At 69.3% G+C, this 114,503-nt stretch carries 96 protein-coding genes and 8 pseudogenes (1 of these 104 running past the window's edge); 56 read left to right on the top strand and 48 right to left on the bottom strand.

Features of this window, described 5'->3' with window-relative positions; translation table 11 throughout:
- Positions 1-18: 18 nt before the first annotated feature.
- The 3 genes from ABTX18_RS24130 to ABTX18_RS24120 form a co-directional block, all read right to left on the bottom strand.
- A complete protein-coding gene (locus ABTX18_RS24130; RefSeq protein WP_352124809.1) occupies positions 19-624 on the bottom strand; it encodes an Rv1733c family protein in 606 nt (201 codons plus the stop codon).
- A gap of 133 nt (positions 625-757) precedes the next feature.
- The gene (locus ABTX18_RS24125; protein WP_352124808.1) at positions 758-1,582 is read right to left on the bottom strand and encodes an MOSC domain-containing protein; all 825 of its coding nucleotides are present in this window, start codon (positions 1,580-1,582) and stop codon (positions 758-760) included.
- Positions 1,583-1,668: 86 nt separating this feature from the next.
- The gene (locus ABTX18_RS24120) at positions 1,669-2,187 is read right to left on the bottom strand and encodes a DUF6643 family protein (RefSeq protein ID WP_352124807.1); all 519 of its coding nucleotides are present in this window, start codon (positions 2,185-2,187) and stop codon (positions 1,669-1,671) included.
- Positions 2,188-3,363: 1,176 nt separating this feature from the next.
- Here ABTX18_RS24120 and ABTX18_RS24115 point away from each other — a divergent pair.
- The 3 genes from ABTX18_RS24115 to ABTX18_RS24105 all read left to right on the top strand — a co-directional run bounded on the left by ABTX18_RS24115 (position 3,364) and on the right by ABTX18_RS24105 (position 6,594).
- Positions 3,364-4,659 (top strand): ABC transporter substrate-binding protein, encoded by a 1,296-nt coding sequence (locus ABTX18_RS24115; RefSeq protein WP_352124806.1) that lies wholly within the window; start codon positions 3,364-3,366, stop codon positions 4,657-4,659.
- 142 nt (positions 4,660-4,801) lie between these two features.
- On the top strand, positions 4,802-5,695 hold the full coding sequence (locus ABTX18_RS24110; protein ID WP_352124805.1) for a carbohydrate ABC transporter permease: 894 nt from the start codon (positions 4,802-4,804) through the stop codon (positions 5,693-5,695).
- Positions 5,692-6,594 carry a carbohydrate ABC transporter permease gene (locus ABTX18_RS24105; protein ID WP_352124804.1) on the top strand — a complete coding sequence of 301 codons (903 nt, stop codon included), beginning with the start codon at positions 5,692-5,694 and terminating at the stop codon, positions 6,592-6,594. The genes ABTX18_RS24110 and ABTX18_RS24105 overlap by 4 nt, the downstream gene beginning before the upstream one ends.
- 106 nt (positions 6,595-6,700) lie before the next feature.
- Here the strand turns inward: ABTX18_RS24105 and ABTX18_RS24100 are convergent, their stop codons facing one another.
- The 4 genes from ABTX18_RS24100 to ABTX18_RS24085 all read right to left on the bottom strand — a co-directional run bounded on the left by ABTX18_RS24100 (position 6,701) and on the right by ABTX18_RS24085 (position 11,187).
- Positions 6,701-7,939, bottom strand: coding sequence for an ROK family protein (locus ABTX18_RS24100; RefSeq protein ID WP_352124803.1), 1,239 nt, complete (start codon positions 7,937-7,939; stop codon positions 6,701-6,703).
- A gap of 9 nt (positions 7,940-7,948) precedes the next feature.
- Positions 7,949-9,229, bottom strand: coding sequence for a sugar ABC transporter permease (locus ABTX18_RS24095; protein WP_352124802.1), 1,281 nt, complete (start codon positions 9,227-9,229; stop codon positions 7,949-7,951).
- Positions 9,226-10,002 (bottom strand): ATP-binding cassette domain-containing protein, encoded by a 777-nt coding sequence (locus tag ABTX18_RS24090; RefSeq protein ID WP_352124801.1) that lies wholly within the window; start codon positions 10,000-10,002, stop codon positions 9,226-9,228. The genes ABTX18_RS24095 and ABTX18_RS24090 overlap by 4 nt, the downstream gene beginning before the upstream one ends.
- Positions 10,003-10,092: 90 nt before the next feature.
- Positions 10,093-11,187, bottom strand: a complete 1,095-nt coding sequence (locus ABTX18_RS24085) for a sugar ABC transporter substrate-binding protein (protein WP_352124800.1) — start codon at positions 11,185-11,187, stop codon at positions 10,093-10,095.
- 485 nt (positions 11,188-11,672) lie between these two features.
- Between ABTX18_RS24085 and ABTX18_RS24080 the strand changes: the two genes are divergently transcribed.
- The gene (locus ABTX18_RS24080) at positions 11,673-12,986 is read left to right on the top strand and encodes an MFS transporter (RefSeq protein WP_352124799.1); all 1,314 of its coding nucleotides are present in this window, start codon (positions 11,673-11,675) and stop codon (positions 12,984-12,986) included.
- Between the two features lie 352 nt (positions 12,987-13,338).
- A complete protein-coding gene (locus ABTX18_RS24075; RefSeq protein WP_503061201.1) occupies positions 13,339-14,664 on the top strand; it encodes a TerD family protein in 1,326 nt (441 codons plus the stop codon).
- 16 nt (positions 14,665-14,680) lie between these two features.
- Here the strand turns inward: ABTX18_RS24075 and ABTX18_RS24070 are convergent, their stop codons facing one another.
- Positions 14,681-15,853, bottom strand: a complete 1,173-nt coding sequence (locus ABTX18_RS24070) for a glycosyltransferase (protein WP_352124797.1) — start codon at positions 15,851-15,853, stop codon at positions 14,681-14,683.
- 58 nt (positions 15,854-15,911) lie between these two features.
- Here ABTX18_RS24070 and ABTX18_RS24065 point away from each other — a divergent pair, with 58 nt between their 5' ends.
- Positions 15,912-16,697 carry a glutamate racemase gene (locus ABTX18_RS24065; protein ID WP_352124796.1) on the top strand — a complete coding sequence of 262 codons (786 nt, stop codon included), beginning with the start codon at positions 15,912-15,914 and terminating at the stop codon, positions 16,695-16,697.
- Positions 16,698-16,766: 69 nt separating this feature from the next.
- Positions 16,767-17,330 (top strand): hypothetical protein, encoded by a 564-nt coding sequence (locus ABTX18_RS24060; protein WP_352124795.1) that lies wholly within the window; start codon positions 16,767-16,769, stop codon positions 17,328-17,330.
- Between the two features lie 24 nt (positions 17,331-17,354).
- On the opposite strand, the gene ABTX18_RS24055 is transcribed toward ABTX18_RS24060, so the two are convergent.
- The gene (locus ABTX18_RS24055; protein WP_352124794.1) at positions 17,355-18,464 is read right to left on the bottom strand and encodes an O-antigen ligase family protein; all 1,110 of its coding nucleotides are present in this window, start codon (positions 18,462-18,464) and stop codon (positions 17,355-17,357) included.
- A gap of 194 nt (positions 18,465-18,658) precedes the next feature.
- Between ABTX18_RS24055 and lnt the strand changes: the two genes are divergently transcribed.
- Both lnt and ABTX18_RS24045 read left to right on the top strand, forming a co-directional pair.
- Complete coding sequence (gene lnt, locus ABTX18_RS24050; protein WP_352124793.1) at positions 18,659-20,254, top strand: apolipoprotein N-acyltransferase; 1,596 nt, start codon at positions 18,659-18,661, stop codon at positions 20,252-20,254.
- A 30-nt stretch (positions 20,255-20,284) separates the two neighbouring features.
- Positions 20,285-20,767, top strand: a complete 483-nt coding sequence (locus tag ABTX18_RS24045) for an NUDIX hydrolase (RefSeq protein ID WP_352124792.1) — start codon at positions 20,285-20,287, stop codon at positions 20,765-20,767.
- Between the two features lie 66 nt (positions 20,768-20,833).
- On the opposite strand, the gene ABTX18_RS24040 is transcribed toward ABTX18_RS24045, so the two are convergent.
- Together ABTX18_RS24040 and ABTX18_RS24035 are read right to left on the bottom strand one after the other, a co-directional pair.
- Entirely contained in the window at positions 20,834-21,748 is a 915-nt protein-coding gene (locus ABTX18_RS24040) for a serine hydrolase (protein WP_352124791.1), read from the bottom strand.
- Entirely contained in the window at positions 21,745-22,617 is an 873-nt protein-coding gene (locus ABTX18_RS24035) for a LysR family transcriptional regulator (protein WP_352124790.1), read from the bottom strand. Before ABTX18_RS24035 ends, ABTX18_RS24040 begins: the two co-directional genes overlap by 4 nt.
- Before the next feature lie 274 nt (positions 22,618-22,891).
- On the opposite strand from ABTX18_RS24035, the gene ABTX18_RS24030 reads away from it, so the two are divergent.
- Positions 22,892-24,490: a penicillin-binding transpeptidase domain-containing protein gene (locus ABTX18_RS24030; protein ID WP_503061200.1), complete on the top strand. Its 1,599-nt coding sequence runs from the start codon at positions 22,892-22,894 to the stop codon at positions 24,488-24,490.
- Between the two features lie 53 nt (positions 24,491-24,543).
- Positions 24,544-25,494, top strand: a complete 951-nt coding sequence (gene bla, locus ABTX18_RS24025) for a class A beta-lactamase (RefSeq protein WP_352124788.1) — start codon at positions 24,544-24,546, stop codon at positions 25,492-25,494.
- A gap of 32 nt (positions 25,495-25,526) precedes the next feature.
- On the opposite strand, the gene ABTX18_RS24020 is transcribed toward bla, so the two are convergent.
- A complete protein-coding gene (locus ABTX18_RS24020; RefSeq protein WP_352124787.1) occupies positions 25,527-26,915 on the bottom strand; it encodes an MFS transporter in 1,389 nt (462 codons plus the stop codon).
- Between the two features lie 356 nt (positions 26,916-27,271).
- On the opposite strand from ABTX18_RS24020, the gene ABTX18_RS24015 reads away from it, so the two are divergent.
- The 8 genes and pseudogenes from ABTX18_RS24015 (at position 27,272) to ABTX18_RS23985 (ending at position 38,072) form a co-directional block, all read left to right on the top strand.
- On the top strand, positions 27,272-27,442 hold the full coding sequence (locus ABTX18_RS24015) for a hypothetical protein (RefSeq protein WP_352124786.1): 171 nt from the start codon (positions 27,272-27,274) through the stop codon (positions 27,440-27,442).
- Positions 27,443-27,485: 43 nt separating this feature from the next.
- Positions 27,486-27,578: pseudogene (locus tag ABTX18_RS35875) on the top strand (IS982 family transposase); the annotation flags it as partial.
- Between the two features lie 867 nt (positions 27,579-28,445).
- Entirely contained in the window at positions 28,446-29,786 is a 1,341-nt protein-coding gene (locus ABTX18_RS24010) for a hypothetical protein (protein ID WP_352124785.1), read from the top strand.
- A 1,289-nt stretch (positions 29,787-31,075) separates the two neighbouring features.
- The gene (locus tag ABTX18_RS24005; RefSeq protein WP_352124784.1) at positions 31,076-32,299 is read left to right on the top strand and encodes a glycosyltransferase family 4 protein; all 1,224 of its coding nucleotides are present in this window, start codon (positions 31,076-31,078) and stop codon (positions 32,297-32,299) included.
- Positions 32,296-34,614 (top strand): Ig-like domain-containing protein, encoded by a 2,319-nt coding sequence (locus tag ABTX18_RS24000; protein WP_352124783.1) that lies wholly within the window; start codon positions 32,296-32,298, stop codon positions 34,612-34,614. Before ABTX18_RS24005 ends, ABTX18_RS24000 begins: the two co-directional genes overlap by 4 nt.
- Positions 34,615-34,954: 340 nt before the next feature.
- A complete protein-coding gene (locus ABTX18_RS23995; RefSeq protein WP_352124782.1) occupies positions 34,955-35,326 on the top strand; it encodes a helicase associated domain-containing protein in 372 nt (123 codons plus the stop codon).
- A 73-nt stretch (positions 35,327-35,399) separates the two neighbouring features.
- Complete coding sequence (locus ABTX18_RS23990; protein ID WP_352124781.1) at positions 35,400-35,531, top strand: helicase; 132 nt, start codon at positions 35,400-35,402, stop codon at positions 35,529-35,531.
- 663 nt (positions 35,532-36,194) lie between these two features.
- Positions 36,195-38,072 (top strand): NHL domain-containing protein, encoded by a 1,878-nt coding sequence (locus ABTX18_RS23985; RefSeq protein ID WP_352124780.1) that lies wholly within the window; start codon positions 36,195-36,197, stop codon positions 38,070-38,072.
- Positions 38,073-40,254: 2,182 nt separating this feature from the next.
- On the opposite strand, the gene ABTX18_RS23980 is transcribed toward ABTX18_RS23985, so the two are convergent.
- The 5 genes from ABTX18_RS23980 to ABTX18_RS23960 form a co-directional block, all read right to left on the bottom strand.
- Positions 40,255-41,175: a carbohydrate ABC transporter permease gene (locus tag ABTX18_RS23980; protein WP_352124857.1), complete on the bottom strand. Its 921-nt coding sequence runs from the start codon at positions 41,173-41,175 to the stop codon at positions 40,255-40,257.
- A gap of 8 nt (positions 41,176-41,183) precedes the next feature.
- Positions 41,184-42,077 (bottom strand): carbohydrate ABC transporter permease, encoded by an 894-nt coding sequence (locus ABTX18_RS23975; protein ID WP_352124779.1) that lies wholly within the window; start codon positions 42,075-42,077, stop codon positions 41,184-41,186.
- A gap of 96 nt (positions 42,078-42,173) precedes the next feature.
- Positions 42,174-43,496 (bottom strand): ABC transporter substrate-binding protein, encoded by a 1,323-nt coding sequence (locus tag ABTX18_RS23970; RefSeq protein WP_352124778.1) that lies wholly within the window; start codon positions 43,494-43,496, stop codon positions 42,174-42,176.
- Positions 43,497-43,565: 69 nt separating this feature from the next.
- Entirely contained in the window at positions 43,566-45,299 is a 1,734-nt protein-coding gene (locus ABTX18_RS23965; protein ID WP_352124777.1) for an alpha-glucosidase, read from the bottom strand.
- Between the two features lie 88 nt (positions 45,300-45,387).
- Complete coding sequence (locus tag ABTX18_RS23960) at positions 45,388-46,569, bottom strand: ROK family transcriptional regulator (protein WP_352124776.1); 1,182 nt, start codon at positions 46,567-46,569, stop codon at positions 45,388-45,390.
- Positions 46,570-47,318: 749 nt separating this feature from the next.
- Here ABTX18_RS23960 and ABTX18_RS23955 point away from each other — a divergent pair.
- From ABTX18_RS23955 to ABTX18_RS23940, 4 genes are all read left to right on the top strand, one after another.
- Positions 47,319-49,691: a family 49 glycosyl hydrolase gene (locus tag ABTX18_RS23955; protein ID WP_352124775.1), complete on the top strand. Its 2,373-nt coding sequence runs from the start codon at positions 47,319-47,321 to the stop codon at positions 49,689-49,691.
- Positions 49,692-49,786: 95 nt separating this feature from the next.
- Entirely contained in the window at positions 49,787-50,233 is a 447-nt protein-coding gene (locus ABTX18_RS23950; RefSeq protein ID WP_352124774.1) for a DoxX family protein, read from the top strand.
- An 87-nt stretch (positions 50,234-50,320) separates the two neighbouring features.
- Entirely contained in the window at positions 50,321-50,977 is a 657-nt protein-coding gene (locus tag ABTX18_RS23945; RefSeq protein WP_352124773.1) for a lytic polysaccharide monooxygenase, read from the top strand.
- A 170-nt stretch (positions 50,978-51,147) separates the two neighbouring features.
- Positions 51,148-51,636, top strand: coding sequence for a DoxX family protein (locus ABTX18_RS23940; protein WP_352124772.1), 489 nt, complete (start codon positions 51,148-51,150; stop codon positions 51,634-51,636).
- An 18-nt stretch (positions 51,637-51,654) separates the two neighbouring features.
- Here ABTX18_RS23940 and ABTX18_RS23935 read toward each other — a convergent pair whose 3' ends face one another.
- The 3 genes from ABTX18_RS23935 to ABTX18_RS23925 form a co-directional block, all read right to left on the bottom strand.
- Positions 51,655-51,888, bottom strand: coding sequence for a hypothetical protein (locus tag ABTX18_RS23935; protein ID WP_352124771.1), 234 nt, complete (start codon positions 51,886-51,888; stop codon positions 51,655-51,657).
- Positions 51,889-51,973: 85 nt separating this feature from the next.
- A complete protein-coding gene (locus ABTX18_RS23930; protein ID WP_352124770.1) occupies positions 51,974-52,333 on the bottom strand; it encodes a hypothetical protein in 360 nt (119 codons plus the stop codon).
- A gap of 112 nt (positions 52,334-52,445) precedes the next feature.
- Positions 52,446-53,561: an AI-2E family transporter gene (locus tag ABTX18_RS23925; RefSeq protein ID WP_352124769.1), complete on the bottom strand. Its 1,116-nt coding sequence runs from the start codon at positions 53,559-53,561 to the stop codon at positions 52,446-52,448.
- A 367-nt stretch (positions 53,562-53,928) separates the two neighbouring features.
- Here ABTX18_RS23925 and ABTX18_RS23920 point away from each other — a divergent pair, with 367 nt between their 5' ends.
- From ABTX18_RS23920 to ABTX18_RS23910, 4 genes are all read left to right on the top strand, one after another.
- The gene (locus ABTX18_RS23920; protein ID WP_352124768.1) at positions 53,929-54,384 is read left to right on the top strand and encodes a hypothetical protein; all 456 of its coding nucleotides are present in this window, start codon (positions 53,929-53,931) and stop codon (positions 54,382-54,384) included.
- Between the two features lie 237 nt (positions 54,385-54,621).
- On the top strand, positions 54,622-54,819 hold the full coding sequence (locus ABTX18_RS35870; protein ID WP_503061195.1) for a hypothetical protein: 198 nt from the start codon (positions 54,622-54,624) through the stop codon (positions 54,817-54,819).
- Positions 54,816-55,028 (top strand): CocE/NonD family hydrolase C-terminal non-catalytic domain-containing protein, encoded by a 213-nt coding sequence (locus ABTX18_RS35865; RefSeq protein WP_503061194.1) that lies wholly within the window; start codon positions 54,816-54,818, stop codon positions 55,026-55,028. Before ABTX18_RS35870 ends, ABTX18_RS35865 begins: the two co-directional genes overlap by 4 nt.
- 112 nt (positions 55,029-55,140) lie before the next feature.
- Positions 55,141-56,124, top strand: coding sequence for a helix-turn-helix domain-containing protein (locus ABTX18_RS23910; protein WP_352124767.1), 984 nt, complete (start codon positions 55,141-55,143; stop codon positions 56,122-56,124).
- 38 nt (positions 56,125-56,162) lie between these two features.
- On the opposite strand, the gene ABTX18_RS23905 is transcribed toward ABTX18_RS23910, so the two are convergent.
- Complete coding sequence (locus tag ABTX18_RS23905; RefSeq protein WP_352124766.1) at positions 56,163-59,855, bottom strand: S8 family serine peptidase; 3,693 nt, start codon at positions 59,853-59,855, stop codon at positions 56,163-56,165.
- Positions 59,856-60,250: 395 nt separating this feature from the next.
- Between ABTX18_RS23905 and ABTX18_RS23900 the strand changes: the two genes are divergently transcribed.
- Positions 60,251-60,772, top strand: coding sequence for a hypothetical protein (locus ABTX18_RS23900; RefSeq protein WP_352124765.1), 522 nt, complete (start codon positions 60,251-60,253; stop codon positions 60,770-60,772).
- Positions 60,773-61,116: 344 nt separating this feature from the next.
- Here ABTX18_RS23900 and ABTX18_RS23895 read toward each other — a convergent pair whose 3' ends face one another.
- The 3 genes from ABTX18_RS23895 to ABTX18_RS23885 all read right to left on the bottom strand — a co-directional run bounded on the left by ABTX18_RS23895 (position 61,117) and on the right by ABTX18_RS23885 (position 65,451).
- Positions 61,117-63,144 carry a CocE/NonD family hydrolase gene (locus ABTX18_RS23895; RefSeq protein WP_352124764.1) on the bottom strand — a complete coding sequence of 676 codons (2,028 nt, stop codon included), beginning with the start codon at positions 63,142-63,144 and terminating at the stop codon, positions 61,117-61,119.
- Between the two features lie 32 nt (positions 63,145-63,176).
- Positions 63,177-64,496, bottom strand: coding sequence for an ATP-grasp domain-containing protein (locus tag ABTX18_RS23890; RefSeq protein WP_352124763.1), 1,320 nt, complete (start codon positions 64,494-64,496; stop codon positions 63,177-63,179).
- A gap of 112 nt (positions 64,497-64,608) precedes the next feature.
- Positions 64,609-65,451, bottom strand: a complete 843-nt coding sequence (locus ABTX18_RS23885) for an EamA family transporter (protein ID WP_352124762.1) — start codon at positions 65,449-65,451, stop codon at positions 64,609-64,611.
- Positions 65,452-65,840: 389 nt separating this feature from the next.
- On the opposite strand from ABTX18_RS23885, the gene ABTX18_RS23880 reads away from it, so the two are divergent.
- On the top strand, positions 65,841-66,614 hold the full coding sequence (locus ABTX18_RS23880) for a DUF4097 family beta strand repeat-containing protein (RefSeq protein ID WP_352124761.1): 774 nt from the start codon (positions 65,841-65,843) through the stop codon (positions 66,612-66,614).
- Positions 66,615-66,620: 6 nt separating this feature from the next.
- Here ABTX18_RS23880 and ppk2 read toward each other — a convergent pair whose 3' ends face one another.
- Positions 66,621-67,571: a polyphosphate kinase 2 gene (ppk2, locus tag ABTX18_RS23875; RefSeq protein ID WP_352124760.1), complete on the bottom strand. Its 951-nt coding sequence runs from the start codon at positions 67,569-67,571 to the stop codon at positions 66,621-66,623.
- Between the two features lie 424 nt (positions 67,572-67,995).
- The gene (locus ABTX18_RS23870) at positions 67,996-68,169 is read right to left on the bottom strand and encodes a CsbD family protein (RefSeq protein WP_352124759.1); all 174 of its coding nucleotides are present in this window, start codon (positions 68,167-68,169) and stop codon (positions 67,996-67,998) included.
- A 329-nt stretch (positions 68,170-68,498) separates the two neighbouring features.
- On the opposite strand from ABTX18_RS23870, the pseudogene ABTX18_RS23865 reads away from it, so the two are divergent.
- Positions 68,499-68,943, top strand: a pseudogene (locus ABTX18_RS23865) (SDR family oxidoreductase); the annotation flags it as partial.
- Positions 68,944-69,069: 126 nt separating this feature from the next.
- On the opposite strand, the gene ABTX18_RS35860 reads toward ABTX18_RS23865, so the two are convergent.
- Both ABTX18_RS35860 and ABTX18_RS23860 read right to left on the bottom strand, forming a co-directional pair.
- Entirely contained in the window at positions 69,070-69,147 is a 78-nt protein-coding gene (locus tag ABTX18_RS35860) for a 50S ribosomal protein bL37 (RefSeq protein WP_371604899.1), read from the bottom strand.
- A 385-nt stretch (positions 69,148-69,532) separates the two neighbouring features.
- A complete protein-coding gene (locus tag ABTX18_RS23860; RefSeq protein ID WP_352124758.1) occupies positions 69,533-69,715 on the bottom strand; it encodes a DUF6480 family protein in 183 nt (60 codons plus the stop codon).
- 282 nt (positions 69,716-69,997) lie between these two features.
- On the opposite strand from ABTX18_RS23860, the gene ABTX18_RS23855 reads away from it, so the two are divergent.
- Positions 69,998-70,306 (top strand): hypothetical protein, encoded by a 309-nt coding sequence (locus tag ABTX18_RS23855; RefSeq protein ID WP_352124757.1) that lies wholly within the window; start codon positions 69,998-70,000, stop codon positions 70,304-70,306.
- Positions 70,307-70,870: 564 nt separating this feature from the next.
- Here the strand turns inward: ABTX18_RS23855 and ABTX18_RS23850 are convergent.
- The 3 genes from ABTX18_RS23850 to ABTX18_RS23840 all read right to left on the bottom strand — a co-directional run bounded on the left by ABTX18_RS23850 (position 70,871) and on the right by ABTX18_RS23840 (position 73,076).
- Complete coding sequence (locus ABTX18_RS23850; RefSeq protein WP_352124756.1) at positions 70,871-71,533, bottom strand: DUF4230 domain-containing protein; 663 nt, start codon at positions 71,531-71,533, stop codon at positions 70,871-70,873.
- Positions 71,534-71,776: 243 nt separating this feature from the next.
- Positions 71,777-72,343, bottom strand: a complete 567-nt coding sequence (locus ABTX18_RS23845) for a DoxX family membrane protein (protein WP_352124755.1) — start codon at positions 72,341-72,343, stop codon at positions 71,777-71,779.
- Between the two features lie 475 nt (positions 72,344-72,818).
- On the bottom strand, positions 72,819-73,076 hold the full coding sequence (locus ABTX18_RS23840; protein ID WP_352124754.1) for a hypothetical protein: 258 nt from the start codon (positions 73,074-73,076) through the stop codon (positions 72,819-72,821).
- Between the two features lie 214 nt (positions 73,077-73,290).
- On the opposite strand from ABTX18_RS23840, the gene ABTX18_RS23835 reads away from it, so the two are divergent.
- The 4 genes and pseudogenes from ABTX18_RS23835 to ABTX18_RS23820 all read left to right on the top strand — a co-directional run.
- The gene (locus tag ABTX18_RS23835) at positions 73,291-73,719 is read left to right on the top strand and encodes a GvpU-like protein (protein WP_352124753.1); all 429 of its coding nucleotides are present in this window, start codon (positions 73,291-73,293) and stop codon (positions 73,717-73,719) included.
- A gap of 93 nt (positions 73,720-73,812) precedes the next feature.
- A pseudogene (locus tag ABTX18_RS23830) lies at positions 73,813-74,677 on the top strand (alpha/beta hydrolase); the annotation flags it as partial.
- A gap of 146 nt (positions 74,678-74,823) precedes the next feature.
- Positions 74,824-75,009, top strand: coding sequence for a hypothetical protein (locus ABTX18_RS23825; protein WP_352124752.1), 186 nt, complete (start codon positions 74,824-74,826; stop codon positions 75,007-75,009).
- 39 nt (positions 75,010-75,048) lie between these two features.
- Positions 75,049-75,289 (top strand): annotated as a pseudogene (locus ABTX18_RS23820) (hypothetical protein); the annotation flags it as partial.
- A 49-nt stretch (positions 75,290-75,338) separates the two neighbouring features.
- On the opposite strand, the gene ABTX18_RS23815 reads toward ABTX18_RS23820, so the two are convergent.
- Positions 75,339-75,608 (bottom strand): hypothetical protein, encoded by a 270-nt coding sequence (locus tag ABTX18_RS23815; RefSeq protein ID WP_352124751.1) that lies wholly within the window; start codon positions 75,606-75,608, stop codon positions 75,339-75,341.
- A 318-nt stretch (positions 75,609-75,926) separates the two neighbouring features.
- On the opposite strand from ABTX18_RS23815, the gene ABTX18_RS23810 reads away from it, so the two are divergent.
- Positions 75,927-76,058 (top strand): hypothetical protein, encoded by a 132-nt coding sequence (locus ABTX18_RS23810; protein ID WP_352124750.1) that lies wholly within the window; start codon positions 75,927-75,929, stop codon positions 76,056-76,058.
- Positions 76,059-77,033: 975 nt separating this feature from the next.
- Here the strand turns inward: ABTX18_RS23810 and ABTX18_RS23805 are convergent.
- Complete coding sequence (locus tag ABTX18_RS23805) at positions 77,034-79,049, bottom strand: hypothetical protein (protein WP_352124749.1); 2,016 nt, start codon at positions 79,047-79,049, stop codon at positions 77,034-77,036.
- 215 nt (positions 79,050-79,264) lie between these two features.
- Between ABTX18_RS23805 and ABTX18_RS23800 the strand changes: the two are divergent.
- Positions 79,265-79,426: pseudogene (locus tag ABTX18_RS23800) on the top strand (DNA-binding response regulator); the annotation flags it as partial.
- A gap of 424 nt (positions 79,427-79,850) precedes the next feature.
- Here the strand turns inward: ABTX18_RS23800 and ABTX18_RS23795 are convergent.
- Together ABTX18_RS23795 and ABTX18_RS23790 are read right to left on the bottom strand one after the other, a co-directional pair.
- A complete protein-coding gene (locus ABTX18_RS23795; protein WP_352124748.1) occupies positions 79,851-80,213 on the bottom strand; it encodes a DNA/RNA helicase domain-containing protein in 363 nt (120 codons plus the stop codon).
- 391 nt (positions 80,214-80,604) lie between these two features.
- Positions 80,605-81,648: a GlxA family transcriptional regulator gene (locus tag ABTX18_RS23790; RefSeq protein ID WP_503061193.1), complete on the bottom strand. Its 1,044-nt coding sequence runs from the start codon at positions 81,646-81,648 to the stop codon at positions 80,605-80,607.
- Positions 81,649-81,784: 136 nt separating this feature from the next.
- On the opposite strand from ABTX18_RS23790, the gene ABTX18_RS23785 reads away from it, so the two are divergent.
- Positions 81,785-82,711, top strand: coding sequence for an NADP-dependent oxidoreductase (locus ABTX18_RS23785; RefSeq protein ID WP_352124747.1), 927 nt, complete (start codon positions 81,785-81,787; stop codon positions 82,709-82,711).
- A 432-nt stretch (positions 82,712-83,143) separates the two neighbouring features.
- Positions 83,144-83,587 carry a hypothetical protein gene (locus ABTX18_RS23780; RefSeq protein ID WP_352124859.1) on the top strand — a complete coding sequence of 148 codons (444 nt, stop codon included), beginning with the start codon at positions 83,144-83,146 and terminating at the stop codon, positions 83,585-83,587.
- 15 nt (positions 83,588-83,602) lie between these two features.
- Here ABTX18_RS23780 and ABTX18_RS23775 read toward each other — a convergent pair.
- The 3 genes and pseudogenes from ABTX18_RS23775 to ABTX18_RS23765 form a co-directional block, all read right to left on the bottom strand.
- Positions 83,603-83,710, bottom strand: a pseudogene (locus ABTX18_RS23775) (IS481 family transposase); the annotation flags it as partial.
- Between the two features lie 8 nt (positions 83,711-83,718).
- A complete protein-coding gene (locus ABTX18_RS23770; protein ID WP_352124746.1) occupies positions 83,719-84,735 on the bottom strand; it encodes an NADPH:quinone oxidoreductase family protein in 1,017 nt (338 codons plus the stop codon).
- A gap of 46 nt (positions 84,736-84,781) precedes the next feature.
- On the bottom strand, positions 84,782-85,147 hold the full coding sequence (locus ABTX18_RS23765; protein WP_352124745.1) for a MerR family transcriptional regulator: 366 nt from the start codon (positions 85,145-85,147) through the stop codon (positions 84,782-84,784).
- Between the two features lie 78 nt (positions 85,148-85,225).
- Between ABTX18_RS23765 and ABTX18_RS23760 the strand changes: the two are divergent.
- Positions 85,226-86,019: pseudogene (locus tag ABTX18_RS23760) on the top strand (transposase).
- Between the two features lie 63 nt (positions 86,020-86,082).
- Here ABTX18_RS23760 and ABTX18_RS23755 read toward each other — a convergent pair.
- Positions 86,083-88,437 (bottom strand): pectate lyase-like domain-containing protein, encoded by a 2,355-nt coding sequence (locus tag ABTX18_RS23755; RefSeq protein WP_503061192.1) that lies wholly within the window; start codon positions 88,435-88,437, stop codon positions 86,083-86,085.
- 723 nt (positions 88,438-89,160) lie between these two features.
- On the opposite strand from ABTX18_RS23755, the gene ABTX18_RS23750 reads away from it, so the two are divergent.
- The 3 genes and pseudogenes from ABTX18_RS23750 (at position 89,161) to ABTX18_RS23740 (ending at position 92,260) form a co-directional block, all read left to right on the top strand.
- Positions 89,161-90,486, top strand: a complete 1,326-nt coding sequence (locus ABTX18_RS23750) for a beta-1,3-glucanase family protein (RefSeq protein WP_352124854.1) — start codon at positions 89,161-89,163, stop codon at positions 90,484-90,486.
- A gap of 77 nt (positions 90,487-90,563) precedes the next feature.
- Positions 90,564-90,885: pseudogene (locus ABTX18_RS23745) on the top strand (phosphatase PAP2 family protein); the annotation flags it as partial.
- Between the two features lie 262 nt (positions 90,886-91,147).
- The gene (locus ABTX18_RS23740; protein WP_352124744.1) at positions 91,148-92,260 is read left to right on the top strand and encodes a tellurite resistance/C4-dicarboxylate transporter family protein; all 1,113 of its coding nucleotides are present in this window, start codon (positions 91,148-91,150) and stop codon (positions 92,258-92,260) included.
- Between the two features lie 202 nt (positions 92,261-92,462).
- On the opposite strand, the gene ABTX18_RS23735 is transcribed toward ABTX18_RS23740, so the two are convergent.
- The gene (locus ABTX18_RS23735) at positions 92,463-93,098 is read right to left on the bottom strand and encodes a DUF1345 domain-containing protein (protein WP_352124743.1); all 636 of its coding nucleotides are present in this window, start codon (positions 93,096-93,098) and stop codon (positions 92,463-92,465) included.
- A gap of 245 nt (positions 93,099-93,343) precedes the next feature.
- Between ABTX18_RS23735 and ABTX18_RS23730 the strand changes: the two genes are divergently transcribed.
- Positions 93,344-94,177, top strand: a complete 834-nt coding sequence (locus ABTX18_RS23730; protein WP_352124742.1) for a class II glutamine amidotransferase — start codon at positions 93,344-93,346, stop codon at positions 94,175-94,177.
- Between the two features lie 97 nt (positions 94,178-94,274).
- Here ABTX18_RS23730 and ABTX18_RS23725 read toward each other — a convergent pair whose 3' ends face one another.
- The 3 genes from ABTX18_RS23725 to ABTX18_RS23715 form a co-directional block, all read right to left on the bottom strand.
- Entirely contained in the window at positions 94,275-94,835 is a 561-nt protein-coding gene (locus tag ABTX18_RS23725) for a type 1 glutamine amidotransferase domain-containing protein (protein WP_352124741.1), read from the bottom strand.
- A gap of 35 nt (positions 94,836-94,870) precedes the next feature.
- Complete coding sequence (locus tag ABTX18_RS23720) at positions 94,871-95,242, bottom strand: VOC family protein (protein WP_352124740.1); 372 nt, start codon at positions 95,240-95,242, stop codon at positions 94,871-94,873.
- 96 nt (positions 95,243-95,338) lie between these two features.
- Positions 95,339-95,665, bottom strand: a complete 327-nt coding sequence (locus ABTX18_RS23715; RefSeq protein ID WP_352124739.1) for a plasmid stabilization protein — start codon at positions 95,663-95,665, stop codon at positions 95,339-95,341.
- A gap of 320 nt (positions 95,666-95,985) precedes the next feature.
- Here ABTX18_RS23715 and ABTX18_RS23710 point away from each other — a divergent pair, with 320 nt between their 5' ends.
- From ABTX18_RS23710 to ABTX18_RS23690, 5 genes are all read left to right on the top strand, one after another.
- Positions 95,986-99,093, top strand: coding sequence for an FAD-binding and (Fe-S)-binding domain-containing protein (locus ABTX18_RS23710; RefSeq protein WP_352124738.1), 3,108 nt, complete (start codon positions 95,986-95,988; stop codon positions 99,091-99,093).
- Positions 99,094-99,099: 6 nt separating this feature from the next.
- Entirely contained in the window at positions 99,100-100,929 is a 1,830-nt protein-coding gene (locus tag ABTX18_RS23705) for a thiamine pyrophosphate-requiring protein (RefSeq protein WP_352124737.1), read from the top strand.
- Positions 100,926-102,053: an enolase C-terminal domain-like protein gene (locus ABTX18_RS23700; protein ID WP_352124736.1), complete on the top strand. Its 1,128-nt coding sequence runs from the start codon at positions 100,926-100,928 to the stop codon at positions 102,051-102,053. Before ABTX18_RS23705 ends, ABTX18_RS23700 begins: the two co-directional genes overlap by 4 nt.
- A 130-nt stretch (positions 102,054-102,183) precedes the next feature.
- Positions 102,184-103,188, top strand: coding sequence for an SDR family oxidoreductase (locus ABTX18_RS23695; RefSeq protein ID WP_352124735.1), 1,005 nt, complete (start codon positions 102,184-102,186; stop codon positions 103,186-103,188).
- A 110-nt stretch (positions 103,189-103,298) separates the two neighbouring features.
- Positions 103,299-103,454 (top strand): DUF6131 family protein, encoded by a 156-nt coding sequence (locus ABTX18_RS23690; protein WP_352124853.1) that lies wholly within the window; start codon positions 103,299-103,301, stop codon positions 103,452-103,454.
- 43 nt (positions 103,455-103,497) lie between these two features.
- Here ABTX18_RS23690 and ABTX18_RS23685 read toward each other — a convergent pair whose 3' ends face one another.
- Positions 103,498-104,676 carry a PP2C family protein-serine/threonine phosphatase gene (locus ABTX18_RS23685; protein WP_352124734.1) on the bottom strand — a complete coding sequence of 393 codons (1,179 nt, stop codon included), beginning with the start codon at positions 104,674-104,676 and terminating at the stop codon, positions 103,498-103,500.
- A gap of 289 nt (positions 104,677-104,965) precedes the next feature.
- On the opposite strand from ABTX18_RS23685, the gene ABTX18_RS23680 reads away from it, so the two are divergent.
- A complete protein-coding gene (locus tag ABTX18_RS23680; protein ID WP_352124733.1) occupies positions 104,966-105,928 on the top strand; it encodes an iron-containing redox enzyme family protein in 963 nt (320 codons plus the stop codon).
- Positions 105,929-105,983: 55 nt separating this feature from the next.
- Here the strand turns inward: ABTX18_RS23680 and ABTX18_RS23675 are convergent, their stop codons facing one another.
- The 3 genes from ABTX18_RS23675 to ABTX18_RS23665 form a co-directional block, all read right to left on the bottom strand.
- A complete protein-coding gene (locus ABTX18_RS23675; protein WP_352124732.1) occupies positions 105,984-107,459 on the bottom strand; it encodes an aminotransferase class I/II-fold pyridoxal phosphate-dependent enzyme in 1,476 nt (491 codons plus the stop codon).
- Between the two features lie 77 nt (positions 107,460-107,536).
- Positions 107,537-108,424: a glucose 1-dehydrogenase gene (locus ABTX18_RS23670; RefSeq protein ID WP_352124731.1), complete on the bottom strand. Its 888-nt coding sequence runs from the start codon at positions 108,422-108,424 to the stop codon at positions 107,537-107,539.
- 139 nt (positions 108,425-108,563) lie between these two features.
- Positions 108,564-109,304, bottom strand: a complete 741-nt coding sequence (locus ABTX18_RS23665) for an ANTAR domain-containing protein (protein WP_352124730.1) — start codon at positions 109,302-109,304, stop codon at positions 108,564-108,566.
- 67 nt (positions 109,305-109,371) lie between these two features.
- Here ABTX18_RS23665 and ABTX18_RS23660 point away from each other — a divergent pair, with 67 nt between their 5' ends.
- The 4 genes from ABTX18_RS23660 (at position 109,372) to ABTX18_RS23645 (ending at position 112,696) form a co-directional block, all read left to right on the top strand.
- Entirely contained in the window at positions 109,372-110,520 is a 1,149-nt protein-coding gene (locus tag ABTX18_RS23660; RefSeq protein WP_352124729.1) for a PAS domain-containing protein, read from the top strand.
- A gap of 154 nt (positions 110,521-110,674) precedes the next feature.
- Positions 110,675-111,355 (top strand): HemK2/MTQ2 family protein methyltransferase, encoded by a 681-nt coding sequence (locus tag ABTX18_RS23655; protein WP_352124728.1) that lies wholly within the window; start codon positions 110,675-110,677, stop codon positions 111,353-111,355.
- A complete protein-coding gene (locus ABTX18_RS23650; protein WP_352124727.1) occupies positions 111,339-111,569 on the top strand; it encodes a CDGSH iron-sulfur domain-containing protein in 231 nt (76 codons plus the stop codon). The genes ABTX18_RS23655 and ABTX18_RS23650 overlap by 17 nt, the downstream gene beginning before the upstream one ends.
- Before the next feature lie 35 nt (positions 111,570-111,604).
- Entirely contained in the window at positions 111,605-112,696 is a 1,092-nt protein-coding gene (locus ABTX18_RS23645; RefSeq protein WP_352124726.1) for a glutamate--cysteine ligase 2, read from the top strand.
- Positions 112,697-112,739: 43 nt separating this feature from the next.
- Here ABTX18_RS23645 and ABTX18_RS23640 read toward each other — a convergent pair whose 3' ends face one another.
- Positions 112,740-113,528: a SigB/SigF/SigG family RNA polymerase sigma factor gene (locus tag ABTX18_RS23640; protein WP_352124725.1), complete on the bottom strand. Its 789-nt coding sequence runs from the start codon at positions 113,526-113,528 to the stop codon at positions 112,740-112,742.
- A 395-nt stretch (positions 113,529-113,923) separates the two neighbouring features.
- Between ABTX18_RS23640 and ABTX18_RS23635 the strand changes: the two genes are divergently transcribed.
- Positions 113,924-114,103: a hypothetical protein gene (locus ABTX18_RS23635; RefSeq protein ID WP_352124724.1), complete on the top strand. Its 180-nt coding sequence runs from the start codon at positions 113,924-113,926 to the stop codon at positions 114,101-114,103.
- A gap of 52 nt (positions 114,104-114,155) precedes the next feature.
- Positions 114,156-114,503 carry the start of a zinc-dependent alcohol dehydrogenase gene (locus ABTX18_RS23630; protein WP_352124723.1) on the top strand. 837 nt of this gene lie beyond the right edge of the window, so the window shows 348 of its 1,185 coding nt (coding positions 1-348); the start codon lies at positions 114,156-114,158; its stop codon lies beyond the right edge, outside the window.

Here is a 114,503-nt window from a genome sequence, read left to right as displayed (position 1 = left end):
GGCCGGGAGTTGACCGGATCAGCTGCCGGTGCCCGTCCTGCCCCAGTCCGGACCGGTCCTGGCCCATGCCCGGTCGAGCCGCTCGTACCGCCGTTGCACCATGCGCCATACGATCAGGCGCCGCCCGCCCTCGATCACCACGACGGACAGCATCGCCGCGCCGCCTCCCGCCAGGGCGGCATGGGTGTGCGCCGTCGGCGCGTCCAGGGGCCGCAGGGCGGGGTTGCCTGCCAGGTCCGTCCAGATCCGCACGTGCGCCCCGACCGCGGTGTCGCGCGAGGCGGTGGCCACCGTGGCGCTGTGCGCCGTACCGTCCGGGCCGTGCCAGCGGGCCACCACGGGGGTCTGCCCCGTGCGCCCGGTGGAGACCTCGGGGTCGGTCGCGACCTGTCGGGCGGGGATCTGGCGCACCACGACGCCGGTGGTCAGCTGCCGGCCCGCGTGCTGGGCCCGCACCGACTCCTGCAACGCGGCGTCGACGCGCGATCCGCACAGCCAGCCGAGCACCGGCGCCGCCAGGACGAGCAGAAGCAGCGCGATGAGCGCCACCCACGCCTCGCGCCTGTCCGTGGCACGGCACAGGGGATTGTGCCGCCAACGCCGGAGTCCCGTGAGCGCTCGCACCTTCCCGCACCCCCTTCCGTATCCGTCATAACCCGATACGGCGTGGCCCGCGCGCCGGAGAGGCGAGGAGAGAGCCGCCTCACCTCTCCAACGCACCGCCCGCTCCCGGGAGTTCCGCTCCCCAAGACCGATTTCAGCCCAGGATGCGCACCGGGTCCCCGACCCGGATGACGCCCGCCGTGTCCGGGATCAGATTCTGGCCGAAGAGCAGGTCCTTGCCGGACCGGCGGTGCCGGGCGAGCGTGCGCAGGGGCTCGGAGCCGCGGCGGGCGGTGTGCTGATCGGTCGTCGTGATGACACAGCGGCCACTGGGCTTGACCACGCGGAACGTCACCTCGCCGATCGCGATCCGGCTCCAGTCGTCCTCCGCCCACGCAGCCGTGCCGGCCACCACGGCATTGGGCCGGAAGCGGTTCATCGGCAGCGGCCCCTCGCCGGGGTGGTCGCCGGCCGCGACGAGCGAGTTCAGCGCGTCGAGCGAGGCGAGGGTGGTCAGCAGCAGGGGGAAGCCGTCGGCCAGGCTCACGGTCTCACCCGGCCGTGCGTACGCGGGGTCGATGAGCCTGCGCCGCTCCGGCGCGTCGAGGTGGACCAGCCGGACCTCCGCCCCGAGGAAGTCGCCCAGCCAGGCGTGGGCGCTCCGCGCCGCCTCGACCACGTCGAGCCGGCTGCGGTGCAGCACCACGCCGGTCGTCTCCCGCGGCTCGGGAACCTCCACGGTCAGCGCCGCGCCCCCCGGCGCGGCCAGCACGATTCCACCACCCGGCGCGGGGGTGGCGGAGATCAGTGCCATGCGGGGCTGCTGACGTTGTGTGACCACCTTGCCGGTGTGGTCGACCAGCATCCAGCGGCGGTCGCCGTCGAGTCCCCATGGCTCGACGGCGGCCTCGCCGACCGTGCACGCGGCCAGCGACTTGACCGGGTGGATGTGGACGGCACTCAGTTCGGGAGAGGACATGCCTCCATCCTGCCAGCCACTCCCTGGCGTCCCGCCGCTGCGTGCGGGCAGTGCTCTCCCGGTGCCGTGACCGGCGAAGCCTGCCCTTAGTAGCCCCGGCCCTGGTACGGGCGGTTGTACGGGTCCTCGTACGGCGACTGCGCCGGCGCGGGCCGCGGCGCCGCCGGGCGCATCGACTCGTAACCGGTGCTGGGCGCCGGCCGCTGCGGCTGCTGGTACTGCGGAGGCGACTGCTGCTGGTAGCCGCCGCGGCCCGCAGCGGGCTGCTGCTGATAACCGCCGCGGCCGGCGCTCGGCTGCTGCGGGATGTACGGCGCCGGGGCGTGCTGCAACTGCGCGGGCTGCATCGGCGCGTAGCCCTGCTGCGCCATCGGCTGCTGGTAGCCGTACGACGGATGGGGCTGGGAAGGCGCCGCGGGAAGAGCCGGCAGGGCCGACGGGAGCGCCGGCAGATAGCTGTTGCCGGTGTCATAGGCGGCAGGCACTCGGATCGGTGCGATCTGAGGCGTGCCCCGCTCCGCGACCAGGGAGTCGTAGATCGGGGTGTCGGGGAACGACGGCGCGGCGTAGTAGCCGCCGCCGTAGGTGGAGCGGGGGGAGGTCATGGCACCTAAGTTAAGCCCACGATGTGCTGATTGGGGAGCCCCAATCTTGGGGTCATCCTTTTTACGCCGATTCTGACCGCCTGACCTGCTCAAACGCTGATAAAGCCGCCGCTGACAGCGCTGTCTTCCGCCGGTGTGGTGCGTGGCCCGGGCGAAGTGGGGACGAGCCGCGGCAGGCGGGCCCGCGCCCGGCGGTCTGCCGGCGACGGAGGGCTTCGAACCGAACCCCCGGAACCGGTCGGTCAGGAGGCCGGCGGGCATGGCGGCCCGTGCGGTGCGCCACCGTCACAAGTGTGCGCGGTGGACGTCCGGCCTGCGCGTTCGGTGCGCGCCGCCCATGTGGGCTTTCGGGCCGGTGGGGAAACCGGCGGGCTGTCTCGTTGCACGCTCGGGCAGGCCGGCCGCCGTCGGCCGCGCGGGGGACGGCATGACGACCCCTTTCCGCCGTCCGAGAGCAGGAACGCCAGGAGCCGTGGGAGCGCAGTTACGTACGGAGGGTTGCGAGGCGGAACGACTCGGACGCGGTGACACCATTAAGGAGCTTCGCCCCAGTGCGCCGCGGGCCCGGGGAACGCCGTCCGGCGCACCCGGGCCATGGGTTCGGCCTTCTTGCCGGAGACACGGATGCCCTTTCCCTGTTCGCGCGGGCGTCCGGTCAGCGGTGCTGCCCGCTGCGGTACTCATGGAACAGCGTTGGAGACGTCCGTAGTTGCGACATGTCGGGGAAGCATTTCGCGCGGGTTCGCGACCGTAGGTTCTGGCTGACGTGACGTCAAGGGGTTGCGCGGCGCTGCAAGAGGAACCCGTGGATCCACTCATGCACGTGACGAAATGTTTCGACAACCACTCAGGCAGTCCTGAATAAGTTTCGAAGAACTTTCGGAAATGATTCATTGACTGCCGCTCCGCCCCAAGCGCATACTCCCAGCCATCGGCAACTCCCCGTAACGGAAACGACTCCTTGCGGACATGCCCGTCCACCTGGCACATCCACACGAGCATGCCCGGAGCGGAAAGCAGGGCCGCGGTGATCGCCACTCCCACATACGTGTCCGGCCTTCACCGAGCCCATGGCCGACCTGCCGCCTGAACGCCCGGATCAACGCCGACAGGCCGCTGCATCACTCAACCATGCGCACCCGCTGTAGTAATGACGACAGATCAGGGATTTCCACAATGACGAGGAAGATACGCGGCGCGACAGCTCTGGCGATCGGCTTGGGCATCGCGCTCGCTGGCACCGGCTGTGCCGGTGGCAGCGACGACGACAGCAGTGGTGCGTCCAACGGCAAGGTCACGTTGACCCTCTGGGAGAACGCGACGCCCGGGCCCGGCGCGGAGTACTGGAAAACCGCCGTGAAGGCGTACCACTCGCAGCACCCGAACGTCACCATCAAGCTCCAGACGGTGCAGAACGAGGACTTCGACGGCAAACTGCAGACCGCGCTCAACTCGAACTCCGCGCCGGACATCTTCCTGCAGCGCGGCGGTGGCAAGATGCAGGCCATGGTCGACGCCGGCCAGGTCCAGGAGCTGAGTCTCAGCGCTGCCGGCAAGGCGAACGCGGGCGCGGCAGGTCTGGCAGGCTATTCGATCGACGGCAAGGTCTACGGGGTGCCGGTCGACACGCAGCCCGAGGGCATCTACTACAGCAAGGACCTGTTCAAGCAGGCCGGCATCACCGCGACGCCGACGACGATGGACGAACTCGAGGCCGCTGTAGCGAAGTTGAAGGCGATCAAGGTCGCCCCGATCGCGGTCGGCGCCAAGGACGCATGGCCGGCCGCGCACTGGTACTACAACTTCGCCCTGAGGGCGTGCAGTCAAGACACCATGAAGAAGACCGCCAAGTCGCTCGACTTCACCGACGCGTGCTGGACGAAGGCCGGCGACGACCTGGCGTCGTTCCTGAAGGTCGACCCCTTCCAGAAGGGGTTCCTGACGAACTCCTCGCAGCAGGGTGCCGGGTCGTCCGCGGGCATGCTCGCGAACCACAAGGCGGGCATGGAGCTCATGGGCAACTGGGACCCCGGTGTGATCGCCAACCTGACCCCGGACAAGAAGCCGCTCCCGGACCTGGGCTGGTTCCCCTTCCCCACCGTGGCCGGTGGCCAGGGCGATCCGACCGCCATCATGGGCGGCCTCGACGGATTCTCGCTGTCCAAGAACGCACCGAAGGAGGCCGTTGGCTTCCTCGAGTTCCTTGTGACCAAGGAGCAGCAGGAGCTGTATGCCAAGGCGTTCTACGTGATCCCGGTGAACAAGAAGGCTCAAGGGGTCGTCACCGACTCCTACAACATCTCCGCCCTCGGGGCCTTCAACAAGGCTGCCTACTCCATGATGTTCCTCGACACCGAGTACGGCCAGAACGTCGGCAATGCCATGAACACCGCCGTCGTCAAACTGATGGCCGGCCAGGGCTCCGCCGCCGACATCGCCAAGAGCAGCAATGCTGCTGCCTCGAGGGGCTGAGCGGCAGACGATGAGTGACACCCTGGGTACTGACACGGCCCCCGGCCGCCAGTCGCAGGGCACGCCGGGAGTCGGGGGTGCGGCGAAGGCCGCGCCGCCGGCTCCGCCGCGAGCGGCTGGGCGCCGCCGCGGCCGTGCCAGGATGCGACTCGAAATCGTGGTCCTGTCCGGACCCGCGATCATTATGTTCCTCGCGTTCGTGATCTTCCCGGTCGCGCTCGCAGCGTTCTACGGCTTCTACCGGTGGCATGGCTACGGGGCGCCCACCGACTGGGTCGGCCTCAACAACTACAAGCTGATCCTCACCGACCCCGCGTTCCAGCAGGTCCTGTGGCACAGCGGCCTGATCATGGTGCTCTCCCTGGTCATCCAGGGCCCGATCGCGATCGCCCTCGCGCTCCTGCTCAACCAGAAGGTCCGCGGCCGCTCGGCCATCCGCGTCCTGATCTTCGTGCCGTACGTCGTCTCCGAGGTCATCGTCGGCACCGGCTGGAGCCTGATGCTCCAGAGCAACGGAGCCGTCAACGACCTGTTGCACCACATCGGCCTGGGCTTCCTGCAGGCCGAGTGGCTCTCCGACCCGGAGCTGGCCATCTGGACGCTGATGGGCATCATCTCGTGGAAGTACATCGGGTTCGCGGTGATTCTGATGCTCGCCGGACTGCAGTCGATCCCGGAGGAGCTGTTCGAGGCCGCACAGATCGACGGCGCGTCCTACTGGCAGGTCCAGCGCCGCATCACGCTGCCACTGCTGGGACCGACGATCCGCATCTGGGCCTTTCTGTCGATCATCGGCTCGCTGCAACTGTTCGATCTCGTCTACATCATCTGGGGCCAGTACGTGTCGGGCACCGCAGGCACCTCGACCATGGCGATCTACATGGTCGCGCAGGGCCGAAGCGCCGGAAACTACGGCTACGGCAGCGCCGTCGCGGTTGTGATGTTCCTGATCTCGCTCATCGTCGCGCTGGTCTACCAGCGCTTCGTCCTGCGCCGTGACCTCCGGGGCGCCGTCACCGAAGGAGCCAACCGATGAGCGTGACGTCCGTCGGCTCCCGGCCTTCATCCGCCGCGGCACCGGATACCCCCACCGATCCCCGCGACCGTCGTGACCGACCGCAGCGGTGGGGGCATCCCTTCACCTACTTCGTCGCGCTGCTTTTCATCGGGGCCTGCATCGCACCGGTGCTCTACATCGTGCTCGGCGGATTCCGTACCAACTCGCAGATCACCGCGAGTCCGGCCGCTCTTCCGCACCCCTGGGTCGTCGGCAATTACGTCAGCGTCCTGAAGTCGACGACGTTCTGGGGCGAATTCGCCAACTCCATCATCGTCGGGCTCGTGAGTACCGTCGGCATCGTCGTCCTCGGCCTGATGGTGAGCTTCGTGCTCGCGCGCTATGACTTCAAGCTCAAGGGTGCGATGTATTCCATGTTCGCCGCGGGTCTGATGTTCCCGATGGTGATCGCGATCACCCCGCTGTACATCGTCATCAAGAAGCTCGGACTCGTCGACAATCTGCTGGGCGTCATCGTTCCGCAGATCGCGTTCGGCCTGCCGACGACCGTGATCATTCTGGTGCCGTTCCTCAGGGCGATTCCTACCGAGATCGAGGAGGCCGCCGCGATCGACGGTGCAAGCCGGCTCGGATTCTTCTTCCGCATGGTGATCCCGCTGTCCTTGCCCGGCGTCGTGACCGTAGGCATTCTCGCGTTCATCGGCAGCTGGAACAACTACGTCCTGCCCCTCTACATCCTCAACTCGCAAGCCAACTTCACCCTGCCGCTCGGCGTCCAGGCGTTCTCCTCGCAATACTCCCTGGATACCGCCAAGGTCCTGGCGTTCACCTCACTTTCCATGCTGCCCGCACTGATCTTCTTCTCGGTCTTCGAGAAACGGATCGTCGGCGGGCTCACCGGAGCCGTGAAGGGCTGACCCCAGCACCGGTTTCTCCCCGTGACCGACAAGCGGCCTGCCCCTGCCGTGCCTCCGGCAGGGGCAGGCCGCTGTCGGGGGAGGCCTCACCCGGACCGGCCGGGGCTCATGACCCGGTACGTGCCCCGGGCCCCTGCTGCCCGTCGAGCCGAGCCAAAACTTCCAGCGGGTTGTCCAGGCTCTCCGAGAAGGCGAGTTCCGCGGCGCCGATCAGCACGGCGCTGTCGCCGAGTTCGCAGACCCGCAGCCGGAGGTTCTCGCGGGAGGCCCCGAGGGCGGTGGTGTTGATGCGGCTGCGCACCTGCGCGGCCGCCCCGAGGAAGACGTTCCGGAGCACCCCGCCGAAGATCACCGTTCCCGGGTTGAAGAGGTTGACCAGATTGGCGACCCCGATGCCGAGCCAGTCGCCGACGCGGCGCAGGGCGGCGGCGGCGACGACGTCCCCGCGGTCGGCGGCGGCGACTACGGCGCGTACCGTGTCGTGGCCCGGGGTGCGGCCGTCACGCCGGGCAGCCTCGAGCAGAGCCCGGGCACCGGCTTCGGCTTCGAGGCAGCCGGTCGCGCCGCAACCGCAGCGCCTGCCGCCGTGCGGGTTCACGATCATGTGGCCGACTTCGCCGCCGTACCCGTCCTCGCCGCGCAGGAGCCGTCCGTCGACGATGACGCCGGCCCCGATACCGATGTCGCCGTGCAGGTAGACGAGGTTGCGGCAGCCGGCTCCGGCGCCGCGCAGATGCTCGGCCAGCGCTGCGACGTTGGCCTCGTTGCCGATGGCGATCGGAACGGCGAGGCCGAGGCGGTCGGCGAGCTGGGCGCCGAAGTCCTCCTCCGACCAGCCGAGGTTGGGAGCGAACCGGACCAGACCGTCAGGGTGGCGGACGATGCCTCGCACCGCCACTCCGACGCCGACACAGTGACTGCCCGCCGCGGTGGCGGTCAGCATGTGCCGGGCTGCTTCCGTGAGTGCCTTCGCGACCTGGCCGGGGGGCTGGGGGCCCGCCACCGGCCAGGGGACCTCGCACCTGTCGAGGAAGAGGCCGCCGAGGCCGATGCGGGCGGCGCTCAGACGGTCGACACCGATGTCGAAGGCCAGGACGTAGGCGCGTGCGGACTCGGGTCGTACCACCAGCGAAGGACGTCCCGCCCGGCCGGTGTCCCGGGGGAGCTCTTCGCGTACGAGGCCCGCGCCGGTGAGTTCACTGACCAGGCCCAGTACGGTGCTGCGATTGACTCCCATGCGCTCGGCGAGAACGGTACGGGAAGCGGGTCCGCCGATGTGGACGTGGCGCAGTAGCGTACTGAGGTTGTGCCGGCGGATCTCCTCCTGGGAAGGACCGGCTTTCATAAGGGAACCTCATCGTTGCGCGGCGCGACGGCGGGACAGAGCGTCCACCCCTGCGGCCACCAGCAGTACCGAACCGGTGACAGCGTACTTGACGCCTGAGCTGTACCCCATGAGGCCCATCCCGTTCTGGATCACTGCGACCACCATGCCGCCCAGGACGGCGTCGATGACGCGTCCGCGGCCGCCGAACAGACTGGTGCCGCCGATGACCGCGCCGCCCACGGCTAGCAGCAGAACGTTGCTGCCCCCGGTGTTCGGGTCCACGGAGTTGCCGCGCGAGGCGGCGATGATCCCGCCGACAGCCGCCATGGCCGAGCAGATGACGAATGCGGCGACGCGGATGAAGGCCACGTTGATGCCGGCCCTGCGGGCGGCCTCGGCACTGCCGCCCACCGCGTAGATGTGCAGGCCGAAGGAAGTGCGCTGGAGGACGAAGGTGCCGATGACCAGCAGGGCTCCGATGACCGGCACGACGATGGGCACGCCCTTGAGCGAGTCGACGATGACGTTGCGGCTGCGTTCCTGGTTGAGCAGGTACACCGCCAGGCCTCCGAGCGCGACGGCCGTTCCGAGGCGCAGGGCGATGAGGGCGGGGGGTGAGGTGGGCAGTCCCCGGGACCTGCGGTTGCCGTTGGCACGGAACTGGACGGCTGCGTAAGCGGCGACGCAGACGGCGAGCAGCCCCCAGCCGAGCGCGGGGCTGAGGTTGTTGTTGGCGATGGCGAGGACGGTCCTGTCCTCGATCGAGATGTTGGTGCCCTCCTTCAGGAGGATCAGCACGATGCCCTGGAAACCCAGGAAAGCGGCCAGGGTGACGACGAACGACGGAATCCCGATCTTGGCCACCAGAATGCCCAGGAGCAGCCCGATGGCCACTCCGGTCAGCATCGCGGCGGCCACCGCTCCGTACCAGGGCCATCCGTGGTCGGTGAGGAGGATGGCCAGTACGGCGGCACAGACGCCGCTGGCATAGCCGGCCGACAGGTCGATCTCGCCCAGAAGCAGGAGAAAGACCAGGCCCATGGCGATGGCGATGCTGCCCGCGCCCTGGGTCAGCAGGTTGGCGAAGTTGAGTTCGGTCAGAAAGACCGGGCGAAGGACCGCGAAGAACGCGCAGAGGACGACCAGGCCGAGGACGGCGGGGAGCACGCCCAGTTCGCCACCGCGCACCCGCTCGACGTAGGCGCGGGCGAGAGCGCGGATACCGGGCGCCTCGATGCGGTCGTCCGCACCGTTTCCTCCGGCTCCGCCCCGTCCTTCCGGCTTCTCGGGCGCGAGGGCGGCGGTCATGTGGTGGCTCCGTTGGTGTCGGCGAGGCCCAGGTCCCCGCTGCGGCCTGCGGTGATCAGTTCCACGACCTGGGCGTGAGTGAGGTCCGAGGTCTTGACCTGGGCGGCCATCCGGCCCAGGTGGAGAGCGGCGATCCGGTCGGACACCGCGAAGACGTCGTTCATGTTGTGCGAGATCAACACGACGCTGAGACCGTTGTCGGCGAGCCTCCGGACAAGCTCGAGGACCTGAGCGGTCTGTGCGACGCCGAGCGCCGCGGTCGGCTCGTCGAGGACCACGACCCTGCTGTTCCACAGCACGGCCTTGGCGATGGCCACGGTCTGCCGTTGGCCGCCGGAAAGACTGGAGACTTTCTGCCGGACCGACTTCACGGTGCGCACGGAAAGACTCTTCAGCGTGCTGGCGGCCATCTCCTCCATCGTCCAGCCGTCGAGCACGATGCCACGGCGCTTCTCACGGCCGAGGAACATGTTCTGAACGATGTCGAGGTTGTCGCAGAGCGCGAGGTCCTGGTACACGATCTCGACGCCCAGGGCGGCGGCGTCGCGCGGACTGTGCACATGTACGCGCTCGGCGTCGAAAAGGTACTCGCCCGAGTCGATCGGATGGATCCCGCCGATGCACTTCACCAGCGTGGACTTGCCGGCGCCGTTGTCGCCGACGAGTGCGGTCACCTCCCCCGGATAGGCGGCGAAGTCAACCTCGTGCAGCACCTGCACCGCGCCGAAGCTCTTGTCGATCCCCCGCAGTTCGAGGATCGGGGTGGCTGTCATGGGTGGACGGCTCCTTAAGTTCGTTGCGCCGTGGGCCCCGGCTCCCGTCCGGCTCCGCGCGGGCCGCCGGGACGCCCTGCCCGGCATGGCCTACTTGACGCCGTACTTGGTGCACAGAGCGGCGTACTTGCCGGTGCACAGGTCGGCCGTGGTCACGTATCCGTCGGCCACGACGTCCTTGACGTTGTCCCGGTAGATGGCCACCGGGGTCTCGAGGACCGCGGGAACGTCGCGCTTGCCCTCCGGGTCGTGGACGGTGGCGTTGGTCGTCCCCTTCCGGCCCTTGGCAAGGCTCGCCGCGAGCGCCGCGGTGGCGTCCGCCTCCTTCTTCACCGCCTTGTAGACCGTCATGCACTGGTCTCCGGCCAGGATGTTCTGCAGGCCCTGGACGGTGGCGTCCTGGCCGGTGACGGGCACCTGACCGTTGCGGTGGTTCTTGCGCAGCACGGCGATGGCGGCGTTGCCGAGGCCGTCGTTGGCCGCCAGCACTCCGCCGATTCTGGGCTCGCTCGTCAGCATCTGCTCGAAGATGGTGCCGGCCTGCGCGTTGTCCCAGTCCGGAACCGACTGGTTGGGGCCCTTGGCGTACTCGCCCGAGGCGTACTTCGGACCGAGGACACCGTCATAGCCCTGGGCGAACAGCGTGGCGTTGTTGTCGGTCGGGGATCCGTTCAGCTCGGCGACGACGGGCTTCTTGGCCTTCATGTCGGCCAGACACTTGCCCAGGCCTTCGCCCTGGAGCTTGCCGACGGCCGTGTTGTCGAAACTCACGTAGTACTGGGCGGAGCCGCCGAGGGTCAGCCGGTCGTAGTCGATCGTGGCCACGCCCTGCGACTTGGCCTTGCGGAGGACCGCCTTGCCGGTGCCGCTGTCCAGATTCACGATCACCAGGACGTTGACGCCCTTGGTGATCATCTGGTCGGCGATGGTCTGGAACGCCTGCTTGTCGCCCTCCGCGTTCTGGATGTCGTAGTCCACGCCCGCCGCTTCGAAGGCCGCGGTCAGCAGCGGCCGGTCCGCGTCCTCCCAGCGGGCCGATGACTTGCTGTCCGGGAGGATCACGCCGATCTTCGGCTTCTTCGCGCCCCCGTCGGCGTCGTCGCCACTCGAGGAGGTACTGCCGCAGGCGGCGAGCGAGGTCATGAGCACCACGGAGGTGCAGGCGATGAGGATTCCCTTGCGCATCGGAAGGGCCCCCTTTCTGAGGTAACGGCCGTCCGGCACGGGGCGCACGGGTCGGCGGTGATGGATGACTCCGGCAACGCGGTGAACAGGCGGTGCGTCCTCACGCGTTGAATGTTGTGGGCGGCAACATACGCGCCTCGGTCGACTCGCCACCAGTCCCTCACATGTGTGACCCGGTTACGATCGGGTCACGTCGCGACAATCGGCCGGCAAGGGCTGATCGCCCGTCAATTCCCGTACCGGGCCGCCGTGATGCCCTCGTGCCGCGGATCTGTGCCCGGAAGGCCGGCCTCACGGGGCGGGCGTGCGGCACGCCCTGCGAGACCCGGCACGCAACCGCAGCCACGATGCCGAGTTCGAAAAGTTTCGAGCTTGACACAGCAAATTTCGCGTGGTCTTCTGCTGCGCGCTTGGTCCGTTCGAGTAGGCGCTCACCTCCGGTACCGCGGTGTCTCTCGGGGGCGCAGACCGTGAGGAGGCTGGGTGTGACCGCGAACGGGGGTCCGCCGGACGCACAGATGAAGGTGCCCGCCCAGGTGCCACGGGGACGGGCGCTCGTCGCCGTGGCCGGGCTGTCGCTCGCCCTGTTCGCGTTCGCCACGGTCGAGGCACTGCCGGTGGGTCTGTTGCCGCAGATCGCGCAGGGCCTCGGGGTGTCGCTGTCATCGGTGGGCCTTCTGGTGACCGGATACGGCCTCGTGGTGATGGCGACTGCCGTCCCGCTGACCGCTGTGACCCGGCGGGTTCCGCGCCGACGCCTGCTGGCCGTGGTGCTGGCGCTCTTCACCGGCGCCACGCTGCTGTGCGGCATGGCGCCCGGTTATGGCGTTCTGCTGGGGGCGCGCGTTCTGATCGCGCTCACCCACGCGGTGATGTGGTCGGTGGTCGCCTCGGCCGCCGCGGGCATGTTTCCCGAGCGGGTGCGGGCGAAGGTGGTGGCCACGCTGTTCGGAGGGTCGTCGCTGGCACAGGTTCTGGGTGTGCCCTCCGGAACGTGGCTCGGGCAACAGACCGACTGGCGGGTGCCGTTCGTGGTGATGAGCTGCCTGGGACTGCTCTCCGGGATCGCCGTGGTGGGCATGCTGCCCTCGTCGCCGGTGGAGGCGAACCCGGCTGCCACCGCCCCGCGGCCCGACCGCTTCCGGTTCCTGCTGATCGTGACGGTGACCGCCGTCGTCATCGGCGGGTTCTTCACCTTCTACACGTACGTCACGCTCTTCCTCGCCGACGTCGCCGGGATCTCCTCGCGTTCCATCGGGGCGGTGTTCGCGGTGGGCGGAGTGGGCGGGCTGATAGGCACCAGCCTGTCCGGGATGCTGTCCGCCCGCAGTACCCGCGGAACCATGACCGGATCGGTGGCCCTGGTGACTGCGGCTCTGGCGCTCCTGGTGGCAGCCGGAGAGCACCCCGTCGTCTCGGTCGTGGCGATCACGCTGCTTCTGCTGTCCCTGTCCGGCATGCTCACCGCTCTCACCAGCCGGATCCTGCACATCGCGCCGGGCAACGTGGACGTGGCCTCCGCCGCCTGCTCCGCGGCCTTCCAGGCGGGCATCGCCGCCGGCTCCTTCTTCGGCGGAACCGTTCTGGACGCCCACGGCCCGCACGGTGTAGCGGTCCTCGGCATGCTCGGCGCCGCCGCCGGGCTGGCGCTGCTTCTCGCCGAGGAACCGCTCAGCCGTCGTGTCCGCAGGCTCGGTGGTGCCGGGGAAGTGAGGCTCGGTCTCTCCTCGCTCAGCTCCTCATCGGCCCAGGAGGAGCGCTCGTCCTGCACGGAGAGACATGGCGAGGAGCGCGCATAACGAACCGGGCCACACAGCGGCACAACAAGACGGTCCGCGAACCGTGCCGCATCACGGCCGAACGAGAGGCGGGTCGGCGACCTTCCTTCGCGGCATGGTCCGGCGCTGAGCCTTCTTCCAACTCGGCGGCGGCGTCCGCGAGTCGGACGCTCGCGCCCCACGCCATCATCGACGTGCTCGCGGAGGCCGGCCCCGGGTGCCGGCCCGACAAGGCGTGCGAAGGCTGTCTTTGCCCTTCGCCACGCACCGACGTGATGCTGGAAAGGGGTCACTGTGAGCCGCCTGCTGCGACGGGCATTAGGTTGACGGGAAACTCTCGGCAGCCGTACTCGCGATGGGGGCGAGCATGACCATGCTAAAAGGAACCAACGTTCCGGTGGCCGCTCAGGCCGTGCGCGTCGAACTGGGGTGGCGCACCGCGCCCGGGACCCCGGACGTGGACGCCTCGGCGCTCCTTCTCCTGGGGACCGGAAAGGTGCGCGGCGACGCGGACTTCGTCTTTTACAACCAGCCGGTCCACGCGTCCGGAGCGGTGCGCCACGAGGGCAAGCGGACCGATGCGGGCCAGACGACCGACACCCTCGCCGTCGACCTGGCACGGGTGGAGCCCGCCGTCGACCGCGTGGTGCTTGCCGCCTCCGTGGACAGCGGTTCCTTCGGCCGGGTGACCGGCCTCTACGTACGCGTCACGGACGCGGCGAACGGCTCGGAACTGGCACGCTTCGACAGCGCCGACGCCACGGTCGAGACCGCCTTCATCCTCGGCGAGCTCTACCGGCGCCAGGGCGCCTGGAAGTTCCGGGCGGTCGGCCAGGGCTACGGGACCGGACTCGAAGGGCTCGCCACGGACTTCGGGATCTCCGTCGACGAACCCCAGCAGCCCGCCCGGGCGCCGCAGCCCGCCACACCCCTGTCACCCCCGCCGCCCCGGCCGGCGACGCGGGTCGCGGCCACGCCCCCTGCGCCCCAGTACCCCCAGCCGACGCTCGCCGCCCCGATGGCCCCGCCGGTTCCCCCGGCGCCGCCCGTCACCCAGCCCGTCCGTCTCACCAAGGTGACGCTCACGAAGGAGGCGCCGTCCGTCTCCCTCGCCAAACAGGGCGGCACTTCGGGAGCCATGCGCGTCAATCTCAACTGGGAAGTGCGCAAGCAGTTCAAGGGATGGGGCAGCAAACTCGGCAGGGCCGTCGCCCACCACGCGGATCTCGATCTTGATCTCTGTGCACTCTATGAACTGACCGACGGCCGCAAGGGAGTCGTGCAGGCGCTCGGAAACGCCTTCGGCGCTCTCCACCAGCCGCCCTATATCCTGCTCGACGGTGACGACCGGACGGGCGCCAACGCCTCCGGGGAGAACCTGACGGTCAACCTCGACCAGCAGGCGAGGATCCGCCGTCTCCTGATCTTCGTCACCATCTATGAAGGCGCCCGGAGTTTCGCGGATCTGCACGCGACCGTGACCCTCCAGCCGCAGCACGGCGCACCGATCGACTTCTCGCTCGACGAATGCACCGTCCCCTCGACGGTCTGCGCCCTCGCGCTGATCACCAACACCGGAAGCGACCTCACCGTGCAGCGCGAGGCCCGCTATCTCGTACCTCAGCGCGGAGTGAGCCCCCAGCGCACCATCGACCAGGCGTACGGCTGGGGCATGAACTGGACTCCCGGCCGCAAGTGAGGCCGAAGGGCGCCGGTCACTGATCCGGTGCGGCCTCGGGACGGGTGTACGTACGCCCCTTCCAGGCCGCACCGCGGCCGCGGTAGTGCTGCACCGCGGAATCGACCGTCATGAGCAGATACAGCAGCGCGGTGAACGGCAGCAGCGGAGCGAGCCACAGCGACTGCCGGTAGTAGCCCAGCATCGGCAGGTACGTCCCGGCCATCACGGCCCAGGCCGCGCCCCCGGCCCAGGCGGCCGGCGGATCGCCGCCCAGCAGGCCCGCGAGGAGCGTCACGGGCGGCGCCAGATAGATCACCGCGAGGCCGAGCACCGTGCCGAGCAGCACCAGCGGACTGTGCCGCAGCTGGGCGTACGCGCTGCGCGAGACCATCCGCCACAGGTCGGCCAGGCGCGGATACGGCCGCACGCTGTCCACCCGCTCCGCGAGGCCCAGCCAGATCCGCCCGCCGCTGTGCTGCACCGCGCGCGCCAGCGACACGTCGTCGATCACCGCCTGCCGGATCGACTCCGGAACCCGCGCCCGTACCGCCGCGTCGGTCCGCAGCAGTACGCAGCCGCCCGCCGCCGCAGCTGTCCGCGACCCCGCCCGGTTCACCCACCGGAACGGATAGAGCTGTGAGAAGAAGTAGACGAAGGCCGGCACCACCAGCCGCTCCCACACGCTCTCCACCCGCAACCGCGCCATCTGCGAGACCAGATCGAAGCCGCCCGAACCGGCGGCCGCCACCAGCTCCCGCAGACTGTCCGGCTCGTGCGCGATGTCGGCGTCGGTGAGCAGCAGGTACTCGGGCTCCCGGGTCCGGGCCAGCGCGATGCCGTGCCGGACGGCCCAGAGCTTGCCCGTCCAGCCGGGCTGGGGCTCTCCGGGGGACACCACGGTCACCGGCAGCCCCGCGCACCGTACGGACAGCTCACGGGCGAGATCACCGGTCCCGTCCTTGCTGCAGTCGTCGACCAGGAAGATCTCGGCGTGGCCCGGATAGTCCTGGGCCATCAGCGAGGGCAGGCTCACCGGCAGCATGTCGGCCTCGTCACGCGCGGGCACGACGACGGCGACCGAGGGCCAGTGCGCCGGGTCCGCACGGCTCGGCAGCCGCTGGCCGGTCCGCCAGAAGAACCCCTGCCCCAGCAACAGCCACACCCACGCGACAAGCGAACCCACGGCGATCCAGGCAACGGCGCTCATTGGCCGAAGTCTGCCCCACTCAGCGGGGACCGCAAGGGCGGTCGACTATGGTGACCGGGTGAAGATCGCGCTCATGGACTCCGGAATCGGCCTGCTGGCCGCCGCCGCCGCCGTACGTCGGCTGAGGCCGGACGCCGATCTGGTGCTCTCCTCGGACCCGGCGAGCATGCCGTGGGGCCCCCGGACGCCGGAAGACGTCACGGAACGCGCCCTGGCGGTCGCCCGGGCCGCGGCGGACCACCGGCCCGACGCGCTGATCGTCGCCTGCAACACGGCCTCCGTGCGGGCCCTGGCCGCGCTCCGGGCCGAGCTGGAGCCCGCGCTGCCGGTCATCGGCACCGTCCCGGCGATCAAGCCGGCCGCCGCGGCCGGCGGTCCGGTCGCGATCTGGGCCACCCCTCTCACCACCGGCAGCCCGTACCAGCGCGGACTGATCCGCGACTTCGCCGGTTCCGCGGCCGTCACCGAGGTGCCCTGCCCCGGCCTCGCCGACGCCGTGGAGTACGCGGACGAGGCCGGCATCGAGAAGGCTCTGGCGGCCGCCGCGGCGCTCACCCCGCCCGATGTACGGGCCGTCGTGCTGGGCTGCACCCACTATGAACTGGTCGCCGAACGCATCCGCGGCGCCCTGCAGCAGCCCGGCCGCCCGCCGCTCGTCCTGCACGGCTCCGCCGGCGCCGTCGCCGCCCAGGCGCTGCGCCGGATCGGTGCCGAACCCGCTCCGTCGGCCGAACCCTCCGCAGGACTCGCCGTACTCCTCGGCGGACGCCTGTCCGAGCTGCCGGAAGCCGCCCTGGCCTACCGGGAAGGGCGCGGGCTCACCGCCGTCGGCTCCGCCCGCTGACCCCTCCGGCGGCCGACGGGAGCCGTGGCACCCATTCCCTCGCGCGCATTCTTCAGTACGCTGCTTGGCATGGAGGACCACCCCCGAAAACCGACGCGAACCGGTACCGAGACCCATACCGCCGTCTGGACCGGCCGGGCCACCAACCGGACCCAGTGGGTCCTCGCGGCCGCGGGCGCAGCCTGTCTGGCGCTCGGCATCCAGCTCGCCGTCAGCTCCACCTGGACCTCCGGCATCGCCCCGCTGCTGATGTCGGTGATCGGCTGCGTGGCTGCCGGACTGCTCATGCTGTTCGGCACCCTCGCCTTCGTGAACGTGGCGGTCCGCGTCGACGGCGACGCCCTCGAGGTGCGCTGCGGCCACATGGGCCTGCCGCGCCGCCGGATCCTGCTCACCCATGTGGTGGGCGCGGAGTTCGCACCCCAGGTCACCCCCCGCCAGTGGGGCGGCTGGGGCTACCGCTGGCGCCCCGAGCTGGGTACTGGCGTGATCGTGCGCCGGGGCGAGGGCCTGGTGCTCAGACTCGGCGACGGCAGGACATTCACGGTCACGGTCGACGACGCGGAGGCGGGCGTCCGGTTCATCCGCGACCGCCTGCACCTGCCGTCCACCGGCGCCCCGGCCGGAGCCTGACCCCCTGCCCGACGCCGGCCCGTCTCACCGCCCGGCCCGGTCGGCCCACGGGTCCTGAGCGGGCGCGACGTCCTCGCCGCGCGGGAGGCGCTGCCTGCCACCGCCTCGCGCCGGCCGGCCGGTCTCGATCGGGCTCCGGGCCGACGCCAGCCCGGCCAGGAGGCCCGCCCCCGCCGTCACCGGAGTGAAGCTCAGCGCGTTTCCTACGCTGGCCAGCGCTGCCAGCGCCGTGAGCGTGGCCCCGGCGGTCAGGGCGACCGCCGTGCTGCGCGGCGAACGCCACAGTACGTACAGGAGCCAGCCGAACGCGGCAGCGAGCAGCAGCACACCGACCACTCCCTGCTCGGCCGCCTGCTGCAGCGCGGCCGAGTGCGCCTTGCCGTCCGAACCGAAGGTCTCCTGAACGGTGGGGCTCAGCTCGGCGAACCGGCCGGGCCCGGTGCCGATGACCGGGTACTCTGCGGCCAGCCGCGCGGCGTCCTGCCACAGCCGCACCCGGTTGCCGGTCAGCCGGCCCTCGAGCAGGACCGCGAGCCCGTCGGGCAGCACACCCTTCGCCACCGCCCACGAGGCTCCGGCCATCAGACCGGCGGCCAGCGCGCAGCCCGCGAGACCGAACAGCCGGCTCCGCATCCTGGCCGCGGCCAGCGAGCACAGCAGCACGCCCGCCGCCGCGGCGAACCCGGCGACGGAGCCGAGGCCGAGCGCGGCGCAGGCCGCACCGGCGGCCAGCAGCCGCAGGGTGAACCGCAGCGATTCCCGCCGGGCCGCGGCCGCCGCGCAGCAGGCCGCACCCGCCGCCAGGACCAGCAGCGCGGCGGCCGCCCCGGCGTGCCCGGGCACGGCGTCCACCGTGGCCGTCGCGCCGGGCAGGCCATGGCGCCGGACGAGCGCCATCACGAGGGCGGCCAGGGCGGCGACGGTCGCGGCGGCCACGGGCAGCAGCGTTCCGCAGATGCGGCCGCAGGCGAAACCCGCCGCGACGGCGAGCAGCGCGAGCAGCACCCCTTCGGGACGGGTCTCGCGCCCGGCCGCGCTGATCAGCGACCAGATTGCACAGGCGGCGAGGATCAGTGCCCCGGCCGCGTCCGACGCGTTGCCGCCTTCGGGCTCCCGCACTGTTGGTACAGCCATCACGTCCGCCCCCGGCCTGTGACCGTCCCGTCCGCGAGGGCCGGATACGGCCCGGTCTGCGGGGGACTGGCGCACACGTTAACGGCCACCGCACCCGGATGTGCGGAAGATGCGGAGAAACGATCCGGCGGTGTGTATTCCGCCCATAGGACAGGGCTCCCCGACAACCGGCCCGCCACCGTAGACTCCGCCGGGTGAGCACCACCATCGCCCAGGTCGGCGACCCGCAGAAGCCTGACTCCGCCCCCCGAGCCGCACGTCTGCTGCCGCGCCTCGCACGGCCCGCCGCCGCCGTCGCCTCGGGGGTGATGCTGTACGCGAGCTTCCCGCCCCGGCCGCTGTGGTGGCTGGTTCTTCCCGGGTTCGCCCTCCTCGGCTGGGTGCTGTTCGAGCGCAGGTTCCGCGTCGCGTTCGGCCTCGGTCTGCTCGCCGGACTCGGCTTCATGCTGCCGCTGCTGCACTGGACCGGCGAAGAGGTCGGGCCGGTGCCGTGGCTGGCCCTCGCCGCCGCCGAGGCCCTGTTCATCGCCGTGGGCTGCATCGGCATCTCCGCCGTGACCCGGCTCGCCGGGTGGCCGTTCTGGGCGGCCGCGGTCTGGACGCTCGACGAGGCGGTCCGGGCCAGGGTGCCGTTCGGCGGCTTCCCCTGGGGCAAGATCGCCTTCGGGCAGGCGGACAGCGCCTTCCTGCCGCTCGCGGCCCTGGGCGGGACCCCGCTCCTCTCCTTCGCCGTGGTGCTGTGCGGCTTCGGCCTCTTCGAGGCGGTCCGCCGCTTCCGCGTCCGCCGCGCCACCGGTGCACTGCCCCGGACGGCCGCCGCCGCGGCAGCCGCCGCCGTCCTGGTCCCCGTCGTCGCGGCCCTCGCCGCCCTGCCCCTGGTCGACGACTCCGCGGAGGACGGCACCGCGACCGTCGCCGCGATCCAGGGCAACGTGCCGCGGCTCGGCCTCGACTTCAACTCGCAGCGCCGCGCTGTCCTGGACAACCACGCGAGCCGTACGGAGCAGCTCGCCCGCGACGTCAAGGCGGGCAAGGTCCCCCAGCCCGACTTCGTCCTGTGGCCCGAGAACTCCTCCGACCTCGACCCCTACCGCAACGCCGACGCGAGGATCGTCATCGACGACGCGGTGAAGGCGATCGGTGTGCCCACCGTGGTCGGCGCGGTCGTCGAACCCGACACCGGCAAGCTGCGCAACACCCTCATCCAGTGGGACCCGGACAAGGGCCCCGTGGCCACCTACGACAAGCGGCACATCCAGCCGTTCGGCGAGTACATGCCGATGCGGTCCCTCGCACGCGTCTTCAGCTCGGACGTCGACCGGGTGCAGCGCGACTTCGGACCGGGCACGAAGGTCGGCGTCTTCGACCTGGCGGGCACCGACGTCGGGCTGGTCACCTGCTACGAGGCCGCGTTCGACGACGCCGTACGCGACACGGTCGAGCACGGCGCCCAGCTGATCGCCGTCCCCAGCAACAACGCCACCTTCGGCCGCAGCGAGATGACCTACCAGCAGCTCGCCATGTCCCGGGTGCGCGCGGTCGAGCACAGCCGTTCCGTGGTCGTCCCGGTCACCAGCGGTGTCAGCGCGGTGATCCGCCCGGACGGCACCATCGTCAGGAAGACGAAGATGTTCACGCCGGACGCCCTGGTGGAGGAGGTGCCGCTGCGCTCCTCACTGACCCCGGCGACCCGGATGGGCCCGCTGCCCGAAGGGCTGCTGTCCCTGCTCGCGGTGACCGGCCTCGGCTGGGTGGCCCTGCGCACGGTGCGCGCACGACGTACCCGCTGAGTCGCTCGGCGCGCCGCATAGGGTCGTGCCATGGCCATTCCTGATTTCATCCGCGAGATCCGCGCCACCGCGGGTCAACAGCTGCTCCTGCTGCCCGGCGTCACCGCCGTCGTCTTCGACGACGAGGGCAGAGTGCTGCTCGGCCGGCGTGCCGACACCGGCAAGTGGTCGGTGATCGGAGGCATCTCCGAGCCCGGGGAGCAGCCCGCGGAGACGGCGGAGCGCGAGGTGTACGAGGAGACGGCCGTGCACTGCGTGGCGGAGCGGGTGGTGCTCACCCAGGCCCTGCCACCCGTGCAGTACGAGAACGGCGACCGCTGCCAGTACCTGGACGTCACCTTCCGCTGCCGGGCCACCGGCGGCACCGCCCGGGTCAACGACGACGAGTCGCTGGAGGTGGCCTGGTTCCACGTCGACGCGCTGCCGCCGCTCCAGGAGTTCGCGCTCTTCCGCATCAAGCAGTCGATGACCGACGGCCCCACCTGGTTCGAGGCGACCAGCCCACAGGCGTGAGGAACGGGCCGGGTGTCCGTGTACGGACGCCCGGCCGGGACGGTCGTCCAGCAGGGCGCGCTTTTGTCATGTGCCCTGGCGTCCCCGTAGTTCCTCCACAGCGGCCCGGGCCGCAGCGCCGATGACCGCGTCGGCGCGTGGGAGCTTGTTGTCGGACCGGGCCGCCTGGGTGAAGACGACGGCGGTGTAGGTGGTGCCGTCGGCGAGTTCGACGACGCCCGCTTCGTGGCGCAGCGAGCCGAAGGTGCCGGTCTTGCCGTAGACGGTGACGTCGTCGTAGGGGAATCCGGACGCGAGCCGGTGCGTCCACGGTTGCTGGCGCATCACCCCGCGCATGAAGGCGCAGTGCTCCTCGGAGGCGGCCCGACCCGTCCAGATCGCTCGCAGGAGCCGCGCCATGTCCGAGGGCGTGGTCGAGGCCTTGTACGCGGGGTCGTACACGCCGGGTGGCACGACGGTGTCGTTGTCCGCCACGCGCGCCAGGGCCGCGTCCAGCGAGTGGGTGCCTGTTTCGGCGACCAGCCGGCTGAATGTGTTGACGACGCCTCCGTGGATTCGGGTGTCGGGCATGCCCAGGCTGCGGCACACCGCGTCGACCACGTCCGGGCCGACCGCTCGGAGTACGGCGTCGGCCGAGGTGTTGTCCGAGATGGTCATCATCAGCACCACCAGGTCGCGCAGCGACATGGTGACGGCGTCGCGCAGGATGGAGATGCCGGTCGGCCCGGGAACACGCTCGCCCGGTTCCAGCGTCACCCTTCGCACCGGGTCGATCAGCCCCGCCTCCGCGAGCCGGCAGAAGGCGACCATGACCGGAATTTTGTATACCGAACCCATGGGCAGTTGTTCGTCGGGATCGACGGTCACCCGGGCCGACGGCCGGTGCAGTTCCGCCACGTGCAGCCAGCCGCGGACACCCGCGTCGTCGAACATCCCGCGGAGGGTGCTCTCCACACCCTTGCCTCGCAGTATCCCGCTCACGGTGTCACCTTCCGGGTCAGCGCGTCCTCCAGCAGTCGCGCTGTCCTGGCGGCCTCCTCCGCCCCGGGACGGCGCGGGTCCCATGCCACCCGCAGACGCAGCGGCAGCGGTGGATCCGTGGTCGGTCGCCGTTCGACGCCCGAGGCGGTGAGCGTGGCGTCCGCCGTGACCAGCACCGCCTGACCGGCCGCGACGAGCGCGAGGCCGGCACGCTCGTCGGAGACCACCACAGTGTCCACTCGGCGGCCGCGGCTTGCCAGGGTGTCGATGAACAGGTCATGGGCCGCAGGAGCTTCGGCGCGGGGACGTACGGCAACGGGCAGACGCGGCGTACGTGCGTCACGTACCTCCCCGCGAGTGGCGGGGGCGAGGATCCAGGTCGGCAGAAGGATGACGCGCCCGCCGGCGAGACCGTGCAGCACGGAGGGGTGCCGGATCACGGCGATGTCCAGCCGCCCGGCAACAACGTCGCCGAGCAGCACGGACGTCGATGCCGTCACCATGCCGATCCGCGTCCGCTCGCCTGCGCGGACCGGCGCGGCCGCCACGCCCGCCGCGAGGGGCGTCGGCACTTCGGGAGCCAGCCCGAGCCGCAGCCGTCGGCCGTCGGCCTGCTCGCGGGCCCCGGTCTCACGGAGTGCCACGAGCGCGGCCAGTGCCTTGCGGGCGTGCGGAAGCAGCTGAGTCCCCTCCTCGGTGAGGGAGACTCCTCTGTCACGGTCGAACAAACGGACACCGAGCAGCGTTTCCAGGCGCCGCAGGCCCTGTGAAAGAGGCGGCTGGGTGATGCCCACCCGCTGCGCCGCAGCTCCGAAGTGTTCCTCCTCCGCCACCGCGACAAAGATTTCAAGATGCCGTTCCGTCAGCACTCTGCACCCCCTGGCCTGTACTGATACGTGCTGCGAATCGATTAGTCGCCGAGATCGTATTCGACACGCGGTCAGGCAGCGGGCTTGACTCCCGACGGGAACCGGTTTCGGCCGGTCCGGCACCGAGCTGCTGCCGAGCCGAGGCACCCCGCCCACGCCGATACCGCATCCGGCCGGCCATCCGGTGCGGACCGCACGACCAGAGACGGAGATCACCTTGAGGCGTACCTACAGCCCGGACAGTTCCGCCCCGCGCCGCCGCCGGTCGCGAGGCATGCGGCGTCCCCTGGTCATGGTCCTGTCCGTTCTCGTGCTGGCAGGAGGCGGCTATGCCGCATTCGGGCTCCGGGGCGGCGACGCGAAGGAGGACGACATGGACGTGGCTGCCGCCCGCGAGCCCCTGACCGCCTTCCTCGCCGCATGGGCCGGGCACGACGCGCGGAAGGCGGCGGGCTATACCGACACCCCCGACGACGCCGCATCGCTCCTCACGTCGGTCCTGACCAATCTCAAGCCCTCCAAGACCACCATCGTCGAAGGCGAGGGGGCGAAGAAGGGCGAGGGGGAGATTCACTTCCCCTTCACGGTGACCATGGCGGTACCGGGCGCCGGAGACGTCACCTGGCGCTCCGGCGCACAGGTGGTCGACTCATCGGGCACCTGGAAGGTCGAGTTCCATTCGCCGGTCGTCCACCCGGAGCTGGAATCGGGGCAGACCCTTGCGCTCAAGAGCAGGAACACCAGGGCGAAGGTGCTCGACTCCAAGGGGGACCCACTTCGCGCGGAGAGTCTCACCGGAACCGTCGATCCCGTCAGCGGCAAGGGGACGTCCGGCCTGGAGGCCCGCTACGACGATGTCCTCTCCGGGGGCAGGACCGCAGCCAAGTCCGTCGTCGTCGCGGACCGGCAGAGCGGACGCGCCGTCAAGGACCTCACCACTGCGGCAGGGGCCGAGGGCCGCCCGGTGCGCACCACGATCGACCCTCGCGTCCAGGCGGCGGCGGCCGATGCCCTGACCGGGGTGGAGGTCAATGCGGCGATCGTCGCGATAGACCCGCGCAACGGGCGCGTACTCGCCGCCGCCAACCGTCCCGGCGGTTTCAACCGCGCTCTCGAAGGGCGCTATCCGCCCGGATCCGTCTTCAAGGTCGTGACCGCGACGGCCCTTCTGGACGGCGGAACGGAACCCGGCGACCCCGCGGCCTGCCCGAAGTTCGCACGTGTCGACGGGCAGCGTTTCGAGAACCAGAACCAGTTCGAACTTCCCACCGGTTCGACCTTTACGGACGTCTTCGCCCAGTCCTGCAACACCTACTTCGTCAACGCCCGCGACCGGCTCTCCGACACCGACCTGAGGGACGCGGCGCAGGCGTTCGGCATAGGCGGCAGCTGGGACGTGGGCACGACCACCTATGACGGCAGCGTTCCCGTCTCCACGAGCGACAACGACAAGGCCGCCGCGACCCTCGGCCAGGCACGCGTTCAGGCGTCTCCGCTGGTCATGGCGTCCATAGCGGCCACCGTCAAAAGCGGGACGTTCCACCAGCCGGTACTGGTGCCGGACGCGGTGAAGAAGAAGTACCAGGCACCGAAGACGCTGGACCCCGAGGTCGCCGGCCGGCTCCGCGCCCTGCTCCGCACCACCGTGACCGACGGTTCCGCCCGCGCCCTCAAGGACCTGCCCGGTCAGCCGCACGCGAAGACCGGAACCGCCGAATTCGGCAGCGAGGACCCGCCGCGCACCCACGCCTGGATGATCGGTTACCAGGGCGCCAGTGACCTCGCCTGGGCGGTGCTCCTCGAAGACGGCGGGTCCGGTGGCGCCGACGCGGGCCCGGTCGCTGCGCGGTTCCTGAGCAATCTCGCACGATGAGCAGGCACCTGCCCTGTCCGAACGACCCCTGCAGAAGGGAACGTCCGCACCTCATGCACCGCCGAACCCATGTATCCCGTCGTGCAGCCCTTGCCGTGCTGGCCGGGGCCGCGACCCTGCCCATGGCCGGGTGTACAGCCGCCCCGGACCGTACCGCCGCGACGACATCCGGTCCGACCCCGCGCGCCGCCAAGCCGTCCCCGTCACCACCGCCCGCCGAGTCCCCTGCGGAGCGCGCGTTCGTCGGACTGGAGCGGAAGTTCGACGCCCGGCTGGGGGTCTACGCACTCGACACCGGCAGCGGCCGGACCGTCACCCACCGGCCCGACGAACGCTTCGCCTACGCCTCCACCTGCAAGGCACTGCTCGCCGGCGCCGTACTCGGCAGGAACTCGCTGCGGCAGATCGACCGGCTCGTGCGTTACGGCCGCGACGATCTCGTCAGCAACTCGCCGATCACCGAGCGGCATCTCGCCGCCGGACTGACCCTGCGTGAGCTGTGCGACGCAGCCGTCCGCTACAGCGACAACGCCGCGGCCAACCTCCTCTTCCGTGAACTCGGCGGCCCCCGGGGCCTCCAGGACGCCCTGCGCGCGCTGGGTGACAGCATCACCCGCTGCGACCGCTACGAGACGGCGCTCAGTGACGCGGTCCCGGGGGACCTCCGCGACACCAGCACGCCCCGCGCCCTCGCCGGCGATCTGCGCGCGTACGTGCTCGGTACCGCTCTCCCGACGGACAAGCGGGCCGTACTGACCGACTGGCTCAGGCGCAACACGACCGGCGACCACACCATCCGGGCCGGTACTCCCGACGGGTGGCAGGTCGGGGACAAGACCGGCACCGGCGGCTACGGCACCCGCAACGACATCGCGGTCATCTGGCCACCCGGGGCCGCTCCCGTCGTCCTGGCCGTCCTCTCGCGCCGCGACAGCAAGGATGCCGAACCCGACGACGCCCTCATCGCTCACGCCGCCGGGGCCGCTCTCCGAGCGGTTGCCTAGTGCCGCATCCGGAGCCCCGCCTTCAGCGGCCGCTACGCGCCGTTCCGGGCGGCATCCGCCGGCTGCTTCGCGGGCGCGTCCTGCCCGGCGGCGGGTTCCAGGTCCGCCAGGTCCCGGTGCCGCGTCTCCTTGGCGCAGACGATGGCCAGTACCGTGATGAGCGCGGCGGCGATCACGTACAGCGCGATCGGTGTCGAACTCTTGTAGTCGGCGAGCAGCGCGGTGGCGATGAGCGGCGCCGGGGCACCGGCCGCGACGGACGAGAACTGGGCGCCGATCGACGCGCCCGAGTACCGCATCCGGGTCGCGAACAGCTCCGAGAAGAACGCCGCCTGCGGCGCGTACATCGCCCCGTGGAAGAACAGTCCGACCGTGACGGCGAGGAGCAGGCTCCAGAAGCTCCGGTTGTCGATCAGCGCGAAGAACGGGAACATCCAGAGCCCCACCCCGACCGCGCCGACCAGATAGACCGGCCTGCGCCCGACCCGGTCCGACAGCGCGCCCCACATCGGGATCACGGCGAAGTGGATCGCCGACGCGATGAGGACCGCGTTGAGGGCCGTCTGCTTGCTCAGATCAGCGGCCGTCGTCGCGTACACGAGGATGAACGCCGTGATGACGTAGTAGCTGATGTTCTCCGCCATCCTCGCTCCCATCGCGATCAGCACATCGCGCCAGTGGTGCCGCAGCACGGCCACGACGGGCATCTTCTCCGTCGCCCCGGAGGCAGCCTTGCGCTCCTCCGCCTGGGCGAGTGCGGCCTTGAACAACGGCGATTCGTCGACAGACAGACGAATCCACAAACCGATGATCACCAGCACTCCGGAGAGCAGGAACGGGATGCGCCAGCCCCAGGCCTCGAAGGCCGAGTCGGACATGAGCGCGGTGAGCGCGGAGAGCACCCCGGTGGCGAGCAGCTGCCCGGCCGGCGCACCGGTCTGCGGCCACGAGGCCCAGAACCCGCGGCGCTTCGCATCCCCGTGCTCGGACACCAGCAGGACGGCCCCGCCCCACTCCCCGCCGAGGGCGAAGCCCTGGACCAGCCGGAGCACGGTGAGCAGGACCGGAGCGGCGACCCCGACGGTGGCGTGCGTCGGCAGCAGCCCGATCGCGAACGTGGCCCCGCCCATCATCAGCAGGCTGAGCACCAGCAGCTTCTTGCGCCCGAGCCGGTCGCCGTAGTGCCCGAAGACGAGCGCGCCGATGGGCCGTGCGGCGAAGCCGACGGCGTAGGTGAGGAACGACAGGAGGGTTCCGACCAGCGGTTCGGAGTCGGGGAAGAACAGCTTGTTGAAGACCAGGGCGGCCGCTGATCCGTACAGAAAGAAGTCGTACCACTCGATGGTGGTGCCGATGAGGCTGGCGGCGACGATACGGCGGAGGTTGGAGGCGGGCGGGGGAGCGGTTGCTGGGGCGGCCATGGGTACCACTTCCGGACGGTGGGCGGGGACGGGGTTGTGTCGCCACACCGTAGGAAGGGGCAGGTCACAGGCGTATGTGGTGGGACACCACAGTTCGCGTGGGCGGTGTGCGGGCGGGCGCTACGGGGAGGGGGCGCGAGCCCGTTTCCGCTTCGGGGATGGGCGGGAGAAGGCTGTTCGAGTTGCACTGTTCGGTATGTTTCGCGAGGGCGGTGCTGACTCCCGTGCTGGTTTGGTGCTGAAAGCCCTGGATCCGGCGGCAGCGCGGCGAGCGGCAGGCGGGCGGCGGCCATGCCGACGAGCAGAAAGCGGCGCTGCGGGCTTGGGACGCCGTCAAGCTCGGCCTGTCCACGCCCGTGGACACCGACTACCGCCGCATCGGCCTGCCGTTCCTCACCGACGAGGTGGTGGCTGAGATCGAGGCGACGGTGCGGACAGGCGTCCACGGCGGAAGAGCCGGCCCTGCGCGAGCGGACCTGCAGGCCATTCAGCGGGCGTGCTCGGGGCGCGTCGACGTCCCGGCCTAGACGAGGAGTTCCGTACGTGGGGGAGGGTGTCCAGCATCGGGTTGTGACGACCGAGCTAGACACCCTCTTGACCGCACTGTACGTGCATGTCGACGACCGCTTGAAGACCCTGCGATGGCGGGGCCGGCCGCCCCAAGGTCCCCTCGGCGGCCGACGGCGGGACCGAGAACGGGGCCAGACCGAACGCAGACCGGCCTCAGAGACCGTTGCCCTGCTGAACAAGCCCCTTCAGGCCGTCGCTCCTGCCGGACGGTGCGTCAACGCGCCGTATCAGGAGGTGTCCTGGTGTTCCGTTTCTTCAGGTGAACCGGTGTCCCGATCGGGTGACGCAGCGCCGTCGCCCCGCTGCCCGGCAAGGGGCGGCTGCTACACCACGTCTCGTGATGATCTCCCTGATGCGACGCACAGGTCCTTCCCTCCCATCGTCATCACGACTCTCTCGACCGAGGACGGCGGCGACCGCGATTGCGACGACGCCGTCGTCCACTTCCGCTGGATCGGCTAGCAGACGACCGGTCGCTCACCGGGCCGCCGCAACTCTCCCGAGGCCAGCGCAGCGACGCCCCGGTTTGCCCGCTGCCGACAGACCAGCCCCTACCCCACCCACCTCCATACCCAGAGCGGGCAGGCCAGGAGCCAAGGGGAAGTCTGAGTACTCACCACAGGCAAAACGGGGCTTGACCTGCGGTTGTGCAGAGGCTGTGAGCTGGCCGCCGTCGTTGAGCGCAGGCGCGGTCCCGGTCGCCGCGCCTGTTGCTGGAGGACCGGTACTGCTGGTCACGGTCTACGGGCGCACCAACTTGACGATGCGGCAGCTTGCCCCTCGACGGGGCTGAGGTAGCCGAGCCGTCTCTGGACACGTCGGCTGCTCTGGAAACCGTCGGTGTGCCGAAGTCCGCGAGGTCGCCTGAGCCCGTGTGGCGAAGGTGCGGCTGCGGATGCATTCGGTTTTGATGATCATGCAGAGGTCTCCGCTGGATGTTCCCGTACGAAAGGAACCGTAATGACCACTCTCCTGGCGCCAAAGGTCGAATACAGCCCCGACCTGACGGCCATCCGTACCCTCGGGTACGCGAACCGCTTCAGCCGGTGGGACTCCGAGTTCCGCTACGATGGCCGGTTGCGTGTCCCGAGGGGTGTTCGGATCAAAGAGGTCCGGTACTCGTTCTACGGCAACGGAAAGCTCGACAAACGGGCTACGGAAGTCCCGCGCGGCCGGGGCGGCGTCGGCCAGGAATACGAGGTCATCGAGCAGGCCCGCCTGGACGGCTTCGACGTGATCACCTTCACGCTCCGCGGTGACCTCAACGTCGACAAGAACCCCCGTCCGGGCAACGCCAGCCTCAAGTACACGATCGCTGTACAGGTCACGCTCGACAACGGCGAGGTCCGCAGAGCCGCCCCGGAGATCGACGTCCTTGCCTCGGATTGGGGCAAGAACGACGCCCCGCACGTCGGCCGCCCCTTCGTCCGCCTGCCCTATGACAGCAACTGGGGCGGAAAACCGAACAGCCAGGCCGGCTTCGGCTACGTAACGGACAGCGGCTACATTCCCGGCGACAAGTTCATCATCGACCTGGTCAACCCGCGCAACGGTCAGCAGGGCGTCCCGAACAACAACATCGAGAGCGTCTACTACCAACTGGTGCACGAGGACGGCACGCCTTCCCCCGACACCCCGGTCCCGCAGGTATGCAAGGCCGTCGCCCACAAGGACAGTGGCACGGGCCGCAAGACGATGCTGCCTCCGATGGACCTCAGCCAAAAGGGCAACAAGACCGGATACTACCGCTTCCTGGTGTGGCCCCAGACTACGGACTACGGCGGCTCGGTGAGCAAACTCAGCTGGGACCCGACCAAGCTCGAGGATGCGTTCCAACTCGGCAGCGTGTACTACCGCTACACAGCATCCGGCGGCATTGACCCGGTGCCCCAGAGTCAGTTCCTGGTGTCTCCGGGCAATCCGGTGACACTGCCTCGCGGCACGACCAGCTACCCGGGCGTGGAGGTCCAGGCCACCGGAGACGGCAAGGTTCCCTCGCAGACGATCAACGTGTCCCTCCCCCTGGGGAAGGGACTGCGGTTCACCGGCCAGCTGATCGTGGGGGTCATGCGCGGCACAGAGTGGGTGCCTACGGACTACGCGGGGGCCGTGTCGGCGGACGGGCAGGGCCTCACCGTCGAGAACGTGGATCTCTCGGTGGCGGGCAAGGGCTCGAAGTCCGCGGTACTGGCCGGGGTACAGGCCACGCACGACGCCATGCTGGGCGACACGAACCTGAGCTTCCTCGTTGGCGGCCCGCCCGCGTGCTCCTCCTCGCTCATCCACGTCACGTACCAGTAGGACAGGCGGGCTGCCGGTATCTGACACACCTCGCCCGCGGGGCCCCGGACCCGTTGCAGGCATCTACTCACGGCTCGCTCCACACCTTCCGCCGGCCGCCGGCCCGCTGCCCCACCCGGGTCGGCGGCCGGCGGCCAGCCAAGACGGACCAGAACCGCTAGCCCCTCGACCGCGGCCAAGGGTGCAACGGCACCCAGCGCCCGGCAGTACCGGCCCAGCGCAAGAACCGGGATGCAACGCACTGGGTGCTCAGGCCATGATCGTTCTCATCCGCCACCCGCTTTCGAACCTGAAGCCCGCAACGACGGTTCGCTGGAGGCCGGCAGTTCCGTTTCTTCAAGTGAACCGGGCTCGCGATCGGGTGAAATAACGTCTGCGCCCCGCAGCCCGGCAGGGGACGGCTGCAACACCACCTCTCGTGACGATCTCCCTGCTGCGACGCGCCCTGCCCGCGCTCGCCCTCGCCGCCCTGCCCTGCTCGCCACCCTCGCCGCCGCCGACACTTCACCACCCCCCTGCCGGCAGAAGAGCCCCCCTTCACCTCCTACGCCCCCGCGCAGACCCCCGACGGCACCCCCGGGGCCCGGCAGTCGCTGGGACTGCTCGAGGCGATCGACCGGCTCCCGGTCGCCGAGGAGCACCGGGAGGGCTACAAGCGGACCCTCTACAAGCACTGGAACCGCGGGCTCAACGCCTCGGACGGCTGCGACACCGCCGAGAGGTCATCCTCTCCGAAGCCGTGAACGCACCCGAAGTCACGGCCGGCTGCAAACTCGCTGGGGGCTCCTGGCGCAGTGTGTACGACAACCTGGTGGTGACCGACGCAAAGCGCGGCTGGACGTCGACCACTTCATGCCTCTGGCCGAGGTGTACGACTCTGAGCAGACACCGTGGAGCGGCGCGAGGCGTACGCCCGGAGCCCTGTCCTTGTGCGGCCATTGGGCCGCCGCGTACGCCCCAGGGGGCCGTGTACGCACCCCCGTCAGGGTGAACCTGGGGTGTGGATGCCGATGGAGCAACGTTCCTGCGCGACGCCTTTATGCAGGTCAGCAACATACTCATGCCGTACTTGATCTTCGTGCGGAGAGCGGTGCGACTGCTGTCGGGACAGCGGTACAGGCCCGATCTGCTGCCGTCGGGCAGCTGCTGCGATGCACCCTGGCCCGCCCTGTCGCCCTGGCTCGACCGCCGTCCACCGTTCGCTGCGCTCGCCGCTGCAGGGAGCGGACCCATGAGGTCGCACCACCGGCGGGCCTGCTCGCGGGCCCCACCTTATTCGGAGGCACTACGTGCAGGACGACAGCACGGCACACGACCCGTACCGGCTGGGTGCCGGGGCGGTGACCGGGCGGGGGGCATCCGTCGTGGCCCGGGTGTACGGGTATCCGCCGGACCACAACGCCGGCTCGGAGTGGATGCTGCACTCCATGCTGCGGCCGCTGGCCGAGAGGGGGCACCGGGTGGAGGTGTGGCTCTCCCATCCGGGCAAGACCGAGAAGGAGTACGAGATCGACGGGGTGCGGGTCGTCCCGTTTCAGCAGGGCATCGACTTCGCCGCCCGGGCCCGCGCCGCGGATGTGCTGGTCTCCCACTACGAGAACGTGCCGTTGGTGGCCGGGCTCGCACGGGACGGCCGTATCCCGGTGGTGGTGATCTGCCACGATAACTTCGCCGAGAGCTTCCACAACGCCGCCGGCGCCGACCTCGTCGTCCACAACAGCCAGTGGATCCGCCGCGACGCGGAAATCTACTACGCCCGCTACCCCGCCGAGTTCCTACCCCGCCGCAGCATCGTGGTGCGCCCCCCGGTGATCGCCCACGAGTACCGCACCGAGCCGGGCGACTGCGTGACTCTGGTGAACCTGAACGCGGACAAGGGCGGGGAGCTGTTCTGGCAGATCGCAGCCTGGATGCCGCAGTGGAACTTCCTGGGGATCCAGGGCGCCTACGGGCAGCAGGTGATGCCCCCGCCGCGGCTGCCGAACTGCGAGGTCCTGGAATCGGTGCCCGGGCAGCAGATGCGCGAGCACGTCTACGCCCGTTCCCGGGTGGTCTTGATGCCGAGCCTGTACGAGTCGTGGGGACGGGTGGCGATCGAGGCGTTCGCCTCCGGCATCCCGGTCATCGCCCACCCCACCCCCGGCCTGGTCGAAGCTCTCGGAGAGGCTGGAATCTTCGCCTACCGCGACGACGCGACCGCCTGGATCGACGCCCTCACCTCCCTCAAGGATTCTGGTATCTGGGCCCACGCCTCCCAGCGGGCCCTCGCCCGCTCGAAAGAACTGAGCGAAGTCGACGACCTCGACCTGTGGTGTAGGGCCATCGAAGCCCTGCATGCCGAAGGCCCCACCCAGGGTGCACGCCGGTGGCAGGCGGGCGCCCCTGCCGGAACTCTCGCAAGCGACGGCGCCGACCGCGGAGCCACGACCAGCCCGGGACCACCGGGGCTGGACGCCATCCACGGACCACCACCGATCCGCTCGACCTGCTACGGAAAGGACACTTGGCCATGACCCAGACCATTCCCAAAACAGCGAGCTTATCCCTCGCCCCCCACATCGAGGTGAAACGCTTCAACCACACCGGAAAGGTCCAGAACTTCACGGTCCCCGCCGGCGTCACCACCCTCACCGCCCACTGCTGGGGCGGCGGCGGCACAGCCGGCGGCACGCGATCCCACACCATGAACGTGGAGGGGGGCGGAGGCGGGTACGCGACCGGTGACCTCACCGTCGTGCCGGGGGAGATTCTGCAGGTCGTCGTGGACATGGGCGGCGCAGCCCATGGTGGCGGTATGAGTGGCCTGTTCAGCAAACGGCACAACAAACCGATCCTCATCGCCGGAGGAGGCGGAGGATCCACGATCACCGCCAAGGGCATCACTGCCTTGGGCGGCGCGGGCGGCGGCACCAACGGCAGCGCCGCCCAAGGCGTCGTACTGCAGCAGAAATACAAGTCACCAGGGAAGCCCGCGCAAGGGGCTTCCGGGGCCACGGGCGGCGCCCCCGGGTCCGTTGACAAATCAGCCCGTAGCGGAGGGCGTGGCGGCAATGCCGGCCAGGACGGAGCCAAGGCCAGTCGCGGGAAAATGGCGCCGGGCACAGTGCCGATCCCGGGTATGGGAGGCGGCGGGGGTGCAGGTTCCAACGCCGGCTGTGGCGGTGGTGGCGGCTATGCGGGCGGCGGGGGAGGAATCGCCGGTGTCCGAGGGACATTCGGGTACATCAGTGGAGGAGGCGGCGGCAGTAGTTTCGTGCAGGGCCCGGGGGTGACCAACGGGCGCACGGTGGCAGGCAGCGGCGCCAGGGCCGGTGGCAAGGACGACCCGTTGTATACGTCGCCCGTCGGCGACTCCCGCAATCACGGACAGGTGGTCCTCTCGTGGGCCCTGTCCCCGGCCAAGCTCGAGACGACGGCGGGGGACGGTCAGAAGACCGGCCAGGGGACGGTGTTTGGTAAGCCGCTGACGGTGAAGGCCCTGTCCTCCGATGGCAAGACACCGGTTCCCGGCAGCTCGATCACGTTCACCGTCACGGCCGGGGACGCCACCTTCGGCGGCAAGAAGACCGTGACCGTCACCACCGACAGCACCGGCCAGGCCAAGACTCCGGCCCTCACCGCCGGAACCACCCCCGGCCCCGTCACCGTGACCGCCAAGACCGACAGCGCGCAGGTCACGTTCGCCCTGGAAGTAGCACGGCTGCCGGTGGGCCTTCTCCAGGCAACGGCCGACGACAGCCAGATGGCCGACCAGGGCACAGCGTTCGGCCAGCCACTGACCGCGACGGCCCTGTCCTCCGATGGCAAGACACCGATCCCCGGCGCCTCGGTCACCTTCACCATCACCTCTGGCGACGCCACCTTCCCCGGCGGCGCGACCACCATCACCGTCACCACCGACACCAAGGGCCAGGCCAAGACCCCCGCCCTCACCGCCAAAACCACCCCCGGCCCCATCACCGTGACCACAGAATCAGGGAGCAGCAAGGTGGAGTTCTCGCTCGACGCGACCGCGACGTTCAAGGTGTTGCCCGGTGGCCCGCCGGACGTACACCTCGTCCAGAGCGGCGACTCCGGCTTCCCCGGAGTGACGATCCTCCCGCCCGGCACGGGCGCCACCATCGGTCTCGTGAGGGTCGAGGTGCGCCTGCCCGCCGGCCATGATCTGCAGTGGGGGACCGCGGGCGCCCCGGACCACCAGCTAACCGTCCTGGGCGGCGCCGCCCACCCGGGGACCCTCTCCCCCGACGGACAGACACTCACCTTCGACAACGTCGACCCCGACGCCGCCACCGGCCCGGAGAAAACCCTGTACGTCCGCGTCAGCGCCGCAGGCGGTGCGCCGCTCGGCACCACCCACGTGACCTTCACGGTCGCGGGAAAGACCTCGCCCTCCACACCCGTCCAAGTCACACCCGGCTTCACCGTCGCCGCCAGCGGCGCCCCCGTGGCGGCGGCACCAGGAGGGGCAGTCGTATATCCGGGGCTGGTGGTACGCAATACCGCGACGCACGCAGTCCCGCTGCAGACCGTCACCGTCACCCTCCCGGCCGGCGCGGACATGCACTTCGGGACACCCAGCAGCCCCGATCATCAGCTGACCGTCTGGGACGGTCACCAGCCCGCCGTCGTATACGTAGGAACCCTCTCCCCCGACGGACAGACACTGACCTTCACCGACGTCGACCTCGCCATCCCCGACGACACCACACAGACGATCATCTACGTCTGCGTAAGCGCCGGCAGTGGCACACCCCACGGCCCCACCACCGTGCAGTTCACCATCGACGACAAGACCTCCCCCTCCACCACCATCAACATCACCTGAACAACCCACAGCCGTCGCGCCCCCACCCCAGGGGGCGCGACGGCTCCCTCCTCATCGCCTGCACACTCAAGGGCAGGGACCTCCTGTCGTCGAGATCACGAAGCAGCCGTGTGACGACCACGCTGCCGAACTGCACTCGTGCGATGCCGCTGCTGGGTCAGCGGCGTGAGGCAGGATTCCCCGGGCCTTCCGGCTCGGCACGCTGAAAGCGTGGCGAGCCGATCTCCTGAACGAGGTGGGCTTGGTGTGGTCCGTCGTGGACGCCGGATTCTGACGCGACCTCACCGCGGCTCGTACCTACCATGCGGTCCACGGCAGCCTCGCAGCCCCGAAGGACGCCATGGTCGACGGGGTGGCGGTTGGTCAGTGGCTCGCCAATTTGCGCAAGGCCGGCGGGCTCGGCAAGGACGAGGACCGGGCCGCGCTGGAGGCCATCGACCCGGAATGGCGCCCCGAGTGGTCGATTGAGTGGCAGCGCCACTACGCCACCGCCCGCGCCCTGCTCTCCGAGGAAGGCGGGCTGACCGAGGTCCTGCCGGGCGTCGTCGTCCACGGCTGCGACGTCGGCGCATGGATCAACCGGCAACGTGAGCACGCGGTGTGGAAGGCGCTGCTGCCCGAGCAGCGGCAGCGGCTCGAAGCGCTGGGGCTGACACCTATGCCCGCCGCGCCCGGCCAAAATGGCGGCGACGGCGGCCGGGCGTTCGAGTGAGGCGTCCTCGCGCTGGAGCAGTACAAGAACCGCACCGGCAGCCTGACCGTTCCCCCAAGCCCCCATCGAAACCGTGGTCATCGACGGCCAGGAGCACGGGGTGAAGCTGGGTGTGTTTCTCACGAATTCCAAGACTAGGCGGGCCAAGCTCGCCGCCGACACACTCGCCCAGCTCGCCGCCCTCGGGCTGGAGTGGGCGGCCTGACGAATCAACGCTGCGGCGCCCGCCCCCGGGTCTTCCGGGCCGGGCGCCGTGCCGTGTCCGCTGTCCGTGGCGGCCTCGGTGATGCGGGTTAGGAAGCGGGCGTAGCCATGGCCGGCGCGGGCCAGCAGCGCCGCAGTGAGCGAGCGGAAAGCACGCCAGCCGCCCACTCCGTTCCGGGGAGCGGGCGGCCAGTGCAGCTACTGCCTCCCGCCGAACGGCGGAACGTCAGCTTCGTCCGCGTCCAGGCGGAGAACTGGCACCAGGTTGGCAGGTACTCCTCCTTTTAGGCCCGCGCGGTGGGTCACCGGTGATGGCCAGGGTGAAGCGGCGCTCAGCCTAGGGTTCCGCTTCCAGACCCGTGCAGCAGAGGCTCTCGTAGCGCACGCGCCGCCGGTCACGGAGCGTGGTCGAGACGGTGAAGGACAGTGGCCCACTGGCCGACGACGCCGTCGCCGGCTCATGCCGGGTTGGGTGGTGGCATTTCCTACAGATGCGGGCTGTGAAGACCTGATACACGATGCCCGTAGATGGCTGCCGGCCCCTTCCTTCTTCGGCAGCCCTTTCCGATGGAGCGGCACATCGCCATAGGCCGCTCACCGCCAAGGTGCCGTGCGAGGCCGTCCACGGCCACTCGTATCGCGCACGTAAGACAGGAGCATCAACGTGACTCAGACTGTGGACTTCACTGAGCTGAACATGCCACTGGCATTTCCGGCCTCGCCGAACGGTCAGCATGCGTCAGCACCTGTGGAAGGTGTGATCACTTCGGTGGAGTACACCGAAGCCGAGGGTCGCAGCGGCGGCGGAGGTGCCCCCAGCACCAGCTTCAACTATCCGACGGGCCTGGTGGTTGCCCGGGACGGCACCTTGTTCGTCACCGAAAACAGCGGCCACCGGGTACGGAAGGTAACCCCGGACGGCAAGATGTTCACAGTAGCCGGAGATGGCACGGAAGGTGACGAAGGTGACGACGGGCCCGCGGTGGACGCCCGGCTCCGGGATCCTTGGGGGCTCGCGTTGGACGCCAAGGGGAACCTGTACATCTCCGAATACTCCCGAGTGCGCAAAGTGACTCCGGACGGCAAGATCACCACGGCGGTCGCCGACCTGAAACGGCCGAAGGGTCTGGCATGCGACAGTGCGGGGAACCTGTACATCGCCGAATACGAGACAAACCGGGTGCGGAGGGTGACCCCGGACGGCAAAATCGTCACGGTGTCAGCCGACCTCTCAGTCTACGGACCCGAGGGTTTGCACCTGGACGAGATCGGCAACCTGTACATCGTCGACTATGGCAGGCACAGGGTGTGGAAGATGGACCCCGACGGCGTCGTCACGAAGGTTGCCGGCGCAGGGTCGAACCCCGGCGTGCAGAATCTCGGCGACGGCGGACCGGCTGCCAGAGCCGCGGTCTTCAATCCCACCGGGGTCGTGGGGGACATCTACGGGAATGTGTACATCACTGCAAACGACCGGGTGCGGAAGGTAACACCGGACGGCATCATCAACAGTATTGCAGGCAACAACCTGGGGAGGTTCAGTAATTATTTCAGCGGGGACAATGAGCAGGCCACAATGGCCAGGCTGCAAAACCCCGCGGGGCTGGCACTGGACCCCTACGGCAACCTGTACATCGCCGACCGCACCAACGGCCGGGTGCGGAAGATCGCGGGTCCCCAGGAGCGGAGCCTGAAGATCCGACAGGTCGAGGTGCCGCAGGCCAGTCTCGGTGAGACCGCCGAACTCACCGTGGAGTTCACCGCCTACCGCACGGGGCAGGCCGTCGACGCGGGGAACGTCGTGCAGACGTTCACCGCACCCACCGGCTTCGCCTTCGCCGACGGGCCCACCTACTCCTACAACGGGGACGACGCGCTGAAAGGGAGCCTGGGCACCCGGTTCGAGCAGGACCGCAGCGTCATGGTCGTCACCCACCACCTGCACCTCAACACCTGCACCGAGAACAAGGGCCCGCTGACCTACACCATTCCGATCAAGGCAGTCACCGCGGTGCCCCCCGCCACCTACGACGACGGGAAGTTGGTCGTGGGCCGCCACCCGGGCCTCGAGCTGAGCGGTACCATCATCGAAGGGCCCCAGTTCTCCGTGACGCCGGGAGGGGCGCCGCAGGAACTGGTGCGGGGCAGCAACGCCTGTGCGTACCCGGGGGTGGAAGTCCGCCAGGAAGGACCAGTCCCACCGCAGACCATCACCGCGACTCTGCCCCCAGGAGCCGGCTTGGCCTTCAAGCCTGAACGCGGGGTCAAACATCAGATGACCGTGGGTTCACGTGGCGGGGACAAAGCACAAAGCTTCGCCGCAGAACTGTCCGACGACGGACAGACTCTGACCTGCCCGAACATGGACCTCGACATCTCGCAGCAGCATCAGCACTGCAGGGTGTGGGTCGCCGTTACGGCTACCGTCACGACGCCGACCGAAACCACTCAGCTGACGTTCCGGGTGGGCGGCATCAAATCCGCCTCCACCGACCTGAAGGTCGTTGCCAAGAAGACCACCCCGCATCCCCGCGGGGCATAAGAAAGCACCTTCGATCAGTTGGTTCTCGTTCTGTCCGGATACGGCGCTCGGTCTGTACGACCTGCCAGCGCGGCCAGTCGAGGGAGCCGGTTCTTCTCCGGGGCGCTGATGGTGCCGGAGTGCGGGGTGTTGAGCTCTGTTTGGCCGGCACCCCGGGGGCAGTGACCGTCGGGCACGGGCTTTCGATGTCTGTGGGGTAGGTCGTGCTGTTCATCAGCTGCGGTCGACAATCTGTACTCACGCGGTACGGCCGGAGCCCTGGTAGCGGGCGCAGAGTTGCCGTATGCCTGGATGCCGGGGTGGAGCTGGCGACAAGCTGGCCGCCGCGGCGCCGGGCGGTGAGTGTGTACGTCTGGCCGCCAGGCTCGGTGATTTACACCGTCGCGGACGGCCAGACGGGTCTGGACCTCGCCCGTGGTCAGCCCTTCGCGGACTGTGCTCCGCCTTGGGCGCCGCTGGCCTGATGTCCTCCGGCCGCAGCCGGTCCAGGACGACGCGCAGGGCGGGGACGGAGTCGTCGAAGACCGCGAACCCCGGGGAGGAGCCCTTCCCCGGATCGCCCGGAATCACGAGGAGACCCACGGCGGGGGCGTACTGGATCGTCTCGCGGCTCGACAAGTGTGGATTATGCCAGCGGAATATGCCTTCCCTCGGGGCAGGCTCACCTGTGGACGGAGGGGCCCGAGCTCGGCCGTCGAGTGGGGCGGCGTTTCATGTTGCCGTCCACGCACGATTGGGCGGCCGATTGGGTGAGCTTGTCACGGTGGGTGACCTCCTTCGGAGCCTATGGCCGAGTCCCCAGCTGGCCGCAGCGCACGCTTCTCGGTCTCTCACCCGGCACAAGCATCTCCGGTGCTGGTTCGGTGCTGACTCCGGCGGGTCAATCTCAGCAAATCAGCAGGTCATAGCTTCGATCGGATGAGTTGTCGTACCACTCGATGGTGGTGCCGATGAGGCTGGCGGCGACGATACGGCGGAGGTTGGAGGCGGGCGGGGGAGCGGTTGCTGGGGCGGCCATGGGTACCACTTCCGGACGGTGGGCGGGGGCGGGGTTGTGTCGCCACACCGTAGGAAGGGGCAGGTCACAGGCGTATGTGGTGGGACACCACAGTTCGCGTGGGCGGTGTGCGGGCGGGCGCTACGGGGAGGGGGCGCGAGCCCGTTTCCGCTTCGGGGGTGGGCGGGAGAAGGCTGTCCGAGTTGCACTGTTCAGTATGTTTCGCGAGGGCGGTGCTGACTCCCGTGCTGACTACGCTGCGTTGCAGTCGGGCATTTCGGTGCGGAGTGGACGGCTGAAGCTTCCGTTTGGACGCGTCCTTGCTGCAGATCCGTGAGGTGCGTGTCTCAGTCTCGAAGGCGGCTGTGGGACGGCGGCGCCGACGCTGCCGCAGGTGTGGGCCCATCCCGGGGACGGGCGGGTGGCGTCCTCGGAATGGAGACTGCGAAGGCCGGTTTCGGGCGGCTGAAGAAGGGCTGGCAAAAGGGGGCGGCGCAAGGCGCGGGCGAATCGGACGCCGTGCTGCTCGGAGGTGCGGGGCCGACGATCCGGGCGAGCTCTACCTGAACAACCTCTGCACCGCCCCCGGCTGGAAAACCGGCGGCTGGATCCGCTGGAGCCCCATCGACCCCGTCGACCGCGCCTGCCGAGAGTGTGGCACCGAGGCGGTCCCGCTCTTCACCATCGCCTCATGGGAATGGGACGGTGGCAGCGCGATCTGGACCGCCAAGGAGGACCGGCCGACCCCGGGCCCGCCACCCCTGGGCGCCCGGGACGGCAACTTCACTTTGATCGACATCACCGGCGGCAATAACCTGCAGTTCCACGTTTGCCCGTCCTCCCCCTACCACCCCCACTTCGAACTGCTCCAGTGAGCCATCGCGGAAGTCCTCCGCACCACCGTGCGCACTGATCGGCACCCACCCAGCAGGCTTGCACAGCGTGATCCAAACGAGAGGCCCTAGGCCCTGAAGGGGGAGTGCCTTCTGGGGTACGGCCTGCACCACGGTCTTGCCCTGACGACATGACGCTCCTGCGGACGCACCGCGATTCCCGCACAGCGCGGGCAGTGCTTGACCGTGAGGGCCGTGAGTGGGCTGTGCGTGCCGGGCATGGATGAGCCCCGGATCCGGCAGCGGGGCTGTTTGTGCCGGATCCGGGGTGGCGGTGGCGCCCTGTGGGCGGTTACTTGACGGCGCCGGCGGTCATGCCGCGGGTGAGGGAGCGCTGGAAGATGAGGAAGAACACGATCATCGGGACCACGCCGAGGAGTGCGGCGGCGCTCATGGCGGTGGGGTCGCTGGTGTACTGCCCCTGCATGACGGACAGGCCGAGTGGGACGGTCTGGTTGTCGTTGGAGATCAGCAGGACGAGGGGGTAGAGGAACTCGTTCCAGCTCCAGACGAAGAAGAAGACGCACATGACCGAGAGGGTGGGCCAGCTCATGGGCAGGACGATGCGCCACAGGATGGTCCAGCGGCCGGCTCCGTCCATGGAGGCGGCTTCGATGAGTTCGCGGGGGAAGCTGGAGAAGACGGAGGAGAGCAGGTAGGTGCCGAAGGCGCTGTAGGTGATGCCGACGAGGATGGTGTAGCCGAGTTTCCCGTCGTAGAGACCCATCTCCTTGAAGAGGTAGTAGATGGGGTAGACGAGTCCTTCTTGCGGCAGGACGTTGACGCCGAGGAAGAAGACGAGGAAGGCGGTGCGCCAGCGGACGCGGCCGATGCCGATGGCGTAGGCGTTGAAGAGTGCGAACAGGACGGCGATGAGGACGACGCCGAGGCTGATCTGGACGCTGTTGAGGAGTTTCTGGGTGAAGCCGACGCGTTCCCAGACGTCGGCGATGATGCTCCAGTTCCACTCGGTGGGCCAGGACAGGGAGCCGTGGGCCCGGAAGTCGGCGCTGGTCTTGAACGAGTTGAGCAGGATGACCGCGAAGGGTGCGAGGAAGGCGAGGACGAAGACGGCGATGGCGGCCAGGACCGCGTATGAACCTGGGGTGCGGCGGTTTCCGGTGGCTTTGCCGGGCTGGCGTCGGGTGCTACGGCCGCGGGGTCCTGGTGCAGGGGTGCGGGAGGGTGTGTGCGTGGTGGGATCTGTGGTCATGGTCATGGTCATCCGTCCTCGCGGGCCTGGCGGGTGAGCATCGTTCCGGCGATGATCAGCACGAGCAGCGTGATGGTGCTGGAGATGGCTGACCCGTAGCCGACGTCGGCCCGCTCGAAGAAGTTCTGGTACGCGAAGTAGGAGGGGACCAGTGTCGAGTTGCCGGGGCCGCCGCCGGTGAGGACGAAGATCTGGGCGAAGACCTTCAGGCCGGCGATGGTGGTGGTGACCAGGACGACGTAGACCTCGGGGCGCAGGATGGGCACGGTGATGCGGGTGAAGCGCTGCCACCAGGTCGCGCCGTCGAGGGAGGCTGCCTCGTAGAGTTCGGGGTCGATGCGCTGGAGCCCGGACAGGAACAGCACGAGCGGGTAGCCGAGCTGCATCCAGACCAGGACGGCGAGGACGACCCAGAGCGCGAGGTCGGGGTCACCGAGCCAGTTCTCGGCCAGGGAGGCGAGGCCGGCCTTTTCGAGGACGCTGTTGACGGCGCCTTCCGGGGCGAGGATCCATCCCCACATCAGGCCGGTGACGGCGACGGGGATGACCTGGGGAAGGTAGAGCCCGGAGCGGAAGAGGCTGACGACTCCGTCGCCGTGCTTCTTGCCGATGTAGTCGAACAAGAGGGCTGCGAGGAACAGACCGAGCAGGGTCGGGACGACCGCGATGCCGACGATGACGAAGGCGATGTTGCGGAAGGAGGCCCAGAAGTCGGCGTCGCTGAAGAGGCGGGTGTAGTTGTCGAAGCCGATCCAGGTGGGGTCTCCGATGCCCTGCCACCGGGTGAGGCTGTAGTAGAAGGTCATCACCAGCGGGACGACGAGGAAGAGCAGGCTCAGCAGCAGGCCCGGCGCGAGGAAGACGGCGTACCCCGTGGGCCGCGGATGACGTGTGGTTTTCACTGTTGCTCCTGGATGGGCGGGACGGCGGCCCGGTGCGGGCGGCCGCCGTCCCCGGAAGTGAAGGGGCTGACGCGTGGACGAGGAGGTGTGTCAGCCTCAGCGCCGCGAGGCGGCGTACTTCTCGTAGGGGGCTGCGAGCTCGTCGAGAACCTTGTCGGGCTTAGTGCCGTTCATCAGGTTCTGGGTGGCGGCCATCCACGTGTCGTAGTAGCCGGCGACGGGCCAGTCCGGGTAGAAGGCGAGGCCGTTGCTGGCCTGGTGGGTGTTGAAGGCGGTGATGAGCTCGCGGGCCTTGGGGTTGGTGATGCTGTCTGCCTTGGCCGCGAGGGGCACGTTGCCCTCTTCGCCGATCCGCTTCTGGATCTTGTCGGACATGGTGATGTCGATGAAGTCCTCGGCGAGCTTCTTGTTCTTCGCCTTGGTGGGGACGACCCAGTGGTTGCCGCCGGAGCCGAGGGTCTTCTCGCTGCCCGGGTAGGGGGCGGTGGACCATTCGAAGTTCTTGATGTCGGTGGTCAGGCCGCCGAACCACCAGTTTCCGCCGACCATGATCGGCCGCTTCTGGGAGACGAACTGTTCGGTCATGTCGCTGCCCTTGAGGCCGACGTCCTTCTTCTCGAAGTAGCCCTTGTCGAGCCACTCCTTGTACTTGTTGACGGCGTAGGTCATCTCGGGGCCGTGGAAGTCGACCTTGCCCTTGTACAGCTGGTAGTTGTCGACCCAGGTGTCGTCGGCCTGCGAGAGTGCGAGCAGGTAGAGCCAGTGGCCGGCGGGGTGGTCGTTGGCGGCGTTGGCCAGCGGTGTGACGCCGGCTGCCTTGAACTTGGCGAGGGCCGCTTCGAAGCTCTTGAAGTCGGTGGGCTTGGCCACGTTGTACTTCTTGAACAGGTCGTCGTTGTAGTACGAGAGGACGAACTCGCCGTAGTTCGGGATGCCGTACCACTTGTCGCCGCCCATTTCGCCGTTGGCGTCGTAGCGGGCGGTGACGGACGCGCTCTCGCTGATCTTCTTGTCCCAGCCGCGTTCCTTTGCGACGGAGGTCAGGTCGGTGAGCAGGCCCTGCTTGGCGAGCAGTCCGGTGGTGGCGTTGCCCTTGTTGTACTCCATGACGTCGGGCGCCTTGTCGGAGTTGAGGATCATGCCGGCGTTCTGCTGTATCTGCTCGAACGTCTTGCGTTCGAAGACGACCTTCACGTCGGGGTGGGTCTTCTTGAACTCGGCGATGGCCGCGTCCCAGGCGTTGCTCAGGGCACCGTCCTCCTGCTCGTAGTGCCACAGGCGCAGAGTCTTGCCGTTTCCCGCCGCGGTGTCCGATCCGCCGCCGCAGGCGGTCAGCGGTGCCACGAGTGCCAGAGCGGACACGGCGAGCAGGGCTCGTCGGGTGGTGCGGCGTGGAGCACGGAAGCGCATGTTCGTCATGAGGATTCCTTGGGTGTGCAGGGTCAGGGCGGTGCGGGGGGAGCGGAACGGGTGCTCAGGTGGGGCTGGTCAGGCGGTGCGGCGGTGGACGCGGGCTTCCCAGGGCTGCAGGGTGTGCGGGGCCGTGAGAGGGGTGGTGGCGGGGACGTTGGCGATGAGGGTCTCGCTGTGTTCCCAGCCGTCGGGCAGGTCGATGGTGAGGTCGGCTCCGCTGAAGTTGGCGAGGACCAGCAGTTCGGTGCCGGATGCCGCGTGGTGGCGGGTGAAGGCGTAGAGCTGCTCGTGGTCGGGGTGGAGCATGTGGAAGCCGCCGTGGGTGAGGGCGGGCTCGGCGTGCCGCAGGGAGATGAGGCGGCGGTAGTAGTGGAAGACGGAGTCCGGGTCAGCGATCTGAGCCTTGGCGTTGACGCGGGTGTGGTCGGGGTTCACCGCGATCCAGGGCACGCCGGTGGTGAAGCCGGCGTTCTGGGTGGTGTCCCACTGCAGCGGAGTGCGGGCGTTGTCCCGGCTGCGATGGCGCAGCCCCGCCAGGATCTGTTCCTCGTCGACTCCGAGAGCGGTCTGCTCGCGGTGGTGGTTGAGGGACTCGATGTCGCGGAAGTCCTCGATGGAGGCGAAGGGGGCATTCGCCATGCCGAGTTCTTCGCCCTGGTAGACGTACGGGGTGCCGCGGTGCAGGTGCAGCACGGTGGCCAGGAGCTTGGCGGACCGGTCGCGGTGGGCGGGGCTGTCGTCGCCGAAGCGGGAGACGACGCGGGGCTGGTCGTGGTTGTTCCAGTACAGGCTGTTCCAGCCTGTCTCGCCCAGGCCGGTCTGCCAGCGGCCGAGGCTGGCCTTGAGGTCGGTCAGCTTCAGCGGGCGGACGTCGAACTTCCCGCCGGGGCCCTGGTCGAGCCCCACGTGCTCGAACTGGAACACCATGTCGACCTCGCGGCGGGCGGGGTCGGTGAAGAGCCTGGCCTCCTCCACGGTGACACCGGGCATCTCCCCGACGGTCATCAGCTGGCGCGGACGGCCCTCGAAGACCTCGCGGTGCATCTCGGCGAGGTACTCGTGAATGCGGGGGCCGCAGATGTAGTGAGGGCTGCCGTCCCCGTACCGGCTGCCCTCGTGCACGGCCCCGTCGGGCAGGCCGGGTGTCTTGGAGATGAGGTTGATGACGTCCATGCGGAAGCCGTCGACCCCACGGTCGAGCCACCAGCGCATCATGGCGTGGACCGACTGGCGAACGACCGGGTTCTCCCAGTTGAGGTCGGGCTGTTTGCGGGAGAACAGGTGCAGGTAGTACTCGCCGCTCGGCTCGTCGTACGTCCAGGCAGGGCCGGAGAAGAAGGACCCCCAGTTGTTGGGTTCAGCGCCTGGGGTGCCCGGTTCCATGCCGTCACGGGCGGGGCGCCAGATGTACCAGTCCCGCTTGCTTCCCTGCCGGCCGCCGTCGCGGGACGCGGTGAACCAGGGATGTTCGTCGGAGGTGTGGTTGACCACCAGATCCATCACGAGCTTCATGCCGCGCTCGTGGACGGCGTCCAGGAGCCGGTCGAACTCGTCGAGAGTGCCGAACAGCGGGTCGATGTCCTGGTAGTCACTGATGTCGTATCCGTTGTCGTCGTGCGGGGACGGATAGACCGGAGAGAGCCACAGAACGTCGACGCCGAGCTGGGACAGGTGGTCGAGACGCTCGATGATGCCTTGGAGGTCGCCGATTCCGTCCGCGTTGGAGTCGGCGAAGCTGCGCGGGTAGATCTGGTAGACCACCGCCTCGCTCCACCAGGAGTCGGCGGGATTGGCTTCATTCACGGGCACGTCAAACCTCATCGTGTTCGCTTGATTACTTCTAGTGATGTCATTGGGGTGTGCGAGGCCGCAGGTGCGCCTGGCCGGCCGGGCGGGGTCAGGAGATTGCGGCGCCCACCGCGTCGCGGATGACGAGGCAGGCCGCGCCTCGGGCCCAGAGATCGTGCCGGACGGGGTCGACATGGATGTCGCAGTCCGAAGCCGCCGTGGAGAATGCCTGCGCTTCCAGCGCTGCGGCCATAGCGGGGCCGAACAGGTCGTAGGCGACCGCACCCTCCCCGGCAATGATGATCTTCTGCAGGTTCAGCAGGTTGCACATACCGGCCATGCCCCGCCCGAGGGCCGTGCCGGCTTCGGCGAACGCGGAGCGGGCCACGGCGTTCGCCGAGCCGCCCTCGCTCCGCGCGAGGTCGATAGCTTCACCAATGGTGTCGCAGGCGATGCCGGCGTCCCGCAGGTGGCGCAGAACGGCCCGGTCGCCCGCCAGGGCCTCCAGACAGCCCCGGCGGCCGCAGCTGCACATGGGGCCGGCGGGATCCAGGGGAAGGTGGCCGAATTCTCCGGCAAGTCCGGTGGCGCCGGAAAATAGGGAGCCGTCCAGAAGAAGGCCGCAGCCGATGCCGGGACCGACGGTGACCACGGCGAAGGAGTCGATGTCCCGGCCTTCGCCGAACCAGCGTTCTGCGACGACCAGGGTATTCACGTCGTTGTTGACGACCACCGGCAGTCCGGTCGCCTCCATCAGAGGGCCGGCCACATCGACCTTGTTCCAGTCGAGCAGGGCTGAGTAGCGGCAGACCCCGGCCGCGGAGTCGACGTGGCCACTGACACCGACTCCGAGGCCGAGCACCCTGTCCGCCACGTCGGGCGCCTCTGCGAGGAGCCTGCCGGTCAGGGAGGCGGCGGCGGACAGGGCGGTTCGAGGGGTGCAGTCATCCAAGGGTTCCTCTGCACGGGCCAGGACATTGGCCGCCATGTCTGTGACGACTCCCGAGACCTGCGCGGGGCCGATCTTCAGACCCACGACCAGGTGTTTGTCCGGGTTGACGTGCAGCATCTTCTGCGGCCGCCCGCGCCCGCTCGGCGCGGTGTCACTCTCACGCAGGTAATCGTGCTCGAGAAGCGGCGGCAGCATGCGGGTCACCGAGGAGGGCACCAAACCGAGGCGCTGGGCGAGCTGGGTGCGCGAGATAGGCCCAGCAGTGAGGACGGTCGCGAAGATCTCCGCACGGGTCTGCTCACTGACAAGCTCCGAAAACCGGATCTTGGACGGGCTCATCACGCGGTACCTCCAGGTGGTAGTCGGTCAGGACGGTCGGGGGCGGCTCACCGCCATCGAACCCGATGCGGGCGCCGCGGCGACCCAGCAGCGGTGAATCCGGTGTAGCCAAGCGTTACGGGGATGGTCATCGCGCCTCCTTCGGCTGCGACGCCGCCGGCCGGGATACGCCCCTGTCGACTGCGTATGACGGGAGTGTGTCCCCCACGCTTTTGGTGCGTCAAGAAAGAAAACAGTGCGTTACGCAACCGTGACGAGCCATGACCGCTCATTGCCGATGACCGCACTGCACGTCTTTGCCGTATTTGTCGGCTGCTTGTTCGCGAACGCGGTCGACGAATCTCGCGCATTTCATTGACATGGCGAAGAAATGACGGGACGTTAACCGGCAGCCGGGACACGGCCGGAGCATGGGCCACAGGGCTCCGGCGTACCTGCAGCCCCTCACCCCCGGGGCAGGCCGGACCGGTCATCCCGCTCGCACGACCGGTGTGCTGTGCTCCCGGCCCTGAGAGCGATCCCCACGCGTGAACTCTGCCCTTCAACTCCCCCCGAGAGGAGAGGAAGCAGGTCCCGCCGGCCGCCCAGACGGGTGCCGCGCAGTCCGCACCTCTGGTCACCCGGCGAGCCGAGGCCGCGCACCGCGGACGCCGCCAGGCAACGGGCCTCAGCGCCCAGCCCCCCATAGGTGTCCGCCTCCGGCGGCACCTGGGGGCCGTGCCCCCATTCATCAAGGAGAGGACTTCACCATGCCCGCAGGAAGACTGCGACGGCTCAACCCGCTGGCGGCCATCGCCGCCGGCCTGGCCTTGGCGCTCGCCGGCGCCGTCGTGCCGGCCGGCGCCCTGGCCTCGGCCACCCCCCTGCCGCCGGCCCAGCTCGTCCCCGCGGCAGCCCTTGCCGCCGCGGCCCCGGCACCCGCGGCGGGCGCGGCGGGAGAGACCGCGAACAGCGAGCAGCTGCAGACCTGGTGGCACGACAATCACGAGTTCAACACCACCAGCCCCGTGGGCGGTGACAAGGTGCGGCGGTCCTCCTTCTACGACGTGAAGGTCGCCACGGCCGCGGCGCCGACCACGAAGTACGACTCGTTCGCCTACATGAGCATCCCCCGCAGCGGCAAGGGGAAGATCGGCTACACCAAGGAGGACGGCGCGGAGTTCTCCGCCGCGGCGAACCTCACCATGAGCTGGTCGTCGTTCCAGTACACGGCCGACGTCTGGGTGGACGTGTCGCTGCGCACCGACCAGAGCATCTCCTCGGCCGACCAGGTCAAGATCAAGCCGAGCAGCCTGAAGTTCGACAAGGAGCTCGTCAACAGCAAGACCGTCCGCATCAAGGTGCCCTACGACGCGAAGGGCTACCGGTTCTCGGTCGAGTTCGACCCGCAGCTGTACACGGCCTACAACGACATGTCCGGCCCTGCCAATGACGCCGGCAAGCTCACCACGAACAGCGGCGGCGGGAACCGGGCCATCCACACCGAGCCGCGCAACTCGATGATGATCTTCGCCGAGCCGACACCGACCGGTGCGGAGAAGGAGCGGCTGATCCCCACTGCCGCGTCAGGGAGCATCTATTACCCCGAGCCCGGTCAGGTCACCAACCTGAACAACATCAGTCAGGACATCATCTACTTCCGCCCGGGCACCTACTCCATGGGCTCGAAGTACCACGCGGTGCTCCCGGCGAACGTCAAGTGGGTCTACCTGGCGCCCGGCGCGTACGTGAAGGGCGCCTTCCGCTTCTTCCATGACAACCAGGGCCTGTACAAGGTCACCGGGTACGGAGTTCTCTCCGGTGAGCAGTACGTCTACGAGGCGGACACCAACAACAACTACGACCACCTCAGCGGGGCGTCGAACTGTCACGCCTCCTGCGTGAAGATGCTCCAGTTCCAGTCCGCCGACGCCCAGCAGTACCTCGATCTGCAGGGTGTGACGATCAACGAACCGCCGTACCACTCGTTCGTTGTCTACGGCAACGAGCAGACCTTCCAGATGCGGGTCGACAACTACAAGCAGGTCGGCTCCTGGTACTGGCAGACCGACGGCATCGAGCTCTACCGCGGCAGCAGCATGAAGAACACCTTCTTCAACGCCAACGACGACGTCCTGAAGATGTACCACAGCGACGTCAACATCGATAACACCGTCATCTGGAAGAACGAGAACGGCCCCGTCATCCAGTGGGGCTGGACACCCCGCAACATCGACAACGTCCGGGTGACCAACACCCACGTCATCCACAACCGGATGTACTGGAAGGACGTCAAGTACAACACCTGCATCCTCAACTCCTCCTCCCACTGGGAGGACATGGGGTCCACCACCAAGGGCGACCCCAACACGAAAGTCCAGAACATGACCTTCGAGAACATCACCGTCGAAGGCCAGACCAACTGCGCGATCCGCGTCTTCGCCCTCTCGAGCACCGAGAACATCCACATCAAGAACCTCAAGATCGACGCCTGGAACGGCCTCGACCCGAGCAGCCAGGTCAGCCTCCTCAAGCGCTACACCAACACCGCCGGCCAGAAGGTCACCCTCGGCAACGAAACGAGCCAGAGCAAGGGCCTCAAGCTCGAGAACTACACCGTCGGTGGCACCGTGATCGACAAGTCCGGCACCAACTGGGGCGCGGACAAGCTGGGCAGGATCGGCTTCGACGCCGAGAACTGGGACAACTGGAACGCCTGGGGCCCCGGGGGCAACACCCCTGACCCCGACCCGGGCACGGGCACGGGCCGGATCGTCAACGGCGGCAACGCCAAGTGCCTCGACCGCGCCGGAGCGGGCACGGCCAACGGCACCGAGATCCAGCAGTGGACCTGCGCGAACGTCGCGTCGATGACATGGGCGCTGGATGGTCAGCAGCTCAAGTCCGGCGGCAAGTGCCTGGATGTCGTCGGCGGCGCCACCGCCAACGGCACCAAGGCACACCTGTGGGACTGCGGCGGCTGGGACAGCCAGAAGTGGGCCTTCCAGGCCAACGGCACACTGAAGAACCTCAAGTCTGGCCGCTGCCTCGACGTCGAAGGCCAGAGCTCGGTCGACGGAGCCCGCCTCCACCTGTGGGACTGCGGTACGTGGGCCAGCCAGAAGTTCACCCTGACTGCCTAGTCAGCCTCGGCACCGGCGGCCGCCACCCAGGCGGCCGCCGGTGGACAACGCAGCGGCGCCTCCCTCCCGTCACCTCGCAGAAAGACAGCCCGCGCATGCCAACAACCAGGTTCGAACAGCCAGTCCTGAGCCTCTTCCGCATCGTGAGTGGGCTGCTGTTCGCCTGCCACGGAGCCGCCACCCTCTTCGACGTCTTGGGCGGACCCCACGGCCAGGCTCCCAACACCGGACAGTGGCCCGGATGGTGGGCCGCGGTCATCCAACTGATCGGCGGTTCACTCGTGCTGGTCGGACTGGCCACCCGCCCGGCGGCTCTCCTGTGCTCCGGATCCATGGCCTACGCCTACTTCGTCCAACACCAGCCCGACGGGCCGTTCCCGTTGGAGAACGGCGGCGAGCAGGCCGCCCTCTTCTGCTGGGCCTTCCTGCTCATCGCCGCCCTCGGCCCCGGCCGGTGGTCCCTGACCGACCTGCCGGCTCTCACCGCGCAGCTCACGCAGCGCACACGCAGAAAGGAGGTGAGCGACCGCAGCCACACCTGAACCCGACCCACACCATCGTCTGTCATGTGCACGTAAATTTCTGGCCGGTTCGGCCAGTGATCCCCCGACACACGGAGGAAGAGCACGATGAACCTCGCATCCGCAAAACCGACCCGCCGTACGGCCGTCAGCGCCGGCGTCCTGGCAACGGGCCTGCTCTGCCTGCTTCCGCTGGCACCGACAGCGTCCGCCCACGGCACGGTCATCACCCCCCAGACGCGCAACTACGGCTGCCTGCAGCGGTGGGGCTACAGCGAGCCGAACGAGGCACAGGACCCGATGTGCTACCGGACCTACCACGAGAACGCGAACGCCATAGGCGCGTGGAAGGCCGTCTACGCCAACAACACCGGGGACAACTACAAGCAGGTCATCCCCGACGGCCAGATCTGCAGCGCCGGCGGCCAGGGCGAGACGAACTACCGACCGCTCGACCGACCCGGGCCGTGGATCACCACCGACCTGGACTCCGACTTCACCGTGGACCTGTACGACGAGGCGCGCCACGGCGCGGACTGGCTCGAGGTCTACGTCACCAAGCAGGGCTTCAACCCGGAGTACCAGCTGATCGGGTGGAACGACCTCGAACTGGTGAAGAAGACCGGCCGCTACCCCTACCAGGCCCACTACACCACCGACGTCAGCACGTCGGGATACAGCGGACGACACGTCGTGGTGACCGTCTGGAAGGCATCACACATGGACCAGAAGTACTTCCTGTGCAGCGACGTCAACTTCAGTTGACCAAGATCGGCTGACCGGGCCCCGCAGGAGGCACCGCCTGCTGCGGGGCCCTCCCTCTTCCGAGACCAGCCACGACCCCGGCTCCCCTCGGCGAGCCGCAACCACGCCGCGGCACCCAGGCCCCCGGGCCTCGGACTGCGCCCGAGATCGTCTCCAGCGGAGGACTGACGATGCCCAGTACCTTCACCCGAACCGTCGGCACCCCCAACCCTGCCGACCGGCCACCGGCCCGGCTGAGTCCGCGACAGACCCTGCGCAACCGCCTCACATCTCATGCTCACCGCTACACGCGGATCAGCCCCACCGTCCTGCGCATCTGCGTCGGCCTCATCTTCTGCTGGTTCGGTGTCCTGAAGTTCTTTCCCCGCGCGAGCGCAGCCGAGGACTTCGCCGTCCGGGCCATGACCGAACTGACCCTCGGACTCATCCCCGCCCAGATCTCCCTGTGCTTGCTCGCCGTCCTCGAGACAACCATCGGACTCGCCTTCATCACCGGATTCCTGCCTGCTCCGCTACGCACTGACAGCCTTCGAGTTCCAAGGACACGAAGCCCTGCTCCACCTGTCACTCGGCGGCCAACAGGCCGACGTACCGCCGCAGCCCTCGGCCCTGGCACCACACCTGCAAAACCGCTGGAGCGCCACCGCCCTGATGTGTAGGCGTACTCCGTGGACGGCTTATCGTCGTGGTCGGCCTTCGCCCACCCTGGCTGCCGCACCCTCCATGACCCGTCCGAGCGCGTCGTAGACGGCGTCGGTGCGCTTGCCGTTGGCGTCCACCTGGGCGGTGGCGACGCCGCGGGCCGACTCGTAGGTGGTGGTGGTCGGCTGGTCGAGCGCGTTGGTCACGACCGTCGAGGTCAGGGCCTCGATAGTGGCTGGTGTGTAGACCGTCTTGGTGGTGTTCTTCACGGTGTCCGTGGACGTCTTCGTACGACCGTGTTGGTCGTAGGTGTAGGTGGCGGTGGTGAGGTAGCCGGTGCCGTTCTTGTCCTGTTCATCGCGGCGGGTGATGTCGCCCTTGACCGGGGCGGTCGTCAGGCTGGTGGCGTTGTGCGTAGTAGTAGCGCGTCGTGGAGATCAGGTCCTGGGGCAGCTGGACGCTCGTCCCGCAGGCCTTTGCCACGGTCTGGGTCTGGGAGACGAGGTTCAGGATGTTCTTGGCCGCGTTCTTGGCGTACGTGGTGGTCGTGCATTCTTCGTCGCCGGTCTTGGCCTTGTCACCGAGAGCGGACTCGGTGAGGGTCTGGCCGACGCCGTCGAAGGTCCGCTCGATGCGGGTGGTGCGCCAGGCAGATCCGACGGCCTGACGGGTTTCGTCACTCGCGACGGCGGATGAACGGAGGAGTGAGATCACAGCGCCCGGATCGCGACGCCGACCGGTGGCCTGGTCCCGTCCCGGCGCACGGGACGAAGGAAGGCCGCCATGGAGCATGGCGGTCTTCCTCTGCGAACTGTGTGCGGCGGCGCTACGCCGGGGCGCCGGCCCCGTCCGGGGCCGGGTCGGTCTCCGGTTCCCGTCGCGGTTCGCTCAGCTGTTCGCGGACGTAGTTCCAGACCACTGCGATCAGCGCGGCAACGGGTACGGCGAGGAGGCTGCCCACGATGCCGGCCAGGTTGCCGCCCAGCGTCACGGCAACCAGGACCACCGCGGCGTGCAGGCCGAGGCCCCGGCTCTGGATCATGGGCTGGAACACGTTGCCTTCGAGCTGCTGCACCACGACGATGATGGCCAGCACGATGAGCGCGTCGGTCAGACCGTTCGACACCAGGGCGATGAGCACCGCGACGAAGCCCGCGAACAGGGCGCCGACGATCGGCACGAACGCGGACACGAAGGTCAGTACGGCCAGGGGAAGCACCAGCGGAACTCCGACGATCCACAGGCCGAGACCGATCAGGACCGCGTCGAGGAAGCCGACGTATGCCTGCGAACGCACGAACTCGCCCAGCATCTCCCAACCGCGCGCGGCCACCGTCGGCACATCGTCGGCGAGCCGGCCGGGCAGCTGACGTGCGAGCCACGGCAGGAACCTCGGGCCGTCCTTCAACATGAAGAACATCAGGAACAACGCCAGGACGGCGGTGACGACTCCGTTGAGTACGGTGCTCACCCCCATGACGACGGTGGTGACCATGCTGCCGACGCTGTCCTGGATGCGGGTGGTTGCTGAATCGAACGCCCCGGTGATCTGGTCGTCGCCGATGTTGAGCGGCGGGCCTGAGGCCCACTCACGCAGCCTCTGGATGCCCTCGACCACACCGTCGCCCAGTTCCCCGGACTGGGAGGCGACAGGCACCGCGATGAGCGCCACGACTCCCGAGGCGACCAGGAGGAACAGCACTGTCACCGCTGAGGCCGCGAGGGCCGGCGGCCACCCTCGTCGCCGTAGGCGACGCGTCAGGGGCCATGTGAGAGTGGTGAGAAGCAAGCCGACTATGAGTGGCCAGACAACCGACCACATGCGGCCCAGAAGCCACAGGGCGACCGAGGTCATGACGAGGACCAGGAGCAGCTCGGCCGATACACGTGCCGAGGTGCGAAGGGCTGCGCGGGTTCTGGTGGAACTCAGCGGGGCAGACATGGAATACACCCTATGAGCCGGGCCGGTGCCGCCTGCAGGCGCTCCTGCCCCTGTCCGCCGCCGGGGAACCTTTCGGGCCCCCTACCCCTGGTGGACAGATTCGCTCTAGTGGCGCGGAGGGGAGGACCCCGGCAACGACGTACCGTCGACGGCCAGGTCGAAGGCGATCGGCGACGGGGTCGGGAACCGCCTTTGAGGGGGCCTGGGGCATGGGAGTAATGAAGAAGCTGGGCGGCATGGTGGTCGGTGCGCGCGGCGTTCCGGCACGACGACTGGCAGCGGTCCAGGCGCGCTTCGTCGGCGTCCGGCGGTGACACAAGGCCCGGTCCCGGTCGTCGACGCACATCAGGAAGGACCGCGGGTTGTCTTGGACGGTCAGTGCCGGGTTGCCGGGGATGTCGCGGGCCTGACGGTGGGTGCGGATCGACCCGGCGAAGGTCGCCGCCTGCCCCGCGGCGTGGATCGCGCGGCGCGCGGCCGGCCCGGAGATGCGCACCCCGCGTGCCAGGTCGTCGTGGAGGGTGGTGAGGGTGTCGGAGGCGGACCGGGCGGTTTCTACGCCCAGCGGCTGATGAATGCCATCGCGGCCGCGGGCGGCGTATCCGCCGCTGACCGCGGTGCGCATGCGCCCGTACTGGATGGCCAGTGCCACCAGGCCGCCCGGGCGGCGTGCGATGTGCCAGGCCAGGTTGCGGCGAAACCGGGCGATACCGATCGCGCCGTGCGGATCGTCGAGGATGACCTCGCTTTCCCGTCCCAGGCGCAGGGCCAGGCGGGAGACCCATGGGACGAAGGCCTCGATGCGCGAGCGCAGCCGGAATAGTGCAGGGAGTGGTGCTGGGCGTGGGGGTGTTCACGAGGGTGAGTGGCCGCGTCGAACAGCAGCCTTTCGGCCGGCGCGATCCTTCAGTACGCGGATCACCCCCACTACGGGAGGGATCGCCGCCCAAGGGACATTGCGCAGGCGCCCCGCGGAGTGGTGGTTGGTTGCCGTCCTCGGCGAAGGCCTGCCCCGTCCGGCATCGTGACGTCGACCGGGGGCGCATCGGCTGGGGACGGAATGCTGCTGCTCACGGGCCTACGGTACGGCGAGCGCCGACTCCACCAGCCGGTCACCCGCATCGGACCAGGCCCCGGTGCGGACGTCTTCACCCAGCTGTGCGACGTGGACGCGGCGGGCCGCTCCACCAACGTCTGTGACGGGCTCGCCCAGCTGCGTACGTCAGGTGAGGAACCGGCCCTGTCACCGTCCCGATGAGCGTCACCGCGTACCGATTCGCCGCGGGACACCGTATCCGCCGGCAGATCAGCGCGGGCGCGCACCCGCGCTATGCGCGCAACCCCGGCACGGGAGAATCGCGGGTGGAGGCGCCGGAGTTCGCACCGGTGCGGGTCACCCTGCACGCGGACTCCGTGCTCGTGCGGCCGTACGGTGCGGGCACTTCGGCCGCCCTAGCCACTGGCTGAGTGCCGGTACGGATCACCGTGCACGAGGGCCCCTACCCGGTGCTGTCGAGGGCTGATCCCGGGATTGATCGGGCACCGCGTGGCTGAGACGCTCGGGCTTACCATGCATTCGGTGCCCGATGGTCACCGGACAGCGGAGGGCGGTGGCATGGAACTCGACGAGCTCGGCCTCGTGCCGGACGAAGCGACCGTCTACCGGATGCTCATCGCCCGGACGTCGGTCCGTGTGGAAGCGATCGGCGACGCGGCTGGCCTGCCGGCCGAAAGGGCGACCGCCACACTACGCTCCCTGGTGACCCGTGGCCTCGTCGTCCGCGCCGCCGACGGCCACCGGTATTCCGCGGCGCCCCCGGCCGTCGCGCTGGGCGCCGAGCTCGCAGCGCACCGCGAGCGGTTGCAGCGCGCCGAGGTGACGGTGGCGCGCCTCACGGAGACGTACCGTATGGCGACCGCGGACCGTGCCCAGCGCGAACTCGTCGAGATCGTCGAGGGCAGCGAGGCCATCGGCACCCGCTACCGGCAGTTGCAGCTGTCCGCACGCCGCACCATCGACATCTTCTCGGCGGGCAGGCCCCAGGTGGTCACCCCCGCGGACAGCGAGGAGGTGACGGCCATGGCCCGCGACGTGCGGGTGCGTGCCGTCATCGATCAGGGCTTCCTGCGCGAACCGGGCGCCGCGGAGAACGTCGCGCAGTCCCTGGCCGACGGGGTCCGGGTGCGGACCGTCACCGAAGTGCCGTACAAGCTGATCCTCTGCGACGAATCCGTGGCGATGCTGCCGCTGCACGGACGGGACGCCGACGTCGACCCGGCGGTCGTGCTGCGCGGCGGCCTTGCCCACATGGCCCGGGAACTCTTCGAGCAGGTGTGGGAGCGCGCCGGCCCCTACCAGGAGGCGGCGGGCGTCGGCATCGACCCGGTCGACGTGCACATCCTGCGACTGCTGCTCGCCGGGCTCACCGACACCGCCGTTGCCACGCAGGTGGGTCTCTCGGCCCGGACCGTGCAGCGCCGTATCCAGCTGATGATGTCCCACGCCGGCGCGACTTCGCGGCTCCAGCTGGGCTGGTACGCCGGTCAGCACGGGTGGGTGTGACCCCCCTCCGGCCACACCCACCCTGATCGCGGCCCTGCCTACTTCAGGGTGATCGCCTGGATCACGTCCTGGCCGATCGTCAGCCCGCCCGGCGCCCCGGCCGCGGCCCGCAACGACACCGACTTCGCGTCGCGCGGCGTGTCCAGGACCGTCGTCCAGCGGCCGTCACCGGCCCGCTTGAGCCTGGCGTCCCTCCAGGTCGCCCCGTCGTCGTACGAGACCTGAAGGGTGGCCGACGTTGCAGCGGTCGCCCCGTCGTACGTCGCCGAACGCAGGCCCAGGTTGAGGCGCTTGCCCGCCCTGGCCCTGCCCTGCGTATCCGTGTCGACGTCGTACGTGAGGTTCAGCATCGGCACATTGGCACGGGCCGTGCCCGTCGGCAGCGGCTTGTAGTCGAAGCCCCACGTGGTGCTCGTGCTCGTGGTGCCGGGCCAGGCGGCGTTGGTGCGCTGCCCGGTCGCGACGAGTTTGTACGAGCCCGCCATCATGTTGGAGGCACGGCCCGACTGGGCCTTGAACGTAGCCAGCTGGGTGTCGCCGCGGTAGAGCGTGGTCTGCTTGGCACCGCCGCCGGCCCCGACATGGGTCTCGTCACCTCCGCCGGACCACATTGCGACGTTCCAGTTCAGGGCGTTGCTGCTCGTCTGGTACGGGACGTAGTTCTCGCCCAGGCGCGGGACCTGGACCGGCTTGAACCAGGCGGCGTCATAGCGGCGGCCACCGGCGTACGAGTCCGTCGACGCGCGCTCGAAGTAGCCGTCCGCCGCATCGAGTCCGGTGTGCTGCTCGTACCAGGACCCGACGGCGCTGGTGCCGCCGGTGACGTACTCCGTCGTCGTCCGCGACCACTTCTCGTAGCCGTCACCGCCCAGACCGGGGCCCCACGCCGGGATGAAGTAGCGCCCGCCGTAGCCGAGGGTGCCCGGCACCGCGTACACGCTGTTGTTCACGCGGGCCAGATCGTGGTCGTCCGGCTTGTACGCCAGGGACTTGTCCGGGATGACGTCCTTGAACTGCTGCACCAGGTCGTAGCTGTAGCCCGGGTACTGCTGCTGCTTCACGTGCAGCCGGCCCTTCCGCGACTTCGCCTCCGAGACCAGACGTGCGCCGTCGCCCTGCCGCACGGAGGCGACGGTGAGCCCGCCGGCGCCGCCGTAGCTCTGGTACAGGCGCCCCGGGGTGTCGTTGACGACGACCAGCAGCGTCGCGCCCGCGTCGGCTGCGGCCTGCGCTCGCTCGGCCGGGGTGACGTCGATGGTGCGGTCGACGATCACGGCCTTGCCGCGCACGTCGAGGCCGGTGTAGTCGGCAGCCGCGCCCCGGTCCGCGTACACGGTGCGCAGCGTCGACGAGCCGTCGTGGTAGGCAGTGTTCGGCTGCGGCGTCAGCTCGATGTCCCGCCCGGAACCGGTCTCGGCGTCGAGGGCCTTCTGCCGCAGCCGCCAGTGCAGGAACGCGCTCATCGAGCCGTCCGACACCTTCTTCGTCGGCGCCAGGTACAGCGAGTCGTACTTGGCGGCCAGCAGCCAGGAGGTGGACCAGCTGATGCCCGCGCCGGCGTCGTAGGTGCGCTGGAGGTTGAAGACAGCCTGCGTCTCCTCGCTCTCCCGCTCCGGGACCGCGTACGCCTTGCGCACCTTAGTCGCGTCCAGATCGGCCGTGCCGGACGATTGGCCGTCGCCGAGCGTGGCCTCGTCCGAGACCAGCAACGCCTGGCCGAGCGAGTCGGCGGTGTCGCCGGGCACCTCGGCGTAAGACGTGGTGGTGTAGCGGCCGGGCGGCAGACGCAGCGTCTTCTCACCGTCGACGGCGATGACCGCGGAGTCGGTGGAGTCCGCCGTGTGCAGCGTGACGTTGCCGGACTGCGGCTTTCCGTCCCGGCCCGTCAACTTGATGGTGTAGTCGTACATCTCCGCCTCCTTGAAGAGGGCGAAGCCGGTGTGCGCGACCGCCTGGCCGTTCGCGGTGTCCGTCGCGACGACATGGCCGGAGAACGTGGTGCCCGCCGGGACCCTCGACGGGGCGAGGGTCAGGGTCACCTCGGTGGTGCCGTGCGCGGGGACCGTCACCGAGGACTGCGACAGCGTGTACGCGTCGGCGTCGGTGTCGAGGGCGAGGGCCAGCGTGACGTCCGCGTCGCCCTCGTTGCGGTAGGTGACCGTGCGGGTCGCCGTCTTCGCGTCGGCGTTCGGCCAGTCGTACGCGGCCGCCTCGACGGAGCCCGTCGCCTCGATGGTGGTGCTGATGGCCGAGGCTACGTTCACCCGGCCGGTGCCCGCCGCGTACGGCGTCTCGGCGGTCTTGTCCGACGTCGACATCAGTGCGTTCTTGATGCGCTCGCTGGTCCAGTCGGGGTGCCGCTGCTTGAGGATCGCGGCCGATCCCGCGACGAGCGGTGTCGCCATCGACGTACCGCTCATCGTCCGGTACAGGCCGCCCGTCCAGCCGGACACCGACTGCGAGGCGGCGGCGGTCACGTCCACGCCGGGGGCGGAGACGTCCGGCTTGAGGCTGTGCGTGCGGATCAGCGGGCCCTGGCTGGAGAACTCGGCGCGGTCGTCGTTCTTGTCGACCGCGGCCACCGTCAGCGCGGAGGCGGCGGCGCCCGGGGAGCCGATGGTGCCCGGGTCGTAGGCGTTGCCCGCCGCGATGACGAACAGCGGACCGCCGTCTGCGGAGAGCTCGTTCACGGCCTGCGACGTCGGGTCCGTGCCGTCGGACCCGTCGGGGGTGCCGAGGCTCATCGACACGATGTCCGCGCCCTGCGCCTTGGCCCACTCCATGCCCGCGATCGAGTACGACTCCTCGCCGGTGCCCTCGTCGCCGAGCACCTTGCCGACCAGGAGGCGGGCCCCCGGGGCCGCGCCCTTCTCCTTGGCGCCGGAGGCGGCTCCGGTACCGGCGATGGTGGAGGCGGTGTGCGTGCCGTGGCCGTTGCCGTCGTCGACGCTCTGGCCGGGCACGAAGCTCGCGGTGGCGTCGACCTGCCCGACGAGGTCCGGGTGGTCGAGGTCGGCGCCGGTGTCGAGCACGGCGACCTTGACGCCCGTGCCGTCCAGGCCCTGCTGCCAGGCGTCCGTGGCCTTGATCTGCGCGGTCTCGGTGGCGAGCGAGGCCTCGACCTTGCCGTCGAGCCACAGCTTGCCGATGCCGCCCGACAGCGACTTCGGGTCGGAGCCGGGCGCGATGCCCTTCCAGAACGACGTGGCCCGGCCCTTGTCGGCGCGCAGCGCGTTCGCATGGATCGAGGAGAGCGTACGGACCGACTCGGCGCCCTTGGGCGTGGCCGGGGCGGCCTTCGGCGTACGGGCGGCGGCCGGGGAGGTCGCGATCACCGGGACGGTGCCCGTGTGTGCGTCGTCATAGCCCATCGCCACCAGTCCGGTGACGTTGAACAGCCGCTCGTCGAGCTTTCCGGCGGCGAGCAGTGACATTGCCTGGCGCGGGATGACATACGTGTCGTCGCCGCGGGTCTGCACCTCGACGCCGGCGGAGCCGTCCTCGGCCGGGTCCACGGTCACCACGTCGTGGTTGCCGGGCAGGTCGGTGTAGTGCACGAGATCACCGGTGACGAGGGTGATCTCGTAGGACTTGCCGGCCGGCCCGCTGGAACCGGTCCGGGCGGCCGGATCGGCGTCGGCCGCCGGGGCTGTGACCGATCCCCAGCCGATGAGCGCCATGGTGAGCGCGGTGGCGGCGGGGAGGTAGCGGCGTCTGGGTATGGATCGCATGGGAACGGTTTATCCGGTCCGGAACTCCTCGCGCACCGGCGGAGGGTGTCGAGTTCCCGCCATGGCGAAGACCAGACACCGAGGTTCTCCCGGCCGGGTGAGCGCAGGTGCCTCCCCGGCTGCCCGCGAGCGATGGTTGTCCTGCTCCTTCCGGAATGGGTGCGCTCCCCGCGTCTACAGAGTTCCGGGTCCACTTCTTGCAGCCGGGGGGTTCCCGACCGGATAGAGGTCAGCCGCATCGCGACCTCGGTACCGCAGGAACAGCGACAGCGCCACCGGTCCGTGGTCGGGCAGTACGAGGCCGCCGAAACGCCGGAGGCGATCGTCGCCCGCGATGCGAACCCCGGGCCGGAGGGCCAGGACGACGAGGCCGCGCACCGTACGGGCACCGCGCGGTGACCGCCCGCCTGCCACCCGACGCCCCGGCCACGCCGCCGTCGCGTCCCAGCACGCACACGGTCCTGTACGACCCCGACGGACAGCTCGAAGCCGGGCTCCCGCTCGACCGCGAACCGTACGAGAGCCTCGTCACGGCCGTCCTTGCCTGGACCTGCCCCGACACGTTCCCGATCCGGGACTACCGCCAGATCACCCTCCAGCTCACCGGCCACGTCCGCGCCGTCGCCGCCGAACTCCGCCTCCACGCGGACCGGGAGGGTGTCCTGGATGATTTCGCGTTCGACATGGACGCCGCCGATCCGTTCCGCCTTCTCGCCCAGGCTGGTCAGCAGGTCCGCGGCGGCATGGGGGTGGCCTGCGGTGATCTCCGCCAGGGCGTGGACTACGAGGGCCAGGCCGTAGCGGAAGCCGGCACGGTCTTCGGCGGCGGCCCGGCGGCCCGGCGGTCCGGCGGCCCGGCGGGCCAGGGCGTAAAGGTCCTCGGGAACTGTCTGATGTCTTCGGCCGGGCTTCGATGAGGACCTCGATCTCGTGGTCCGTCACGCGCAGGTCTTCCAGCGCTTCGGGGTCGAGCGAGACGCGGAGAACATTGCCGGTCAGGACAGCTTCCCTCAGTGGCTCGGGGGCGCCGGCCGCAAGGCCCTGCCGGCATGTGAGGGAGCCGTCGCGGTTCACAGGCGCGGTCGAAGTCACGTGCGTACGTCCATCCATCGCTGACCTGTGCAGACGGGCGGCGAGCCGGAAGTTGCCCCTGTTGGGGTACGTCGATCCCTGCGACGACACCGGCGACTGACGACGCCACTTGCACAACAGGTCCTAGACGTTCTCCGACTTGCCGCGGGCACCACCACAGCGGAAAGCCTTACAGGGCGTCCCGGGGAACGGTCTCGTTCCAGGTGCGGGAGAACACCCGCCGCTCGCCCTCGTAGCCGTCGAGGGTGGCGTCGAGGAAGAACTCCTTTTCTGTGCAGTGGAGTTCGGTCCTGGTCTCCACCCGTACGTCCCAGTCGTCACGCGTGAAGCGCATCGTCCAGGCCGTCTCCCCGGTGACGGAGGTGAAGTCGTCGGCGGTGGCGGTGTAACGCTCCTCGGCACGCAGCCCGGTGCCGAGACCGAGGTCGTCGATGCGCACGGTGCCCCGGTCCTTGACGATCTCCAGCGCGGAGCGGTAGCCGATCAGGTCCCGCCGGACCTCCCAGCGCTCCTCCGGTGGGCTGACCTGCGTGGAGGCCAGCGGAGTACAGCCCTCGGGCTCACCGAAGGGCTGCCGGGGAAGTTCGTCCGGCTCGGCGACGGGGCGCACCGGCAACGTGATCGTGCTGGTGCCCTCGTACACGCTCAGCAGCGCGGGGCGCGGGGCCGGCCAAACGAGCGGCCAGTAGGAGGTGGACAGGGAGAGCCTGATGCGGTGGCCGGACGGGAACGCCTGTGCTACACCGTTGAGTTGGACGGTTGCACGGTAGCGCTTCCCCGGCTCCAGGGTCTCGGGTTCGCCGGTGCCCGCACGGTGGGTGAGGTTCAGGACGCCGTACGTGACGCGGGTCGCGCTGCCGTCGGGTGCGACGTCCGAGATCCGGGCGGCGACCGTGGCCACCGGCTCGCTGACCATGAGGTCGAGCTCGACCGTCGGGCAACCAAGGATCTCGACCGGCTCCTGGAGCGGTTCCGTGTCGAAGACGAGGGACCCGCCGTCTTCCTCACGCTGGTCGTAGGGCAGGTCCGGCGGCGCGTTGTACGACGCCCACTTCCCCGCGAACTGACCGACCGACAGTGGGGATTGCACGGTCATGGGCTCACCGGCGGTCGCCGAGGCGCCCTCCTCGGCGATCCGGTGGCGCAGCAGCCGGTGGCTGACCGGGGTGACGTGCGGCGAGGGCCAGGAGGGCTCGCCCACCCAGCGGCCGGGGCGTTCCTCGTACGAGGTGGACGGCGGCACGCTCTCCTGCATCCATGCCTGGAGCATGGGTCCGTCCATGACGCCGTTGTCGACGCCCTTGAGCCAGTGGTCCCACCAGCGGACGACTTCCTGGAGGTAGCCGATGGCGGGTCCCGGCTCACCGAGGTGCGGGTACTTGTGCGACCAGGGGCCGACCAGGCCCTTGCGGGGTACGTCGAGGTGTTCCAGAACGCGGGTGACGGCATTCGAGTAGCCGTCGGCCCAACCGCTGGAGGCGAGCACCGGGACCTCGACGGCGGCGTAGTTTTCGCACACGGAGGCGTGCCGCCAGTAGTCGTCGCGGCGCTGGTGGTGCAGCCAGTTGAGGATCCAGGGCTGCGTGTTCTCCATCCGCTCGCGCCACATCGCGCGCCACCGCTCACCCACGACCGCCGGGTCCGGAGGGCAGGTCGCGTAGGCGAACATGGTGCCCGCCTCGGCGAGGTTGTCGGAGAGCATTGCGCCGCCCATGTAGTGCATGTCGTCGGCGTAGCGGTCGTCGGTGAACGACGCGAGGACGACGGCCCGCAGGCTCGCCGGGCGCCGGGCGGCAGCCTGGAGTGCGGCGAAGGCGCCCCAGGAGATGCCCATCATGCCGGTGTTCCCGTCGCACCAGGGCTGCTCGGCGATCCACGCGAGGACGTCCTCGGCGTCGGTCTGTTCCTGTTCCAGGTATTCGTCGGCGAGCACGCCCTCGGACTCGCCTGTGCCGCGCAGGTCGACGCGTACGCAGGCGTAGCCGTGGCCGGCGATGTAAGGGTGGTGGATGGAGTCGCGTACGGCGGAGAGGTCGCGCTTACGGTACGGGATGTACTCCAGCACCGCGGGCACCGGCTCGTCGTCGGAGGAGACGGGCCGCCAGATGCGGGCGGAGAGGCGAGTGCCGTCCCGGGCGGGGACGACGACGTGCTCCTCCTCCTTGGTGGCGTGGGGCAGGTTGCTGACGTAGCGCATGTGGTGAGGCAGCTCCTTCCGGTCGGTCCGTGTCAGGCGTTCTTCCGGCCCCTGCCGCCGGGCGCGGTGTCCGCGAACTCCAGGCCGAGGGCCGCCAGGCACTGGTCGTACTTGGCGCGGATGTCGTCCTCGCTGTCCCCGCCGGTGAAGATGTGGGCGATCTCGTAGCTGTAGCTGTCCTGCTGCTCGGTGTCGGAGAGCCGCTGCCCCTCGTCGGGCACGACGTCGATCCGTACGCCCGGGATCTCCCGCTCGATGCGCTCGATGTCCTCGGCGCGGGGCGTCCGGCGCACCGTGCCGTCGGCGAACCAGCGGTAGTACCACTTCGCGGCGACCTCGTACGAGCCCTGGCGGTAAGGGAGTTGGGGGTCGCGTCCGAGCGCGAGGCTGAGCATGCAGTGGTGGTTGGGCACCCCGTCGACGTACTCGAAGAGCTCGGCGTGCGACTGCGAGTGCCGAGGGTTGATCTCCAGCAGATTGAGCGCTTCCGTCTGCGGGTCGTAGAAGTACTCGATGCTGAATGTGGCGGCATCCATACCGATCTGCCGCATCACTCGCACGGACACGTCGTGCAGCCGGCGGATCACCGGCTCCGGCAGGGCGGAGGGGTACTGGTGGCGCAGGAAGCTGGAGGAACCGGGGTAGTTGATGGAGTCGAGGACGCCGTAGACGGTGACCTCACCCTGGTGGACATACCCCTCGACCGCCACCTGGACGCCGGTGAGCGTCTCCTCGGCGAGGCAGACCTGGCCGCCCACACCGGCCATCTCCTGAGGCAGGTCGAGCCTGTCGAGCACGTACTCGAAGGGACGGCCGACGCGGGAGACGCCCTCGCGTATCTCGGCGACGGCCTCGCGAAACTCCTGCTGGTCCTTGACACCGAAGGCCAGTTCCGAGGAGTACGAGAGTGCCGGCTTGACCCACATGGGAAAGCTCATCCCCTCCGGCACAGCAGGGTCGTCGGTGGAGAGGTCCACCTGCCCGAACCTCGGGTGCTCCTCGACCACCTTCTCCTGCTCCAGGCGCGCCCAGTACTTGTGTTCGCACTTGACGACGGATTCGAGGCTGGTGGAGCGGGTGCCGTACCGCCGGCCGAGGATTGGCACGAGAGCGCTGACGGGAAAGTCCCAGTAGCCGACGATCGCGTCGATGCTGCCGTCGAAGGCATCGAGAATCCGTGTCGCCTTGTCGATCAGATCCGGTACGGACACCTCTCCCGACTGAAGCTCCTCGATGCTCAGCAGGGGGTGGAAGCGGTACTCGTCGGCGTGCGGCGTCGCACGCAGAGTGCGGAGGTTGGCCTCGTCGAGGCCGATCACGAAGATGTTCTTGAGGGCGGTTCCGTGGTTCAACGGTTCTCCTCCAGTCGGATCTTCCGGTGGCACCGGGGTCGCCTTCCTCGTATGGCTGGATTCATACGTACGCACGAGCGAAGATCTGCTGCCCGGCGAGGGTCTCCCGCGGTCACCCCACAGTCAGCAGTACGACTGCCCCCGCCGCGCCCACCAGGCCCACCGCCTGCGCACGGGTGATCTTCTCGTGCAGGACGGTGAGGCCCAGGACCGTAGGAATGGCCGGGTACAGAGAGGCCAGTACGACGGCGACGGCCAGCATCTGCTGCTGGGTGGCGAGCAGGTAGAGGCTGAGACCGACGGCCGCGCCCGCGCCGATCCCCAAGGCCTGCACCTGCCGGGACCACGGCTCGCGGAAATGGCGGGCGTAGCGCACCGTACTCGGCGACAGGGCCGCGAGCGCCGCGAGCCGTCCGGCGGCCACCGGCCACAGCCCGCTGGCCGGGTCGGCCTGGGCGAGCCCTACGTACTGCACGGCGACCCCGAGGCTGGCGATCAACCCGTCCACGGCGGCAGGCCCGCCCCGCATGCGGTTTCCGCGCCGGACCCCTCCCCGAGCGACGAACCAAAGCGCGGGTACGGTGACGCCGATACCCAGCCACGCAAGCACGGTCGGGCGGTCGCCCAGGAAGCACACCCCGCACACCACCGACAGGGCCACGCCGGTCACGGCACTGACAGGGATCACTACGCTCATGGACCCGCGGCTCATGCCCCGGTTGAGGAAGTGCATGGCCGCACCCGATCCGATGCCGGACAGTGCGCCCCAGAACAGGTCCGTGGCCCGCACCGCATCGGCGGGAAGCACGAAAGCAGCGACGAGGGCGAGAGCCAGACCGCCGACCTGCCCCCAGTAGGTGACGACGGCGAAGTGGACCCGCCGGGACAACAGGCCGCCGGCGAAGTCCACCAGTCCGTAGCAGACCGCCGAGGCCAGCGCGAGAAGAGCACCCATGAGGCGTCGCGTACCCCTGCGGCCACACACGTACTCGAACGGATCGCGCAGCGCCGGAAACCTACGCACGGTTGAACTGAAGGCCCTCCACGCGTACGTCCGCGGCTTCGCAGAGATCCTTCGAACTCGCTCCGGCCCACCTCGAAGTTTGGATCACCGCTACCCGCATCACCGCTACCCGCACCCTGGACCTGCCCCGCCTGCATGGCTTCGCCACGGGTCTGGAGAAGGACTGGGATGCCGTGCTCCACGGCGGCGTGCCCTGCGGATGGTGACGAGTCCCAGGGCCATTGATCGTCCTCACGGAGTGTGTGCCAGAACCCAAAGGAAATGAACGAAGCCACACGGTCGCGTGCCATGGGTTGGCCCGCGCGGGGAAGGCGAGAAACATGACCCTCACGGCTTTCACGCATCGATCGCGATGGGCCGCACTGCTGGCGGCTGTTCCTCTCCTGGCCGCGTGCGGCGGGGACCCGGGCGCACGGCGCGATGGAGCGCCGCCAGAACTGGGCCGGGGAACGCATCTGGCGATCACGACCGACAACGGCGTGCGTCTGCGGCCGGCCGAAGACGACCGGGTGGTCATCGAGGCCCGGGTCGAAAGCCGTTGGTCCCACCGCGACGACACCTGGGTCCTCGATCTGTCCTGCGCCGGGCACGAGGAGACCGAGTCCGACGAGCAGGGCGATCACGAAGGGCAGTGCACCCGCATGCCTGCGGTCGGCATCCCCGCCGGCGTCCCGGTCACGGTCACCGCCAGGAACGCGGGCATCGACGTGGCCGGCGTCGCGACGGCGCTGGACCTGACCACGGTCAACGGGGATGTGACGGTCGCCCGGTCAGGCCTCGACGAGGCCACCGTCCGGATGGCCACCCGCAACGGCTCCGTGCGCGCCGGGACCCTGAGTTCGGCGCGTCTGCACGCGGAGACCGTCAACGGTGACGTGGCGCTCGGCAGTACCACCTCACCGTCCCTTATCGACGCCGTCACGACCAACGGCTCGGTGCGGGTGACGCTGCCCAGCGACGCGCCCGAGTACACCGTCGGCGCGACGACACGTAACGGCAGGACCTCGGTGGCGTTCCCCTCCGCCACGGAGCGGAAGGGCCACGCCATGACTCTGGCCACTGTCAACGGAGACGTCACAGCCACACGCGGCTGAGAGCGGTCAGGGGTGTTCGCCCGGTCCATCGGCGTGCGGGGCGAGGGGAGTGGGCGAGAGGGCGGTGTCCTCCTCGCCTGGCTCCAGCAGCGTGGCGGCTGGACCCACGACGAGTGAGTCCGGTTTGCCGACCGCCTCCTCGCTCTTCGCCGTGTAGTCGATACGGGCGAGCAGGCTGCGCATCGCTTCGAGGCGTGCCCGGCGCTTGTCGTTGCTCTTCACGACGGTCCAGGGCGCGTGCTCGGTGTCGGTGGCGCGGAACATGTCGACCTTCGCAGTGGTGTAGTCGTCCCAGCGGTCGAGGGAGTCGATATCGGTGGGGGAGAGCTTCCATTGACGGACCGGGTCGACCTGGCGGATGGCGAAGCGTGTGCGCTGCTCGGCGCGGGAGACCGAGAACCAGAACTTGACCATGATGATGCCGTCGTCGACGAGCATCTTCTCGAACTCCGGGCATTGCCCGAGGAAGAGCTCGTACTCGGACGGGCTGCAGAAGCCCATGACGCGTTCGACTCCGGCCCGGTTGTACCAGGAGCGGTCGAAGAACACGAGCTCACCGGGCGCCGGCAGATGGGCCACGTAGCGCTGGAAGTACCACTGGCCGCGCTCTCGGTCCGTGGGCTTGTCCAGGGCCACGATGCGCGCGCCACGCGGGTTGAGGCGCTCGGTGAACCGCTGGATGGTGCCGCCCTTCCCGGCGGCGTCCCGCCCCTCGCAGACCACCACGACCCGTGCGCCTGTGCTCTTGGTCCACCGCTGGAGCTTGAGCATCTCGATCTGCAGGATGCGCTTGATCCGTTCGTACTCCTTGCGGCGGATCTTGCGGTCGTAGGGGTAGTTCTCGCGCCAGGTCCTGATCGGCCTGCCCGCCTCGTCGAGCAGGATCGGCTGCTCGGGCCTGCTGGTGTCGACGGTCAAACCATCCAGCAGCTGCTCGTCCATCCGGTCACGGTCCATCTGGCCAAGCCTGTCAGCCGTCCGGGCGTAGCGCCACCAGACGCTGGGAGCGCCGAGCGCGGGCCCGCCTGCAAAGGTGTTTGTCCTGTTCAACGTGCGCGGCGCCCGAGCCCGCCCCGAAGTACACGCGGACGAGTCCGGCATCAGGGGGCCGCGGGGAGAAACGTGTCGGCCGTGGTGTGGAAGGCGTCGCGCGTGCAGACGGCCGCCAGGGGCGCCGGTGCCGGGCCGGAAGTGTCGAGTCGTGATCAATGAATGGTCGGGGTAATGCTGTGCCCGTACAGAGCTTGGGTCGTCAGCCCGTAAGGCCGGGTGCTCTCTCTCCTGGGCGGAGGCGATGACAGATGAGGGCCCGGCACTCGGTGCCGGGCCCTCATCTGTCATCGCCGGTGGCGGTCCGCTCCGGCGGAAGGGGGAGCCTGCCTCACTGGTCGAAGACGTCCTTCGCCTTCTCCTTGGCCTCACGGGCGTCGCCCTTGGCCTGGTCGGTCCGGCCTTCGGCGGTGAGGCGGTCGTTGCCCGTGGTGCGCCCCGCGGCTTCCTTGATCTTCCCCTTGGCCTGTTCGGTCTTGGCCTGGGCCTTTTCGTTGGCAGCCATGTCACTCACACCTTGCTGTGATCGACTTCAGGAACAACCAACGCCTGACCCGGATCAGCCTGTTGAAACGTCCCAGCTCGTGTCCTGTCGAACGGGTACGCAGAGGCACCCGGTCCTGGTGGGCGTCGTGCAGGAGTGCGGCGGTACAAGTCGGCGGCCCTCTGCCTGGGACGTGTAGGCGCCCTCGCGCACAGGTGAGGTGAGGGCGGGACGTCCGTGAATCCGGTGCCTCCTCCGCAGTGATCGACCGGACTTCTATGCCTGAAAGGATCACCCCGCCGAGCAGGCCCGCGGCACTGACCACGATGGTGGGCACGGGGAGGGGAGGCGAATGGCGGCGCTACTTCGAGGTGAACAGCTGGGCCTCGGTCGGAATGACCCGGGCCCATCTCCCGGGCACGAAGGAGAAAGGTTGGGGCCTGATTCCGGCCGGGATGATCCGGGATGATCCACTGGGGCGTATCCAAGACGGCCCTGGCGGTGGCCCGCGGCTTCGCGAAGGACGCCGCGGGCACGGGCGTGACGGTCAACTCTGTCATCGCCGGCCCCACGCACACCGGTGGTGTCGAAAAGTTCGTCTGCGAGTTGGTCGACAAGGATCTTCCGTGGGACCAGGCGCAACGCGCGTTCATGCGCAGCCATCGGCCGCAGTCCCTGGTGCAGCGGCACATCGAACCGGAGGAGATCGTCCACATGGTGGTCTGCCTCGCCTCCTCGTGCGCATCAGCGACCACGGGCGGTGCCCTGCGGGTGAACGGCTGTTACGTGGATTAGATCCTGCCCTGAGACCGGTCGGCGAAGGTGTGGCCTGAACGCAGGCCACACGGGTGAGCCGCCGACCTGGTGGTCGATGTCCCATCGGCGGGCCGGGGAACAACGCCCCCGGGTGCGCGGTGTCTCTCAGGTCTGCGGACGGCTGCCGTGGTTTGCGCCGTTCTTGCGGCGTGCCTTCTTCTTGCGGCGTCGTTTTGAGGACATCAAGCTCTCCCTGATCTGCATCGTTCGAATATTTCTACCGATTTGTCGCCCGTGGCGACCACTGACCCCATACCCGTTCGCACGGTGAAAAACTCTTTCGGCGGGTTCACGCGTCTGCTGGGTGTCACTGCGCCGGGGACTTTCGGACGGTCCCACGGGCTGGTTGCGGAGACTGTGGCCCCGGGTGGCAGGGAGGCTGTGCCGAGGCGATGAGTCGGCGCGGTGGCCCCCGCCCCACCGTCCCTTCGGGCACCGGTCGGTTCATGTACGGGGCGCATGGCGGTGAGGGGGACTGGGCAAGCTCCGTGGTCTCGGCACTCGCTGGAGCAGGAGCAAACGCGGCGACCGCCGCCAGGGCCTTCAGTCCCCGCCAAACGCCGAGAGGTCATCCGTAGCCGAATATCCGCGCTACGAAGTACGCGGCGAAGAAGATCGATCCCAGGAGGATCAGTCCTGCCCATAGCCTGGGGTGCTCCCAGATACCTCCGTCCGCCGGTTGTCGATGGACTTCACCTATGGAGCCCTCGGCCGGTGGTGTCTCTCCCGGTGAGGTCAGTGACATAGTCATACCTCCACCTTCGCCCCATTCCGCCGTTACAGCAGCGCGCGAAGACGCGACTGCCCCCAGGAGGTGCGCCTGCGCGTCGGTGGCGTCACACCTGCCACCCGTACGCGATGCTGCTCGTCGCACGGCATATCGGGGCGTTTGTCGCAGCAGAAGCCTTGTTCGGCGCCCACCGCGCGCGTCGGTGCGGGATCAGCGGCCTTGGGGCCGGATCCTCGATAAATTCCGAGAATCAGGGAAGCCGGAGCGATACGTGAGACGTACCGTCGTACGCGAGGAGCTGTCATGACCACCTTCGTCATCACTGTGCCGGGAACCATTGTCGCCGGCGTCACAGATACGTCCCGCGCGACTCTGGAGGGCAAGCTGGCTGAGCAGCACACCGACCTGAGCGAGAGTGAAGGGCTCGATCTGCTCACTGTCAACGATGACGGCACGTTCTCCATCCGCCTCGAAGTCGAAGCCGCAGACCAGTACCAGGCGGAACTGAATGCCGTGCGGCTCGTGTCCACCGCCCTGCAGGAGATGGGGTTCTCGGAGGAGGACGCACCTTTGGGAGCGCCTGCCGTCACTGGGATCGACAGCGACCTCTGACAGTGCGGCACCGATCAGGTTCAGTTCCAGTTGCTCACGAATAGGGGTCGGCCACGGCGGATTGATGGGTCATTCCTGTGGATGTTGAGCTCGCTCCGACGGCGATGAGTTCCTCTGTTTCCGGGAGATCCATTGCCTGGAGTATCAGTAGGTGTGAGCCGTTTCGGCTCTTGTGCCGGAATGGGCCGTAACGGTGTCACTGCTCCGGTGTCCTCTTGGGGGCTCCCGTTTCTGTCCCGGCCCGGGGCTGGGGGTCCTGCCACCTCCCCGCCACGTCTCGGCCAGGGGGGGGCACGGACGGGCGGTGCGGGTCCTGCGGTCGGCTCCACAGGGCTTCGGCCCCACCAGGTGGCGGGGACAAGGCCTCCGGCCACTCCGGTACCTGTCCTGCGGAGGGTGCGGGTGTTGCATGTGGCGAGGGCGACCAGGTGGTGCCCCGCGTTGTCGTCCCGGAATGCTCAGGGCCGTGAACCAGATGGCCTGCCCTACGTGTGCGACGTCGAAGACGCGACGGCACTTGCCGTACGTGGGGCGACGGCGTCCGGCGCACGGTGGTGCCCGCCGTCAGGCCCCGTAGGAGACGCGCACGTCCTTGAAGCCCAGGGAGTGCAGGAGACCCTCCAGCATTCTGGTGGTGTTGGCCTCGGCTCTCGTGGTCAGCCCGCTGCCCTTGGCGGCATCGCCGATGTGGGAGACCGCGAGTTTTTGTACAGCGTGTTCGCTGTTGGGGTTGTCCGAGAACACGTCGCCGAGGCGGTCGAGCAGCCCGCGCTGTTTGGAGACGGCGTAGGAGTGGTCGGCGTCCAGGGCGGGCTTGCCGAGCCGCGCGTGCGGGAGCCGCAGCGTGGCCGAGGTGCGGTCGTCGTTCACCGTCACGCCGTTCGTGCCGACCTGGCCGAGATCGACGTACGCCTCCACCGTGCCCGCACCCACATAGAGCGTACGGGAGCCGCGAACCGCGTCCGGCAGATACTTGGCGTCCTTCTCCAGGTCGACGACCACCTGAAAGTTTCCGGAGGCGGCGTCGTAGCGGCTCATGTCCTTGATGGACCTGAGGAGAGCGGGGCCTGAGCGGTCGGTCGTCTCGGTTCCGAGCAGGTCCTTGATGCCTGGCAGTACGGCCAGTCTGATTCCGGCGAACAGCACCACGAGCACCAGCACGAAGGCGGTCACCGCCTTCGCCCACATGGGCATGCGGCGGGGCAGCTGTCTGAGGGGAGTCGTCATCCGTTGGCCCTCCTTCCTGTACTCCGCATGCCCCCGGAAACCCTTAAGACTCAGGCAAGTTGAGGAGCATGCGCAGGAACAGAAGGCGGACTGGGGCGGAGGAAGGGGCGGTGCGCATCCGACCGCCGGGTGCCGCGGGGGCGACGCCCACGCGCTCGCGACGGCCCGATCAGGGCGGAGGACCGCATGCAACGCGCTCGGTCCGCCGGCCGGCCGAGGGGCCGTCGACACCCCGGAGCCAATCTACCGGTGAGGCAGCTTCGCGCGTGCGGAACCGGCGGCGGAGTGCATGGCCCGCTCCGTCCCGCTCGCGGCTGCCGAGGCGCCGGAGCCGACGGTGTCGATTGCAGCGTGCACGCGTCCGCCCGCCCTCGCCGCCGCGCGGTGGGCCTTCTTCCGGCCTCGCGTGGTGGCCGTGCGGGCACGGTAGGCCGCCGACGGTTTGCCGTGGGTGTCGGCTGCGCCGAGCAGCAGAGCGCCGAACAGCCCGATGCGCTGGGTGAATGCGAGGAGTTGGTCCTTCCGTAGCTCCGGGTCCTCCTCCTTCCACCAGGCGTGCTCGACGAGGGTGGCCGGCACGAGGGTCGCGGCCAGGACAAGGGAGGCAGTACGAGGGAGGCGCCCCAGAGCGAGCAGTCCGCCCCCACCGATCTGCACGGCGGCGTTGAGCTTCACCACGCGCAGAGGATCGCCGGCAGGGGCCCCGAGGCGCCGTGCCCATGACTCGGTGCCCGCTGCGAGGGGGAGTGGTCTGCGCAGCGCACGCGCCCCTTCGATGACAAACGGGGTTGCCAACAGAGGGCGGGTCATTCTTCTCAGGACAGCCATGGACCCCGTGTGCCCCTGGAACCAGCCGTCACACGCGACCGCCGCCCTCTCCGGTGCAGTCTTCACCTGCTCCTCCCGCGTCCGTTTCCCGGGCAGCTCGATCAGGACATGCGGGCGAGCGAGCTGATCGAGGGCCGCGGGTGGCAGCGGCGGTCGGTGGTCGGTGGTCCAGCGGATCCGGGAGGCCTCGGTCGTACCGATCCGCCGTTATCTGTGACGCCCCCAGGCGACGGCCGTTCCCGCGTCCAGAGCGTTGTGTTCCGCGTCCCCGAAACGGTCAGTGTGCCAAGGTGACCAGGATGGTCTTGCCCGGCTGCCGCTGAGGTAGACGGTGACGTTGCTGGCCAGCCGGAGGACCATCGGCCAGCCGAATCCGCCTGTTTCGCCGGTCATGTCCGGGACGCGGCACTGAGGAGGGGCGGGGCTGGGGTCGGCGACCCGGATGTTGAGCGCCCCGTCATCCGTGCCGAACGACACGGCGGTGACGGCTCCGGCATGCCGGAGCCGTCACCAGCTCCGAGGTGAGCAGGAGCAGATCCTGGACCGCCCGGGCGGACGGTGTCGGGTTCAGCCGCGCGACGAACGCGGCGGCAATCTCGGGCGCCTGATGCCCGCCGAGGTTGTGGGGCCACAGCCAGCGAGGGAGCTGCCGGGGAGGCTTCCTGCGTAGGCGTGCCATGGCGGAGGAGCCGGGTGCGACGGGCTGGCCGGTCATGCGAATTCACCCTGTGGAAAGGGTGGTGTCGGCTGTATCTGCCTCGTCTGCCCGGGCGACCCGCTCGTATCAGGAGATTGCTTCGCACGCGTGAAAGCCCGCTGTGGCGGGCGTGTGACGGCCCTCTCCGGGAAGGTGAGCGGGATCGGACAGTGCGGATGGGCCGGAAGAGCCTTCTTTCGGCGGCAGCCGCCGCGGCGAAGGGAAACAGCTCATGAACGAGTCCGTCGGCGGGGCACCCGACTCGGCCACGGTGATCACCGAGCCGGTGCCCGATATCCAGCTTCAGCTGCTGATTCAGCTGCTCGACCGGGAGATGCGTTCGGGCCTGCCGCTCACGCTGACCGTGCCGGCCGGGGTGCTGCACGGTGACGTGATCGGGCACGAGGCCTGGAAGGCGGACTGGGCCAGAAGCTTGCGGCAGGTCGAGGGCGAGGGTGCCAACCTCATCGCCGAGTTCCCCGAGACGGTGGACCAGGGCATCAAGGAGCTCCGCACCGACGAGGACACCCAGCTGCTCCCGCGGTGGATCCATCTGCGGGACGCCACACTCCTTCTCGGCGGTGCGGCTCCGCTGCGGCTGCCGCTGTGGCGCGGGCGGCTGTCCGATGTCTCGGGGTGGGCGCTCGGCCGGCCCGAGTAGCGGGCGCGCAGGAACGGGGCGGATCGGCACGGCGTGTGCCTGGGCCGCCCCGGCACCGTGAAACGGCCGGAGGAACGCTGGTGTCGCCGTGGGCGCTGGCAGCTGCTGCCAGTACTGGCAGGCACTGTCGTCGCGTTGCCGTTCGCCCTCTCTCCCCTCCTGAGACGCCGTACCGGTCGGCCGACGTGGCGGGCCCGGTGGTGGCTGGCCTTGCCCGGGTCGGTGGCCTGCGTCGGCCTGATCGTCACAGGTCCGGTGGCCGCCTGGGCCTTTCCCGTACCCGGGCTCCCCGAGCCGTCAGGCCGTTTCGCGGTCGGCACCCGCGTGGTGCAGTGGACCGACCCACGCTGCCCCGAGACCTTCACCGCCGATCCGCACGACCGGCGCACGGTCGTGGTCCAGCTCTGGTACCCCGCGCAGAAGAGCCCCGCAGGCACGCAGCGGGCCCAGTACCTCGGACGCACGGAGCACGAGGCGCGCACCGTCTCCGGCGCCCTCGCCCGCGAGGTCGGCCTGCCGGGCTTCCTGGTCGACGGCATCCCACGTGCCCACACCCATTCGGTCTTCAACGCCCCGGAAGCTGACGGGGGCGGACGCTTCCCCGTCGTGCTGTTCTCTCCGGGATCGGGCGAAGTGCGCACCCAGAACACCGCCTGGGCGGAGGAGCTGGCCGGCCATGGCTATGTGGTCGCCGCCCTCGACCACCCGTAACACCGCGACGAGCTACCGGCTCACCGTCCCCGGCGCCGCACACCTCACCTTCATGGACGGCACCCTGTACCTGCCGCCTGTGCCCTCGACAGTCGGCTCCCTGGGCCGCACCGAGAGCCCCCGCATCGTCGCCGCAACCACTCTCGCCTTCCTGGACACCACCCTGCGGGACAAATCCGGTGACCTGGCCGGCGTCCTGTCGGCCTACGGCGACCTCAGCGTCTACCGCCCAAGCAACAACCGCTGATCGGATGGGCGGCGGCAGCCGACGGCACGGCCGTTCCCCTTCCAGGCCGGAGGGCAGTCCGCGGTGCTGGTGAGTCCTTCTGCGAGTGCATACCTGCGGCCTGTCGGGGCTCTCCTGAAGGCACCCGGCAGGGGCGGACTGATCAGTTGCGCCGTGACCGTGAGGAACAGGAAGCACGACGGCAGTCCCCCTCGTTCCACGCTCTGGACGGCGTCAGTCTGCTCCGCAACTTCCGCTTCATCGAAGAGCGGGTGCACTGGAAGACCGAGCTCGGCATGCCCAAGGAACACATCGACAGGAACAGCCTGTGCAGCCTCGGGAACTTCGACTGACGGCTGCGCCCGATCTAGCCAGGGCGTGGACGGGGAGGTCGCCCGGGCTGCGACATGAAACAGCCGCATCCGCTGTGGGCGGACGAGGCCGAAGCCGAGGCCGGCAAGGTCCGCCTCGACGGACTGCACCGGGCGAAGGTCCGGCTCGCCGATGAGGTGCTCGTAGTCGGGGACTACATCGGTACCCCGCACGCGGGTCGAAATCGCCTACGCCCGGGAGTTGGGGAAGCCCGTCCGGTGCACGCACCCCGAGGTCGACCCGGCGGGGAAGCAGCGGTGAGTGACCTCAGCCTTCCCATCTCCAGCCGCGCCCGCCCACAAGCGGTCTGCTACACCTCGTTGAAGCCACGGGACGCGTCGTAGATGTCCAGATCGATGATGACTACGAAGAAGCTCGTCACCACGTAGTTGATCAGTATGTGGTCCTCCCAGACTTCGCGCGTCACAGAGTCAGTCGTGAAGGCGAGATGGCTGTTGGCGCCCTCAGGGTCGGCGGCAATCCTGTCCACGACACGCAGGAACGTGTCCCGATCTCTTGCAGGCATGTAGTGGTCCCGGAACCGGGCAACCTGCTCTGTGAACCGCACCTGTCTCTTCACCGGCGGGATTCTATGGAAGCGACGAAAGTATCTGCTCAGCGGGCTACCGCCACCGTGCCCCGCATGCGGCGCATCCCAGTTGACTACAGCCGGCCCGCCACCCGTCTCGCCACACGCCACGACGTTCCCCGACGGCGGCGCCGACGCCGCGTTCGGACCGTGCCCACCGGACGGTACCTATAACAGGCCTGTCCACACTGCGAGGCGCGCGCCAGAACGCTGAGTGCAACGCTGTCCCGGGCGCGCCGCTGAGAACGCGTTGCGGTCAGGAGTGCGAGGGCGGCGCGGCGGGGGCTCTCCGGCGCGGAGAGCGAAGCGGTGATCACCTCGAAGGAGAGGACCTTCGACACCCCGTCACTGCACAGCAGCAGTCTCGACACCGGACCACTGACCCGGACCGAGGCGATCCGCCCGGCCCTCAGCACACTGCGCGTCACGATGTGGTCGTAGCCGGACGAGATCTCCCGCGTCCACTCATGCGGGCTCTGCCGCATGGCCCCGCCCGGGTGTTTCCTTTGAGTCGCGCATCGTTGTGCTGAGCATGACCAGTCTTGCTGAACGGTGGTGCCCGAGAAGTTGTGGGAGCCGTTCCGGCGGGTGGTGCCGGAGAAAGTGGTCGCGGTCCATCTACGCCCTCCAGCACTGACACACCCGCACCAGGTCTGTCGCGTAGACCGGTTCGGCCACCGGTCGAAGAACCGCCGTTGCCCCGGGTCGGGGGCGTAGGGGTCGGTGCCGTCGTGGTCGGCAACATTCGCCCACCTGGTCCACCGCGAGAACGGTTGCGAGACGGCTGCCCCTACGACGGCATGCTGCGGGCGCTCGGCGGCGACGCCCCCGTCACCGTCACGGGACAGCACCGGGCCACCGGGCCGCTGAACGGGCCCGCGAATGCTCGTGCCCGTGCGGTAAGCCGCCGGCTGCTCCGGGCCCGGCGCACCGTCGACGACCTCCTGCACCGCATCCGCAACAACGTGACACCGGCAGCCGGTAGTTCACGGCCAGCGGTTACCGCACACCGGAGTGCGGATGAACGCGGCAGAGCCTCGCCCAGAAGATGTTCACGGATGCCGAGGCCCCGTCTTTGCGTACCGGCACCTTGCCCACCCCTCGGCCGGGCGCCCGGTACTGCAGGGCTCCACCGCGACGCCTCTCGTGCCCCATTGGAACGAGCACTTCAGTGGGCTGCTGGTACCCTGTCCGGCGGCTCGCTCAAGGCAGTTCCTCCTGCTGGAAGCGTGGATCGGCTGCATGTGGCAGGCATCGGGAGTTATAGTCCAGTCAGGGCCGGAGATACCTCGGGTACGGCGATTCACCATCGCACTGGCTCACCAGGAGGAGACCGGGGTTCGAGTCCCCGCCCGGCTTTCGAGCCGGTTCGTTCAGTTGGCAGGACACCTCCACTCTCACCCCTTCCCCCTGACGTCACGGGCGGTCCGTACCGGTCGATGTGGGACTGGTCAGGTGTGTCAGATGCAAGCCTCGGACGCCTTTGACCTCAAGCTCGTCCAGGATCGACTTCTGGCGTGTGCCGAGTTGGCGGACAACCTTGAGTGCCAGGTCCCCAGTGCTCGCGTGCTGGTACCAGTTGCCAAGGACCTCCAATGTGAGATCAACCAGAGCCCGTCCGCCCGCCGCGTCAAGGGTCCCGGTCTCGGATTCGAACCGGCCTTCGTGCAGCGCGGTGTTGCGGGTGGCGTACAGCCATTCCAGCGCTGCTTTGAAGCGGTCCTCGGCCTCCCGGCTCCACTTCACGGTGGCCTCAGCGTCCGAGAGGCGCTGCTGCCAGGTTCGCACCACGTGGGCTGCCCATCCTCCGACAGCGGGGGTCAGGAGATCGAGCGCGCTGACGGCCTCCGCAAGGTCTGCCGGCACCGCCGTGGGCGGCGCCAGGACGTCGAGCCAGCGGTTGACGTCCGCGATTCGTCCACGGCCGCTCGCCTCCGTCCAGCGGTCAAGCACCTCCAACGGCCGGCGAAAGGCGACCTCGGCCGCCGCGCACTCGCGCGTGCGAGCTTCGACAGTCTTCCGGCACGCTTCCACGGCCTCCCTGAGCTGGGGTGGGACCGCGCGGCCCTCGGCCGTTGCCCGGTCGTACTCACGCAGCACTCCTGCCCTGCGCTGCTCAGCAGACGCAAGCGCACTGGTTGCGGCAGTGTGCCTGCCGAGCGCCGCCACGCGTAGCTCCTGGTAGGCGGACGTCACCTGCTGGCGCAGGGCCTGCAGGCTCAAGGTCTTCGCGAGGGCTTGCGTTCCGGACTTCAGGCCAAGTGCCTCGATCGTCGCCCAGCACAAGCCCGTACTGGCCGTCAGGCCCTGCGTGGACCGGGCGATGTGGGCTGTTCGCATGCCTTCGTGCAACTGAGGCGGCCAGTGGCCAGTCAGCGGCTTTGCCGCAGCGGGGGCGGACAGGCTTCCCGCGAAGCGCCTCGTGCGCCCAGTAGCCTCTCCGCAGACGAGGGTCTCTTCGCCCAGCCGCAGCTCGGCGAGACGGTGGCCGGCCACGTACTGGTCCAGCAGTTCGGCGGCCTTACGGCGACCGATGAGCATCGCCGCGCCGTGATCGCAGGCAGGCACCCGGAACGTCAACAGCACTGCTTTGGGGCTGCCGCCCGCCCATACCCCCCGCTGCTCCATGCGCGCCCTCACCACCGCGGCCAGGGCGCCCAGTTCGGCCTTCCCGTAGGCCCACTTCGCGGGCAGCCCATCGAGCGGGAACTGTACGCAATCGGCGTCCGCAGGCATCAGCCAACCTGCGTTGGCCAGCCCGGCAGCGCCTTCCACCACCAAGACCACCCTAAAAGGCGCCGGTGCCGGGAGCAGCACATCGATCAAGTCCTTGCCGCCGACCGGGTCCGGATGGCGCAGGAGGGCGTGCACGTCGTCAAGCAGGAGGTCGTAGTCTCGCTCGCTCGACAGGCACAGCGCCGCTGTCTCGGCGGCAATCCACGCCAGGCAGTCGTTTGACGGCGGTGACTGCCACGCACGGGCCGCGAGGTCGGCGATCGCGTCCTGGAAATCGAGCCGATGGCGGTCCATCACCTTCGCCAGCGCACGACACTGTGCGGGCTGCTTCAACTGGCCGGCACCATCATTCACGATCTTGTGGAGGAAGGCCTTGGCATCGGCGAGACGCTGATCGGCCGCGGCGAAGGTACAGGCCCTGTCGACTGCGTTCTTCGCGTCGATCTGGATGCGGAAAGCCGGGACCTCATAGGGCTGTGCCGTCTTGGCATTGGCCGCGGTGCCGCGGGAATGCAGGACCGCGTGCGCCCTGGAGAGAGCGACCGCCGCTGTGCCCGGCGAGGCAGCGTGCTGAGTGAGCAGGCCGCGGGGATCCAGTGCTCGCAGGATCCCGCCCAGGAGAACCTGCTGGCCGTCCCTGATCCCTCGCTGCGCGAAGCGCTGGACAAGTTCGGCTTCCGCTCCCACATTCGACATGACCGCACCCTACTGGGGCGACTGCGGTCATCCTCAGGGATGAGTCCGGCTTCGCGGACCTGGCGGAGCTCCGGGAGCGGCGTCGGTGAGCGGAGCACAGCCGAATGCCGTCCGCTTCTCCCCGCACGCCGCCAAGAGGCCGTCCTCGTAGGCGGGGGACGCGCAGGCGGGCCATGACCTTGGTGAAGGCAGGTGCATCACCGGCTTGTCCGGCGGCCGGCGCGTCCGGCTACCTGCTCAAGGCCGAACGCCCGGAGGAACTCTTCGCCGCCATCCACTCCGCCGCCCAGGGCCGTCCAGCGCTCTCCGCGCCCTTCGCCCCCCGGGTTATGGCCGGCCTGCGCGGCCCGCGCATCTCCACCCGTGCGCGGCCCCGCCGGGACACGACGTCGCCGGTCCCGGCCAGACGGGTGCCGGCCGGGACCGGTCGCCCGTGGGTTCCAGGCGGACGACGATGCCCTTGGAGGTGGGCTGGTTGCTCGACCTCGGGCGCTGCAGATGCAGCCGATCTGCTGGTGTCCGCCGCTATGGGTGGCCCAGAGCTGGTTGTGGGGGGGCGAGGGGCCATCGACGTCCCCGCCACGGCCAAGAACCCAGCCCGCACCTGGAAAGCCGCCTCAGGCCGTCGGGGTTGGTGAGGGTGTCGGCGGCGTTCCAGTGATGTCGAGGGGGAGGGTGGTGGCGCCGCGGGGGCGGGTGCGGGTCCAGGTCCAGCAGAACCCGGTGGTGGTGCGGGCGGTGTGTCCGGCGGTGGTGGCCTGTTCGATCCAGTGCTGGAGCTGGAAGGGGTCGTCGGCGAGATCAAGGCCGTAGTTGTCGTGTCGGGTCCCGGGGGGTGGGGGTGCCGTAGAGGAGGTTGTCGACCCAGGTGGTGTAGGCGGCGGAGCCGTTGCACCGGAACGAGCCTGCCAGCTCGCAGTGGTGGTGGGCGCGTCCCATGGCCCAGGCGGCGTCGCGCAGTTCCTCCACGGTGGTGCCCTCGCCCGGGCGGATGATCTGGCGTTCATCGAGGAACACCACGGCCAGCGGCACCTTGTGCAGGACCTCGGCCAGGGCAGGTGCCAGCCTGTCGTTTGACCTGGCCATGCGCTGGGCCTCGTCGACGATGACGGACCCGGCGTGTTGTGCGGCGTGGTAGAGGTGGAGACGGGGGAAACAGGTCACGCGGCTGCGCCTGTCCGCCGGCTGCCTCGAGGAGATGGGCGGGCAGGGTTCCTGACGGCGTCACGAACCGCGGCCGGCTTCGCTCCTGGTAATGCATCGGATAACCGAGCAGGCGCACAGCGAGAGCGGTCTTGCCGCTGCCCGGCCCGCCGCTCACGGTGACGACCCCACCCTTAGGGTCGCCCTCCAGTAGAGCGGCGACGAGGGCGCGGATCTGTACGCAGGCGCCCTGCCTGCCGCGCACGAACGCCTTCGCCATCGCCGAGACGTCCCCGGGAACGCCAGCTCAGCCGTTCAGGGACGCCCTCACCGATGGAGGGGGCACCGACGCGGATGATCGGGCGGATCCCGGCCGGCCCGCGGAGCGGGTATGTGCGGCGCTGATGTGTCCTCAGACGCGCGATTCCACCAGGTCGTCGGTATGGAAGGTGCGGCGGTAGGAGGCGGGTGAGACACCGAAGGCGGTGCGCATGTGGGCGCGCAGGGAGTTGGTGGAGCCGAAGCCGCAGCGGTGGGCGACCAGGTCGATGGACAGGTCGGTGGTTTCCAGCAATTGCTTGGCCAGTTCCAGGCGTTGCGCGGTGAGCCACTGCACGGGGGTCATGCCGACCTCGTCGCGGAAGCGGCGGGTGAAGGAGCGCAGGCTCATCCGGGCGTGTTCGGCCAGGCGGTTCAGGGAGAGGGGTTCGCCGAGGTGTTCCAGGGCCCAGGCGCGGGTGGAGGTGGTGGCTGCGATGGTGGGTTCGGGCACCGGGCGGTCGATGTACTGGGCCTGGCCGCCGTCCCGCCAGGGCGGGACGACGCACATGCGCGCGGCGCGGTTGGCGGCGGCGGCGCCGTGGTCGCGGCGGATCATGTGCAGGCACAGGTCGACGCCGGCGGCGACGCCCGCGGAGGTCAGGACGTCGCCGTCGTCGACGAAGAGGACCTCCTCGTCGACCTTGACGCGGGGGTAGGCGCGGCGGAACTCGGGGGCGAGGTTCCAGTGGGTGGTGGCGGGCCGGCCGTCGAGGAGGCCTGCGGCGGCCAGGACGTAGGAGCCGGTGCAGATGGACACCAGGCGGGTGCCGGGCCGGATGCCGGCGATGGCCGCGGTGACCTCGGGCGGCAGCGGGCCGCCGCGGCCCAGCTCGGGCATGGCGTGCGTGGGCGGGACGATCACGGTGTCCGCGGCGGCCAGGGCCTCGGGACCGGCTGCGGGCTGCACGGTGAACCCGGCGTCGCTGAGGACCGGGGCGCCGTCGGCGGTACAGACGGTGACCTCGTACAGCGGGCGTGAGCCGGCGTCCAGGACGCTGCCGAAGACGCGGGAGGGGATGCCGAGTTCGAAGGGCGGGACGCCGGGCAGGGCAAGGACGGCGATGCGGTGCCGCCCGGCCGCGTCGGCGCTCGGGTCGGGGCGGGGGTCGGTGCACGGCCACTGCATCTCGCTCATGGCCAGATCCTGTCACATAGTGGCCAGACGGCCAACACCATGGTGGGGGCGGGTGCCGGATCGTGGACTGCGTCGCGCCGGGAAGGGTCCGGGCGGCCGGTATCCGATCAAGACGGAAAAGAGTGAGGTGGACAGCATGCGTGCGGTGGTCGTGGAGAAGTGGGGCGGACCGGAGATGCTCGTGGAGCGTGAGGTCGCCCGGCCCGAGCCGGGACTGAACGAGGTCCTGGTGCGAGTCCACGCGGCCGGTGTGAACCCGGTGGACTTCAAGACCCGAGCCAGCGGGGCACTGATCGAGTGGGGCGAGGTCCCGGCGGTCGGCTGGGACGTCTCCGGCACCGTGGAGGCCGTCGGACCGGGCGTGGGGATATTCCGCCCCGGGGACGAGGTGTACGGCATGCCGCTGTTCCCGCGACAGGCCGGCGCCTACGCCGAGTACGTCGTCGCCCCGGCCCGCCACTTCGCGCCCAAGCCGGCGAACCTCACCCACGTCCAGGCGGCGGCGCTGCCGCTGGCCGCGCTGACCGCCTGGCAGGCCCTGGTGGACACCGCCTCGGTGCGCACCGGTGAGCGGGTGCTGGTGCACGCGGCGGCCGGCGGGGTCGGCCACCTTGCCGTGCAGATCGCCAAGGCCCGCGGCGCGTACGTCATCGGCACGGCCAGCGCCGGCAAGCACGACCTGCTGCGGCAGCTGGGCGCGGACGAGGTGATCGACTACCGCACGGTCCGCTTCGAGGACGCCGTCGGGAACGTGGACGTGGTGCTGGACGGGCTCGGCGGCCAGAACGCCGAGCGGTCCCTGACGGTGTTGCGCCCGGGCGGCCGGCTGATCACCCTGCCCGGTCCCGACGACGTCCCCGCCGACGTCCCCGGCGACGTGCGGGCGGTGTGGATGCTGGTCGAGCCCGACCACCTGGGTCTGCGCGAGATCGCCGCCCTGGCCGAGCGGGGCGCGCTCACGCCCGTGGTCGAGACCGTCGTCCCGCTGGCCGAGGCCGCGAAGGCGCACGAGATCGGCGAGCAGGGCCGCACTACCGGGAAGATCGTTCTGAGCGTCGCCTGACGACGGCCGCCCTGGCCGGGGCGGCTGCGGGCAGGTGGAGCGGGACTGGAGCCCCGGGACCGACCGGTCCCAGGGCTCCGGGCGCGGCATGCGGGCGCACGTGGGCACAAACAGGCCAGTGAAGTGCCAGACCTCCGTATGAGTATGCGAGTTGCGATGTCTCGACCCACCACGAAAGGCACCACCGTGGCTTCATCGGACGGGCTGGCCGACGCCCGCGAAGGAATCGCGCCTGGCGTTCTACAAGGCAATCACCGAACAGGTCAACGGCGTAGCGGACAGCAACATGACCCCGCAGGCGGCAGCTGCCGCGCTCAAGGAGTTGGCCGAGGCGTTCGCCTGGGCAACGGCCACGGCGCAGCCTCACTGACCCAGCAGCACCGGCGCCCGCGATCTGCACCAGTCGCGGGCGCCGGCCAGTTCAACAACGGCATGGCTTTATTCACCAGTAGTGGTTCTGGCTCGCTTGGCTCAGGACAAGCTTTCGAGGAAAAGCTGACCCCCGACATGACCGGGTTCCTCGCCTTGTGCCAGACGCAACTGTCACGAGAGGAATCGGAGATCCTCTGCGGCTGGACCGTGCTCGTGCCTTTCTCGCTCGATGAGGAGATTTGGTTGCCCATCGAATCCGGCGACCACGAGTCCATGGTCGCCGGCGCTCCTCAGGTACTACCGCTCGCCGAGAAGCTGGCGGCAGCCATCGATCTGCCAGCAGAAACCCCGGCAACATGCGACAACCTCGACCTGAGCACGTGGTTCAGGCACCAAGCAAAGGAACTGGCCACTACTCGAACAGGACCGTGGACCAAGGACCTGGACACCAGCGAAGATCACCCACCGTGCACGCATCACGGAAAGCGAGCCAGAACCGCTTGAAGTAAACGAAGCCACCCGGGAGATGCCCATCTCGGCCGCCAGGTGGGCGATCGGGCGGTGTTGGCAACGCAGTATGAGTCGCAGCCGTCCTTCGGGGGACAGCGGAGCATCGCGGTGAATCACTGGTGTTCCTAACGCCAGGGATCGAGGGCGAGCTTGCCCTGGGTCTGACCCGCTTCGAGTTGCTGCAGCAGCATCGCCCCCTCAGCCAGAGAATGAACCTGAGGGGTGCCGGGCGGGTACACGTCGTGGGCGATGAGCGCCTCGATCTCGACGAGCAACGACTGGTAGATGGACGGGGCCGTGACCGCCAGCGCACCGATGTGCAGACCCTTGACTTGAACCTGGTGGGTGAAGACCAGGTCGTGTGTGGTCAGCGTGGCGTCGCCGGAAGCGGCGCCGAAGACGACGATGCGTCCGGTGAAGGGTTTGGTGACCGACAGGCTGGTCTTGAACGTGGCCTGCCCCACTGATTCCAGGACCAGGTCGACACCGCCCGTCAGGCGGGTGATCTCCTCAGTCAGATCGGGGAGTCGGCTGTCCAGAACCTCGTCGGCGCCGAGGGCTTTGACGGCGTGGTGCTTTGCTGGCGAGGCCGTGGCGATCACGCGCGCACCGTAGTGACGGGCGAGGCGGACGGCGGCCTGCCCCACGCCTCCGGCGGCGGCATGGACGAGCACGACCTCACCCGTCTTGATCTCGCCCAACGGCTTCAGCGCTGCCAGGGCTGTGGCCCAGTTCAACACCATGCCGAGGGCGGCGGCATCGCTCCAGCCGGACGGCACCGGAAGCACACCCGCAGCCGGCATCGGCATGTACTGCGCGAAGGCCCCCGGGCCGGCTCCGACGACGTGAGTGCCGAGTGGCAGCGGACTCTCGACATCCGGGCCGACACCCACGATCTCACCTGCGGCCTCGAAGCCCGCGACATAAGGGGCCTGAGGGCCTCCCCCGTATGTCCCACGGGTCTGCATGACGTCAGCGAAGTTGACCCCGGCAGCGCCCACGCGGACCAGGTACTCACCGGGCCCCGGGCTTGGGCGACGCTGATCGGTCGTGAGGGTCAGTTCCTGCGGCCCCCGGTGCGACCGCTGGACCAGTACTCGCATCGTCTGCTCAGCGGTGTCCTGCTGCTCGTTGATCTCCATGCAGCGAACGTAGAAGTCTGACACTTACGTCAAGGTCAAGCGGCGGTCAGAGATCAGTACGGCGGGCCTCGCGAAGGTAGGCGTCGAGTGCCGCCTGCTGATCGCTGAGAACGGCGATGCGAGCAGCGAGCCGATCGCGATAGCTGTGCACCTCGTGCAGGAACTCCGCGCACACCGCGTCGGTGCCGCCATCGGAGCCGCCAGTGAGGCGGGGCAGGAGCTCCTTGATCAACCGGACAGGCAGCCCGGACTCCAGCAGTGTGCGGATGACGAGCACCCGGTCGATCGTGGACTGGCAGTAGTCACGGAACCCATTGCTGAAACGGCCGGGGACGATCAAGCCCTCGTCCTCGTAATGCCGCAACGATCTCGCACTCACACCGCTGACCCTGGAAGCCTCACTGATCTTCATACCCGGAGCCAACGCTGGCTAGCGCCGCGATCTTCCGGCGCTCACGACGTTGTGTCGGCGCCATGAAACGATCTTGTGGTGTCTGGTGTGATCACGGCGTCGGAGTCCTCCTGGATAACCCCGTTCACGGGGCTAGCCCGCGTGTCTTCGGCGGGTTGGTGACTGAACTGCGCCGCGATGGTGCGGATCCGGTGCGCAAGGGCCGCCCGTGGTCCCTTCCGCTGGAAGACCGGGTGCTGCTTGTCGCGGCGTACTGGCGCACGAACCTCACGTGGCGCCAGCTTGCCCCGTTCTTCGGGATCTCGAAGTCCGCGGCCGACCGCATCATCGATGACCTCGGCCCGTCGCTCGCGCTGCAGCCCCGCAAGCGATTCCGCAAGGACACCGTGCTCATCGTGGACGGCACTCTGGTGCCCACCCGCGATCACACCATCGCCGCGCGGTCCAAGAACTACCGGTACTCCACCAACCACCAGGTTGTCATCGACGCCGACACCCGACTCGTCGTGCTGGTCGGCCGGCCACTGCCCGGCAACCGCAACGACTGCAAGGCGTGGGAGGAGTCCGGTGGGAAGGCCGCTGTCGGCAAGACGATGACGATCGCCGACGGCGGCGATCCGGGCACCGGGCTCGTCATGCCCCACCGACGCCGCAAAGGCGAAGAGCTGCCCGACTGGAAACAGGCCCACAACAGGTCCCACAAACAGGTCCGCGCCCGCGTCGAGCACGTCTTCGCCCGCATGAAGACCTGGAAGATTCTTCGCGACTGCCGCCTCAAGGGCGACGGGGTCCACCACGCCATGCTCGGAATCGCCCTCCTGCACAACCTCAACCTCGCCGGATGGACGAGCAGTCGGGTTGGTCAGTGTTGACCTCGGGGCCCCTCGCAACCGCGAGGAGCCCCGGACCGGCTTTCACGACGTCAGGTCATTGCCTCATGGGTAGGCGACCACATTGCTGGGAGTGGTGTTCGAGGCGGTGACCGCCCCCGTGTCGTTGATGACGTGGGTGATGGTGCCCATACCGCCGAGTGAGACGGTCAGAGCGTCGTGGAACTTCACGCCCGGGGTATTGGGCACCTCGAAGGCGTGGTAGCTGTTCACCGCCGGATTGACGTTGAAGTAGCAGTAGCTGCCGAGCCCCCACGCCTCGTGGGTGGTGACGCCCGCGCCCACCTTGTAGGCGGCGTACCCGTTGACCCCTGCCGCGCTCATCCACGCGCCCTGGTCGGGCACGTCGTACGGCATCTCGTTCTGGAAGAAGATCGTCTTGCCGTTCTGACCGTTCCAGACGACCTCGTGCTTCTGATAGTGCTCGACGAAGAGACCGGTCGCCAGGACGCTGCTGCCGTTGACTATCACGCCGGTGTCCGCCGTGTTGGTCGTCCAGCCGACGGTGCCCGGGTTGCCGTGGTCGGCTCGCCAGGCCCAGATATGGTCGATGATCGTGTTGTTGCTGTTGACGATCAGGCTGGTCGTCGCCTTGCCGGCGATCTGGCCGCCGATCCGGAAGAACACGTCCTGGATGGTCGTCGGGTTGCCCGCGTGGGTGGCGGACGATCCGGCCGGGCCGACGGTCAGCAGCGCCGCTGAGTTGGTGGTGCCGGCGTCGATCAGCAGGCCCTTGAGACGGACTCCGTCCACGTCGGCGACCTGGATCGCGTTGACGCCGTTGTCCGGAACGAAGGTCGGGTAGCCGATGCCGAGGACGACGGTGTTGGCCCGGGTGATGTTCAGCGTCTGGTTCAGGTGGTAGACGCCCGGGGTGACGAACAGGTTGCAGCCCTGGGAGAGCGCGTTGTTGATGGTCGCGGCGGTGTCGCCGGCCTTGACCACGTAGAACTGACTCATCGGCTGCGAAGTGCCGGGAGTGCTGCCGTTCGCCCAGCTCGCGCCGGAGGCGTTGGTCCGCAGAGACGGAAGGAACACACGGTACTTTCCGGCGCCGTCGACGTACAGGTACGGCACGTCACGGGAGACGGGGGTGGTCGCCAGGGTGGTCTCGGGCGGGTTGGGAAAGGTGTTCGCGGGAGCACCGGTGGTGCCGGAGAAGACCATGTTCCACACGCCGCCGGCCCAGCTGCCCAGGTTGCTGTCCCGGGTGTACCACTGCTGCTGCGAGATGGACGCCGCCTGGCCGCTGACCTTGGTGTCGGCGACGTAGCCGCCACTGGCCCAGCCGTAGCTGGCCGGGTAGAGCTGCAGATCGCCGTGAACGTCGATCCGGCGGAACGGGGCGGCCTGGGCCACGGCCCAACGGTTCCCACCGACCGGGTTGATGGCCAGGTTCTCGGCCGAGCGCCAGAAGTTCTGCGTCGCGTTGCCCGCGTCGGAGGCGTTGAAGGCGTCCACGGTGACGTGTCCGTTGATCGTCACGTCGTCCGGGTTCTGCCCGAGACCGGCCACCGAGGTGTAGAAGCCGACGTTGTCGTCGACGGCGTACGTACCCGGCTTGAAGAGCTGCGCCACCCGGTTCTCGCTGAACTGCGCGGTGGTGGTGTCCTTCATCTGGGCGAACTGTGCGTCGAGTTGGGCCTGGATGGTGGCACTGGACATGGACGGGTCGTAGATGTGAACGTTCGGGCCGAAGTCCGGTACGTCCGACTGGGTGGGGCAGCCGGCCGATGTGCCGATCGTGTAGGTCGCGCTGGCGACGGCGGAGTTGGTGAGGCCGGATTTGATGGCGATGGCCTTGACGGTGGTGGTGGCCGTGACGCTGATCGGTGCGCTGTAAAGGGTGGACGTGGCGGAGGGGGTGGAGCCGTCACGCGTGTAGCGGATGGTCGCGCCCGCGGTCGTGTCGGCGAGCGTCACGCTCTGGGCCGATGCGTAGGTGCCCGCCGCCGGAGTGAAGGTCGGTGTGGCGACAGTGCCGGTGCCGCTACCGCCCTGGGTGTACGTGTAGTGGGGCGTGTCGTACTGCGGCCCGCTCTTCTCGTAGGTGAACCAGTACTCCAGGACCGTGCCGTTGATGAGCGAGCCGACGGTCTGCGTCCAAGTGCCCGCGTTGTTGGTCATGTGGACGTTCTGCTGGTTGGCGCTGTTGACGAGGTAGTGCACATCGACGTAGATCGCGGCTGTGGTTGGTGTGAAAGATATCTGTGCCTGCGTCGCGCTCAGTTGCGTGACGCTCTGGGTGTAGTCGGGTGCGGCTGCCGAGGCGGGAGCGGCGGTCTGGTTGAGGCCGAGCAGTCCGACGAGCGCGAGTACGAGTGCACTCAACAGGGCGATGATCCGTTGGTTCGGACGTGGCGGGGGTCTCATGCGGCCGGGAAGGAGGGGCGTGCGCATGGGTGGGAGTCCTTTCGCCTGGTTTCGTGAAGTGAACACAGGGTCAGTGCGGAAGGGTGAAGACGGTCTCGACACGGTGATTTGATCGTCTTTCCAGCGCTACAGACCTTGGAATCGGCCTATTGAAAACGCTCTCAATCTGCGGATCAGCGGGCCATTGGATCTGTTAAGGCAGTGTTGAGTGGCAACGGCGAGCCGTCAAGATGATGCACATGCTTCAACTCTTGAACGCCAACTGCGCCAAGTCGCACCCACGTTCGAGCATGCAAGTGGTTGGTTCACGAATTGTTGAACCTGGGCGTCCGCATGCCAGTCGCTCGTAGATCAATCGCGACAGCCGATGGTCGGGGCCGCCGGAGAAGTGGGTCGCGACCGCGGGCCGGCCCAGGGTGGAGAGCACCCCGGCCGACGTTGATGCCCTTGCCGCCGACGCGCTCGTGCGCGGTGCCGACGCGGGATGTCGCCGGTTTCTTTGCGTCGTGGGGTGGGGCGCCACATGCGTGCAGCGGTGTCCCGGTCCGCGGCGGTTCCTGCGCGATTGGCGTTCTTCATTGACATGCACGGAACAGTGAAGGTATATACCAAGCACCCTCGTGAGAGCGCTCTCTGGATGAATTCGACGCCGAGCGAGGCATGCCAGGCACGTCAAGGTCCGCAGGCTCCCCACCCTGTTCAGGAGACATCATGCCGAGCAAGCCCCTCGCGCCGGTGCACCTACGGCCCATGCGGTACCGGCACAAACCCCTCCCCGTTCTCGCGCTCCTGGTCGCCTTGCTGGCGGCCCTCGTTCTCGCGGTCGATCAGCCCTCCGCCCATGCTGCCGACGCATTGCTGTCGCAGGGCAAACCGGCCACCGCCTCCTCGGTCGAGGCGGCGGGAACTCCCGCCTCGGCGGCCGTGGACGGCTCCACCACCACCAGATGGTCCAGCGCGTTCAGTGATCCGCAGTGGCTTCGGGTCGACCTCGGCGCCACGGCTCAGATCAGCCGCGTGGTGCTGAACTGGGAGGCCGCGTACGGGACCGCGTTCCGGATCGAGACCTCCGCCGATGGCACCAGCTGGACCTCGGTCTACTCCACCGCTGCCGGCCCCGGCGGAGTCCAGACGCTCAACGTGAACGGCTCCGGCCGGTACGTCCGGTTGTACGGCACCGCCCGGGCCACCCCGTACGGCTTCTCGCTCTGGGAATTCCAGGTCTACGGCACCGGTGGCACCACCCCGCCGCCCACTGGCGGCTTCTGGGGTGACACCAGCAAGATCCCGCCGGCCAAGAACGCCGTGGAGGTCGCGATCCTCAACCGGACCAACGGTGCCTACCCGGACAGCCAGGTGTACTGGAGCTTCAACGGTCAGACGCACTCCATCGCGGAGCAGCCCTACCTGGACATGCCCGCCAACTCGGCCGGCCGGATGTACTTCTACGTCGGTTCACCGACCAGCCAGTACTACGACTTCATCGAATTCACCGTCGGCGGAGGTGTGTTCAACGGCAACACCACCCGCGTGGACGCCTACGGTCTGCCTCTCGCGATGCGTCTGCACGCCACGGACGGTTACGACGTCCAGGTCGGGGAGACCCAGGCTTTCTTCAGCAAGTCCCGCACCCAGGTCTTCCAGGACTTCATCAACGCCGTCCCGCAGGAGTTCAAGATTCTGGCGCGGAGTCAGGCCCCGTACCGGATCATCGCTCCGGGCAGTGACGCGAGCTTCCGGCCCGGCGGCGTGAACGCGAACTACTTCACCTCGTACGCCCAGTCGGTCGGAGTCAACGAGCCCACCCAGAACATCTTCGGCTGCGCCGGGAGCATGGCCGGCAACCCCAACATGTGCGCGGCGCTCAACCGGCACGTCGCCACGCTGCCGTCCTCGGGCCAGTCGGACCCGAGCCGCTTCTACCAGTCCGCCCCCGCCAATTACTACGCCAAGTTCTGGCACGACAACGGCATCAACAACCTCGCCTACGGCTTCCCGTACGACGACGTGGCGGGCCAGTCCTCCTTCATCTCACATGCCGGCCCTCAGTGGCTGTCCGTGGCTGTCGGCTTCTGACCTTTGGGATGCACGATGCTGCGATAACCCCTGCAAAGCAAGTGTTTGCGCAGGTGGGAGCGCTGCGCCACGGATTCCGGCCGTGTCAGAGCCTGCATCTGGCCACCCTGGAGGCGTGCCCGGCGCCCGGCGACTGGTCCTTTCAGTAACCATGCGGCGATCGCCGCCGCCGCGGCCGTGGCACTCGTGTTCGTCTCGCGGCCCGGTGCGGTCGCGGCGGCGTGTGCGATGGCTGCCTCGCGCGTCTGAGTCGGCGCGCACTATCCGCACGATGCGGTGGCGGGTCTCCTGGTGGGTGCCGTGGCCGGGGTGGTGCTGATGGCCGCCGTGCATCGGTGGCCCGATCCGCCGGCCCGGCGGCTGACCGCGACGCGGCTGCGTCCTCTGCTGGTGGCGTGAGACGTGGCCGGGGGCGGGGAAGGGCGCAGGGGCCTCGACGATCCGGCGGGGAGCACGGGGCTCGGCACGTGTTCGGGATGACGGGCACGGCCGTCATCGGCCGAGTGCCCGGCCGCTGCCGGGGACGGGCCTGCACGGTCCTGGTCGCTGGGCCACCGGCCGGCCGTCGCGGTGGCCATGGCGCGAGAGTGACCGGGACGGGACCGGCGTCTGAGATGCGGCACGGCCGAAATCGCAACAGTCTGGGCGTAGCCATGATCGCTTGTCGAATGAGGTGCCGCGTGCCAGAGATCATGAAGTCGGACGAGTTCGGGTGAGTCGGCAAGCGAGTCGGCAAGCCCACCGGGCCGTCGCCGAGCTGAACCCTGGCTATGCCGCCCTGGTCATGGCCACAGGAATCGTGTCCACCGGTCTTCACCTCTTCGGCTGGGGCACCCTGTCAGACATCCTGCTGACCGTAGCCGTCGCGGCTTTCGCCGTACTCCTCGTCGCCTACGTCTGGCGGCTCATCCGCTTTCCGCGGCGGGTGGTGGCAGATGCGCAGGACCCGGGCCGGGGTTTTGGGTACTTCACTCTGGTGGCCGCGCTGAACGTCCTTGGCATGCGCCTGGCACTTGAGCACCACTGGCTCATCTGTGCGGTGCTCGCGTTGGTAAGCGCTCCGCTGTGGCTGGTGCTGACCTATGCGATTCCTGGTTCCATGGTGGTCGGCCACCGGCAGAACCCGGTGCTGCCCCGGACCAACGGCAGTTGGTTCCTGTGGGTGGTGGGCACGCAGTCGCTCGCAGGCGCGACCGCGACCGTCGCCGCTCAAAAGCCCGGTCTGACAGCTTCTCTGGCGCCGCCGGCCGTGGCCTTCTGGGGCATCGGCGTGGTGCTCTATCTGATGCTGCTGGGCCTGGTCACCGTCCGTCTGCTCGACGACCCGGTCACGCCTCACGCCTTGAGCCCCACCTACTGGGTCTACATGGGCGCCACCGCCATCAGCGTGCTCGCCGCGGCCGCGATCCTGGCACTGCCCGCGGACCTGCCCGTACTGGCGGCCACCCGGCCCGTCGTGTCCGGTCTTGGCTTCCTGCTGTGGGCGTTCGGCACCTGGTGGATTCCCCTCCTGCTTGCCTTCGCGGTGCGCCGGCACCTGGTGAGCGACGAACGGGTCGGCTACGACCCGACACTGTGGAGCATGGTCTTCCCCCTCGGCATGTACGCCGCGGCGAGCACGAACTACGGCCGGGCGACCGGACTCGACTTCATGGTCGACATCGCCCGGGTCGAGGTATGGATCGGCTTCGCGGCATGGGCTGTGGTGGCGATTGCCATGGCCAGAAAACTCATCCGGTCCGGGAGGAAGCGCTCGGACGCAGCCACCGAATGACACCGAGCTCTCCGGACCCGACGCCCCAGCGACTCGGCATCGGTGAAGGCGACCTGGTGCGCGTCACCTCCCGCCGGGGCGCGATCCAAGCCCCGTCGGCTGCGGCGACCAACGCGTGCCACCGCTCGTGGACCGGTGAACGAGCGCCCTGTGAGTTCGCGAAGCCTGTTCAGGCGGTATTCGCACTTCCCCTTTGACGATTTCAGTCCGTGACGAGCCCTGCGACGAGGTTGATGGCAGTGGCCAGGACGCCGGTGCCGAAAACGTAGGACAGCAGGCATTGACGCAGCACGATCGCGCGGATCGCCGAGCTGGAGACGTTGGTGTCGGACACCTGATAGGTCATGCCGAGGTTGTAGCTGAAGTAGAGAAAGTCCCGGTACGAGGGCGGCTCGTTCGAGTTGAAATCAATTCCGCCGTGCGTGGTCGCGTAGTAGACGTAGGCGTAGCGGGTGGCGTACATCAGGTGCACCGTGGCCCAGGCCATGAACACGCCGCACAGGGCGACGGCGGCGGCGCCGCGTTGCGCATCGGACGTGCCCAGGTGCAGCAGGAGCACGATGGCGACCAGTCCGCAGAGGGCGACCGCCACCACGGCGAGTTCGTCCGTGCGAGGCCGGAAGTCCTCTCGGTGGGCATGCAGGTGAGTGGCGGACGCGTCCATCGGCCACAGCACGACCCACCCGGTCAGAGTGAAGACCAGCTCCGTCGCCGCGATCCCGGCCATGGCCCCCAGCACCGCGCCGGTTCCCAGCCCTGCCAGGACACCCACCACGATGCCGATCGCGAGGGCGCTGGACAGCCGCGGAACGGCGTTCACGGGCAGCAGGGTCCTCATGGCACCACCGTAGTGGCGTCTGTCCGGTTCGTGCCGATGAGGCGGTGTGTGTCCTGGGGGAGGGACCCGCTGCGAGTGCGGTGGGTGACGGTGACCAAGGGACACCCGGGTCTACTGGGCAACCGGGCGGCCGGCCCGGTGACTGGGTAGCGTGGAAAGGGGTAGTCGAGTGGTAGGCCCCCTGACCGTCGGGGGCCGCGGCGCCTTCTTCGCGGCCGGCTTCTCCAGGAAGGGCGGAGAGACTCATGTGCCGATGGCTTGCCTATGCGGGCACGAGCGTGGTGCTCAGCGATCTGCTCTACAAGCCGGAGCACTCGATCATCGACCAGAGCCTGCACTCGCGCATGGGCGTCGAGACGACCAACGGCGACGGCTTCGGCATCGGCTGGTACGGGTCCGACGCAGGCACCCCGGCGATCATCCGTGACACGGGTCCCGCGTGGAACAACCGGAATCTGCGGGAGATCGCGGGCCATGTGCAGTCTCCCCTGTTCTTCGCACACGTCCGCGCGTCCACCGGTACGGCCGTGCAGCAGACCAACTGCCATCCGTTTCGGCACGGCCGCTGGATGTGGATGCACAACGGGGCGATAGCCGAGTTCCATCGTCTGCGGCGGGACCTGTCCCTGGCCGTCGACCCGGTCCTCTTCCCGTCGCTGGAGGGGTCGACCGACTCCGAGGTGATGTTCTACCTGGCCATCACCTTCGGTCTCGACCAGGACGTGCCGGGGGCCGTGGCGAGAATGGCCGGTCTCGTAGAGCGGCTGGGCCATGACGAGGGAGTGGAGTATCCGCTTCAGATGACCATCGCGGTGGCCGACGGGGAGCGCATGTGGACGTTCCGCTACTCGAGCAAGCACGCCTCGCGCTCACTGTTCTGCAGCAGCCGGGCCGACACCATACGGGCGCTGCACCCGGATCTGGACTTTCTCAGGGGAGTCTCCGACGACACCCGGCTGGTGGTGTCGGAGCCGCTGAAGGACCTGCCCGGGGTGTGGAACGAGGTGCCGGAGAGCAGTTACGGCGTCGTCCAGCCCGGCTGGGACGAGTTCCGTCCGTTCAAGCCGGAGCCGGTGTGACCGGTGTGACGTCGTGACGGAGCCGATCTGACGTGACGGTGGCGGGGTCCCGGGTGGACGCCCGGAACCCCGCCACACGGACCTTCCGGATACTGTCTCAAGCCGCGATCGCCTCGTCGATCTCGCGGACGAAGGCGTCCAGGTCGCCGGGGTTGCGCGAGGTGATGAGCCTCCAGCCGCCCGCGTCGTCGGTAACGACCTCCTCGTCCGTCCAGTCGCCTCCCGCGTTGCGGATGTCGGTCTGCAGCGACGCGTAGGAAGTGAGCCGCTTGCCGGCGACGGCACCGGCCTCGACCAGGACCCACGGCCCGTGGCAGATCGCCGCGACCGGGCGGCCCGAGTCCGTGAAGGCGCGGACGATGCGGGTGGCCGGCTCCTGCTGCCGCAGCGTGTCGGCGTTCAGGGTGCCGCCGGGTACGAGCAGAAGGTCGTATCCCGCCGGGTCGGCGTCGCTCAGCGCGAGGTCCGGGCGGAGTGTCTTGCCGGCGTCCTTGTCGCCGACGAGGGTTTCGATCTCGTCCGTCGTCACGGCGGCGACATCGACCTGTGCTCCCCATCCGCGCAGGTGATCGAGCGGTACGAAGAGCTCGTCCTGCTCGACGCCGTAGTTGGTGACGATGGCCAGTACTTTCCGCTTGCTCACGTCTTGGTCAGTCATCGGCTTCCGCCCTTTCACTCACGGCACAGACCGTTTCACTCACGGCACAGACAGAACGGATGCCCGGCCGGGTCCGCGAAGACCCGGAAGCCGCGTTCTCCGTTCCGGTCGTCCACATCCAGGGGTGTCGCGCCGAGCTCGAGCACCTCTCGATGGGCCCGCTCCATGTCCGTCACCTTGAAATCGAGGTGTTCCTGCTGGGAGTTCAAGTCCCCGCGGGGCCACTCCGGCGGCCGGTGGTCCGGGGCCAGCTGGAAGGCGAGCCGGGCACCTCCGGGCACCTGCAGGTCGAACCATTCGTCCGAGTCCTGCGTGACCTCTCCGCCCAGCACGTCCTGATAGAAGCGGGCGAGCGCCGCGGGGTCGGGGCAGTCGAGAGCGACGAGGCAGTAGGTTGCGACAGCCATGTTCTTCCTCGATTCGTTTCCACCGTTCACGCCCCGGGTTCCACATCTGCGTCAGCCGAAACGCGGCATGCGCTGAACGACGCGTCGCACCGCGGGTCAGCGGTCGACGGCCTTGCGGAGCTGTTCCTTGTTCATGGTGGAGCGGCCCTCGACGTTCTTCTTCTTCGCTTCCTCGTACAGCTGGTCCTTCGTGCGGCCCTGGGCGCCCTTGTGCGAGCGTTCTCCGCCGCGCCCGGACGCCGACTTGGGGTCGCGCGTCGATGTCCTGCTCGCGGTCTTCGACTCTCCGGAGCGCGCGCGTTCCTTGTTGACCGTGCGCGCCGCGATCTCCTTCGCGCGCTTGTCGGAGGCGCCGCGGTCCTCCGCGCTCTCCTTCACGTGCTCGTACTGACGTTCGCGCTTGGCGCTGGAACCTGCAGGCATGGCGATCTCCTCCTGGTCTGCCTCGTGACCCCCTCGGCCCGGTGGAAGCGGCCGGAGCCGCCGAGGGGGTGTGCCGTGTACGTACATCCCGGGTTACCACTGGGCCACTTCCGAAACATGGCACCGGCGGTCCGGGCACGCTTCCCGGGCCGTGCGCTCGGGTGATCCCGCCGGGCGGCTGCTGCCATCCGCTGATTTCCGCTGGGCTGATCGGGCCCTTGCCTTACGAGGACATCGGTGAAAGCGACGACTTCGGGTACCGGGTTGATGTGAGGCCGGGCCGGTCTCAACGCAGGCCGACGGGACCGAGGAGGCAAGCGATGGCTGCCGCGGGCAGGAGCGTCCCGCCGGACGACCGGGCGAGCACACGTCGGGCACCGGACATCCGGTCACTGCGCCGGGAGCTGCGCGCACGGGTGGACGGTGAGGTCCGCTTCGACGCCGGCAGCCGGGGAGCGTACGCGACCGACGGATCGAACTACCGGCGCGTCCCGATCGGCGTGGTCGTGCCCCGCACCGTCGAGGCCGGAGCACAGGCCGTCGCGGTCTGCGCGGAGCACGACGTTCCGGTGCTGTCCCGGGGTGGCGGCACCAGCCTGGCCGGCCAGTGCACCAACACAGCCGTCGTCATCGACTGGACGAAGTACTGCCATCGACTGGTGTCCGTCGACGAGTCCGCGCGCACCTGTGTGGTGGAGCCCGGGATCGTACTGGACGAACTCAACCGGCAGCTGGCCTCGTCCCGGCTGATGTTCGGCCCGAAGCCCTCCACTCACAGCCACTGCACCCTCGGCGGGATGATCGGCAACAACTCGTGCGGCGCGTCCGCGCAGGCGTACGGCAAGACCGTCGACAACGTGCGGCGGCTGGAGATCCTGACGTACGACGGGCTCCGCTGCTGGGTCGGACCCACCTCGGACAGCGAGTTCGCGGAGATCACCGCGGCGGGCGGGCGCCGCGCGGAGGTGTACCGGGGGCTGCGCCGGATCATCGACGGGTGCCTGGCCGACGTCCGGCACGGCTTCCCCGACATTCCGCGGCGCGTCTCCGGCTACAACCTCGACTCGCTCCTGCCGGAGAAGGGCTTCGACCTCGCCAGGGCTCTCGTGGGCAGTGAGGGCACGCTCGTGACGGTCCTGCGCGCCGAAATCCAGCTGGTGCCGGTTCCGCCGTACGAGTCGATGCTCGTGCTCGGGTACCCCGACATCTGCGCGGCCGCCGACGACGTACCGCGTCTCCTCGAGCACAGCTCGCCGGCCCAGCTCGAAGCCATGGACGGGCGGATGGCCCAGCTGATGCGTGAGGAGGACAGCCACGTCGCCTCGCTGGACACGTTCCCGGACGGGGAGAGCTGGCTGCTGCTCCAGTTCAGCGGCGACAGCCAGGAGGACGTGGACCGTCAGGGCCGGGACCTCCTCGGGGCACTCGGCCGCGACGAGAACGACGCCCGGGTGACGTTCTCGGACGATCCGGCCCGGGAGCGCGAGATGCTCAAGGCGCGCGAGACGGGTCTCGGGGTGACCGCGCGGCCGCCGGACGGCCGCGACACCTGGGAGGGCTGGGAGGACTCCGCCGTCTCCCCGGAAAGGCTCGGCGGCTATCTGCGCGACCTGAAGGAGCTCTTCGCCGAGTTCGGCTACGACAGCCCCTCGCTGTACGGACACTTCGGCCAGGGCTGCGTGCACACCCGCATCCCCTTCGAGCTCAAGACCGCCGAGGGCGTTGCCGCCTTTCGCGCGTTCCTGTTCCGGGCCGCCGACCTCGTCGCCTCCTACGGGGGCTCGCTCTCCGGCGAGCACGGGGACGGGCAGGCGCGGGGCGAACTCCTGCCCCGCATGTTCGGCGAGCGCCTCGTCACCGCGTTCGGCGAGGTCAAGGCCCTCTTCGATCCCGGCAACCGGATGAATCCCGGCCGGATCGTCGAGCCCGACCGTACCGACGAGAACCTTCGGCTGGGTCCGCTGTGGCGCCCGAGGAACGACGACGGCACCCATTTCGGCTACCCCGAGGACGACGGCTCCTTCAACCGCGCCGTGATGCGGTGCGTGGGCATCGGAAACTGCCGCTCCCACACCGGCGGCGTGATGTGTCCCTCGTACCGCGCCACCGGTGAGGAGGAGCACTCCACCCGCGGACGGGCGCGCCTGCTCTTCGAGATGATGGGCGGGCATGCGGACAGTCCCGTCACCGAGGGCTGGCGCTCCACGGAGGTACGTGACGCCCTCGACCTCTGCCTCGCCTGCAAGGGCTGCAAGTCGGACTGCCCCGTAGGGGTGGACATGGCGACCTACAAGGCAGAGTTCCTGTCGCACCACTACGCGCGGCGGTTGCGCCCCGCGGCGCACTACGCGCTGGGCCTGCTTCCCCTCTGGGCCCGGGTCTCCCGTCTCGCACCGGGGCTCGTCAACGCGGCGCTCGACGCACCGGGCCTGGGACGGCTGGGCAGGCTCCTCGCCGGCGTCGCCGACGAGCGGAAGCCGCCCGCCTTCGCGCAGGAGTCCTTCCTCCAGTGGTGGAAGGCCCGGGACTCCTCCCACGCTCCGGCGCAGGGGCCGACCGTGGTCCTGTGGCCGGACACGTTCACGACGTACTTCCACCCCGGCATCGCCAAGGCGGCCGTACGGGTCATGGAGGACGCCGGCTTCCGGGTCGTCGTGCCCGAGCAGGCCGTGTGCTGCGGACTGACCCTGATCTCCACCGGACAACTGGCCACCGCGAAGAAGGTCCTGCGCCGGACCATCGGCGTACTCCGGCCCTGGATCGAGGCGGGCACCCCCGTTGTCGGACTGGAACCGTCCTGCACCGCGGTGTTCCGGTCCGACGCCCCCGAGCTGATGCCGCACGACCAGGACGTGCAGCGACTGTCCCGGCAGTTCCGTACGTTCGCCGAGCTGCTCGTCAACGACGCCCCCGCCGGCTGGCGGCCGCCCGTCCTCGACCGGACCGCGACCGTGCAGACCCATTGCCATCAGCATGCCGTCACCGCGTTCGACGCGGACCGCGAACTGATGCGCCGCGCCGGAATCCGCGCCGAGGTCCTGGACGCCGGCTGCTGCGGACTGGCAGGGAACTTCGGCTTCGAGCGGGGCCACTACGACCTGTCCATGGCGATCGGCGAGCAGGGAGTCCTGCCCGCCGTGCGCGAGACCGCCGCCGACGCCCTCGTCCTGGCCGACGGATTCAGCTGCCGCACCCAGATCGAGCAGGGCGGGACGGGACGCCGGGCCATGCACCTGGCCGAGGCCCTGGCGCTCGGTCTCGACGGGGAGCCGCCCGCCGACCGCCCCGAGCGGGCCGTCCAGCGCCCCGCCGCGCCCGCCCCGATGGCCCGGCGGCTCGTGTCAGCGGCCGCGGTCACCTCGCTCAGCCTGTCCGCATACGCGGTCCTGCGCCGGTACCGGGGCGGGACACACCATCGAGAGGAGTAGGGAACCATGGCGACCAAGGTCTCCGACTATGTCCTGCAGCGCCTGCGTGAATGGGACGTCGACCACGTCTTCGCCTATGCGGGAGACGGGATCAACGGCCTCCTCGCCGCATGGGGGAGGGCGGAGAACAAGCCGAAGTTCGTCCAGGCCCGGCACGAGGAGATGGCCGCGTTCCAAGCCGTCGGCTACGCGAAGTTCTCCGGCAGGGCCGGCGTCTGCGCCGCCACCTCGGGCCCGGGAGCGATCCACCTGCTCAACGGCCTGTACGACGCGAAACTGGACCACGTTCCCGTGGTCGCGATCGTGGGGCAGACCAATCGCAGCGCCATGGGCGGTTCCTACCAGCAGGAGGTCGACCTGCTGAGCCTCTACAAGGACGTCGCGTCCGAGTTCTGCGAAATGGTCACCGTTCCCGAACAGCTGCCCAACGTGATCGACCGGGCCATGCGCACCGCGTACGCCAAGCGGACCGTGACCGCGGTGATCATCCCGGCGGACGTCCAGGAACTGGACTACTCGCCGCCGACGCACGCCTTCAAGATGGTCCCGTCCAGCCTCGGCGCGAGCAGCTCGGCGCCCGTGCCCGCCCAGGAGGACATCGGCAGGGCCGCCGAGGTGCTGAACGCGGGGGAGAAGGTCGCGATCCTCATCGGGCAGGGCGCTCGCGGGGCACAGGCCGAGGTGGAAGGGGTCGCCGAAGTGCTGGGCGCCGGCGTCGCGAAGGCACTCCTCGGCAAGGACGTGCTCTCCGACGAACTGCCGTACGTCACCGGCTCCATCGGCCTGCTCGGCACCCGGCCCTCGTACGAGATGATGCAGGACTGCGACACCCTGCTGGTGATCGGCTCCAGTTTCCCGTACACGCAGTTCCTGCCGGAGCTCGATCAGGCGCGCGCGGTGCAGATCGACAACGACCCGTTCATGATCGGTCTGCGCTACCCGTTCGAGGTCAACCTGGTCGGTGACGCGCGTGCGACGCTCGACGCGCTGCTGCCGCACCTCAAGCGCAAGAAGCACGGCGCCTGGCGGAAGAAGATCGAGAAGGACACCGCTCAGTGGTGGGAGGTCATGCAGCGGCGGGCCGCCGTGGAGGCCGACCCCATCAACCCCGAGTACGTCGTCCACGCGCTCGACGCCCTCCTGCCGGATGAGGCGATGGTGGCCGCGGACTCCGGGTCCGCGGCCAACTGGTACGCCCGCCACCTGCGGTTCCGTGGCGGGATGCGCGGCTCGCTCTCCGGCACGCTGGCGACCATGGGCCCGGGCGTGCCCTACGTCATCGGAGCCAAGTTCGCCCATCCTGACCGGCCTGCCATCGCGATCGTCGGCGACGGCGCCATGCAGATGAACGGCATGGCCGAACTGATCACCATCGCCAAGTACTGGCACGAGTGGGAGAATCCCCGGCTGATCGTCGCCGTCCTCAACAACGAGGACCTCAACCAGGTCACCTGGGAGATGCGCGCCATGTCGGGCGCCCCGCAGTTCCTGCCCTCGCAGTCCCTGCCCGATGTGCGCTACGCCGATTTCGCCCGCTCCGTGGGCCTGGACGGCGTACGGGTCGAGAAGCCCGGCGAAGTCGAGTCGGCGTGGCACCGGGCGCTGGCCTGCGACCGGCCGTTCGTCATCGATTTCCGGACCGACCCCGCCGTGCCCCCGATCCCGCCGCACGCCAGTCTCGACCAGATCGAGGCGGCGGCGCTCTCCCTCATCAAGGGCGACAGCGACCGAGGAGCGGTGATGCGTCAGGGACTCAAGGCCAAGGTGCAGGAGATGCTGCCCGGACATCACAAGAAGGACGGCCCGGATGCCGGGCAGGGGGCCGGTGACAGGTGAGTCCCGGGCGGGGTGGCGGGAACGTCCCCCTCATCGAACGTGTCGGAACCGAGGTCTACACGGTCCCCACCGACGCGCCGGAGGGCGACGGGACGCTGGCCTGGGATGCCACCACGCTGGTTCTGGTGCGCGTGGGCTCCGGCGACACCGAAGGACTCGGCTACACCTACGGCGCGCCGGCCATCGCCGCGGCCGTCGATCAGTTGCTCGGCGCAGTGGTCACCGGGCTCAGCGCCTGGGACGTTCCCGCCGCCAACGAGGCCATGAGCCGGGCGGTCCGCAACGCAGGCCGTCCCGGACTGGTCGCCGGGGCGCTCTCCGCCGTCGACATCGCGCTGTGGGACCTCAAGGCCCGCCTCCTCGGCCTGCCCCTCACGCACCTGCTCGGAGCGAGCGCCGAGGACGTCCCCGTCTACGGCAGCGGAGGCTTCACCCCGTACGACGACGAGCGGCAGGACCGGCAGTTGCGCGGCTGGACGCAGGGCCAGGGGATCCCCCGGGTGAAGATCAAGATCGGGGAGTCGTGGGGCCGTGTGGAGGGCCGCGACCGGGAGCGGATCGCGCGGGCCCGCCACAGCATCGGCGACGCCGCGGAACTGTACGTCGACGCCAACGGCGCCTACACCCGCAAGCAGGCCCTCCGCCTGGACCGGTATCTCGCCGGCCACGGCGTGACCTGGTTCGAGGAGCCGGTCTCCTCCGACGACCTGGTGGGACTCGGCCGGATCAGCGCGGCGTCGATGACGGACGTGGCGGCGGGCGAATACGGGTACGCCCTGCCGTACTTCGGGCACATGATCGCTGCCGGAGCTGTGGACTGCCTCCAGGCGGACGCGACCCGTTGCGGTGGCATCACCGTCTGGCTCCGGGCCGCGGCGCTGGCCGAAGCCGCCGGGCTGCAGATCTCCGGCCACTGCGCGCCCCACGCCCACGCCCATGCCGCAGCGGCCGTGCCCAATCTCCGCCATCTGGAATGGTTCCACGACCACGTGCGGATCGAGGAGCTGTTCTTCGGCGGGACGCTCGACCCGGCCGGCGGATCTCTCCGCCCCGGTGACTCGGGCGCCCACGGCCTGGGACTGGAATTCCGGCCGCGGGCCGCGGAACGCTACCGGGTCCGGTGACCGCCCGGATGCGCCGAGGAGCACCACACCCGCCCGCGACCGACGCCGGCACCGCGCGGGCCGGGCGGGCACCCGTAGACCGCCGGCGCTCATCGGCCGCCGCGGCGGCCGTATCGGAAGGGAAGCAGCAGTGACACAGACAGTCGTGATCACGGGGGCCAGCGCGGGCATCGGCCGGGCGACGGCGCGGGCCTTCGGGGCGCGCGGAGCCGATGTCGTCCTCCTGGCGCGCGGGCGGGCCGGCCTGGACGCGGCAGCCCGTGAGGTGGAGGAGGCCGGCGGACGCGCCCTGGCCATTCCGACGGACGTGGCCGACCACCACGCGGTGGAGGCGGCGGCCAAAACGGCGGTGCGCGCGTTCGGCCGCATCGACGTCTGGGTCAACGTGGGCTTCGCCTCGGTGTTCGCGCCCTTCACCGAGATCACGGCGGCGGAGTACGAGCGCGTCACCCAGGTCAGCTACCTGGGGTTCGTCAACGGGACCCGCGCCGCCCTCGTCCAGATGATGCCGCACGACCGGGGCACCATCGTCCAGGTCGGATCCGCCCTCGGCGAGCGTTCCATCCCCCTGCAGTCCGCCTACTGCGGGGCCAAGCACGCCATCAACGGCTTCACTTCGTCCCTACGGACCGAACTCATGCACCAGGGCAGCGGCATCCGCGTGACCGTGGTCCAGATGCCGGCGGTCAACACCCCGCAGTTCTCGTGGGTGCTCTCCCGGCTGAAAAGACGCCCCCAGCCGGTCCCTCCGATCTACCAGCCGGAGGTCGCCGCGGCGGCCGTGGTGTACGCAGCCGATCACCCGGGCCGGAGGCGGTACGTCGTGGGAACGAGCACGACGGCCACCCTGCTCGCCAACAAGATCGCGCCCGGACTGCTCGACCGGTATCTCGCCCGCACCGGGTACGACTCCCAGCAGACGGGCGAGGCCGCGGACGAGCACCGCCCCACCAATCTCTGGCGTCCGGTGGACGACGACGCCGATCACGGTGCGCACGGACCCTTCGACAAGCAATCGCGTCGGCGCGACCCCCAGCTGTGGGCCTCCCGGCACCCCGCACTGACCGCCGCCCTGGCGGCAGGTGGCGTGTCCGCTGTCACGGCACTGGGAGCGCGGGCCCGGAAAAGGCGGTGACGCTCCTTCGGTCACGGCTCGACCGGGCAGTTCCGACCATTCCCTGAGAGGCTTTCGGCTCACATGGCAACTAGCATGAATGTGTGCTGCAGAGCCGAATGGAGGGCGTCATGATCGTTATAGGCGTCATTTTGCTCATCATCGGATTGATCACCGGGATTTCAATCCTCTGGACCATCGGAGTCATTCTGCTGGTCATCGGGGCCGTTCTCTGGGTGCTCGGAGCCGTGGGGCATGCCGTGGGCGGACGTCGGCATTACTGGTAGCCGTCCTGCGGGTCGCCGCCTCGGGAGAGGCGTTCCACGGAATTCACAGCTGCGGGTTTTTCCATTCGAAGAGGAGAATGGTCGCGTCGTCCCGCAGACCGGTGTTTTCCGACAGGGAATGGATGAGCCGTCGCAACGTTTCCGGTGCGAGCTCTCCCGGGGCCGCGGCGCGCACGACGTAGTCCACGAAGCGCTCGAGACCGAACTCCGTTCCGTTGCGCATGCGGGACTCTGTTGCGCCGTCCGTGTACATGAGGACCCGGTCGCCCGGCTCCAGGGCGATCTCGTGAACATGACGGGGGCCGGAGGCGGCGAGGCCGGAGAGAGAGCCCATGGGCGGGTCCGCCTCCCCTTCCATCGCGTGGGGCACCAAGGTCCCGCCCCGGATGAGCAGCGGTGCGGGATGACCGCAGTTGATCCAGCGCAGCGCACCGGTGGCCAGGTCGAGCTGGGCCAGGATGCCGGTACAGAACTGGTCCGGGAGCCACCGTGACAGCGCACGGTCGACGCATTCGACGAGCGCGGGGAGATCGGCTCCGGTACGACGTGCGTTGCGGCAGGCGGCCAGGGTGACCGAGGCGGCGAGGCCGGAAGACAGGTCGTGGCCCATGGCATCGAGGATCGACACGTGCAGAGTCGTCGCCGTCAGGGCGTGGTCGAACCCGTCCCCCGCGATCTCGTAGGCCGGTTCCAGGACAGCCGTCGACACGACGTGCGGCGTACCGATCGTGCGGGGCGGCAGGAAGGCCCTGAGCATCTCGGCGGGCAGCTGCATCGGTTCGGTGCGCGTCCGGCGTACGAAGGACTCCTTGTAGGCCCGCTTCGAGGTGATCATCATGGCCAGGAGCGCGGCGAGCGCCCGGGCGCGGCGCAGCAGTACCGGGTCCAGCGCCGGGCACAGCACCGCCACCACACCCAGCCGTTCCGCGCCGTCGACCAGGGGCAGCCATGCCATCAGGCCGCTGACATCCGCCTCCTCCACCCGCAACGACTGGGTGCGATAGGCCCAGCCGGCGAGAGAGGTGTCGATCTCCAGCTCCGGGCCCTGCCCTGTCAGGGGAACCAGCAGCCGCTGCTGGAGATCGGTCAGATAGACCAGTGAATGGTGCAGGCCGAGGGCCTTGGTGCAGCGCTCCACCGCCGTGGTGAGGTCGAGGGCGGCATTGGCCGGGTCGGCCAGGAAGTCGGCCAACAGCTCGTCGCCGCTTGCGGACGCAGTCATTCCGCTGCCTCTCATCCCTCGCGTACGCCTGTTACACCTGAGCAGTCTCGCCCGAGTTCCGGCCGCGCGCGCGGCGGGCGGCACCGTGCGCCCGTCCATCGGGCGACAGGTCCGCCCCCTCGGTAGCGTGGAGGGGCGGCGGCGTGCTGGGGCATCAAGCCGGACCGCCGGTTCACCGCGGCCCGGCGGGCTTGGCACGCGGACTCCCGGGTACGGGAATGCCCTGAGGGAACGACGCCCCGCGCATGCGGTACGGCGGCGTTTCTCACGGACTTCCGAGGAGGGACTCATGAGCGGCGCGCAGGACGGACCTCGGCTCCCGCAGAGCCGGGGCGACCTTTCCGCGGGTGTCCTCGCCCATCTGCGCGGGACCGGGACGCTGCCGGCCGTGCGGGCGGCGGCCGACGCCGACCCCTATGGCGATGATCTGCAACTGGCGTTGTACATCTGCTACGAGCTCCACTACCGCGGCTTCGCCGAGGTGGATCCGGCGAGCGAATGGGACCCGGCGCTGCTTGAGGTGCGCGGCGCTCTCGAGCGGCGTTTCGAGTCGGCGTTGAGAGCCGATGTTCCCGGCTCGGCAGGCCTGGCCGAGGTACTGGACACCCTGCTGGTGGAACCGGTCCGGGGGACAGGGCTGTCGTACGAGCTCCAGGAGCGGGGCGACCTCGCCGCGCTGCGCTCGTACGCGGTCCAGCGGTCCCTCTACCACCTCAAGGAAGCGGACCCGCACGCCTGGGTGCTGCCCCGGCTCAGCGGCCGCGCCAAGGCGGGCATGGCGGCGGTCGAGTACGACGAGTTCGGCGCCGGACGGCCGGAGCGGGTCCATGCCCGGCTGTTCGCCGATCTCATGACCGACCTGGGGCTGGAGACGGCGTACGGCCACTATCTGGACGACGGGCACGCCGAGATGCTGGCCCTGGTCAACCTCATGTCGCTCTTCGGCCTGCACCGCCGTCTGCGCGGCGCGCTGGTCGGGCATTTCGCAGCGGTGGAGATCACCTCGTCACCCGCCTCACGGCGTCTGGCCGAGGCGATGAAGCGCGCCGGGGCCGGGCCCGCAGCGGAGTTCTTCTATACCGAACACGTCGAGGCGGACGCGGTGCACGAACAGGTGGTGCGCCACGAGGTCGTCCGCGGACTGCTGGACGACGAGCCGCACCTGGAGCCGGACGTCGTGTTCGGGATCGACGCGACCGGGTTCCTGGAGGACCGCCTCGGGGACCGGCTGCTCGCGGACTGGCGCGGCTGAGGCACACGAGGCTGTTCGTTCAGGCGTCCGGGTCTGACGCACACGAGGCTGCCGTTCAGGCGTCCTCGGCGCAGACCCGGACGGTGTTCAGCTCGGGATCCGCCGGGTCCGGCAGATTCATTCCGGCGGCGAGGCCCGACCTGAGGTAACGCAGCACCGGCTCCGTCAACTCCTCCCCGGGCAGCACAGCGGGGATGCCCGGAGGGTAGGGGGTCATCATCTCTGCGGAGATCCGCCCGACCGCCTCCTCCACGGGAATGTCCTCCGTGGCCGCGAAGTACGCGTCACGCGGCAGCCGTACCTGCGCCATGCGCAGTTCGGACGGCGCCGGCACGGCGACCTCCGGGCCCCGGGGCAGCGACGGCGCCCGGCGGGCGAGATCGCGCAGGGCCGTCAGGAGGCGGGCTGTCGTGTCGCCGTCGTCGGCGTGGGTGAGCTGGGCGCTGACCCGGCGATGGTCCATCAGATGCGCGTCGATGTGATGCTGTCCGCGCAGCCAGTCCGCCGCCCGGTATCCGGTGACACCGAGTTCGCCGATGTCGATGATGACCGGCAGGGGGTCGAACTGGGAACCGGCACCCGGCCCGCAGAAGTCCGCCCGGTCGTTGACGTGCATGCCGTCGATGTCCTCGATCTGACGGCGCACCGAGGCCGCCAGGCCGAGCGCATGGGACATCAGCGCATGACCGTCCAGCACCATCTGGCGGCGCCAGCCGTCGAGGCCCGCGTACAGCAGGACCGAAGGGCTCGTCGTCCCCAGCAGATCGGCCCGCGACGCCAGGGTGTCGTGGTCGATCAGGTCTCCCCGCAGGTGGAAAACGGAGCCCTGCTCCAGCCCGCTGCCCATCTTGTGGATGCTGGTGACGCAGACATCGGCGCCCGCGTCCATTGCCCACGTCGGCAGGTCGGGGTGGAAGGGAAGATGCGCTCCCCAGGCCTCGTCGACCACCAGGGGGCGCGAGCGCGCGTGACACACCTCCGCGATGGCACGCAGGTCGGCGGTACTGCCGTACGGCGTCGGACTCGTCACGAGGGCGCCCTTGGCGTCCGGATGTTCCGTGAAGGCCTTCTCGAAGTCGGCGGCCGCCGGCGGATGTGCGAGGTGGCGCTCCGTGTCCCACTGGGGCTCGATCCATACCGGCTCGACGCCGGACAGGATGAGCCCCGAAATCACCGACTTGTGCGCGTCCCTTCCCACCAGGATCTTCTCTCCGTGCGCCGCGACGCTCAGCATGGCGGCCTTCACCGACAGCGAGCTGCCGCAGGTCGAGAAGAAGGCGTGGTCGGCGTGGACGGCGTCGGCCATCAGGTCCTCCGCACGCTGCAGCACGCCCGACTTCATCCTCCGGTCGTCGAGGCCGCCACTGGCCAGTACGTCTCCGAGGAACACGGCGTCCCCGAGCACGGCCCTGACCTCCGGCGCCGCACCGCGCGCCTGCTTGTGCCCCGGCGGCGAGAAACCGAGCTCGTCACGTTTGTGGTAGGCGGCCAGGGCATCGAGAACGGGGGCTTCCTCATGATTCAGCTGCATGCGTGACGCCTTCCCGGAGCCGCGTCAGCCAATCGGCCGAGTCCGGCCCGGTTGTTTCACGGGGCTTTGGCGGAGCTTTACGGCAGGGGAGTTCCGCCGGTGGCGTTGAGGATTTCCCCGGTGATGTACCCGGCGCTCTGGGAAGCCAGGAACACATAGGCCGGCGCCATTTCGGCGGGCTGCGCCGGGCGGCCCAGCGGGCTCTGCTTGCCGAACTCCTTGGTATCGGGCATGGTCGCGGGAATCAGCGGGGTCCATACGGGACCGGGTGCCACGGCGTTGACGCGGATGCCCTGGGCCGCGAGCATCTGCGCGAGGCCCTGGGTGAACGTCACGATCGCGCCCTTGGTCATGGCGTAGTCGAGCAGATGCGGGCTTGGTTTGTACGCCTGGACGGAGGTGGTGTTGATGATGGAGCCACCCGACGGGATATGCGGGAGGGACATCTTGCAGAGCCAGAACATCCCGTAGAGATTGGTGTGCACCACGCGGTCGAACTGTTCCGTGGAGATGGCCGCGATGCCGTCGGGCTGCGACATCTGGTACCCGGCGTTGTTGACGAGGACGTCTATCCGCCCGAACTCGTCCACCGCGCGTCCCGTCAGTGCGCGGCACTGCTTCTCGTCCCGGATGTCGCACGCCACGGCCACGGCCTTCCGGCCGGCCTTCTCGACCAGCTGCGAGGTCTGCTGTGCCTCGTCCTTCTCCGAGTCGAGGTGGGTGATCAGTACGTCGGCCCCCTCCCGGGCGAAGGCGAGGGCGACCGCCCGCCCGATGCCGGAGTCACCTCCGGTGACGACCGCCTTGCGGTCCGTGAGGAGCCCATGGCCGCGGTAGGAGTCCTCACCATGATCGGGCGGAGGGTCCATGGGGCCGGTCCAGCCCGGGTGCTCCTGCTCCTGCTGGGGGAAATCGGGCTGCGGGTAGCGATCGGTGGGGTCCTGGGGGCGCTCACTCGCGGTCATGATGCGGCTCCTTGACTCGATGGCCGGTTCGCGCGCCGGCCGGCCGGGTGCGCCGGGCGTGCGATGGCTTGGAGAGTTCCCCGGGGGCGCGAGCCAAACGTCCCGTCCCTTCTCGGCGAGCCGAACGTTCCGCCCCTTCTCAGGAGGCGGGCGGCCCGCCGCCCCGCGCCGCCCGGGACGCACGCCGCCCGATGCCTCGCAGCCGCCGCGCCAGGATCCGGTTGTCGGTGGCCACGATGTCCTGGGCGATCTGGTTCAGCTTCCGGTTGGTCCCCTGGGAAATGCTCCGCAGGATCTCGAACGCCTGATCCGCGTCGCAGTCCAGGGCGCGCATCACCATGCCGGTGGCCCGGTCCACCAGCGCCCTGGTCGCGAGGGCGCCCTTCAACTGGTCGACCTCCACCGTCACGGAGGCGAAGCCATGATCGCGGACGAGCCCGTCCAGGAACTCCTCGGCGAGTGCCCGGACGGGCGGTTCGACCGAGGCCGGCAGTGCACCCGCCCGGTAGCCGCCGAGGCCGACCACCGTGGTCATGCCGTTCCCGCGCACCGGAAGAGCGCGGAACATACGCAGGCCCATCCCGAGCGCGTAGTACCGGAAGCGCGGCCACCGCGTCTCGGTCACCAGATCGCCGGACCAGACAGAGGCGGAAGAAGCCAGCGCGTCGACGCCGGGGCCCTCGCCGGTCTCCTCCTCGAAACTCGCCAGCGCGTCGATATCGGGGTGAGTGCTTGCGGTGCGGAGCACGCCGTCGGCGAGGTGCAGCGTCACCGTGCTCGCGCAACACGCCGGTGTGCAGTCCCGCGCCTGCACGCCAAGCTGGGCGAGCCGCCGCACGGCGGACGCGGACTCGGCGCTCAGGCCCGCTGATGTGGACACTTCCGAGGTCTGCTTCACGCAGAACGCCTTCCCTCCGTCGGTCCGTCGCATCCGATACGTTCGGCTCATGAGCCAGTCGCACGCGTTCGGCCGTGAATTCGAGGACTTCGCCGCCCGGGTGGAAGAGCTGAGAGCAGCTCAGGCCAACCGGGATTCCGACCCCGCCGTTCTGCTCGATGCCGCGATGGTGGAACTGGAACACGCGGTGGACTTCATGCTTCCCGCGTACGAGGAGTTCACCTCGTCCCCGAGCCGCCCTCCCTCCGGCGCCCGGGCCGAGCAACGTCTCTTCAAGGCTATCTTCGAAAATCTGCCGGTGCCCGTGGCGCTCGTGGACGGTGAGACGGTGGTCCGCCGGGTCAACGCGGCCGCCGCGGATCTGACCGGTCTGCCCGCCGGGTACGCGGCCGGCCGGCCGATGAGCGGGTTCCTCCGCCCCGGCGACAGGCCCGCTCTGCGCAGCCAGACCGCCGCCGTGGCCAGGGGAGAGGGAAGCCGAAGCCTCGCGGCGCAGCTCTCGCAGCGCACGGGCAGCCGTGTACGTGTCACTCTCAGTGAGGCGCATCTGCCCGGCGAGAGCGAGCCGGCCGTCCTGGTGGTCCTGTGGCCGACGTCCGACCACGCCTGGTCCCCGGCCGAGAGGCCCGCCCCGCCGGCCGCGGCGAGCGTCTCCGTTGCGGCACGGGAGGCCACCCTCATGGATCTGATGGACCGCACGAGCGGCGCACTGCTCAGGGCGGCGGAGGGGCCCGCCACCGCGCTTCGTGCCGCGACCAGCGCGGTCAGGGAAGAGCTCGCCGACTGGGCGGTTCTGGATCTTCTGCGGGACGGGGTACTGACCCGCCACGTCGTCATCGGCCCCGAGGAGACCGACGACCCCGGGCTGGAGAAGGAGATCGCCCAACAGGATCCCACGGCCTGCCCGGTCGTCGTCGAGGTCGTGGGGGCCGCTTCAGCCGTCCTGGACGGTTTGGCCGAGGACCGTGGACGCCTGGGCCTCGACAGCGCAGGAGCGTCGCTGATGGGACGTGCCGATGTGGGCTCCCTGCTGAGCGTGGCGCTCACCGCTGCGGTCGGCGGACCACCCGCGCGGGGTGCAGTGACACTTCTGCGCACGGGGGTGCGGCCGTCGTTCTCACTCGCCGAGGCCAGGTGTGTGGAGAGGATCGTGGGGCACATGGCCCTCGTGGCAGAGCGGAACGACGAGCCGGCATGAGCGCCGGTCACAGGTCGTGATGCGGCGTGCTCCGGGATGCGGGATTCTTGAGAAGTCTGCCTCCCGGCTCGCTGACCGCCGAGCCGGGAAGGGCCGTTGCAACGGATGACCCGACGGGCACGGCCTCGGAGAGTGGGACGCGAAAGGGGCCGGAATGACGACGGAGACAGCGGAGCGGGACGATGCCGTCCTGGTGATTCCCCCGGGCGTGTACGCCCCCCAGTCCGACACCCGCCTCTTGTTGCGCGCCCTGCACAGGGAAGCCATCGGGCCCGGTACGGAGGTTCTCGATGTCTGCACCGGGAGCGGGGTGCTGGCGGTGACCGCTGCCCGCAGGGGCGCGAGAGTGACAGCCGTGGACGTGTCCGCCCGGGCCGTGGCCACGGCCCGTCTCAACGCGCTGTTGAACCGGCGCCGGGTCAGGGTGCGCCGCCGCGACCTGGCTGCCGCGATGGGAGAACGCGCCTACGACCTGGTCGTGTGCAACCCGCCCTATGTGCCGGCGCCGGAAGCCCGGGTGCCGGACCGCGGAGCCCGCCGGGCCTGGGACGCCGGCCCGGACGGCCGCGCGGTCGTGGACCGGGTCTGCGACAACGCGCCGGCTGCCCTCAAGCCACGGGGCGTGCTTCTGATGGTGCACTCCGGACTCTGCGATCCGGACCTCACCGTCAGCCGTCTGGGGCAGGCTGGGCTCGACGCCGCAGTGGCCGCCAGGACGCGGGTTCCGCTCGGCCCGGTGCTCCTTTCGCGCCGCGACTGGCTGAGCGATTGCGAGCTCGTCCATCCGTACGACGTCTTCGAGGAACTGGTGGTCATCCGTGCCCAGCGACCGTGAGCCCCGCGAACCCGTACGCGTCCGTCTCGACGAAGGCGGCCCCTTGCTGGTGGAGGGGCCGGTCGAGGTGACCATGCCCGACGGCACCACCGTGCGCTCCGAACGCTTCGTGGCGGCGATCTGCGTGTGCCGCCGAAGCCGCACGCAACCCTGGTGCGATACCAGCCACCGGCGTCACAGCCGGGTCCGCGCGGCGTCGCCGCACGCACCCTAGTAGGGGCGTCGGCCCGACGAAGGCAGAGGGGAAGCATGCCCAGGACCGTCGGCGTCGAAGAAGAACTCCTGCTGGTCGACGCGCGCAGCGGCGAACCGCAGGCCCTCTCCACAGCGGTGCTTGCCCAGGCGGAGCGCCGCACCGGGGGAGACTCCGCCTTCGAGCCCGAACTCCATCACCAGCAGCTGGAATTCGCCACCGAGCCACGCGCGGACATGACCGAACTGGCGGAGGAGATCGTGCGCTGGCGTGCCGAGGCCGCCGCGAGCGCAGCGGACTTCGGGGCGTCCGTGGTGGCCCTGGCGACCTCACCGCTGCCGGCGAAACCGTCCATCGGAGAGGGCGAACGCTATCGCTGGCTGGCCCGGCGATTCGGACTCACCGCACGCGAGCAACTGACCTGCGGCTGCCACGTCCACGTCTCGGTCGCCTCCGACGAGGAGGGGGTCGCCGTACTGGACCGCCTCCGCCCCTGGCTCCCGGCCCTGCTGGCGCTCACCGCGAACTCTCCCTACTGGCAGGGACGGGACACCTCGTACAACAGCTACCGCAGCAGGGTGTGGAACCGCTGGCCCTCGGCAGGCCCCGTGGAGGTGTTCGGCTCCGCAGAGAGGTACCACCGGCAGGTGGAGGCGCTCATCGACACCGGCGTGCTGCGCGACAAGGGCATGATCTACTTCGACGCGCGGCTCTCGCATCACTACCCCACCGTGGAGATCAGGGTGGCGGACGTGTGCCTGGACCCGGCCGACAGCGTGTTGCTGGCCACCCTCGTGCGCGGGCTGGTGGAGACGGCGGCCCGCGGCTGGCAGGCCGGTGAGCCGCCGGACGCGCTGCCGGTGAGTCTTCTCCGGATGGCGGCCTGGCAAGCGGGCCGCTCCGGACTGGAGGGCAGCCTCCTGCATCCCCTGACCATGACGCCCGCACCGGCCGAGGACGTGCTGAACGTGCTGCTGGCCCATGTCCGCGAGGCACTGGAGGACAGCGGTGACCTCGCGTCGGCGGAAAGCGCCCTGAGAGCGGTGACGTCGCGCGGACCGGGGGCCCGGGTCCAGCGCAGGCTGCTGGCGGAGACCGGCAGCCTGCGCGCGACCGTCGCCGAGTGCGTGGCGAGGAGCCGGGGTTGAGGAGCCGGGGTCGGGAGGACGCCCCGGCTCCCCGCGCGTCCCGTCAGCAGCCCACGCCCTGCAGGGCCTGCCGTCGTACCTCCGCACAGCACTGACTGATCAGCCGCGACACGTGCATCTGCGAGATGCCGAGTGTCTCGGCGATGCTGTCCTGCGTCATGTCGCGGAAGAACCGCAAGTACAGGATGGTGCGTTCCCGCTCCGGCAGACCTCGCAGCGCCGGCTTCACCGCCTCGCGGTCCACGGCGACGTCGAGGGCGGCGTCGCAGCAGCCGAGCGTGTCCACGAGTGAGTAGCCGCGGTCCCCTCCCGGCACCTCCGCGTCCAGCGAGAACGTCCGGTAGCTGTCCAGGGCCTCCAGGCCCGTGCGGACCTCTTCCAGGCTCAGGCCGGTGTCGGCCGCTATCTCCCCCTCGGTCGGAACGCGCCCCTCCAGCCGCTGGGAGAGGTCGCGCCGTGCGATGCGCACCCGATTGCGCAGATCCTGCACCCGCCGGGGAACGTGAATCCCCCACGTATGGTCCCGGAAGTGCCGCTTCAGCTCGCCCATCACCGTGGGGATGGCGTATGTCTCGAAGGCCTTGCCGCGCGACGGGTCGTAGCGGTCGACGGCCTTCACCAGACCCATCGCCGCTACTTGACGCAGGTCCTCCAAGGACTCTCCGCGGTTGCGGTACTTGCCGGCCAGCCGGTGCGCCATCGGCAGCCAGGCGCAGACGACCGTCTGGCGCAGATCGTCCTTCTCGGGGCCGTCCGGCAGGGTCCGCAGCCGGCGGAAGGCCGCGTCGGGGCAGTCGACCGGTTCCCGTACTCGTTCGTGGGCGTCAGCCATGGTGCGTCACTCCCTCGGCGGTGCTGTGCCGCTTTCACCCGGGGAGCGAGCAGTCCGGACAGGACACACCCGGAGCGCGGCTCCACGGGTGTGCCTCCTGTCTGAAGCACGCATCAATTCTACCCGTTCGGTGTGTCTCACACACGAACGAGAAATGCCCCTCCGACCGGCCGCGCGAGGGGCTCCGGGCGGCACCGGGGCTGTCTTCCCAACCACCAGTGCCTGTGCTGCTCGCGTACGCGGGGAGCGTGACGAACGGGTACCCACCGGGCCCGGGTGAAACACGAGTCGCGCGGCCGCCGATTGAAGGCGGGACTCCTGGGAACCCGTCGGGCGAACGGGCCGACGGGGGACCAACCGGAACACGGCGCACGCCGGGGAGGAACGACGGAGTGATGGGAAGGCACGCGGAGCTCGTCCGGGCACTGGCCATGAGAGCCAAGGGAGCCAAGGAGCGGGCGGACGGGGCAGCCCTGGGTGACCAGCGGCTCAAGGAGCTGGGGCGCCAACGGGAGGCGGCGGCACGGAGAGCGGAGGCCGAGGCGCGAGCGGCTCGGCGCAGGAGCGGTCACTGACGCGGGCACCGGCGACGCACCGGGACCGCAGCCGGAAGTAAGGAGAGGGCGCATGCGTGCATTGACCTGGCAGGGGCGGCGGGACGTCCGGGTGACGACCGTGCCCGACCCGAGAATCAAGGATCCGACGGACGTGCTCATCAAGGTCACATCGACCGGCATCTGCGGGTCCGATCTGCACCTGTACGAGGTGCTGGGACCCTTCCTGGACCCTGGCGACATCCTCGGCCACGAGGCGATGGGGGTGGTCGAGGAGACGGGCGCCGAGGTCACGGCGCTGGCGCGAGGGGACAGGGTGGTGGTGCCGTTCAACGTCTCCTGCGGCGACTGCTTCATGTGCGACCGGGGACTCCACTCGCAGTGCGAGACCACGCAGGTCACCGAGTACGGCAGCGGGGCC

The sequence above is a fragment of the Streptomyces sp. NPDC096323 genome, from assembly GCF_040302845.1.
Taxonomy (GTDB): domain Bacteria; phylum Actinomycetota; class Actinomycetes; order Streptomycetales; family Streptomycetaceae; genus Streptomyces.
The sequence above is the reverse complement of the archived record's forward strand: the minus strand, read 5'-3'. Positions and strand labels throughout refer to the sequence as shown.

Excerpts from the sequence above, each read along its gene's own strand:
- ABTX18_RS35865 (WP_503061194.1), top strand. The coding sequence starts at position 54,816 with ATGAGCGTCACCGCGTACCGATTCGCCGCGGGACACCGTATCCGCCGG.
- ABTX18_RS23640 (WP_352124725.1), bottom strand. The coding sequence starts at position 113,528 with ATGGCTGACGCCCACGAACGAGTACGGGAACCGGTCGACTGCCCCGAC.
- ABTX18_RS23725 (WP_352124741.1), bottom strand. The coding sequence starts at position 94,835 with ATGACTGACCAAGACGTGAGCAAGCGGAAAGTACTGGCCATCGTCACC.
- ABTX18_RS23840 (WP_352124754.1), bottom strand. The coding sequence starts at position 73,076 with ATGACCGGCCAGCCCGTCGCACCCGGCTCCTCCGCCATGGCACGCCTA.
- ABTX18_RS23905 (WP_352124766.1), bottom strand. The coding sequence starts at position 59,855 with ATGCGATCCATACCCAGACGCCGCTACCTCCCCGCCGCCACCGCGCTC.
- ABTX18_RS23940 (WP_352124772.1), top strand. The coding sequence starts at position 51,148 with ATGCCCAGTACCTTCACCCGAACCGTCGGCACCCCCAACCCTGCCGAC.
- ABTX18_RS24055 (WP_352124794.1), bottom strand. The coding sequence starts at position 18,464 with ATGGCTGTACCAACAGTGCGGGAGCCCGAAGGCGGCAACGCGTCGGAC.
- ABTX18_RS23705 (WP_352124737.1), top strand. The coding sequence starts at position 99,100 with ATGGCGACCAAGGTCTCCGACTATGTCCTGCAGCGCCTGCGTGAATGG.
- ABTX18_RS23655 (WP_352124728.1), top strand. The coding sequence starts at position 110,675 with ATGACGACGGAGACAGCGGAGCGGGACGATGCCGTCCTGGTGATTCCC.
- ABTX18_RS23755 (WP_503061192.1), bottom strand. The coding sequence starts at position 88,437 with ATGCGCACGCCCCTCCTTCCCGGCCGCATGAGACCCCCGCCACGTCCG.
- ABTX18_RS24110 (WP_352124805.1), top strand. The coding sequence starts at position 4,802 with ATGCGACTCGAAATCGTGGTCCTGTCCGGACCCGCGATCATTATGTTC.
- ppk2 (WP_352124760.1), bottom strand. The coding sequence starts at position 67,571 with ATGGACCGTGACCGGATGGACGAGCAGCTGCTGGATGGTTTGACCGTC.
- ABTX18_RS23980 (WP_352124857.1), bottom strand. The coding sequence starts at position 41,175 with ATGACCACAGATCCCACCACGCACACACCCTCCCGCACCCCTGCACCA.
- ABTX18_RS23960 (WP_352124776.1), bottom strand. The coding sequence starts at position 46,569 with ATGAGCCCGTCCAAGATCCGGTTTTCGGAGCTTGTCAGTGAGCAGACC.
- ABTX18_RS24105 (WP_352124804.1), top strand. The coding sequence starts at position 5,692 with ATGAGCGTGACGTCCGTCGGCTCCCGGCCTTCATCCGCCGCGGCACCG.
- ABTX18_RS23660 (WP_352124729.1), top strand. The coding sequence starts at position 109,372 with ATGAGCCAGTCGCACGCGTTCGGCCGTGAATTCGAGGACTTCGCCGCC.
- ABTX18_RS24045 (WP_352124792.1), top strand. The coding sequence starts at position 20,285 with ATGGCCATTCCTGATTTCATCCGCGAGATCCGCGCCACCGCGGGTCAA.
- ABTX18_RS24100 (WP_352124803.1), bottom strand. The coding sequence starts at position 7,939 with ATGAAAGCCGGTCCTTCCCAGGAGGAGATCCGCCGGCACAACCTCAGT.
- ABTX18_RS23690 (WP_352124853.1), top strand. The coding sequence starts at position 103,299 with ATGATCGTTATAGGCGTCATTTTGCTCATCATCGGATTGATCACCGGG.
- ABTX18_RS24095 (WP_352124802.1), bottom strand. The coding sequence starts at position 9,229 with ATGACCGCCGCCCTCGCGCCCGAGAAGCCGGAAGGACGGGGCGGAGCC.
- bla (WP_352124788.1), top strand. The coding sequence starts at position 24,544 with ATGCACCGCCGAACCCATGTATCCCGTCGTGCAGCCCTTGCCGTGCTG.
- ABTX18_RS23670 (WP_352124731.1), bottom strand. The coding sequence starts at position 108,424 with ATGACCGCGAGTGAGCGCCCCCAGGACCCCACCGATCGCTACCCGCAG.
- ABTX18_RS23750 (WP_352124854.1), top strand. The coding sequence starts at position 89,161 with ATGCGGTACCGGCACAAACCCCTCCCCGTTCTCGCGCTCCTGGTCGCC.
- ABTX18_RS23855 (WP_352124757.1), top strand. The coding sequence starts at position 69,998 with ATGACCACCTTCGTCATCACTGTGCCGGGAACCATTGTCGCCGGCGTC.
- ABTX18_RS23895 (WP_352124764.1), bottom strand. The coding sequence starts at position 63,144 with ATGCGCTACGTCAGCAACCTGCCCCACGCCACCAAGGAGGAGGAGCAC.
- ABTX18_RS24030 (WP_503061200.1), top strand. The coding sequence starts at position 22,892 with ATGCGGCGTCCCCTGGTCATGGTCCTGTCCGTTCTCGTGCTGGCAGGA.
- ABTX18_RS23805 (WP_352124749.1), bottom strand. The coding sequence starts at position 79,049 with ATGTCGAATGTGGGAGCGGAAGCCGAACTTGTCCAGCGCTTCGCGCAG.
- ABTX18_RS23950 (WP_352124774.1), top strand. The coding sequence starts at position 49,787 with ATGCCAACAACCAGGTTCGAACAGCCAGTCCTGAGCCTCTTCCGCATC.
- ABTX18_RS23970 (WP_352124778.1), bottom strand. The coding sequence starts at position 43,496 with ATGACGAACATGCGCTTCCGTGCTCCACGCCGCACCACCCGACGAGCC.
- ABTX18_RS24060 (WP_352124795.1), top strand. The coding sequence starts at position 16,767 with ATGGAGGACCACCCCCGAAAACCGACGCGAACCGGTACCGAGACCCAT.
- ABTX18_RS23870 (WP_352124759.1), bottom strand. The coding sequence starts at position 68,169 with ATGGCTGCCAACGAAAAGGCCCAGGCCAAGACCGAACAGGCCAAGGGG.
- ABTX18_RS23945 (WP_352124773.1), top strand. The coding sequence starts at position 50,321 with ATGAACCTCGCATCCGCAAAACCGACCCGCCGTACGGCCGTCAGCGCC.
- ABTX18_RS24020 (WP_352124787.1), bottom strand. The coding sequence starts at position 26,915 with ATGGCCGCCCCAGCAACCGCTCCCCCGCCCGCCTCCAACCTCCGCCGT.
- ABTX18_RS23995 (WP_352124782.1), top strand. The coding sequence starts at position 34,955 with ATGGTCGACGGGGTGGCGGTTGGTCAGTGGCTCGCCAATTTGCGCAAG.
- ABTX18_RS23715 (WP_352124739.1), bottom strand. The coding sequence starts at position 95,665 with ATGCCTGCAGGTTCCAGCGCCAAGCGCGAACGTCAGTACGAGCACGTG.
- ABTX18_RS23680 (WP_352124733.1), top strand. The coding sequence starts at position 104,966 with ATGAGCGGCGCGCAGGACGGACCTCGGCTCCCGCAGAGCCGGGGCGAC.
- ABTX18_RS24120 (WP_352124807.1), bottom strand. The coding sequence starts at position 2,187 with ATGACCTCCCCCCGCTCCACCTACGGCGGCGGCTACTACGCCGCGCCG.
- ABTX18_RS24115 (WP_352124806.1), top strand. The coding sequence starts at position 3,364 with ATGACGAGGAAGATACGCGGCGCGACAGCTCTGGCGATCGGCTTGGGC.
- ABTX18_RS23710 (WP_352124738.1), top strand. The coding sequence starts at position 95,986 with ATGGCTGCCGCGGGCAGGAGCGTCCCGCCGGACGACCGGGCGAGCACA.
- ABTX18_RS23880 (WP_352124761.1), top strand. The coding sequence starts at position 65,841 with ATGACCCTCACGGCTTTCACGCATCGATCGCGATGGGCCGCACTGCTG.
- ABTX18_RS24125 (WP_352124808.1), bottom strand. The coding sequence starts at position 1,582 with ATGTCCTCTCCCGAACTGAGTGCCGTCCACATCCACCCGGTCAAGTCG.
- ABTX18_RS24075 (WP_503061201.1), top strand. The coding sequence starts at position 13,339 with ATGCTAAAAGGAACCAACGTTCCGGTGGCCGCTCAGGCCGTGCGCGTC.
- ABTX18_RS24010 (WP_352124785.1), top strand. The coding sequence starts at position 28,446 with ATGACCACTCTCCTGGCGCCAAAGGTCGAATACAGCCCCGACCTGACG.
- ABTX18_RS23635 (WP_352124724.1), top strand. The coding sequence starts at position 113,924 with ATGGGAAGGCACGCGGAGCTCGTCCGGGCACTGGCCATGAGAGCCAAG.
- ABTX18_RS23860 (WP_352124758.1), bottom strand. The coding sequence starts at position 69,715 with ATGACTATGTCACTGACCTCACCGGGAGAGACACCACCGGCCGAGGGC.
- ABTX18_RS23730 (WP_352124742.1), top strand. The coding sequence starts at position 93,344 with ATGTGCCGATGGCTTGCCTATGCGGGCACGAGCGTGGTGCTCAGCGAT.
- ABTX18_RS23955 (WP_352124775.1), top strand. The coding sequence starts at position 47,319 with ATGCCCGCAGGAAGACTGCGACGGCTCAACCCGCTGGCGGCCATCGCC.
- ABTX18_RS23720 (WP_352124740.1), bottom strand. The coding sequence starts at position 95,242 with ATGGCTGTCGCAACCTACTGCCTCGTCGCTCTCGACTGCCCCGACCCC.
- ABTX18_RS23735 (WP_352124743.1), bottom strand. The coding sequence starts at position 93,098 with ATGAGGACCCTGCTGCCCGTGAACGCCGTTCCGCGGCTGTCCAGCGCC.
- ABTX18_RS23925 (WP_352124769.1), bottom strand. The coding sequence starts at position 53,561 with ATGTCTGCCCCGCTGAGTTCCACCAGAACCCGCGCAGCCCTTCGCACC.
- ABTX18_RS35860 (WP_371604899.1), bottom strand. The coding sequence starts at position 69,147 with ATGTCCTCAAAACGACGCCGCAAGAAGAAGGCACGCCGCAAGAACGGC.
- ABTX18_RS23765 (WP_352124745.1), bottom strand. The coding sequence starts at position 85,147 with ATGAAGATCAGTGAGGCTTCCAGGGTCAGCGGTGTGAGTGCGAGATCG.
- ABTX18_RS23780 (WP_352124859.1), top strand. The coding sequence starts at position 83,144 with ATGGCTTTATTCACCAGTAGTGGTTCTGGCTCGCTTGGCTCAGGACAA.
- ABTX18_RS23785 (WP_352124747.1), top strand. The coding sequence starts at position 81,785 with ATGCGTGCGGTGGTCGTGGAGAAGTGGGGCGGACCGGAGATGCTCGTG.
- ABTX18_RS23850 (WP_352124756.1), bottom strand. The coding sequence starts at position 71,533 with ATGACGACTCCCCTCAGACAGCTGCCCCGCCGCATGCCCATGTGGGCG.
- ABTX18_RS24000 (WP_352124783.1), top strand. The coding sequence starts at position 32,296 with ATGACCCAGACCATTCCCAAAACAGCGAGCTTATCCCTCGCCCCCCAC.
- ABTX18_RS23885 (WP_352124762.1), bottom strand. The coding sequence starts at position 65,451 with ATGGGTGCTCTTCTCGCGCTGGCCTCGGCGGTCTGCTACGGACTGGTG.
- ABTX18_RS23770 (WP_352124746.1), bottom strand. The coding sequence starts at position 84,735 with ATGGAGATCAACGAGCAGCAGGACACCGCTGAGCAGACGATGCGAGTA.
- ABTX18_RS23645 (WP_352124726.1), top strand. The coding sequence starts at position 111,605 with ATGCCCAGGACCGTCGGCGTCGAAGAAGAACTCCTGCTGGTCGACGCG.
- ABTX18_RS24085 (WP_352124800.1), bottom strand. The coding sequence starts at position 11,187 with ATGCGCAAGGGAATCCTCATCGCCTGCACCTCCGTGGTGCTCATGACC.
- ABTX18_RS23685 (WP_352124734.1), bottom strand. The coding sequence starts at position 104,676 with ATGACTGCGTCCGCAAGCGGCGACGAGCTGTTGGCCGACTTCCTGGCC.
- ABTX18_RS35870 (WP_503061195.1), top strand. The coding sequence starts at position 54,622 with ATGCTGCTGCTCACGGGCCTACGGTACGGCGAGCGCCGACTCCACCAG.
- ABTX18_RS24090 (WP_352124801.1), bottom strand. The coding sequence starts at position 10,002 with ATGACAGCCACCCCGATCCTCGAACTGCGGGGGATCGACAAGAGCTTC.
- ABTX18_RS23835 (WP_352124753.1), top strand. The coding sequence starts at position 73,291 with ATGAACGAGTCCGTCGGCGGGGCACCCGACTCGGCCACGGTGATCACC.
- ABTX18_RS23845 (WP_352124755.1), bottom strand. The coding sequence starts at position 72,343 with ATGACCCGCCCTCTGTTGGCAACCCCGTTTGTCATCGAAGGGGCGCGT.
- ABTX18_RS24070 (WP_352124797.1), bottom strand. The coding sequence starts at position 15,853 with ATGAGCGCCGTTGCCTGGATCGCCGTGGGTTCGCTTGTCGCGTGGGTG.
- ABTX18_RS23790 (WP_503061193.1), bottom strand. The coding sequence starts at position 81,648 with ATGAGCGAGATGCAGTGGCCGTGCACCGACCCCCGCCCCGACCCGAGC.
- ABTX18_RS23675 (WP_352124732.1), bottom strand. The coding sequence starts at position 107,459 with ATGCAGCTGAATCATGAGGAAGCCCCCGTTCTCGATGCCCTGGCCGCC.